Below are 84,513 nucleotides of genomic sequence, written 5' to 3'. Positions count from 1 at the left end.
AAATACATAGAGACATTCCCTGTACTATATGCTGTCTTATGTAAATTGTTTCAAAGATCACGTTCTGAAATCGCTAACGGTAACCCGAAAGCGGATGCAAAAGTACACACTTCTAAAATAAACACCAAATGTTTTCATGGAAAATTTCAATAATAAACTATCTTTTTCCTAAATCATTACAAATGAACAGGAAAATAAAGGACTATCACCTTATTATATTATATAGCCTTCCGATTTATCAGAAAACAAAAAAGCGACAAACAGAAAGATTCTATTTGTCGCTCTTATCAGTCGGGATGAGGCGACTCGAACGCCCGACCCCTACGTCCCGAACGTAGTGCGCTACCAACTGCGCTACATCCCGATTTGCGGGTGCAAAGTTAATATTTTTATTTGAAACACAAGCATTTTTAGCTGAAAAGTATATGGGAACTTACGCGAAATTTGTTAAAACAGATAAACGAAAACATACTAATCTGCAACAAATAAGAAGAAAAGAGAGATTATTTGGGGATATTTCCGAAAACGACTATTTTTGCAATCCTAAACCAAATAAGATCAAACAAACGTATGGAAGTACAAGAATTAGAAAGAATGATACGTGAGAAAGAGAGCGTTGTATCGTTGGCGTTCCCTTCACTGATGCGTAAAGTGTATGTGTGGATGAGTTTAGCGCTCGTCATTACAGGTGTTACAGCTTACGGCGTAGCCCATTCGCCAAGTCTGATGATGGCGATTTATTCCAGCAAAGCAATCGTTTGGGGACTCATCATCGCACAATTAGCGTTGGTATTCGGTGTAACGCGGGCTATCGACCGACTCTCTCTGACTTCGGCCACATTGCTCTTTACACTTTATTCGGTGCTCAATGGCGCAATGCTTTCAGCCATTTTCGCTGTCTACTCCACAACAATCATCACCCAAGTGTTCCTCATCACAGCGGGAACTTTCGCTGCTATGGCCGCCGTGGGATACTTCACCAAACGCGATTTGTCATCGATGGGCCGCATCCTATTTATGGCACTCATCGGACTCATCATCGCCACGCTGGTCAATCTGTTCCTGCACAGTTCGGGATTCGACATGATTCTCAGTTACGCTGGTGTAGCAATCTTCATCGGACTCACTGCTTGGGACTCGCAAAAGATCAAACTGATGTTGGCGCAATGCGACAATATAGATGAACAGGCACAGAAAATCGCACTCATGGGAGCACTTTCCCTCTATCTCGATTTCATCAATCTGTTTCTCTATCTGCTGCGAATCTTCGGAAGAGACAGATAACAATAGCATCAGATTTCGTCTTTGTTCCCTCCCGATTTAGGGAGGGAACAATTGTTTAGAGCATCATTTTACTCGCTTGGCAGGTATCAATCCCTCGCTCATGTGGCCATACAAGAAGAAAATACGATTCGCTTCCGAGACTTAAAAACAGGAAATCCAAGACGTCTTGCATCGTATTGATCAAGAATTTATCAGTACAAGACTGTAAGACTTGCTCCTAATCGCAACGACAGTCACATCCCCCTATTTATCAGCACACTGCAACCAGCGATGCAACTAACCATTCGTCACACGCCAACCAACAGTTAGTTGGCGTGCAATGAATCGTTAATTAGCGCGCAAGTAACGGTTAATCGCAACACGACTCTGCACCGTTGGACAAACAACGGAGCATAACACGAAATGCGAATTGCCGTCACGCAACCATCAATGATCAGTCATTCGTGCCAGAAAACGTGCCCGATCTACGATAAACCGAAGGTGAGTTCCCTCACCAATCACTACTGCTCCCTCGCGCGCAACAACAGAAAAATAAAGTTTCCGACCGTCGATCCGCGTCAGCGTAGCCGTGGCTTCCACCTCCGCACCTATCTTCGAGGGTTTCAAATGTGACGATTCGATGTGTCCCCCAACAGTGGTCTCTCCCTCGTCTAACGCACCAGCCACGGCCAGCATAGCTGCATTCTCCATCAAAGCCAGCATCGCCGGCGTAGCCAAAACGGGCATATCGCCTGATCCGAGAGCGATTGCACTGTTGTCATCACACACGGTCAATCGACTGGTGTGCATCAATCCTTCTTGTAACATCATGCAGCAAAGATACGCCTTTCCTATCAATTTATACGAAATTAAGACCACTCTTTACCCATAAATTCATAACTTTGCATTCGAAATCGTATAAAAATACAGAAATGGGAACGAGAAATCGCAGGATAGAAGCATTAAAAACGGCCATTGCTCAACAAGAATTGGGCAGTCAGGAAGAGATATTACAGGCGATTGCCAAGCGAGGATTCGTCGTGACACAAGCCTCGTTGAGTCGCGATTTACGACTGCTGAGAGCTGTCAAAGTGCTCGGCAAAAACGGAAGAAAAGTCTATGAACTTCCCGACGAATCGTCTTACAAACGCGTTTCACAGTCTCGCTCAACATTGGAAATGCCGCTCACGACGGGGTTTGAGTCCATCCACTTCTCCGGCAACATCGCTGTCATCCGCACAAAGCCCGGTTATGCCGCGTCGATTGCTCATCACATCGACAACAGCGGTGTGCCCGAAATCCTCGGAACAATCGCCGGTCACGACACGATTTTCGCCCTGCTCACAGCAGGTACGATGCCCGCAGAAGCATTTAAGGCGCTGACTCAAATCATCCCCGATCTCGAACAACAGTGAGCATCGGCACGCGTGCAACTTTCAAGACATCTTTTTCGTCTAACAAACAACCATTCAAAAAAGCAGAAATCATGGCAAGAGGAAAGACATTGTACCGTTCCAGAAACGGCATTATCGCAGGAGTCTGCGGCGGATTGGCCGACTATTTCGATTTCGATCCCACGCTATTCCGCATCATTTACACCATTCTCACAGTGTGCACAGCGTTCAGCGGCGTGATCATCTATCTGATTTGCTGGTTTATCATGCCCCGAGAAGACTAACGAGGAATCTCTATATGGAAGAATCAATACGACAAATAGGCGAACGCTTAAAGGGTCTTCGCGAGGTCTTTAACATTCCCGCAGAAGAAGTTGCAGAGCTTTGCGACATCTCTTTGGAACATTATTTGAAGATCGAAGCAGGCGAAGCAGACCCCTCTCTCTATCGACTCTCAAAGATAGCCAAGCGTTATGGCATCGGCATTGACGTGCTACTCTTCGGCGAAGAACCGCGAATGAGCACTTATTTCCTTACCCGTCGGCAACAGGGAATGAGTGTAGAGCGCACCAAAGGATACACGTATGAGAGTTTGGCAAGCGGCTTTCGCGGTCGGAAAGTCGATCCGTTTATGGTCACCATAGAGCCTTTGCCGGGCGAAAAGAGGCACAACAAAAACTCACATGCAGGTCAGGAATACGACTATGTGCTTGAAGGCGACTTGGAAATCACCATCGGCGAAAAGGTGATGACGCTCCATCCGGGCGACAGCATTTATTTCGATGCCGGCCACAAACATTGCATGCGCGCACTCGGTAACCACGCAGTGAAATTTCTTTGCGTGGTTATCTAACGAAGGAAAGCATCATGATAGAACGTTTTTTGAAACAAACCCACTTCTCTTCCGTCGAAGATTATCGACAGAATCTGCATTTCATCATCCCTGAAAACTTCAATTTCGCCTACGATGTGATGGATGTATGGGCTGCCGAAAAGCCCAACAAAACGGCGATGATATGGACTAATGACGAGGGACGAGAGATTGTTTTCACTTTTCAAGACTTCAAAACGCTGAGCGATCAGGCTGCAAGCTATTTCCAAACATTAGGTATCGGCCACGGGGATAAAGTGATGCTCATCCTCAAACGCCATTACGAATGGTGGGCTTCGATGCTGGCACTACACAAACTCGGCGCTGTCGCCATTCCCGCTACGCACATGTTGACCACCAACGACATTGTTTATCGCAACAATCGAGCCAGTGTCAAGGCCATCATTTGCGTGGGAGAAGAATATGTTTTGACACAAGTAAGCGAGGCGATGAGTGCCAGTCCCACAGTGAAAACACTCGTTTCGATCGGTCCGGAAGTGCCTCCCGGTTTCCACGATTGGCACAAAGAGATCGACAACGCACCCGCATTTGTCCGTCCAGCACACGTGAATGACAACGATGATATGCTCTTGATGTATTTCACAAGCGGCACAAGCGGCGAGCCGAAGATGGTTGCCCACGATCATTTATATGCGCTCGGGCATATCACCACGGGTGCTTTCTGGCACAATCTGCGTGAAGACAGCATTCATCTCACCGTTGCCGACACGGGTTGGGGTAAAGCAGTGTGGGGCAAACTATATGGACAATGGTTTGCAGGAGCCGTTGTTTTCGTGTTCGATCACGAAAAGTTCACAGCCGACAAACTGTTAAAGCAGATGGAGAAGTATCATATCACCGCTTTCTGTGCACCTCCGACGGTTTATCGTTTTATGATTCGCGAAGACTTTTCAAGATATGATCTCTCTTCGCTTCGCTATTGCTGCACGGCCGGCGAAGCGCTCAACCCCGCCGTTTTCGATAAGTTCAAACGTCTCACAGGCATCTCGTTGATGGAAGGTTTCGGCCAAACCGAAACCACGATGACCCTCGGCACGATGCCATGGGTTGCTCCGAAGCCGGGTTCGATGGGCTTGCCCAATCCGCAATACGACATCGACATCCTGCGTCCCGACGGTTCGTCATGCGAAGACGGAGAGAAAGGCGAGATCGTGATACGCATCGGTGACCGGAAGCCGATCGGTCTTTTCCAAGGCTATTATCGTGATGACGAACTGACAAAACAGGTTTGGCACGATGGTATTTACCACACCGGCGACATGGCTTGGCGCGACCAAGACGGTTATTATTGGTTTGAGGGCCGTATAGACGATGTGATCAAAAGCAGCGGTTACCGTATCGGGCCCTTCGAAGTGGAGTCAGCCCTGATGACACACCCTGCTGTTGTGGAGTGCGCCATTACCGGAGTGCCCGACGAAATACGCGGCATGGTGGTCAAAGCGACTGTGGTGCTCGGTGCGGAATGGAAAAATCGGGCCGGCGACGAACTCATCAAGGAGTTGCAGAACCACGTCAAACACCAGACGGCACCGTATAAATATCCCCGCATCATCGAGTTTGTCGACGAACTTCCGAAGACGATCAGCGGCAAGATTCGCCGTGTGGAGATTCGCGAAAGAGATCACAAGAGATGAGCCGTTGCCGATCACCAATTCTCAACTGGACATGAAAAGGAGTCTGATTAACCGTTAATCGCAATTTTTTGTTCATCCGACCCCTCGGAAAGTGAGAAATCGCAATTTTTTGTTCGTCCGACCCCTCGGAAAGCGAGAAATCGCAATTTTTTGTTCGTCCGACCCCTCGGAAAGTGAGAAATCACAATTTTTTGTTCGTCCGACCCCTCGGAAAGCGAGAAATCGCAATTTTTTGTTCGTCCAAGCGAACAGCAACAAAAAAACGAGGCCGTGACAGCGACCTCGTTGCTTGTTTCACAAGTTCTTTTATTTTAGCACTTTCACCACTTCGGGCATCATCAAATGCAATTCTTTCTCTTCGGCTGCGGTGTAAATATTGTCGTCGATGCAGTAAGGCGCATCGACATAAGTGGCATTCTTTACCATGTCTTTCACATAAGGATGACAGGTTACTTGCTTTCCGGCGGTCACACCAGCCAAATCAAACAACACGCCTGCACCGCAATGACCGATCAATAGTTTGCCGGCGCCGGCAAACTCCTTGATCACTTGGATCAGCATTTGATTGTAAGGCGCGTCTGCATGTTGTGCAAACACCGGCATGGCATCACCGCACGAGAAAACCATCGCATCATAATCGGCGGCATGACCGGCCAAATCTGCGACAAGAGCATCTGCTTTCAGCGCAACACCCGAGTTGGTTTTGATATCCGTCGAATCAGAAACAGCAAACACACGATATGCAATCTTGTTCTCGAAGAAGTTCTCCAAATACGTGAAAAGGCCCAAACCATTTACCGGATTGACAGCCAACACTGCTACTTTCTTACTCATAATCTTTGAATTTTATTGTAATCAAATCGACAACAAAGATAGTTCTTTTTCGCAAACGATGCAAAAATATATCGTCTATGGCTGTTTCCCGATATAAGCCAAGATACCGCCGTCGACGTAAAGAATGTGTCCGTTGACAAAGTCTGAGGCTTCGCTGGCCAGGAATACGGCAGGTCCCATCAGGTCTTCGGGCGTTCCCCAGCGCCCGGCAGGCGTTTTCGAGAGGATGAAACGATCAAAAGGATGCCGGCTTCCATCAGCTTGCAACTCACGCAACGGGGCTGTTTGCGGCGTGGCAATATAGCCAGGGCCGATTCCGTTGCACTGAATGTTGCAGCCGCCAAACTCGGAACAGATGTTGCGCGTGAGCATTTTGAGTCCTCCTTTGGCCGCAGCATAAGCCGAAACAGTCTCACGGCCCAGCTCACTCATCATCGAACAGATGTTGATAATCTTCCCGCGACCTTTCTTTTTCATGCCCGGGATGACGGCTTTAGACACAATAAACGGTGCATTTAAGTCTACATCCACGACTTTGCGGAAGTCTTCCACACTCATTTCTTCCATCGGGATGCGTTTGATTATACCCGCATTATTGACAAGAATGTCGATGGTGCCAAGCTCACGAGTGATTTGATCCACCAGATTTTTTACTTGCTCTTCGTCCGTAACATCTGCGATATAACCCTTAACGGCAATACCTTTGGCTGCATAATCGGCCAAAGCCTGATCCAAATGTTTCTGATCACGACAGTTGAAAGCAATTTTTGCTCCTGCCAAAGCAAAAGATTCTGCTATGGCGAAACCGATTCCGTAAGCCGCACCTGTGACTAATGCGACTTTACCTTCTAATGAAAAGTTTTTTGAAAAAATATCCATTGTTATTTATTTTATAGTTGTCGAATTGACGAGTAGACTTCATTTATCTCAGATCCGTTATCTTGACGACTTGCATATCACCATAATCCAGATTCTCACCGGCCATTCCCCAAATAAAGGTATAGTTGCTCGTGCCGGCTGCACAGTGGACAGACCATTGAGGAGCAATAACGGCTTGCTCGTTCTTCATCCAAATATGACGGGTCTCTTGGGGTTCTCCCATCAAATGACAGACCATCTGATCGCCGGGAACATTAAAGTAAAGGTAAGTCTCCATACGGCGAAGGTGCGTATGAGCAGGCATCGTATTCCAAACGGAACCTGTCTTGAGCTCTGTTATTCCCATCTGTAACTGACAGGTTTGAACGCCTGCAACGCCGTTGATAATCAATTGATGAATGACACGGTCATTACTTCCGGCAAGACTTCCAGCCTTGATATTCTTGGCATCTTTCAGTGTTACAAGTTTCGTCGGATAGCTTTTGTGGGCAACGGCACTATTCATATAGAATTTAGCCGGCCGCGAACTGTCTTTGCTCGAAAGTACAATGCGATTGGGATGTTCCGCTGTGGAGCGACCGATATAGATTCCTTCTTGGAATCCGAGGTTATAAACCTTTCCGTCTATTGTAACCGTTCCCTCGCCGCCGACATTGATAATGCCAAGCTCTCGGTTCTCTAATAGCGTCTTAGCTTTCAATGGTTCGATGGGATTCAGTTCTAACGGCATCCCAACAGGCTCTGCACCACCAATCAAGAAGCGGTCATACATCGTGTAAGTCCAATTGATTTCGTTAGGCGCAAACACCTTATCAATGAGAAACTCTTTGCGAAGGCGTTGCGTATCATAGTTTTTTACATCTGCGGGATGGTTCGCCCAACGGACATTATAATTTGTTGTCTGAGCAATGCTGCTTAAAACGAAAAGCAGGAGAGCAATAGAAGTCGTCAGTTTTTTCATTATCGTTTCTTGATTTATTAATTAAATGGATTTAAAGAGATTGACTTTCGTCTGCAATAATCTGTCTGCGATTATAAAGCATCATACCAAGTGTAAGAACCACAAGCACTGTCGGACCGACGTATTTCACGTAACATGTGAGTTTATATATCGTCCATCCGAAAAGCGAAGAGGCAAAATCCAGCGCTCCACCATCAAACCCTTCGGGTATTTTAGCCGCTGAATCGCCCGTAGCTTTATATACTTCATTGGCCGCCATTGTGAAATCGGGTGCCATATCCGTAACGAAATATAAGCCGATGACAATTGCAACAAGTCCTATCAGGTAGGTCTTGACAACATTTCCATTAGTAATCGGAAGCACCAAAGGGAAAAGATAGAACATTCCTGCCAATGAAGCCAAAGGCAAGAACTGGTTTCCGGGCAGGATAACAGCCACGACAAGAGCAGTCGGAATAAGTAAAAGAGACACTACCAACGTTGTAGGATGACCAATAACAAGGGCCGGACTCATTCCAATAAATATCTTACGTCCGTGAAAACGTTTGTCAATCAACTCCTTGGTTTTCTCTGAAATAGGCATCAATCCATCTATAAAGAGTTTCGTTATGCGCGGGATCAATTCCATTACAGCCCCCATCGTGATTCCCAAAAAGAGTATTCCTTTCAGATTTTGATGTGCAAAGACACCGATGAGAAGCCCCACTATAACGCCCAATACAAGTGGTTCGCCAAGCACTCCGAACTTTTTCTTTAAGCCTTCGGCATCTATATCCAACTTGTTGAAACCCGGAATAAGATTCAATACCTTGTCGATGACAATGGCAAAAGGAACAAAACTCAGACAGAAAGGTTGCGGAATAGAGATGGTATCTAAATTCTCATAATAGCGATGAAACTTTCCTGCAATCAGATCTGCACTGACTAACGTTATAATATAGCAGATGATGGCTGCAAAATATCCCCAAAAGAGACTTTCTCCCATCACAAAATAAGCTACAGCACCAATAAAAGCAAAGTGCCAGTAATTCCAAAGGTCAATGTTAACAGTGCGTGTTGTCTTGGTGAGTAACATCAAGAGATTGACACCTAAGCACACAGGAATGACAAGAGCACCGACAGCAGTGTTGTAAGCAACGGCTGCCGCAGCCGGCCATCCCATATCAAAGATATTGAGTTGCAGCTGATAAAGCTCGGAGATATTACTTAAAGGAGCATTAAAATTAGTCGTCAGCAAAGACGTCACGATGCCTAATCCAACGAAACCGACACCGACATACAGACCGGATTTTAGTGATTTACCGAACTTCATACCGATAATGAGACCGATTAAAGTAAAGAGAATCGGCATCATTACACTCGCTCCTAACTGAATTATATAACTGAATACATTCATAAAACTTACTTATCTTATGATTTCAAGCTACTAATAATGGTAAGACACGCCCTGCACAGTTCCGTGATATACGCCCAATCACCAGCAGCAATCCGCTCTTTGGGAAACAACTTAGACCCCATTCCCACACAAAAAACACCTGCCTTAAACCATTCTGCCAAGTTTTCGCGCGAAGGTTCGACGCCTCCCGTCGCCATAATCTTTGTCCACGGACACGGAGCCATAATATTTTTCACCATCTTCGGCGTCAAAACGTCACCGGGAAAGAGTTTCGTCAAGTCGGAACCCAACTCTTGTGCCTTACCAATCTCACTGACACTGCCGCATCCCGGACAATAAGGTATCAAACGTCTATTACAAATCGGGGCAATATCCGGATTAAAGAGCGGCCCCACAATGAAGTTGGCACCGAGCTGAATATATAATGCCGCCGTTGCAGGATCAACGATAGAGCCTACTCCAAGAGCCAATTCAGGACACTCATTATCAGCCCATTTCACCAAATTTCCAAATACTTCGTGGGCGAAATCGCCTCGATTCGTAAACTCAAAAGCACGTACGCCGCCGTCATAGCAAGCTTTCACCACCTGCTTTGCCAATTCAACGTCTTTGTGATAGAAGACAGGCACCATACCAGTTGCACCTATCTTCTGCAAGACTTCTATCTTATCAAACTTTGCCATTATATTTCCTATATTTCTCTTTATCGTTGTACTCGACCGTTTGCATTCCCTTTAACAAGCGACTCTACTTCATCTTCACTAACAAGATTAAAGTCTCCGCCGATCGTATGTTTCAAAGCTGAAGCCGCAACGGCAAACTCCAACGCCTCGCCTTGAGTCTTCTTAGTCAGCAAACCGTGAATAAGTCCGGCGGAAAAAGCGTCTCCTCCCCCTACTCTATCAATGATCGGATTAATCTCATAACGCTTACTCTCATAAAATTCTTTACCATTAAAGATAAGCGCTTTCCATCCATTACAGGTCGCAGAATAAGATTCGCGAAGCGTTGAAACAACATATTGAAACCCGAATTGCCGTATCATCTGTTCAAAAATACGATGATATCCATCGGCATCTGTCTTTCCTCCTTCTACATCGGCATCAGGACGGAATCCCAAACAGAGCTGAGCATCCTCTTCATTACCGATACATACATCCACGTATTGCATTAAAGGAGACATCACAGAGATTGCTTTCTCAGAAGTCCAAAGTTTTTTACGATAGTTCAAGTCACAACTTACAGTTACGTGATGATGATGGGCAGCCTCGCAAGCAAGCTTTGTCAACAGTGCAGCTTGATTGCTCAGTGCAGGCGTTATGCCACTCCAATGAAACCACTGAGTTCCATCCATTATTTCATCAAAGTCGAATTCCTGCGGATCACACTCTGCAATGGCCGCGTGAGCACGGTCATAAATCACCTTACTCGGCCGCATCGACGCGCCAGTCTCTGCATAATAAAGCCCGACACGTGCCCCGCCACGGACAATGTACTGTGTATCTACACCGTAACGACGCAGTGCATTCACGGCAATTTGCCCGATTTCGTGCTCGGGTAACTTGCTGACAAAACAACTCTGATGCCCATAATTGGCCAGACTGACAGCCACATTGGCTTCACCTCCTCCCGGAATGATACGAAAACAATCGGCTTGAACGAAGCGACCGTTACCTTCCGGAGAAAGCCGAAGCATAATTTCTCCTAATGTTACGATTTTCATTTATATGAGTTTATATTTTAAACAATGATCAACGAGCTGACAAACAAACAAGTTAATGTATTGATCAGGCTCCCTTTACAGCTATCGACACTTTCAGTGGAGCGACTAAATTCTGTCTGAACAGGTCGATTTTCTGTTGCCAAACATCTTGATTCTCGACACCACGACCCGTCCATCCTGCACCGAAATAATAAACGAAACGTTCATTCTCTCGCAAAATCTTCTCTCCGATAGCGTGCCCTGCGATATCGCCTTGCAATCGGGAGCACGGTACGAAACGCGTTTTCTCTATCCCATATGGGAAAACTGCCGCCACGTAAATCTGAAAACTATGCCGTTCAGGACTGTCCGTGGGATCCGCATATTGCACAAAATCCTTGCCCAAACGTATGCTTTTCGTATCGGCAGAATGAATGACGACACCTGCACACACCCTTATCGGACGGCGTAAATACTCGTACCAAACAGTAGTACGATTAAAATAGCTGCCCTTGTCAAGGCTGATGCGCCTGTGTTCTACAACATCTTTCTGCCCGTCGATTGTCGTTTTACCGTAGACAAACTCCACGGTGAAACGCAACGGACCGTTTTCCAACACCTTATAGCGCTGAAAACAATAGGGCATCACGATGCTATCGCCGATCAATACGCCAGGAGCACCACACCCCAAAGACGGACCCACGTTATAACAATCCAATCCATTGCCGTGATCCAAGTGCAATGAGTTTTCCCGTTTCACACTGTCGGCCTCCTCATTTCGCCCTTGTTTACGCCATTCTGCCCCTTGTCGGTTAGCAACGAACACGTTATGATAACGCTCTACCACCACCAAACGAGGTACCGATTTCAACCAAACATCTATGCCAAAAGCCTTTTCGCCCGTGCGTTGCAGTGCCGGACCATAAGCACGATACGCTCCCAGGTCGTTCTCCCACGTAAAATCGTCTACACGCCAAGCGTAAAGTCGCCCGTCAACAGCACTTTTCATCGGCATTGCTTGCCCCGGAACAACCGTGTAAGTCACTGTTCCCATCGGTCGCACCTTACTGTCGACAAGCAACAGACTGTCATGCGACAGTTGATAAGTCACTTGCTGCCGATACGCATTCCGCACAATGAGCGATGAGCCATAGCTAACTCTAAGCTGAGCATACACTTCTCGGGCATCGATTTGCACCACTTCGTGTCGTTGCCGAGCCGTTGGATTAATGATTTTCACGCTGACTTCCTGGGCATAAGATGCCGACGACAGCAACAAAGCGCATAACAAGTGTTGTATTTTCATTCTCATCAGAAATTTGATCAACCGCATGTTCAGTCGGTCGAAACATGTTACAAATGTAGCCATAAATGCAGAAAGCCATGTGTGCAAGACATACAAAAAAAGTTCACATATCGTACAAAATACCTCGTCAGACTCTCAATCTCCTAACTTCGAGGGCTAAAAGAATTCTCAATTTGGAATGAGCTATGAACTATCGAATCCGGAGAGGGATTTTCATGAACCGTTAGTTACATGACAACTAACGGTTCATCGCCGTGCAACTAATGGTTAGTTGCACGGCGATGAACCGTTAACTGAAAGCGGCCTGAGGTGTGGTCACATTTCTAAATACTTCTATAAAGTTCCAGATATTGCGCTGTGTAATTGGCGTAATTGAAACGTTGGGAGTAGCGATACATCTCTTCGTGACGACGTTGAAGCGTTTCTTGTGGAATGTCCAATGCTTTTTGCAGTACCGAAATCATATGTTCCGGCGTGAAATCAGCCAATAAGAGATGTAGTCTTGGGCTATTTCAGGAATGCTGGTGAGCTGACTGGCAACGATGTTACAACGAAAGCGCATTGCCTCTACGATGGGAAGACCGAACCCCTCGAGCTTGCTGGGAAAAAGAAAAGCGGCACAATGGCATAGAGCCAGTATTTTTCCGAGTGTTCGATTTGGCCTGTCAGAAACACTCTGTCAGCATATCGCGTCGCAATTTGCTCGCGAATATCGTCAGCATAAGGGCCTGGAGTTTCGCCGCAGATGTAGAGATGATGGTCGGGAAAAGCATCCATCAAAGGCAAAAGTGTCTTGAAATTTTTCTTGGGAATAACTTGTCCGATGGTGAAAAAGAACTTTGCAGATGGATCTTTGACAAAAGCGGGCTGTTCGCGGGGGGCTGATTCGATGTCGGGAACACCGTTGTAAACAATGGAAACGCCTTTATTCCCGAAGCCGATATGGGTAGAAATATCGTCTTTTACATATTGAGAAATAACCGAAATATAATCGCTTCGCATGATTTTTAGCTTCATTTTCAATATACGTTTCAACCGATGGATTCCCGTTTTCTCACCGATGAAGTTAATGTCGTGGATAGTCAGCAGTCGTTTTGCACCCGATTTGCGGGGCGAAAGATGCTGACGCTGATCGGTAGTATGCCACAAATCAGCGCTGAGACCGAGTCTTTGGAGGTCTTGCAGTTCGTTTCCGGTTGTGAGATAATCGATATTCTCACTTCTGACTCCCGTATAATCAGGCGGTACGATGGCGATGAAATGCAGGTCGGGAGCATCTACACAGCAGAGTTCGGCATAATATCTGCGGGCTACTTCACCGAATCCGGTATAGTCGTTGATACGTGAAAAGTCGATGACAACATTCTTTTTCATAACTCGATGGATTTGATTTGGAGAATGGAAAGATAATAATCGATGAACGCCCGGGCCGTTTTGTCCCAATTGAATCGGCCTGCATTGGCTCGGATTGCAGCCTCGCGGTCGGAGCGCTGACGGTCGAAATCGGCCAGGCCTGCCCTTACTGTTTGGGCCATTTGCGCCGGATGCAGTTCGTCGAAATAATAAGCGGCATCGCCACCAACTTCGGGCAGCGAGGTAAGTCGTGACAGAAAGGTGGGCTTTCCGAAGCACATCGCCTCGACAACAGGCAGCCCGAAGCCTTCGCTGAGCGATGGGAAGAGAAATGCTCGACAGTCTCTGAACAGTCGTGCTTTATCTTCTGTCGATACCGGACCAAGCATCGTGACGTTGCTCAGGCGGTGGCGCGCGATGAGATTGCGTAGCAGTTGGCCATAGTTTCCCTGTTCTTTGCCTGCTAAAAAGAGGTGATATTCGGGCAGTTGAGCCATCATTTCGACTAAAAGATGCACGTTTTTCTTGTCTTGTAGATGCGAGATGTGGAGCAGACTGTTAGCCGGAATGCTGATGGTTCCGCGTTCGGCGAGAGGCGAAAGATTGGTTACGCCGTTATGAATGACGCGAAACGGCACGTCGACAGCGAAATGTGAGCGCACATCTTGGCTTGTAAACTGCGAGATAAACGATAAATGGGTGGCTCGTTGCAGACTTTTCGCAATGCGTTTAGCTTTCTTTTGCTCGACCGAAGCCGGTAAATGATTATGAAAGAAATTGATATCGTGCACGGTGATGAGCGTCTGCGGTGAGAAAGTATGGTGCAGTTTGGGTAGCTGTTGGGTAAAATGTACGAGGTCGACACGAGGAAACAGCCATCGACGTAGGGCTTTCGCGGGTGCCCAATTGAGGAAAAACAGCCGCCAACGGTTCATTTTGATATACCGAACCGATGGTCCGTAATGGCCTGTCAAACGACTGGGCACAATAAAATAAAATACTACGTCACGCTCAGCCAGCAGCCTTTCAGCCACCGCCGCGATACGTTTGGCGAGGTTGTCTTCAAACTCTCCCAAGCCCACGAACATATTTCGCGTGTCGTATAAATAAACGGCTATGCGTTGGGTCATCGTCAGTGGCTTATGAATTTGAATATTCCCGATAAGGCGAATGCAGATCGAGGTAATGGAATCGATGCTGTCTGCGCTGCGCTTCGGGGGGTATTTGCATATAGTTTCCGTATTTCTGAGCCAAGTAACGATCAGCTTTGGCCACGCCGAATATCGTTTCTCCCTCAAAGGAATAGGGTAGAGGAGTACCTAAAACGTGTTTGGTCATTGCGCCGCGGGAACCGTCGTCGTAGTCGGCTACAAGTCGGCTGCGGTCGAAACTGTATGCCGTGAGCAGACGTCGAATTTTGCGTTGTACCTCGCCTAACGTGTAAATGCGGCGGCAAAGACGTGGAATCCAACTCGAAGCACCCGTTCCGCGCTTGTAAGGATCGCGCCAAAGCAGATATAAAACGCGCTTATAATACTCGTAAGCCGCGAAATGTAGGCGTCTGATCGGGGCCAAACGGGGAGTCCCGTCGATAGGAAACACGTCGATATAGATGCCTCCTAAGTAGGGTAGATGGCGTCGCTCGATGAGTGTTGTGGTGCTGTCTTGAATCTTGGCAAAGGGCAATGGATAAGCCGGATCATTCTCAGCACACACCATTTCGTATGGACTCGGGAGCCACTCACAGCAGTTGGCGATGAGTTTCTCGTAATCCGGCCGCGGCATTGCTATGTCTACGTCGTCGTCCCAGGGGATAAATCCGTGGTGGCGAACGGCTCCGAGCATCGTGCCGGCCCATATATAATAGGTCAACTGATGCTCGCGGCACGTGGCGTCGACGGCTCGCAGAATGGCAAGCGTGCGCCGGTGAAGTTCGGTTATATCATAGTTGGCCATCGTGTTGCGGGTTATTGGTCGGCCGTCAAACGGCCGGCGAGTTCGAAATCGGCTACGGTGTCCAACTCCATTGAGAAGTAATCGGTGGTATCAATGATATTGAATGTGTGTCCTTGGGCGATGAGTCGCTGGAAAGCTTGTTCGTAAAAGACGCCCGAAAGACCTTCGACGACGATCATTTTAGCTAATTCGCGGAAGAGCGCCGAGGTGTAATCGGCCGTCATTTTTTCTACACCCACTGACTCGCCAACCGCCTTTTGCGGGTCGCAAGTCTTGCTGATTTCGACCATCCGACCATCGGGAGCAGTCACGATTTTCATTTCTTCTTCACCCAATGTGTGCCGATTGAGGGCCAAAGCAGAGCCTTCGGCATTAAGAATGGCACGAATCAGCGAGGCGTCTAACAAGATATCGCTGTCTAAAAGCAATGTTTCGCGCCCGTCGATGAAAGGTTTTGCCAACCAAAGCGAATAGATATTGTTAGTGGTTCGATAGTCGGCGTTGTCTATATAGTGCACATTCAGCGCGGGATAAGCAGCCTCGACGGCCTGGCGAATCATCTCACCGCGATAGCCGGTAACGATGACTAACTCGCTGATAGCATTCTCCACGAGGGCGTCGATAGTACGGGCGAGTAAGGTCTTTGTGCCCACTTGCAGCAGGCATTTAGGCCGGTCGTCGGTCAAGGGGCGCAGACGCGTGGCCATTCCAGCGGCTAAAATCACGGCGATCATTGTGCGGCAATCCTCTTAATGGTGTCGCATACGATGCGGTTTTGCTCCCGGCGGCCGATCGTTATGCGCATATGTGTGTTGATATCAGGCTCGTTCATAAACTTCACTTTATAGTTTTGGTCGGCGAAAGCGGCCTGAAGCACTTCCTTCAAAGCCGTGGGATACTTAATGAGAATGAAGTTGGCAATAGAGCGATAGACTTTAAATCCGGACAGACTGCCGATTTCCGAGACGTACATTTGTCGTGCTTCGTCCATTACCCGAGCTATTTCGCGGTAGTGAACATCCGATTTCAGCGCAGCGATACCTATTTCTTCCGACAGTCGGTCGTAGCCTAAATACATATTGGCATACCTTAAAAAGCGGTCCATCTCATCGCCTTTGCCTACGAATCCATAGCCCAATCTAAGTCCGGGAAGCCCATAAAACTTAGACATTGTGCGACAAACGATGATGTTGTCGTGGTTTTCGATGAGTCCCTTGATATAATCTGCGCGGTTGGAAACAAACGAAGCGTAGGCCTCATCGACAACAACGATGGTCTCGCGAGGTACCATTTCCACTACACGTCGCAGCTCGTCGCCCGTCAGTCCGTTGCCCGTTGGATTATTGGGCGATGCTAACAACAGAATCTTCGGTTTCACTTCGGACACCATTTGTTGTAATCCATCGAGGTCATAGCGGAAAGTGTCGCCGTCTTCCACCATCGGATACTGGCGGGTTACACCTTCTACCTCGTCGGCTATCGACTGGTAATACCACCACGAGAACTTAGGAATAAGCAATGTCTTGTTTTCTCCGCGTGTGAGAAAATAATGAACGGTCTTTTTCAGCAGGTCTTCTGCACCGTAACCGATGATGATTTGGTGCTCGTCAATGTCATAAAGCTCAGAGAGAGACACCGAGAAGATGCTCTTTTTGCCCTGATCGTAGATGCGTGTATAGAAAGCCAGCTTCTTAATATCAAACTTTCGGATGGCTTCTTCGACCTCGGCCGAGGGCTCAAAGTTGAACTCATTGCGATCGAGATAATTTAAATCCTGCTCCATTGTGTCATTATTTGCTTGCAAAGTTAGTACAAGTTGCAGACATAGCCAAGGAAAACCGATTCTTATTTTAGTGAGCAAGTGCTGTTGATTTTGCTCTCGTCTCAATCCTATTTGTATTTCGTTGAGAATAAATTGAATACGTCACATCTTCCAACTAACCGTTAATCGGCGCTTGATCAACGCTTCATTGAGCGACAATCAACCGTTAATTGGCATGCGACTAACGGTCAATGAGAATGCGGGTGAATAATTTTGTCACTATCAAAGACAAAAACTTTGTCGAGTGCGAGAAATCATTTACTTTTGCAACAGAATGGTTTTGAATTATATTTGGATTGCTTTCTTCGTCATTGCCTTTGTTATCGGGCTGGCGAAACTCATCTTCGAAGGCGATGTGTCGGTATTTCCGGCGATGATGAACGCCACATTCGACATGTCGAAAACGGCTTTCGAGATCAGTCTCGGACTGACAGGCGTGCTCTCATTGTGGCTCGGCGTAATGAAGATTGGCGAACGTGGCGGACTCATCAACGCATTGGCGCGGGTGCTTTCGCCCGTTTTCAGCAAGTTGTTTCCCGACATTCCGAAAGGCGATCCGGCCACAGGCGCGATCTTTATGAATGTGGCTGCCAATATGTTGGGGCTCGACAACGCCGCGACTCCATTGGGATTGAAAGCGATGGAACAGTTGCAGGCATTGAATCCGAGAAAAGATACGGCCTCGAATCCGATGATTATGTTCCTCGTTTTGAACACATCGGGGCTGACATTGATACCTGTGAGCATTCTCGTCTATCGTTCACAGCTGGGCGCACAACAGCCCACAGATGTGTTTATACCCATTCTTCTGGCCACGTTTTTCTCCACTTTGGCCGGCATCATCATCACTTCCATTTACCAACACATCAACTTATTCAACCGCACAATGCTGCTCACACTCGGCGGAATGCTTGCCATCGTAGGCGGAATCATTTGGGGTTTCGGGCAGCTTGACAAAGAACAGATGAGCATTGTGAGTACGAGCGTAGCCAATATTGTGCTGATGACGATTATCGTTGCATTCATTTTGGCGGGCGTACGCAAGCGAATCAATGTGTATGATGCCTTTATCGAGGGTGCAAAAGAAGGTTTTCAGACAGCCGTTCGTATCATTCCTTACTTGGTGGCGATACTCGTTGCCATCGGTGTTTTCCGCGCTTCGGGTGCAATGGATATGTTGGTGGGCGGGATTAAAGGGTTAGTCGCAGCGTGTGGAGGCAATACAGGCTTTGTGGAAGCACTCCCCACAGCGCTGATGAAGCCCCTTTCAGGCAGCGGAGCACGCGGAATGATGGTCGATACGATGACCACTTACGGGGCCGATTCATTCGTTGGGCGATTGAGTTGCTTGTTTCAAGCTCGACAGATACCACGTTTTATATTCTCGCCGTTTATTTCGGGAGCATCAATATCAAGTATACCCGCCACGCAGTAACCTGCGGTTTGCTCGCCGATTTGTGTGGAGTAATAGCCGCAATAGCACTGGCGTATATGTTCTTTGGTTAAAGGCGAATCTATGGATGAATCTCAAAAGAAGATCGACAGCTGTAACTGCACCTGCACTATCAACCTCCCCACGACAAAACAACAATATGGACGGACTAAAATCATTAGCTAAAGACACTGCCATTTACGGTTTGAGCAGCATCATCGGGCGATTTATCAATTACCTGCTGGTGCCTATCCAGACAGCCAAATTCGCTGCTTCGGGCGGCGAATACGGCATTGTGACCAACATTTATGCCTATACTGCGCTGCTGCTTGTGCTGCTCACGTATGGTATGGAGACCACTTTCTTCCGCTATGTCAACAAAAGCGAGGAGAATCCTAACCGTGTTTATGCCACCACATTGATGACAGTGGGCTTCACATCGCTGCTGTTTATCATCGTCGTCTTGGCTTTTCTGAATCCCATCTCATCGCTGATGGGCTACGCAAACCATCGTTCTTACGTGGCGGTGATGTTCATTTGCGTGGCCTTAGATGCCTTCCAGTGCATCCCGTTTGCCTATCTTCGCTACAAGAAACGCCCCATTAAGTTTGCCGCATTGAAGTTGATCAACATCTCGATGAACATTCTCCTCAACATCCTCTACCTCATCGTGCTGCCTGCTTTGCGACTGAACCCTTTCGGCTTATACGACGATCACTTCACACTTGACGTAGGATATGTCTTCTATATCAACCTTTTCTGCACAGCCTTTGTGTTCGTTTTCTTAGCGAAAGAGCTGCAAGGCTTTCGCTATTCATTTGATAAGGCCCTGCTAAAACGTATGATTTCATATAGCTGGCCTATCTTGGTACTCGGCATTGCGGGCATACTCAACCAGACGGCAGATAAGATTCTCTTCCCGTATATCTATCGGGGAGCCGACGCACACACACAATTGGGCATCTACGGAGCGGCCAGCAAGGTGGCGATGATTATGGCAATGATTACTCAGGCATTTCGTTACGCCTATGAACCGTTTGTTTTCGGCAAGGCCAAAGACCGCGACAACCGTGCCACGTATGCCCAAGCAATGAAATATTTCATTATTTTCACGTTACTCGCTTTCCTCGTCGTGATCGGTTATTTAAATGTGTTGAGACACATCATAGGCCACGATTACTGGGCCGGACTGCGTGTAGTGCCCATCGTTATGGCTGCGGAGATTATGATGGGAATATACTTTAACCTCTCATTTTGGTATAAACTAATCGATAAAACCATCTGGGGCACTTACTTTTCGGGCATTGGCTGCGCCGTACTCATCGTGATCAACGTCGTGTTTGTGCCTCGTTTCGGTTACATTGCGTGTGCTTGGGCCGGCTTCATAGGCTATGCCACGGCGATGACATTGAGTTATGTCGTGGGCCAAAAGAAATATCCGATCGCCTATCCAATACGCGAGATCACTACTTATGTACTCCTCACGGCCGTCATTTTCTATGCAATGACGTGGACAAACAGCTTTTGCACCACTTCCATTGCCCTGCTTTTAAATACAATTCTCATTCTGCTCTTCCTCGCCTATATCGTCAAACGCGACTTCCCACTACACAAGTTTAGAGGTGGGAAGATGAGAAAGTGAGAAGAATGAAGCTGTTTTCTCTCTGCAAAAGACGGTTAGTTGCGCGCCAACTAACCATTAAATGGCGTGTCATTAACGCCTTTTCGCCGCACAACTAACCATCTTTTGCCAAGTACTCCACGCAAGACCGATCAACAAAGAACTTCCCGTCACTCAACATATCGCTGACAAGACCGATTGCAATGGCAACATTTTTAGAATTCGAAGCATTTGTTTTCAGGTCGATTTTCGTATCTTTGCCACGCAATGACAATACGAAACATTCTTCTTGTAGCATTTGGCGGCGCCCTGGGGTCAACCTTTCGATTCCTCGTTTCGAAGCTCTTGCAAGGCCGTGTCAATACGGATTTCCCCGTGGGAACCATGGCAGTGAACCTCATCGGATGCTTATTGATCGGACTGTTTTATGGTCTCAGCGAGCGCACAGGACTCATCAGCGCCGAATGGCGACTATTTCTGATCGTAGGAATTTGCGGCGGTTTCACCACGTTTTCCACTTTCATGAACGACAGTTTGCAGTTGCTGAGCGCCGACCGCATCCTTTTTGCCGCCTTATACACCGCCGGAAGCGTTTTCATCGGGCTCCTTTCCGTCTTTGTCGGCATGCAATTAACTCGCCTCTTGCCATAAGTAGAGTCACAAGGAACCGAAAAATTAGGGGCGATTATTTTGCAGTTAGGCGCAATTACGTTATTTTTGCACTTGAATCCGGTAAATGAATGAGAATGAAAAAGACTTTCACGCGCGTGTTTTCAATGGCTCTGTTCGTTGTGGCTATATTGAATTTCACCGCCTGCAACAAGCAAAAATTTAATGTAAATGGCACAATCAGCGAGGCTAAAGACTCGATATTGTACTTTGAAAATATGAGTCTCAATGGCCCGGAAGTGGTCGATTCGGTTCGGTTGAACGCCGACGGAGTCTTCCATTTCAGTGCAAATGCCACTGGATCACCCGAGTTTTACCGCCTGAGAATTGCCGGACAGATCATCAATGTGGCCGCAGATTCAACGGAAAACATTACCATTAAGGCCGCATTTCCTACGATGTCGGACGGTTATGAAGTGTCGGGCTCTGAGGAATGCAGCAAGATCAAGGAACTGGCTCTAATGCAGATGCGACTTCAAACGCAGATAGATGCCATTGCGAAGAGCCCCGATCTCGGCGTGGATGCTGTGGAAGACAGTGTCGCCAAGGTATTGGACGTGTATAAGAACAACGTCAAACTCAATTACATCTTCAAGCAACCGATGAAGGCTTACGCCTATTTTGCACTGTTTCAAACCGTTGTTTTAGGCGACGCCAACGTTTTGATATTCAATCCCCGCAGCTCTTCGGCCGACGTGAAAGTGTTTGCCGCCGTGGCCACCAGCTGGGACACGTATTATCCCCAGTCGTTACGCGGCGAGAATTTACATAACATTGCCATCGCCGGAATGAAGAATGTGCGTATCATTCACAATGAAGCCGCACAGTCGATCGATGCCGATAAAGTGGATGTCTCGGGCTTAATAGACATCGCTTTGCGCGACAATAAGGGACGTTTACGGCGTTTGAAGGAGTTGAAAGGCCGTGTCGTAATGCTCGATTTTCACCTGTTCGCCGGCGAAGGATCGCTGAAACGCATTATGATGTTGCGCGATCTGTACAACAAATACCACGCAATGGGCTTCGAAATATACCAAGTTTCAGTCGATCCCGACGAACATTTCTGGAAGCAACAGACTGCTGCACTACCCTGGATCAGCGTTCGCGACGAGGCAGGTGTACGTTCGTCTAATCTCGTGAGCTATAATGTGCAGAGTCTTCCGACTTTCTTTCTCATTGATCGTAACAATGTTTTACAGAAGCGCGACGCCCAAATCAAAGACCTGGATGCCACTCTTCGCGCTATGTTGAAGTAAAGAGCGAAGCGGGGAATACTATTACGATCAATGCCGATAACCGTTTTTCGCGGGCGAATAAGATTAAAAGTGATGAATGTTTTAGAGAGATTCAAGTATTGTCCGGCGTGCGGGAGCTCGCATTTTGAGACAAACAGTGAGAAAAGTAAGTTATGCCGGAGTTGCGGATTCGAGTATTTCGTCAATCCCAGTGCCGCTACGGCCGCGTTTATTATGAATGAGCGGGGCGAGCTTTTGGTTGAACGCCGCAAGCGAGAACCGGCTAAGGGGATGCTCGATTTGCCCGGAGGGTTCTGCGATGTGGATGAAAACATCGTGCAGGGACTGCGTCGTGAGGTGCGCGAAGAGACTGGGTTAAAGGTCGTCAGCGAGCGTTTCGTGATGAGTTGCCCTAACGTTTACCTTTATTCCGGTGTGGAAATCCCTACGATGGATTTGTTTTTCGAATGCGAAGTAACAGCCGGCGAGGAGCCTGTTGCTATGGACGACGCGGCCGAATGTATGTGGATTCCGTTGCGTGAGATTCGTATTGAGCAGTTCGGTCTGCGTTCCGTGCGCCAGGCTTTGTATGAGTTTATCGAACAGAAAAGAGTTTGATTCATTGAGAATTAACCCTTGAGAACTGAAACTCGAGCATTGATCGATCGATTGTTGGTTGTTAGCACTTTGCCCGAGCCACATATTTCCCTTTCCGAGTGAACCTGAGAGAGCCAAACGAAAGGATACAAATCATGTTGAATGATATGACAGTGGCGTTCCGACTAACGGTTACTTGCACGACAATTAACCATTAGTCAGCACGCCACTAACCGTTACTTGCAACGCGTTTAATGGTCAATTGAAAAGGAAATTGTATCGAGTTGAAATTCAACCTGATACAAATTTCGCATTCCCATCTACCCAATCGTCGATCCGTAACATTCGAGTTGCGATAAGACTGATGATTTCGAGAATTGTTAAAAGAGCAAAAACATGCGTTATATAATAAGGTATAAGTAAAAGTTTTACTTACTTTTGCACCCTATAAAAGTTATACACAACTATTATGCAAGAGAATTTAGTCATCGTAGAGAGCCCTGCCAAGGCTAAAACCATAGAGAAATTTCTCGGTAAAGACTATAAGGTGATGTCCAGTTATGGGCATATCCGCGACTTGAAAAAGAAAGAGTTGAGTATCGATGAGAATACTTTGGAGCCCACATACGAGATTCCCGACGAGAAGAAAAAGCTGGTGAGCGAACTCAAAAAGAATGCAAAGGCTGCGCGGAAAGTGTGGTTGGCATCCGATGAGGACCGTGAGGGAGAGGCCATCTCGTGGCATCTGTGTGAGGTGTTGGGCTTGGATGAGGAGAAGACAAGCCGTATTGTATTTCACGAAATCACGAAATCGGCCATCTTAGAAGCCATCGAAAAGCCTCGACATATCAATATGGATCTGGTCAATGCACAGCAAGCCAGACGCGTATTGGACCGTTTGGTGGGCTTCAAACTGTCTCCGGTGCTGTGGCGGAAGGTGAAACCCGCACTCTCGGCAGGCCGTGTTCAGAGTGTGGCTGTTCGTTTAATCGTGGAGCGCGAGCGTGAAATACAGGCTTTCAAGAGTGAGCCTTATTACCGAGTGAATGCTATTTTCTCTGTCATTCACGCCGACGGAAGCGCGTCGGAAGTAAAAGCTGAGCTTGAGAAACGTTTCAAGACCCATCAGAAAGCTGTCGACTTCTTGGAGAAATGTAAGGATTCGACCTTCAAAGTGGGCTCCATCACTAAGAAACCGTTGAAGCGTACGCCTGCGCCTCCATTCACAACGTCGACGCTTCAGCAAGAAGCAGCTCGTAAGTTGGGATTTACGGTGAGTCAGACGATGATGGTTGCACAGCGACTTTATGAAAACGGGCGCATTACTTATATGCGAACGGACAGCGTGAATTTGTCGAAACTCTGCATAGGAGCGGCCAAAGAAGAAGTTGTTAAGCTCTGGGGCGAAGCGTATAGCAAGCCGCGTAATTTCCAAACACATTCAAAAGGTGCGCAGGAAGCACACGAAGCGATTCGTCCGACGTATATGAGCGATTCGCAGATAGAAGGCACACAGCAGGAGAAACGCCTCTATGACCTTATCTGGAAACGCACAGCAGCCAGCCAGATGACCGATGCACAGATCGAGAAAACAACCGTAACGATCGATGTCAGCGGTGCAAACGAGAAGTTTGTAGCTACGGGTGAGATGATCGTTTTCGACGGATTCCTCAAAGTTTACCGTGAATCGACCGACGATGACGATGCTAACAATCAGGAAGACTCAACCCATTTGCTGCCTGTTTTGAAACGAGGCGATGAGTTGCAACGCAATGAAATCATCTCGACGGAGCGTTTCAGCCAAGGTCCTGCACGCTATACGGAGGCCAGTTTGGTGCATAAGTTAGAGGAGTTGGGTATCGGTCGTCCGTCTACTTACGCTCCGACGATCAGCACAATACAGCAACGCGAGTATGTACAAAAGGGTGATAAGAAGGGCGAAGAGCGCCAATACACCATCGATTCGCTGAAAGGCATCAAGATAACGACACGTAACAGGAAAGAGACCGCAGGCAACGAGAAAGGCAAATTGTTGCCAACGGATATTGGGATCGTAGTCAACGATTTTCTCATCAACAACTTTCCGGGTATTATGGACTATCATTTTACGGCCCGAGTAGAGCAGCAATTCGACCGTATTGCAGAAGGAAAGGAAGGCTGGAAGAAGATGATGAAAGCCTTCGACAAGGATTTTGAGCCGACGGTAGATAACGTAATCAAAACCCGTTCGGAGCATAAGGCCGGCGAACGAGAACTGGGAACGGATCCCGTTTCGGGCAAACCGGTATTCGTTAAGATAGGTCGCTTCGGCCCGGTTGTACAAATCGGTACGGCCGAAGATAAAGACAAGCCGCGCTTCTCGCAGTTGCCCGCAGACAAAAGTATGGAGACCATTACGCTTGATGAGGCTTTGGAGTTGTTTAAATTGCCCCGAACCATTGGCGAATTTGAGGGCAGCGCCGTGGTGATTGGTGCCGGACGATTCGGTCCTTACGTATTGCACAACAAGAAATATGTATCGCTTCCCAAGACAGAAGACCCGATGACGGTGGGTTTGGAGACTGCAATCGACTTGATAAATCAAAAGCGTGAGCAGGAGAAAAAGCGTCATATCAAAGCCTTTGAACAAGACCCGAAGTTGGAAGTGTTGAACGGTCGCTACGGGCCTTACATCGTTTACGACGGCAAAAATTATCGAATGCCGAAGAATCTCCACGACTCTGCGGCCGAACTCAGCTATGAACAGTGTATGGAAATCGTCAAATCCGCACCCGCAAAAGCTGTTGCCAAGAAGAAATAAAGGATGCAACGGATCATCATCATCGGCTATATGGGTTCGGGAAAGACCACAGTCGGCCGAGCGCTTGCACATAATTTGGGGCTTTCTTTCTATGATCTCGACTGGTATATAGAAAGCAGAATGCACAAGACAGTCAAGCAATTGTTTGATGAAAAGGGTGAAGCAGGCTTTCGTTTGATTGAACGTAATCTGCTGCACGAGCTTGCCGAGTTTGAGAATATCGTCATTAGCTGTGGTGGAGGGACGCCTTGCTTCTTCGATAATATGGCTTATCTCAATGCGCAAGGCGATACAGTGTACCTCAAAGCTACGCCGGACATATTGCATGGACACCTGAAAATGGGGAAGACTGTTCGTCCGTTATTGCTCGATAAGACCGAAAACGAAGTGCAAACTTTCATAAGTCGGCAACTTGCTGAGCGCGAAACTTACTATAACAAGGCCAAATACACATTGGATGTAAACCTTATGGACAATTACGAAAAGATTAAAATATCAGTGCAGAAACTGCGAGAACTACTTAAAATATAGACTTTTGAAATGAAGAAATGGACCATTGAAGACTCCAAAGAACTGTATAACATCAACGGTTGGGGAACTTCTTACTTCGGCATTAACGATAAGGGAGATGTCTATGTCACGCCTTGTAAGGATAATACAGAGATTGATCTGCGCGATGTTATGGATGAGTTGGCACTCAGAGATGTAACTCCGCCTGTGCTTCTGCGCTTTACCGACATTCTCGACAGCCGTATCGAGAAGACTGCAAGCTGCTTTCAGAAAGCCGCAAAGGAATACGATTACAAAGGCGAAAACTTCATTATCTATCCCATTAAGGTGAATCAGATGCAGCCGGTAGTGGAAGAAATCATCTCGCACGGCCGCAAATTCAATCTCGGTTTGGAAGCAGGCAGCAAGCCGGAGTTGCACGCTGTCATTGCGGTTCAGTGTCAAAGTGACTCTCTTATTGTGTGTAACGGCTACAAAGATCAATCTTATATCGAGTTGGCTTTGCTCGCTCAGAAGATGGGTAAGCGTATCTTCATTGTCGTCGAGAAGCTAAACGAACTCGAAATCATCGCTAAAATGGCCAAGAAACTTGATGTTAAGCCTAACTTAGGCATACGAATCAAGCTCGCTTCGAGCGGTTCCGGTAAGTGGGAAGAGAGCGGTGGCGATGCAAGTAAGTTCGGATTGACCAGCTCTGAACTGTTACAAGCCCTCGAATTATTGAACGAAAAGGGGCTGAATGACTGCTTACGACTCATCCACTTTCATATAGGCTCGCAGATAACGAAGATTCGTCGCATTCAGACTGCATTGAGAGAAGCGGCCCAATTCTATGTTCAACTGCACAAAATGGGCTATAATGTCGACTTCGTTGACTGTGGAGGAGGACTCGGAGTAGACTATGATGGCACACGTTCGTCGAATAGTGAGAGTTCTGTTAACTATTCGATACAAGAGTATGTCAATGATTGCATCTACACGTTTGTTGATGCCGCCGACAAGAATGACATCTCCCACCCCAACATTATTACTGAAAGTGGACGTTCGTTGGTGGCTCATCACAGCGTGTTAGTTATCGATGTGCTCGAGACGGCATCGCTTCCAGAGATGCCCGAAGAGTTCGAAGCCACGGCCGAAGACCACCAGTTGGTGCGTGATTTGTATGATATCTGGTGCAAACTCAACCCTCGTTCGATGATGGAAGACTGGCACGATGCCGAGCAAATACGTGAAGAGGCGCTCGATTTGTTCTCACATGGGATGGTAGATTTGAAGACCCGCGCCGAGATCGAGAGTATGTATTGGAGCATTTGTCGTGAAATCAACAGCCTGGCCAAGTCTTTGAAGCACGTACCCGATGAATTAAAGAGTATGGATAAGTTGTTAGCCGACAAGTACTTTTGCAATTTCTCGCTCTTCCAAAGCCTTCCCGACAGTTGGGCCATCGATCAGTTGTTTCCCATTATGCCCGTACAGCGCCTCGATGAGCGGCCTACTCGCAACGCAACACTGCAAGACATCACGTGTGACAGCGATGGAAAGATTGCCAATTTCGTTACCAATCGCCACATCGGTCACGTGCTCCCCGTGCATCACTTGCGCCGAAACGAGCCTTATTATTTAGGTGTTTTCTTGGTCGGAGCATATCAAGAGATTCTCGGCGATATGCATAATCTCTTCGGAGATACCAATGCTGTGCATGTATCCGTTAAAGACGGACATTATCATATCGACCAGATCTTCGATGGAGAAACTGTTGAAGAAGTGCTCGATTACGTGCAATACAACCCTAAAAAACTTGTTCGTCAACTCGAAATATGGGTGACCAAGAGTGTCAAACAGGGTAAAATATCGCTTGAAGAGGGCAAAGTATTCCTCTCGAATTATCGTTCCGGACTCTACGGATACACCTATTTGGAATAAGAAACGTTGTGATTGGGCCGCCGAAAACATTGAATGCGCCGGCCCAATCGCAGTGTTTCTTATTCTAAATATTTATTAAAACCCTTTCCGATCGTGTAACTTTCCTCCCCCGCATTCGTCATTTCAACAGAGAGAAGATGAAGACTATCAATTTCCGTAACGACATTCTGCCGTTGAAAAACCAGCTTTATCGGCTGGCACTGCGGATTACTCTCAATGCCGCAGAGGCCGAAGATGTCGTTCAGGACACGTTGATTAAAGTCTGGAATAGGCGAGACAGTTGGGAGACTATCGGTTCAATAGAGGCTTTCTGTCTGACAATCTGCCGCAATTTGTCGCTTGATCGGCTCCGCAAACAGGACAATCAAAATTACTCTTTGGATGCAGATGCTACGATACAACAGCCCGACGGTACGGCAAATCCTTATGAGACGACAAGCCAAAGAGACCGAGTCGAACTGATACGTCAACTCATCGATGCTCTCCCCGAGAAACAACGGAGTTGCATCCAGCTGCGAGACTTCGAGGGAAAAGCCTACAAGGAAATAGCCGAAGTGCTCGAAATAAGCGAAGAACAAGTGAAAGTCAACATCTTTCGAGCGCGTCAGGCCATCAAAACCAAGTTCAAACAATTAGACGATTATGGACTATAAATACATCAAACAACTGTTAGATCGCTACTGGAAGTGCGAGACCTCGCTTGCAGAAGAGGATATCCTGCGCACGTTTTTCAGTCAATCGACCGTTCCTTCGGAGCTTTTACGCTACCGAGAGTTGTTCACTTACGGGCAACTCAACAAAGAGACGGACGTTTTAAGCGACGACTTCGATGAGCGAGTACTGTCTGTGATCGACGAACCAGCACCGGTCAAGGCCCGTACTATCACGATGACGCACCGGCTCAAACCGTTTTTCAAGGCAGCGGCAGTGGTTGCAATCTTCCTCACGTTGGGCAATGCGGCCCAGGTTTCGTTCTCAGACGATGACAGTACACGTGTGAATACGCCTGCGGCATACGATAAAGTGCATCGGGGAACATCCGTTGCAATGGGCGATTCTGCCGTTATCGATACGCTGCATCAGCATCTCTCGCAACCTGTGACACAGCCGGCCGCCAATCTGTTAAAATGAAATTTCTATGCTTTCTCTATAAAATAAATGTTTAGTAAAACAAAGTTGAGGCTGTGAAGTCTCGTTTCTCTCAAATTTTTCATAACATACTAACGTAGTAAAGGGACCGCTATTCCATCGGGAATAATGCGGTCCCTTTTGCTGCTTTACCCTCGACACCGCTTCCACCAAGAGAGGAGAAACGACAAATTTAATGCGCAGCGCATCCCATCTGAATCACAATCGTTTCCATCTTTTCCGCTTAAGGACGAGCCATCCTCAACCGTCGTTCCTCAATTGAGAACAAGACCACTTTTAATTCACCATTAATTGCACGCCGAGTAACAGTTAGTTGCGTTGCGACGAAGCATTAATTGGCACGCAACTAACCGTGAATCATGGAGTGAGGAGTAAGAAACTGAGCTGGATCTAAATACTTTCATGCGAGGTGACAACGATCCAACTCAACATGGAAGTCTTAAAATCAAGGCGCTTCAACAGTCGGATATATTCGATTCCATGCAGCGCTATGCGGCCAGTAACATCGGTCAAAACGAAGGTAAACATCCATTTGTTGAGGCGAATACCATCAACAGGGACGTAAGGAAGTTTGAAAAAGATCTTGTTCCAACCCTCTTTGAGATGAATAATGACAGGTTTCCGACCCGCAAAGTTCTCGTCTTCGAGTGGCGTTTCATTATCGATGCGGACCCCGACATGCTTCCACACCGGCGGAATGATCTCTACATCATTGATCCATAAACGCGAACCTTTGCGATCCCAATGACCGGGCAGCGGACCACAATCCTGTTCCGACCGACTGTAATTCTGCAATTCGATGAGCGCCCCGGCCTTTTGCGTTCGCGGAGAATACACAAAAGTCCATGCATAAACCGTGTGATTGAGGTATCGGGCGGGATAAAACGCCGGTACGGTAGCGCCCCATGTGTGTCGCAAATAGATGCCGGCGCCCGTAGCGAGATGTGTCTTATAAACGCTGTCGGCGACAATATACATCGGTCTCGGCCCCAAGGTGTCGGGCGGAAGAATGCTGTCGCTTTGCCACCGTTAGGTATCGGATCCGTGATACGCCACCTGACATCGGTTTGTTTCACATAAGCGATAGGTTCATCGCACAACGAATGGGCTTTATGAAACAGGAAACGCCTCTCCCAATCACAGAAATCCCGCAGTTCATCTCTTTCATTCGGCAACGTAACACCACCCTCTTCGATATACTGTCGACCGCCGCCCATCCACGCACGAGTGGCAGAAGCAATAACGGCTGCATAAAAATTGTTTTGCAAAAGGATGTCACGCGCACCATGCAAACGGTGATCGTTCCACACAGCCGAGATCTCTCCGGCCAACTCCTGCGAGCCTTTCGGCCAACCATAAATATTGCTTCGATAGATACCAACGATGTCGGCAAATGTGTCGAAATGGTTGATATAGTTATAACGACAGTCGATATTGGGAACACCGGGCACCAGATGACCTGCCGAACTCCATAGTTGCACCATGTCAACACCAGTAAAATCACCCTGAGTGGGTACCCAAACAACAGCTCGCCGACCTAATTGGTGCACGTAATCAATCATTTCGCGCAAGAAGCCGCGCGGCATATCATCGGCCTCATCACCGCCTATATGTATATAAGGTGCATCAGGAAAGACGTCTGCCAACTCTTTGAGCACTTGTTTCAAACAGCCGATGCCTTGTTCGCTAAGCATTGGAAAGCCCATTGCACGCATGAAAGCAGCGCTGTGTCCGGGCATATCGATCTCGGGAATAATGCTGATGCCGTAACGATGAGCATACTGTGACAACTCGCGACACTCTTCTTGATTATAAAACAAGCCCTGATGGCGGGTCATCGAACGTGCAGAAGTGAGTTCAGGAAAGGCTTTCACTTCGAAACGCCACGCTTGATTGTCGGTGAGATGCCAATGAAACGTATTCACTTTAAAGCGCGAAAGCAGTCGGATCTGACGTTTCAATTCTTTCACTGGGATAAAAGACCGACCCGCATCATGCATGAATCCGCGCAGTTTAAACGCTGGCCAATCTCGAATCTCACCACATTCCACTGCCGTCGTAGCCACATATCCTTCGGCCAATTGCTGTAAAGTCTGTACGGCGCGGATCACTCCCGTAGCCGAAATGGCATGAATCCGAATCTCATTCGGTGTGACCGACAAGGCGTAAGACTCGTTTTCATAGCCGGCCAACGGTTCATCAAAAGCCTCGGGGATGGAATCGACAAGTTGGATAACGATTCGTTGTTTTGCTTTCCGCACTTGCACACATTTGTTTTCATTGAGAAAGTCCTGCAACAGCGCACAATTCGTTGGATCAACAACGCTCACCGACCGTCCCAAGACAAAATATTCTCCCGCTCCTTTCAGCTCTATCCGTTGTGGAATGGGCAACAGATGAATGCTCCGAGCATGTGTCGGCTCAACTAAACAGAGCATCATTGCCATGCAAATATAGATGAAGCGCTTTCGCAAATCATGCTGTTGGCAACATGAAAATATAAGAAAAGGTTTGCTTATGATCATTGGTTGTTATAGTTGACTGCAAAGATAGTAATTCCAATTGACATTTGGCTATTCATCAACTCTATTAACAGGTGATTTGGGTTTGCTTTTCACACGTCGGTTTTATCTACTTGCCCAACTCGTTCACTCGTTCGTTCGTCAACCGATCAACCTCTGCATGCTCATTCTGAAGCATGTCGAATTGTGGTTAATAAACATCAAATCAGAGATTGTTCACGTCGTAAATTCGTACATTTGCGTTGAAACAATCAATCAGGAAGCATCTATGAAGAAAATATCGGTTAAGCGAATGCTCCTCGTTTGCACGCTGTTGCTGACGTTGATGGCCGCTCGTGCACAATATGATTTTATCCGACCGGTGAAAGATTCTATCCCCGGCGGCTACAACTTTTGGGTTTATACGCCCCTGGATTATTATTACTCATTAGAGCGCACACCCGTAATTATCTTCCTGCACGGGCAAAGTCTTTGTGGGCGCGACCTCAATCGAGTGCGCCGTTACGGCCCTTTGGACGCCATCGTACGTGGTCGTGAGATCAAGGCTTTGGTCTTAGTGCCACAGAATCCGGGTGGAGCGTGGAACCCGAAGAAAATCAATGATGTGCTCGAATGGGCCAAACGCCACTACGCAATGGACTCAACACGGGTCTATGTCGTAGGGATGAGCCTCGGCGGTTACGGCACAATGGACTTCGCCGGGACCTATCCCGACAAGGTGGCGGCGGCTATGGCACTGTGCGGAGGATGCACATTGAAGAACAAAGAGGGATTGGGCCGACTACCTTTGTGGATTATTCACGGTACGGCAGACCGCGCCGTACCTATCCACCAATCGCAAACGGTGGTGGAGGAACTGCAACGCAAGCATTTAGACAGCCGCTTACGGTTCGACTGGTTGCCCCGAGCGTCACACGGCGCACTTGCTCGCATCCTTTATATGAAAAAGACTTACGATTGGCTTTTCACCCATTCGCTCCGCGATTGGAAACGACCTGTAAATCGAAAGACGGACATCGACCGGTCTGATCTTTCTTCTGCATACAATGATATGAATCCCAATGCGCCCGATCCGGAAGTCGTTTATGATCAGACGATCACAATCCAGTAAGAATTAAAGATCGCATTGATGCGTTGATGTGTTAACTCTTCAACGCATCAATGCATTGACTTGCTTTCTCATTAACGGTTAATGAGACAATGAAAAAGCGTTAATGAACTTGCGAAAGACACTCTTTGGCAAGCTCACTAACACTTGGTTGGAAACGGCTAAACGATCAACGGTCAATGATCAGCTATCAACTTCACAGGTTAACGCACCTGTTGATCGGCATGGATAAGTGCCAACAGATGTTCCACAGCATCCTTTTCGGGGATGTTATGTTCAACACACATCTGCCCACGATATAACGAAACCTTGCCGGGACCGGCTCCGACGTAACCATAATCGGCATCGGCCATCTCACCGGGACCGTTGACAATACAGCCCATAATGCCTATTTTAAGACCTTTCATACCCTCGGTGGCTTTCCTGATACGGGCTATTGTGGTACGCAAGTCATATAACGTACGGCCGCATCCAGGGCAACTGATATACTCGGTCTTGCTCGTTCGCAAGCGGGCAGCCTGTAAAATACCGAATGCCGTAGCGTCGATCTCGTGCCGAGGAATATCTCCGTCGTTCATCAGCCACACCCCGTCAGTGAGTCCGTCAATCATTAACGCCCCCATATCAGCGGCCGCTTCGAGTTGAAAATCGCCTTTCTCGGCCGTCGAATGGCGATACATCTGTGCAAAAACAACAGGATTGGTAATGCCGTTTTGCATCAATTCGTGTACCAAAGCACGCTGTTCGCCCAAGCGATTCTTATGGTTACTCATACAGATTACAACCACTTCGGGATGGTGCCGCAGGCAAGCCAGATACTCATCACTGGTTGCTCCGAACTGCAACACAAGAAATTTGAGAGGCGAATCGATCAGACTGATAAACGGAATGGCATTGTGCGGAAAGATGGGGAAGAGCCTTTCCCGCAACGGAAGAAGCTGCTCTCCCGCTCCCTCTACCGTAGGAAAGGGAGTGTTTTTTATCAACTGGGGATAGACATTGTAGTCAACGATATACCGTTGAGACGGATCAAGACGCCCGGAAAGCTCTTGACCGACGTAGATATAGTCGGGATTGAGTTCTTTTTTACCGCCGTTCACGATCAACTCGACCTCTCTTTCCCTCTCATTAGCGGTCTTCCCGCCTTTGGGAGAAGCGGAGCTCCCCCCTCGTTGCGTACTGATCACCACAGGAACATTCGTTCCACCGATTCCGTTTACAGGTTTCGTCTTCCGCCGTTGAGGCCTAAGATAATCGAAACTGTCGGCCTGTCGGCCCGGCACCAATAGATGATCAGACTTTTGTTTTATGATATACTCAGCCAGATGACGGGCTACGGGAATTTCGTCTTCGGGCTCTTCGCTGAGCGAAACGCGGATGGTATCGCCGATTCCATCGGCTAACAGTGCTCCGATTCCTACCGCACTCTTAATCCGTCCGTCCTCACCCTCACCGGCTTCAGTCACTCCCAAGTGAAGCGGATAGTGCATATCTTCGCGCTCCATTGCGTCGACGAGCAAGCGCATAGACCTGACCATCACCACGGTATTGGATGACTTGATGGAGATTACCACATCTTTGAAATGCTCGTTCTTGCAGATTCGCAGAAACTCTAAGCAACTTTCGACGATTCCTTCGGGCGTATCGCCGTAACGATTACGTATTCGATCCGAGAGCGAACCGTGATTCACGCCGATCCGAATGGCTGTATGCTGCTCCTTACAGATGTTGAGAAAAGGTATGAATCGGGCTTCAATCTTCTTCAACTCCTGTGCATACTCCTCATCGGTATAAGTCAATCGCTTGAAAGTACGGGCCGGATCTACGTAGTTTCCAGGATTAATGCGCACCTTTTCGGCGTAAAGCGCAGCCACATCAGCCACTTTCGGGTTGAAATGAACATCTGCAACGAGTGGCGTATCATAGCCATTGCCGCGCAATTTGGCGTTGATCGCGCGCAGATTCTCGGCTTCCCGCACGCCCTGTGTGGTCAGACGTATGAGTTCTCCACCTGCCTTAATGATTCGTTCGGCCTGTGCCACGCTGCCATCCGTATCATTCGTGTCGGTGGTTGTCATCGACTGCACTCGTATCGGATTGTCTCCGCCGATCCCCACAGCCCCCACTTGAGCCACAGATGACGTGCGACGACGGTAATTGAAAAGGTCAATCATATCTTGGTTTTATAAAAAATCATTCTTGAAATACTATTCTTACTTGATTCATTAATCAGTTATCGAAATATGACTCAAAATTGTTTGGGCCGGAATCTCCATCTTTGAAAAAGCGAATAATTTCTTACCTAAGTCTTTTAAAGATGCTCCTAAATGATAGACAACGTTATCAATGATGAGAAATCTATCATGAACTGTTTTGCATCGACATAGCTTCGTTGGGCCATATTGTGTCTGATAACGATTTAAATCCAAGTGAAATAAGGGAGAATTAGCTGCTGTAAAGAGTGTGATAGCTATATTTTCACGGCGTTTTGCTAAGATAGTTAGCACCGATTCATCTATATAGTTATCAATTAAAACAATGCTATGCTGGGCTGATCGGACAAGATTAGAAGCAAAAACATAGGCATCAAAGACTTGTCCATCATAAAACACGCCTTCAACTGGTGGTAAAGCGGTCCGCACAAAGAATGCAATTTGTTCTTCGTTGCGGTCCATTCGATTTTCTAATTGGCTTAGACGATGGTTGACAGAATAACCTTTGAGCAAATGGTCTTTCAATACTTGTGTCGCCCATTGTCTGAAATGAATACCTCGTTTAGTATTGACTCGATAACCAATTGAGATAATTGTATCTAAATTATAGTGCACAAGATCACGAGATATCTGCCGTTTACCCTCATAACGAACTGTTCGGAATTTCCGAACAGTTGCTGACGAATCTAACTCCTGCTGCTGATAGATACTCTTAATATGCTCACTGATATTAGCTTTACTGGATTGGAACAACTCGACAAGTTGTGCCTGAGTCAGCCAAACAGTATCATCCGCTATTCGTACATTAATCTTTACAGTATCTTCTGACTGATAAAGGATAATCTCATTGTTATCGTTTGTATATTCTTCCATATTTTTTGATGAGACTCCTCAATAATAATCTATTTAGATTTTTGATGAAAGCAGAAAGTTTTTGATCCTATCTACAAGAGAAAGTTGGGATAAAATATTTATTCAATTGGTCTTAAACTCATACTTGACTTCGGCCAATTCTCGGTTAGCTTTCTCTATTTTGGCTCCTAAACCGGTCTTATATGCTGTCATTTTCTGGGCAATCTGCGGATCGGTCAATGCCAACATCTCGGCTGCAAGGATAGCAGCGTTCATCGATCCGTTGACTCCCACAGTTGCAACGGGTATGCCCGGAGGCATCTGAATGATGCTGAGCATTGCGTCAAGACCATCAAGCATCCCTTTAATCGGTACGCCGATAACAGGCAAAGTGGTTGAAGCCGCGATGACACCAGGCAATGCTGCCGCCATACCTGCACCTGCAATGATCACCCGAATACCGCGATCGGCTGCCCCTTTAGCAAATGATTCCACCGCATCGGGCGTGCGATGAGCCGAGAGTGCATTGACTTCAAACGGAATTTGCATGTCGTTCAGAAACTGACAAGCCTTTTCCATCACGGGCAAATCGCTGGTACTGCCCATAATAATACTAACTAATGGTTTCATCTTCATATCTTATGGCTGGCTCACTCCGCCCCTCTCACTTGGAAGAAAATGGTCAGTGCGAGTCGTGTTTATATTTTTCTGATTTTCCAAACAATTCTTCTTACTCCCCAACCAACGGTCTTTTGGCTTGCCATTAACGGTAAATTGTGCTGCGATTAACGGCTTTTCGCACTGCGATTAACGCTTTTTCGTCGTCCCTTTTCACAGCAATGGCTTTCAAATCAATTTCTAATCGTCACCCGCTCACATGAGAAACGAGTGGGAATCAGAGTATAACCCAAAATCCAGTAACAACTCCCACGCCGAAGCCTGCACACACTTGGAGCAGCGAATGTTGGCGCAGAATGATGCGACTCGTGCCTAACAGTCCGGCAATGATAAACACAAGACTGAGCCACCACACAGGATTGAAATCGAAAATAAAGCAAATGCCATCAGCCTCCGGCTACTCCGCCGATCGCTGCGGTGTGAGTTGAGATCTTCCACCACACATTGATCAACGCGCAAATCACCTGAATGAGCAGTGCCGCCATCAAGATGCGCGACATAAAGTGCGGGAAATGCAACACGTTCATCAGATAATAGCAACTGAAATAACACAGAATAGAGAGAATATAAGGTACCATCGTCGCTCCTTGGCACCCAATTCGATGAGCGTCCAACCCTGATAGCGACGGTAAACGTGTATCAACACCGTGGGCAACAGTATCGTAAAGACATACACCAAAGCGAGAATCAGCAGTTTATAACGCCACGGCATCATCGCCATATAACTGAAAGTGAACAGCGCAATGAGTCCCACCAGCGGCAAATAAAACGGAGTGAAGACCATACTCATCACTCGCGCAGTCTGAATAATATCCTTTTCTTTCATCTTATTGCTTGCGTAAGCGGGCCACGGGGATGCCTAACTGCTCGCGATATTTAGCCACTGTGCGCCTGGCTATGGGATAACCCTGCTCGGCCAAAGCGTCTTTGATCAGGTCATCGCTCATCGGTCGTTGTTTATTTTCACGCTCGATGAGCATACGAAGAGCTATTTTGATCTTACGAGTCGACATTTCCTCGCCGTCATCGGTCGTATAACCGTCGCTGAAAAAGAATCGCAGCGGGAACGTTCCCCATTTAGTCTGTGCATACTTTACATTGCTTACGCGCGAGATTGTCGATATGTCGAGTCCCGTTTGGTCTGCAATATCTTTGAGAATCATCGGTTTCAGATCGGCTTCATCACCTTCTTGGAAGAATCGAAGCTGCCAATCGATGATGGCTTTCATCGTTACTTGCAACGTGCGACGTCGTTGTTTGATTGCTTCAATGAATCCTTGTGCGCGCTCCATTTTCTCTTTTGCATAGAGCCAAGCAGCTTTTTCCTCACGATTCAGATTCTCCTTGTTATTCTTATAGGCATCAACCATCTCGCTGAAAGCCGGTGAAACCTTCAAATCGGGTATCATTCCGCGATTGAGTGAGAATGAAACAGTGCCGTCATCATTCGTATCAACGATGAAATCGGGCGTTATTTGCTGGATGTTTCGCCCTTCGGTCTCGCCGAGTGAGGCTCCAGGCTTCGGATTCAAACGTCTGATCTCATTTTGAACAGCCGTCACCTGCGAGTCGGTGAGTCCCAATTGCGCCTGTATTTTATCCCAATGATTCTTAGTAAAGGCATCGAAACACTCTGCAATTACGCGTCGTGCCAAATCGCGGACAGTACTTGCCGGACGGCGATCGATCTGCAACAGCAAGCACTCTTGCAAATTCCGGGCGCCTATACCGGCAGGATCGAACGACTGCAAGATATGCAACACGTCTTCCACTTCACCTTGCGTGACATCCAAACTGTGATAAATGGCTAATTCATCACAGATCGAATCGAGATCTTTGCGCAGCAAACCATCGTTGTCGAGAGAACCAATGAGATATTCCATCACATCCCGTTGCCGGGCTGTTAGGTTCACTTCGCCCATCTGTTCTTTCAATTTGTCATAGAAAGAAGTGATGTCTCCGTAGACAATCTCTTCATAGTCGGCATTCGGATCATTGTAAGACGCCGACGATTGGGGCATTTCGTCGTCCCGACCGATACCTCCCAAAGCTTCGTCTAAGGCCGACTCGCGCTCTTCTCGCTCTGTTTTCTCGTCGAAACTCTCGTCTTCGCGCTCCTCATCTTGTTCTTCGCGGTTGTCATTCAGAGCATCGTCGGCATCGCCGTTTTCCATGGCCGGATTGTCGTCAAGCTCTGCATTGACACTCTCTTCCAGTTCGGTGAGCGGCATTTCGAGCAGTCTCACTTGCAGCATTTGCTGTTGTGAGAGTCGCTGTTGCTGTGCGAGCTTCTGCGTTTGCATCTGTACGAGTCTCTGCGCCATGATGATTGGTAACGTCGTTGTTTGTTGCTTGCAAAGTTAGTGCAAATCAAAGAGACTGCAAAACAAAAGATATGATTTTTCGATGGGATAAAACCCAGGTTGCAAAATGATGTTTTTCATCGTCCGACTAAGCGTTAATCGCGTGCCAACTAACCGTTAGTTGCACGCCAATCAGATGCTTTTCGCAACGTCGTAAAAAACCAAAGGTATGCCCGCCGACAAAGTGGTGCGAACATACCTTTATACTGCCAAATTATGACAGTATGCATCCTACATTGTGAATTAATCCTTTATATGATGCTGGTCTTCCTTGTAAACTCGATGATTTCGGGTATATAACCGAATGCTAAGCCTGTAACCGTGTCGGCACAACCATAATATACGGCCACGCGACCGGTCTCGGGGTCGTGTAATTCGGCGCAAGGGAAACAGACATTAGGCACATCTCCCATACATTCATACGGTTTTTGGGGACTTATTAAATAAGGTCCCGACCGGTAAATAGGCTTCCACGGCTGTTCCAAATCAAGCAAAGCCGATCCGAAACTGTATACATATCCGTTGCAAGAACGCAACACACCGTGATAGAACAGCAGCCAACCCTCGGACGTTTCGATAGGAATCGGCCCTGCACCAATCTTCATACACTGCCACGCACTTTGTTCAAAGGCAGCCGGGGACATCACGTGTCGATGGCGTCCCCAATACTCTAAGTCGGGCGATTGACTGTAAAAGATATCTCCGAAAGGCGTATGTCCGGTGTCGCTGGGGCGTGAAAGCATTGCAAAATGCCCATTAATCTTCCGCGGGAAGAGTACTCCATTGCGGTTGTAAGGCAAGAATGCGTTCTCAACTTGATAGAAAGTCTTGAAGTCGAACGTGTAAGCCACGCCTATGGTAGGGCCGAAATAACCATTACACCACGTTACATAGTAGCGATCTTCAATGAAACAGACCCGCGGATCATAGCCATAGACCCACTGACCGACTTCCGGATCATCGCATTCAAAGCGTAAAGGGGCTTCGTTGATGCGCCAATTCACACCGTCATCACTAAATCCTGCGTGCAGCACCATCCGTCGGTTGGTGTCGTCGCAACGGAAAACGCCGGCATAACCGGTACCGAACGGTACGACGGCACTGTTGAAAATACTGTTGGATGTAGGTAAAAGATCCCGTGGAATAATAGGATTGGCACTGCAACGCCACATCACCGCATTGCTGTCTGACGGCCGATCTTCCCACGGCATTTGCGGAAGCGGCTGACCTTGAATTGTTAGATGATTCATTATGAATGATTTATTGTTTGTTATTCTCGTCGTAAGTGAAAGGTACGAACCACGTGATGAGGAGGGCGGGAATGGTGCAGAAGAGCACGAATACAAAGAAATGGCGATAGCCCAAAGCGTCGCTCACCGCACCGCTGAGCATTCCCGGCAGCATAACTCCAAGGTTCATAATGCCCGAAGCAAATGCATAGTGAGACATCTGATGCTTTCCCGGCGCGATTTGCTGCATCATAAAGAGCGTCAAACCTACGAAACCGAATCCGTAACCGAAGTATTCGAGGACGATTCCGCTGCCTATCAGCCACAGACTTTGCGGCTGGTAAAAAGCCAGAAGGGTGTAAGCCACGAAAGGTAAGTTGAATACCAAGGCCAATGAAAACAGCGATTTGCGCAGTCCGCGATGTGCAATGTAATAGCCGGCAAGTATCGATCCGATGACAAAAGCAGCCGCTCCGAACGTTCCGTAACACAAACCTATCTCCCGTTCGCCCAAACCAAGCCCCTGATCTGCCCTCGGTGCTTTAAGAAATAGCGGCACAATCTTCATTACGAAGCCCTCGGCAAAGCGATAAAGAATGATGAAAAAGAGGTAATAGACAATGTGTTTCTTCTGGAAGAAATCCACAAACACGGTCCAAAGCTCATATAATGACTCTTTCAGCGACCTGTTTTCGGCCAGCTGTTTACCTCCGCCCGGCAGGATAAAGAAGTGATAACAGCCCAAAACGAGCATTATAATACCGATAATCAGCATTATGATCGTCCACGAATTAACCACGCCGAAGCGATCAATAAACACTCCGGCAAGATATACCAAGCCGCCCGTAGCTACGATCTTTGCGATATTATAAAAGGCGCCTTGCCATCCGATCCACTTCGATTGCTCATCAGTAGTGAGCGCAGACATATATGTTCCGTCGGCAGCAATGTCGTGTGTAGCCCCACTCAAAGCGATAACTGCAAGAATGCCGACCGTGATCGGGAAGAATGAAGCAAATGAAGAGAGAATGCCAACAATGCAAACATCACACCGGTGAGCATCTGTGTAAGGACGACAAAGAACTTTTTGGTACGGTACATTTCCAAAAACGGACTCCAAAGGGGCTTCAACGTCCACGGAAACATAATGAGTCCCGTCCAGAATGTTATCTCGGTGTCGGATACATTAAGGCCTTTGTACATCAGCGAGCACACCATATTAAGCACCACAAAGGGCATACCCATTGCAAAATAGAGCGTGGGCACCCACGCAATAGGGCTCACCCGACGGGTTGTTGAGAATTGTTTCATTTATCGATAGTTGTAATTTGTGAACGAATAAGGGACATCTCCTGCACCCGTTCCCCACGTTTTAACGGGCTGCGAACGCATATCGAAACTAATTATAGGGCCTTGCAACAGTTCGTCATGCGTGAAATAGGTCTTCGTATAGGACTTTCCGTCAATACTGATAGCCCCGATATAACGACAGGAGTCGCTGTTGGCAGGAGCCGAAAGGGTGACAGTCCGCCCGTCAGTGAGATGCAACAAGGCACGCCGAAACAGCGGAGCGCCGATCGCATATTGGTCAGTGGCGGGACAAACGGGATAGAATCCCAAGGCCGAAAACACGTACCAAGCCGATGTCTGACCGTTATCTTCGTCGCCGCAATAACCATCTGGCGCGGCCGAATACAGTCGGTTCATTACCTCGCGCACCCAAAACTGGGTCTTCCAGGCTGTCCCGACCAATCATATAGATAAATCTGATGCTGAATGGGCTGGTTGCCGTGGGCATAATTACCCATATTCATCACCTGCATCTCGCGTATTTCATGAATCACTTGACCGTAATAGCTGTCGTCAAAAACAGGTGGAAGGCGGAAAACGGAGTCCATCATCGCATTGAATCGGGCACGTCCACCCATCAAATCAATAAGACCTTGCGGGTCGTGAAACACCGACCACGTGTAATGCCAACTGTTACCCTCGGTGAAAGCGTCGCCCCATTTCAGTGGATTGAACGGTTGTTGAAAGCGTCCATTCTTGTTTTTCCCGCGCATCAGAGAGGTCTCTCGGTCAAATACTTTTCGATAATTAAGAGCCCGACGGCGGTAAACACCGATCTCACGAGCACTCTTTCCCAACGCTTTCCCTAACTGATAGATACACCAGTCATCGTAAGCGTATTCCAAAGTACGCGCTACGCTCTCATTGATTTTCACATCATAAGGCACGAATCCAAGTCGGTTGTAATACTGAAAGCCCTGCCGACCGGTGGAAGAAACCGTGGGATGTACCGCGTTAGCACCGTGAACAACGGCCTGCCACAATGTATCGATGTTGCCGATACGCACGCCTTTGAGGTAAGCATCGGCCACAACAGAGGCCGAATTGTTGCCAACCATACAGTCGCGATGCCCCGGACTGGCCCATTCGGGCAAGAAACCACTCTCTTGATAAGCGTTAACGAGTCCCTCTTGTACACGTTTGCTCACCTCGGGATACAGCAGATTAAGCAACGGAAAGAGGCTCCTGAACGTGTCCCAGAAGCCCGTATCGGTGTACATCAGGCCTGGAAGCACCTGCCCATTGTATGGACTGTAATGCCAAGGACGACCATCAGCATCGTATTCCGCCAACTGACGCGGGAATAAGAGCGACCGATAAAGGCACGAATAGAATGTACGCAGACGGTCAACATCGGTGTCTTGCACCTCGATGCGACTCAAAACGTCGTTCCACCGACGCTTCCCTTTCTCTTTGACCGTATCGAAATCGTCGCTGCCCAACTCTTCGAGATTGCGCAAAGCCTGCTCTTCACTGATGAAAGAAGAAGCCACCCGCAGAACCACGGGAGCCCCTTTGCAAGCCGAAAAACTTACAATGGCTCCAGAGTGATGGCTTTTCGCTGTGCGAAGATCCGTCAGTCGGCGGCCATTCAATACCAAATCACAATGCGAAAAGCCGCTAATGAATTCCACAACAAAATAGTTTCGGAAATTCTTAGGCACTCCGCCACTGTTTCGGGTGGTATAACCCACAATGCGATGAGCCTCAGGTTCTACCTTGACATACGACTCTTTATCAAACGCATCGATAACGACAAAAGCACTGTCGGTATCGGGATAAGTGATGCGAAACATCGCCGCGCGTTCCGTCGGAGCAATTTCCGTGGTCACATCATAGTCTGCCAAGTATACCTTATAATAATAAGGAGCCACCGTTTCGGCCTTATGCGAGAACCAGCTGGCCCGTTTATCCTCATCGAATACGGCTCTGCCGGTCATCGGCATCAATGAAAACTGTCCGTAATCATTAATCCACGGACTCGGCTGATGCGTCTGTTTAAATCCCCGAATCTTATGATCCGTATAGCGATATACCCATCCGTCGCCCATCTTTCCGGTCTGCGGTGTCCAGAAATTCATCCCCCACGGCATCGCAATAACGGGATAAGTGTTGCCCGCCGACAGTTCGTAAGAAGACGCCGTGCCCACAAGCGGACTCGCATAGTCTACGAAATCCGTTGCGCGTGTCGCTCCGACAAACAGCGACAAGGCGAGTAATAACAACCATTTCGAATGCGTTCTCATTTGTCGATTAAGTAATAATTACGGCAACAAAGATACTGAAAATATGCCGATTCGCCAAATGCTGTTTCAATTGACAGTTAATCGCACTGCAACTAACGGTTAGTTGCACACTGATTAACGGTTAGTTGGGCTGCGATTCACTGTTAGTTGAAACGTTGATCGTCGCTCATCACAATTTGATTGCTCATGATTTAATTATGCTTTTGTCATCTATTTTCATATCGCCAATCGCTGTTTCACAGATGAAATAAAGAGTAATTGGCGGTTCTTTATCGTTAAAAATTTAGAAAAAGAGCAGTGCAAAGTAACATTCTTGGTTTTACTGACGTATTATATAATAACAAATAAATCAAGCCTCAAACATAAATCGTATATGAAAAAAATGATGACGCTGGCAACATGCCTGCTCTTTGCACTGATTGCCAATGCACAAATGCTCAATCCGGTGAAGTTCTCCACGCAGCTGAAAACCAACAAGACGGCCGAAGCGAGATTGTTTTCAGTGGGAAAATCGATGCTGGGTGGCATGTGTATTCAACTAACTTGGGAAGTGACGGGCCCATTTCCGCCACGTTTAATGTGACGAAGCTCGATGGTGTTGAACTTGTCGGGAAGCTTACTCCGCGTGGGAAGGAGATCGCACAGTATGATAAGCTGTTTGAAATGAAACTCCGTTATTTCGAGGGTAGCGTGCAATTCGTGCAGAAAGTGAAATTCACGAAACCCAATTATACCATCGATGCTTATTTGGAATACGGTGCTTGCAATGATCAAAACTGTATGCCGCCGACGTCGGTCAGTATCAAACAGAGCGGGAAATCGCCTGCCGTGGCTGCCGATAACATAAAAAAAAACGAACCGCAAGGCGCTGACGAACAGATAGATCCGAGCACCTCTGCTGCGGTAAAAGCTGATTCGGCTGTGTCAATGACTGAGAATGCCGCCGGAGCTCGCGTCGATTCAGCTGCCAATGTACAGTTGTCGGCGGGAGAAGAACAGGCGCTTTGGAATCCCGTCGTTCAACAGTTACAGGCTTTCGGCGGTACAAATGATATTGCGAACCATTCATTACTCTACATCTTTTTAATGGGGTTGGTGGGCGGTTTGTTGGCTTTGGTAATGCCGTGTATATGGCCTATCATCCCGATGACAGTCAGTTTCTTCCTCAAACGGTCCAAAGACGACAAACGCAAAGGTGTCCGCGACGCCATTACTTACGGCATCTCGATTATCGTTATTTATTTAGGTTTAGGCTTAATTATCACTGCCCTCTTCGGTCCCAGCAAGCTTAATGAACTCTCTACGAATGCAGTCTTCAACATCTTTTTATTTGCATTGCTCGTTGCTTTTGCCTTTTCGTTTTTCGGTTGGTTTGAAATCAAGTTGCCGGACAGCTGGGCTAACTCCGTAGATTCTAAGGCTTCGCAGGCCACCGGTCTCATTTCGATATTCTTAATGGCGTTTACGCTGGTGCTGGTATCATTTTCTTGTACCGCACCCATCATCGGATTGCTGCTCGTTCAGACCGTAACGTCGGGCAATTGGGTAGGTCCGGCAGTCGGAATGTTCGGTTTTGCAGTGGCATTAGCGCTTCCTTTCACCCTGTTTGCATTGTTCCCGTCGCTCTTGAAACAAGCGCCGAAGTCCGGTTCGTGGATGAACACGGTGAAAGTCGTGCTCGGTTTTATAGAACTTGCATTCGCTTTGAAGTTCCTTTCAGTAGCCGATCTCGCCTATGGATGGCACATTCTCGACCGTGAAGTGTTCCTTTCACTGTGGATTGTGATATTCGGCGCACTGGGACTCTATCTTATCGGCTCGCTGAAGTTCCAAAGCGACACCATCGGCGGAGAGTTAAATAAGCCGATGCCAGTGGCTTGTATTATGCTCGGATTGTGTTCGTTGGCTTTCACGATTTATATGATTCCCGGGCTTTGGGGGGCTCCTTGCAAGGCTGTCAGCGCCTTTGCACCGCCTATCAACACGCAAGACTTCAATCTGAATACCAAGACAGTGGAAGCGAAATATACCAATTATGAGGAAGGAATGGCTGCAGCCAAAGCACAAGGAAAGCCGGTTCTGATCGACTTCACTGGTTTCGGCTGTGTGAATTGTCGTAAGATGGAGGCCGCCGTGTGGACAGACGCGCGCGTCTCGGATAAACTTACCAAGGATTATGTGCTCATCTCGTTGTTTGTCGACGATAAAACACCGCTCGCTCAACCGATGGAAATCGAACTGAACGGGCAGAAGCGTACACTAAGAACTATCGGAGACAAATGGAGTTATCTGCAAAGTAGCAAGTTCGGAGCCAACGCTCAGCCTTTCTATGTGGCTGTCGACAATCAAGGAAACCCACTAACAGGATCGTATTCTTATAAAGAAGACATTCCCGCTTACTTGGAATTCTTAGACAAAGGATTAGAAAACTATCGACGCTAAAATGCTGACCAAAGACACACGAGATAAGATTCTCACCTTAATTCATAAAGAGGTAGTCCCCGCCGTAGGTGTACGGAGCCTATGGCGGTGGCTCTCTGCACGGCTCGAGCGACTGAAACGCTTGGTCGGAAACCTGAAAAGATCACGGCACTGTTGAGTGCCAATATCCTGAAAAACGCAATGGGAGTAGGCATTCCAGGTACGGGAATGATCGGATTACCCATTGCTATCGCCCTCGGAGCTATCGTAGGAAAGTCTGAATATCAATTAGAGGTTATTAAAGATCTTACTCCCGAGACGCTCGAAGAAGGTAAAACGCTTACCAAAGAAAACCGAATCAGCATCCAACTGAAACAAAATATCACGGAGAAACTTTATATAGAGATCGTCTGTGAAGCTCAAAATCATAGTGCGACAGCTATTATTGCGGGCGGACATACGAATTTCGTGTACATAGAAAAAGATGGGAACGCCCTATTGGATAGCGTCATCAAGCCTCAACAGCAACCGAAGAGGGAGACATCCAACTCAATATGCGATTGGTTTACGACTTTGCCACAACTGCGCCGATTGATGAACTCCGTTTCATTTTGAAAACACGCGACTACAATATCAAAGCTGCTGAGGAGTCGCTCAAAGGCAATTACGGCCACTGTTTAGGAAAAACGATGAGCCGTCCACTAAGTCACGGCATCTTCGGCGACAGCATTTACTCGCACATTATATCGCGAACGGCCTCAGCCTGCGATGCTCGTATGGGTGGCGCAATGATTCCTGTGATGAGCAATTCGGGGTCAGGTAACCAAGGAATATGCGCTACCAACCCTGTCGTTGTTTATGCGCAAGAGAACAACAACACCGAAGAAGAACTTATTCGGGCATTGGTGTTAAGCCATCTCACAGCCATTTACATCAAGCAGAGCCTCGGTAAGCTTTCCGCTTTGTGCGGTTGTGTGGTGGCATCTACGGGTAGCAGCTGTGGCATTACGTATCTAATGGGTGGCAACTACGAGCAAATCTGCCATTCCATAAAGAATATGATCGCCAATTTAGCAGGTATGTTGTGCGACGGAGCCAAGCCAAGCTGTTCTCTGAAAGTTTCTTCCGGTGTGTCAACGGCCCTTCTTTCGGCCCTTCTTTCGATGGAAGGCAGGTGTGTAACGTCGGCCGAAGGTATCATCGATGACGATGTAGACCGTTCTATCCGGAATCTGACAAGTATCGGAGCAGATGCCATGTGCACCACCGACGAAATGGTTTTAGACATCATGACACACAAGGGCAATTGTTAGGACAGCTCCAACTGCTTTCCAATCAACTGTTAAACGCACTGTAACTAACCGTTAGTTGCAGTGCGTTTAAGCGTTAATCAGCGTGCGATTAACGGTGAGTTGTGCGATTTTTGATCATTCTCCGTTTTTTATATCATTATTTTTCATATCTTTACGACATATTCATCAAAGGAGAATCAGCATGAGAAACGTTCATAGAATCTTGACACTGGTGTGGCTGCTAATCGTTTGCGGCGGAGCAATGGCACAATTAGCAGACGAGCGGGCGGGTGCTGCGATGAATGCATCCGACTGGTTTCGTCTGCGGAAAATATATCAGACAGAGAGTCACTTGATGTCGCCTTTCCTTAGGGATATGGCCAAGGCCCTGCTCGACGACGCTTTCAACCGTTCCGAGGAGGCCGCTATCTCGATTCGAAAGCTGCTGAAGGAGCATCGGAGCAAGATGGGATTAGCCAACATCGAGTCGATGGTTTACCTGCTGGCAGCAAACGAGAGCAAGGCCGGTCATAACAAAAAGGCAGCCGACATACTACGCGATTTTCTGCAACAAGCGCAGAACAAGCTCGACAGTACGTATGCTCGGATGTTTGTTTCACACGAAAGGCAGTTCCGTGAGATGGCTAAATATGCTGTCAATAAGGTTGAGGGAGATCTCAAAGCGTGTGACATTCCTTTCCGTATCGACTCGATCGGACCTGAGAAAAAGCGTAGTATACAGATGACAATACCCGCAGAGGTGAACGGAATAGGGTGTGATATCAACTTCGATACAGGTGCCGGTGTCAACATTATATCGCCGGAGCTGGCTCGAAAGTGCGGTATGCGGATGATCGATGCGCGTTCGTGGGTGGCCGGTGTGAATATGGTGATGGGAGGAGTGGCCCTTGCCGATCGAGTGAAATTGGGTAACTTAGTGTTGCGCAATGTGCCGTTCAATGTCATTAAAATCACGTCCGGCAATGCCGTTGCCGACCAATATCTGCGTCATATGGACTGTGTAATGGGTATTCCGCTGATGCGTTTGCTGCGAAAGGTGCAAATCGATTTTGCGGGCAACCGTCTGCTTGTTTCCCGTGAAGTGCCCGCAAAGTCGGAACCGAATCTTTGTATGAACTCGTCTAACGGTTTGATGCAATTACAAATGGAGCACGACGGCGATACGCTGATTGTAAATCCCGATACAGGAGCAGGCCATTTGGCCACGCTCTATTATCGATATTTCAAACGCAATGCCGCCGTCATTACTTATAAAGGTGCCCGAACGGTGAACAGTTCGGCCGGAGTAGGGGGCATCTCGGTTACCAAAGGCTATCTACTGAAAGACTTTTCGCTCGGTATCGGAGGCATAAGCTACCTACTTCCCGACGTTTTTATCAGTATGGAAGCGGAATCCGACCGCAATATTCCGGCATCATTCGATGGCAATGTAGGTCTTGAATACTTCCAGAAGTTCAAGTTCGTGACATTCGATTTGGATCATATGGCAGTTTCGCTGACGCCCTATTAAAGAGTTACTTTTCCCAATTTCGCTCTTGGGGCGGCAATGATTTTACCACGATATCGCGATGTTTGGCGCCCGTGAGTACCTTGGTTGCCACGGCTTTGACATCGTTTGGTGTTAGGAGACCGAATGGATTGTCCTCTTTCTCATTGTCGGCTACGGGCGGCACATTGCCTTTCTCGGCATAAAGATTGAGTATTCCCATCCACAAAAGTGCTTCGGGGCGCTGTGCGTCGTCGTTATCCGCTGTGTTTTCGTCCATTGCCAATGGTACCAAAGCGTTCTTGAACTCATCTGTCGAGAAATTACCGCGGGCTATTTCTTCCAGCAATCGATAGGCCATCGACTTGGCTTCATCGGTTCGCGAACGCTCGGTGGTGAAATGAATGCCCAGTGTTTCGCTGACAGCAGGATGCTCCTGATAAGATGCGTTGACGGCAATGCTGTATGTAATATGTTCTTTTTCGCGCAACACGGTGAAGAAACGGTTTTCCAAAATACTGCGGAATACTTCCCAAGCAGCTTGTTCGCGTTCGGTAAGCGGTTTGTCGTTGCTGTACGATATTTCGATTTCGCCGATGTCGCCATCGATATCTGCTGTCAATTCTCGATTGATTTCACGGGCCGGGGAAGCGTAATCCATCGGTCGGATCTGTACTTTCGGCGTACCGGGAACACCTGGCAGCGAGGCGATATACCGCTCTATGAGTTGCCGGGCCTGCGTTTCGGGAATGCTGCCGACCAAACAGAACGTGAAGTTTGCAGCATTTCCGAAATGGCGTTTGAACTCAGCCGCTACATCATCGAGCTTCATCCGATCGTAAAATGCCGTGTTAGCCTTGGGATTTTCAGCACTTGGCGGGAACAGAATATCGTGAATAGAATCCTGAACGGCTGCCATTCCCGTGCGGTTTCGTGTCTCATAGATATACTTGCTGCGCTGAACGTACTTATCGAAAATGTGTTGACGGAATGTTTGATGCGCCAAAACTAAGTGGAGATAAGCAAAAAAGTCGCCGGCATCATTGATAGATGAGTTACCGCCGATGGCATCCGAATAATCTTCCAATGACAACGTGAGTTCAAAATCCTTGTTTTTCACCCATTGATAAAGATCGTTACGGTTATACTTATATACGCCGCTCTGCATTGCAAGAGCTCTCATTGCTGCGTAAGCAGGCAAATTTGCAGGCTGAACAACAGATTTTCCGCCTGTCGCAGACCCCGCAAAGTAAAGTCGTTGCTTAGCTTCGGGCAGATATTTATACAGCACCCGTGCGCCGTTGCTTAGTTTCCACTCCTTCGCTCCGAGTTGTTCGATAGTCTGCTGGGCCGTAATCTTACCGGGCTTGATGTCGAAATCTACGATGCGTTCTATCTGCTGTGGCACTTTCTCTATTGAAACGGGCTTCGCTTTCACGCTGTCTAACATCGCAATGAACTGCTCGAGTGAGACGTTCATTTCATCGGGTGTACGAGAATAGGTGATAAACGACAGATTGGTATCATCCATCCAAGAACGAATCCAGGTATTGAGATCGTCTGCTTCTAATTCTAACAAATGTTCCAACGACTCTCCGATGCGCTCCTTGAAAGGTGTGATCGGATCGCCGTAAAGGAAGTTTTGCTTGAACATATCCATTAGATTGTCAGGTGTTCCGAGTTCTTCTTTGCTCTCGACAACAGCTTTCATATCCTTATACATCGCTGCTTTGACCTCCTCGAACTCCTCTTTCGAGAAGCCGTTGCGGCGTATCGATTCACGCACTTCAAGCACCTGACGCAGTGCTTGGAGTGCATTGCCGCGATAAGGCACCACATCCCACGCATTCTGTACATAATTGCGCACAAGCGGACTGTAACTGACCGAAGCGGCAATAAAGTTCTCAGAGCCTTGGTTTCGCAGCATTGCGAAACGTCGGGGAGCCAATTTGTTGAACAGTTGTGTCAATAAATACGTGTCTGTTGCACCCTTTCGGGCAGTACTCTGAGATGCTTTCTTGCGCTGATACAAACCGAGTGAGGCCGAAACATTATCTTTATCGATAAACCGGAAATAAAGAGGTGCCGTGTTGTCGGGTATTATCCGTGCATCGCCGATTGTTGTGGGCTTGCCGGCAGATAACGAGCTGAATACCCGTTTCACCTCACTTTCGATCTTGGCAGGGTTTATGTCGCCGATAACGGCAATGCATTGCATCGACGGTCGATACCAAGTGTCATAGAATCGGCGTACGTCTGCTACTTTGAAAGACCGCAGAATCTCCTCTGTTCCGATAACGTTCCGAACGGCATATTTGGCTTTGTTGTAGATGGCCGGGGCAATGGCATCCGACAAACGATGATTGATATCGTTGCGTTGGCGCCATTCTTCGATGACGATTCCGCGCTCTTTATCCACGTCTTTGGGCAGAATCTTGATGCCGTGACACCAATCTCGGAGTAGTAACAGCATTTTCTCGTTGAGCTTTGGGTCGTTGACGGGTACATCGTGAACGGCATAACGTGTCTCATCCAAGCCTGTATGCGCTTCGAACGACTGCAAACCACTGCCTCGTAGGAATGTCATCACGCCGTCGGGGAAATGCTCTGTGGTGTTGAAAGCTAAATGTTCGAGCACGTGGGCAAGGCCTATCTGGCGCTCATCTTCTAAAATCGCTCCCACGTTTTGATACATATAATAGTGTACTTCACCCGGAGTGCCGGTGTTGCGGCAGATATAATAGGTGAGACCATTAGGCAGTTTGCCCTGCCGCAAACCGTCTGTTTGGGCGTAAACGCATAGTGTCGAAGCTGTGAAAAGCATCGCCACGGCTACGCGTTGCATACGTCTTGCAAGTCGATTGATGCCAAACATAATTGCGATTTTATTTTTCCAATAATTCCAAAGCAGAGAGTTTGCGCATCACAGCTACTTGAATCATCTGCTGAGCAGCTTCTTGTTTAGCCATTTGCAATGACTCTGCATAAGCCTGATTATAGTATTCGCGAGCCTTGGAGTAGTTTTTCAGCTCACGATAAGAGTCTCCGATCATCACAAGGAAGTTCACTCTGTCCATTACTGAGACCTCACTCTGCAAGGCTTTCTCGACCCATTGGATGGCCTGTCGGTGTTGATCGGCCGTCAACTTACTGCCGGCGGCATAGTAAAGATCCTGGGCTGCCTTGCCGAAATCAGTTGACGAAGCTTTGTCTCCTAATCGGTTGAACATCTCATTCATTGCTTTGATGTAGCTGCCGGCATCTTTGTGCTTATAAAGTTGATAGAGTGCGTCGCTGTAAAGCACTGTTTTATCATAGGGAGCAATGCCCGTTTGTGGAATCACGGCATACGCATCCTTATATTCTTTATTGATTTTGGCTACGCAATCTTTATATTTCAAGTCTCCGGCTTTGGCTAAGTCTTCTATCAAGGCATCGTTATGCTCAATGACGTAATAGGCTGCTGCATCGCCTACAACGGTTTTCCATTGGGGGAGATGGGCATTGATGAAGTCGGCCATAGCCGTCTTTTTGTCTTTATCTTCATTGCCGAGAGCCGATATAATGAGGTAATCCTGCTTATTGATAAGCGCCGGACCCTTTTTACTCTCAATATAATTGTTATACAATTTGCGGATACGTGTAATCCATTTCTCGGCTTCCATCCCTTCTTGTGCACCCAAGAAGTTGGGGGCTTTCAACAATAACTGTTGTTGAATGGCCAAATCTGTGGGCGACTTTTTATACTGTTCGTATAGTTGTTCAAAGCCGATGGCCTCGCCGACAGCCATCCGTGCCGCTTCAAGCAGGGCTCCGGCGTCCATCGCACCGACGTTGACGGAAATGGCTTTACCGTCGTTTCCGATGAAAGCTAATGTGGGATAAGCATCCACTTTGTATTGTTTGGCGATGTCGACATTCTCTTTTTTCTCTGCATCTAACTGCAAACAAACGAACTTTTCATTGAAGAATGCACCCACAGAGTCTTGTGTAAATACTTCGCGAGCCATCCTTTTGCACGGTCCGCACCACGTGGTGAAGAAGTCGACAAACACCGGTTTGTGTTGTTTTCGGGCTTCATCGAGTGCCTGACTGAATGTTCCGGTAAAGAATTTGATACCTTTCGCACTTCCCTGTGCATAGGAAGCAAGCGACATAAGCAGGCAGATCGATAATAGAAAATATTTGATTGGTTTCATCATTAATATGTTTTTTGTATTCGTTTTATGAGAGGTGAGACGGGCTCCTACCCTCTCCTCCTCTTTGTTTACATGTTAGGATCATCGTCACTCACAACAAAAGTGAAGATGTCTTTCAATAATGCAGAATGATCTTCGTTGTAAACGCGGATGGTAAGTGTATACTCGCCGTTGGGAATCTCTTTGACTCCGGCTTGGAAAAGTTGAATAATCCCGCCTTGAATCAATACGTTTCCTTTTTTCACTTGCTCGTTGAAGCGTTGTGCATCACCGCCTTTGGCGGTTTTTACACTCACATATTCGTAATTGATAGGCACCGTTCCGGCTACGCCTTGTATACGGACAGAAGTCCAAGGGGCATTATTCACGGCCCGTTCGCTTGTCGGATCAATATTGCGAAAAGCAAAAACGGTATCAGGATTGTATGACGCATTCGTCGTGTTGAGGTATCCCACCTTCATTCGATCACACGATGAAAGTGCAAAAAGCACACATAACAGTGCCAAAATGCCAATGCTGCCAATTCGTTTATTCTTCATTCTAAAAATCGTTAAGTGTAAAACTATAATCTAATGAATGTACAACGCCCGTGAGTGTCTGTATATTGGACGACGCCACACGTGTAGACTTCTGACTGTCGGGCGATACCAAGAAGATATTCAACGGTCCGGCTTCGGGCACTCCGTTGTAAGATGTGCGGAAAGAATAGATCCACAACTTCTTGCCCGACAACATTTCATAAGTCTTTCCACCCGTACCGATAACTCGATCGGGATTGCCCGAGGGGCGCCCCGGTGTAAACTCGTCAAGCATAATACGCTGATTGAGTACGCAATCGAGGATCATTCGCCGACAATCTTCTTTCGGAATGTCCGTCACACGGCTCAGATCATTCTGCAACAGATAACGACGGATGCTGTGATTGGTGATTCCGAAAAATGTGATTTGAGTACCATACTTACTCGTGCCGTCGAAAATCGTCTTCAGATCGGCATATTCTGCCATCACTCTGAGCGAATCCCAGTTATACGAATCGCCCTTAAAATACTCCCACATCGTGGTTTGATGATTGCCGTTTGCTTCACCGGTGTCCACCAAATTGTAGTCGGTGCAACCGATACTGGTCATCATGAGCAGCACTACACCTATTATATATATAGCCTTTTTCATATTCTTGTCTGTTTGATATTTTATGATTCAAATTCTGGTGACAACTTGTTTACATAAATGGCAACCAATAAGCCTTCTGCCGAATGACGGTATTGATCACCTTACCATCTTTATCTTTCATTGCGCTTTGCGGCACAGGGAGCACCAAGGCACCGTTGATGATATCCTGGCGAGTGAGCATTCGGAATTTGCCTTGCAGTTCGGTGTTCACGTAGTTGTTGCGGATGATATCGAAGTAACGTGTATCCGACTCTCCGATTAACTCTTTTTCGCGTTCCAAAAAGATCGCTTTTGCAAGCCCGTTAACATCTTCCGAGGCTCCGAATAACGGTGAGTTGGAACGCGCCCGAATCTTATTCAAATCCTCGATTGCCGGGGCCTGGTTGCCCAACTTCGCGTTACACTCGGCGCGAAGCAGGTAAATATCGGCCAAGCGCCAGTACACATAGTCGGCATTTAAACTGCGAAAACTCTTACCGCTGGGCGCATATTGGTCGGCATCATATACGCTTTTACGGAATTTATAGAGCAAAGCGTAATCGTTACCATCCACGACATGCAGGCTGTCTATCTTATAAAAGAAAGCTTGCAAACGTAAGTCGTCAGGCGAATACATCGCTTTCACAGTGCTCTTGTATATCCGAAGATCAGTTTCCGACACGATATCGCCGAGCAGAGAGGTTTCTTTCACTGGCCAGCTAACATATTGCGAGGCCGTGTGATTAGGCGTAACGGCATAAGTAGAACGGTTGATGTCATAGACGATTGTGAAGATTGCTTCGGGGTTTACACGTGAGGGATCGGACAAATATGTACACAACTCCTCGGGATTGGCGCACAACTGATAGGGTCCCACTTGCCCATTGATGAGCATCGAGGCATATTCCACCGACTTGCGATAGGCTTCTTGTGCATCACCTTTCAGTTTATAGAGGTCTATCACACTGCCTTTCCACGCATAAAGATGGGCCAACAGCGCAGCACAAGCGCCTTTCGAAGCATATTGCTTATTAACAACAACACTACCGTTGATATCTTTCAACTGACCGTAAATGGGCAGAATGTCAAACGCTTTCTGTGCATGCTCGATGGCTGTGTTGATGACTTGCATCTGGGGAGATGTTCCATAAACTGCGATTGTTTTTGAATCGATGGGGATAGGCACATCTCCGTAACGCTGAACAAGCACTAAATAAGCCAATCCAAGGCCGAATTCGGCTTGTCCTACGTGAAAGTTGCGACGCTCCTCAGTAAGTCCTGCCGTCCGATGGATATTATCAAGCAAGAGATTGCATTCAAATACCAAGTCATAAAGTCCTTTCCAGTCTTGTACATCGATGACAGACTTCGGATTCCATTGCCTTACTTGTTCGCCATCTTTAAGTTCATCTGCTTTTGCCCCGACAGTAATAAAGACTTGATTTTCAGGTACTGCTGAGTTGATAAAGAACTGAATGGACGACGTTGTGGCGTTCAGTTCTGTCTCGGTATTGAACGAATTGGTGTAAGTCAATCCGTTCTCGGGTTCTATATCGAGGTTGCACGATGTGCAAGCGATGCACAAGGCGCAGGCAATCAAATACTGTTTCATTTGTCTTAGAATTTAAAATTGACACCGAATGTTATCTTACGATTAAGCGGATACTGGTCGCCGAGGTCCTTTCCAGTATATGGATTGATGACCTCCGGGTCTACTCCGGAGTAGTTGGAGAGTAAGAACAGATTCTCACCGGACAAATATATGTTGATGTCTTTGATAAAGAAAGACTTCAGCCACTGCTTAGGCAAGGTGTATCCGACAGTCAACTGTTTGAGGCGTAAGAAGCTGATGGTCTCGATATTACTGTCGATATCGCCGTCAAACTGCCCGATATAACCTTGATCTGCAAATTCCAAAGAAGGATAGTCTGCCTTATCGCCCGGACGAGTCCAGAACTTTTTCTTTCGATAATCATTCATCATAACACCGAATTCCTTTGTAAACGAGAAGGCAGAGTTCTTTACCATATTCATTACTTTGCGTTTCAAGGTGAATCCGAAGAGTGCATCTACAGTGAAACCGTTCCATTGCAATGAGCTGAAAATACCTCCGTAAGCCATCGGAAGCGTGCTTCCCGCATAGTATCTGTCCTCAGAATCGATCTTTCCATCCATATTCTGGTCCTTGATTCGGCGCCCGCCCACGCGTAATGGATAGTTCTCCGAACCGAAATAAAGCGGTGTCCGCTTGCCCTGCATATTATAATAATAAGGTATCTCGGACTCATTCTGCACGATGCCTTCATCTTTATAGGTATAGATTCCGTATATCGAACGCCCTAAAACCTTATCTGGCAGATCTTCATTACCGTAAGATTTGCGGAACATATTGCGGTTGTGGGAGATATTGAAGCCCAACGTCCACCTCAGTTTGTCGTTACGAATGATGTCGCCCTGCACCTCTAACTCGATACCTTCGTTGGAAAGAGCCGACGAATTATTCCAAACCTTATCAGTAAGGAAGAAGTTTCCGGGCAGCGGGGTCTGCATCAGAAGCGCGTAAGAATATTTATAATAATAGTCAAGTTTTACTTTCAGCCGATAGTCTAATAGCTGAAGATCGAGTCCGATGTCGTATTGGTCACTCTTTTCCCACGTTAGTTTATTGTTCGCCATAAACGAAGGGATGAGTCCTAAACTGCCTAAGAAAGTGTTAGCTTCCGACATTACGCCTAAGGCTAAGTATGCTTCTTGAAACTTCTGACCTGATTTACCCCACGAAGCACGCAGCTTTCCAAAGCTCAACCACCATAGATTCTTCATAAACGGTTCCTCACTGAATGCCCAACCGAGACCTACCGAGGGAAAGGTCCCCCATCGAACGTCGCTTCCGAAGACAGAAGAACCGTCTGAACGAACAGAGAACTCGCCCAGATAACGCTTCTTATAATTATATGCCAAACGGCCTAAATAACTCATCATAGCTTGCTCTTCCTTATTGGTCAGCAGCGATTGTAAGGCTTCTATCGTACCCGACGGATTTTTCCAAAGCTGCGGCCATCCTTCGCCTGCATAGCGGATGCGATTTGTAGGGCCACCTTTTGCAGATCCGGACATTGTTTGAAGCAGGTCGTGATTATAGGTAATACCGGTCATTGCTTCAAAGTTGTGCTGTCCGTTGATGTCGAATTTGTATGTAAGAAGATTCTCGGCTTGCAGCATTGTCATAGCAACATTAGAGGCATTAATCTCCGAGAGCCGATTCTGTGTGAGATAATTGGGCGTGAAAGTGTATGAACGCGTGAAATAATGATCCAATGCAACCGTGGAGGAAAACTTCAAACCTTTCAGAATCTGATAGTTCAGTCCGAGATTGACACGTATGTTATAGTTAGAATTATCACGATGAACGTCGCGCAATCTGCGTAAAGCCTCTTGCTCGGCAATGGATCCTCGGCCCGGCAACAGCGTCGAAGTACTCTTCGGGTCGAATGTCAATCCTTGGATTTTACCTTGATCCGCCCCTGCATTTTTATTGGTATAGGCCATGTTCAAACGCACGAACATATCGAGCGAAGGCGAGAGTCGCACGTCAAGATTAGATAAAAGACTGAGCCGACGGAAGCTGGAGCTGATCATAATACCCTTTTCATCGTACACACCTGCATTGACCAGATAACGCACATTGTCGGTTCCGCCCGACAGTTGGGCATCTGCTTTCGTGATGCGTCCTACTCGGAAAGCATACTTCCACCAGTTAGTGCGATTGTTATAAAAGGTATTCAGGGAGTCCTGCACAACGCCGGGAAGACCCGAATTGTTATCAAGCACCTTACCGTTACGCCAAAAATAATCATAGGCTCCATCATAGTTAGAGTCCCATCCCCACGTATCATTGTGATTCCTGGGTATTACCAGTCGGTTAGTTGCCCAATCATAATGGCCTATTCGTTGGTGTTTAGCTAAGAGAGAAGCAAAGTCTCGCTCGCCCTTTCCTGATATTTGGAGAGGCGTAGCAGGCAACCACGACAGCGTTTGAGATACATCTATGCTTAACTTCGACTTACCATTGTGTCCCTTTTTGGTTGTAATCAGAATCACACCATTAGATGCCCGCGAGCCGTAAAGCGATGCCGAAGCGGCATCTTTAAGCACTTCCACCGACTCAATGGTCGACGGATCGAGACCTGCCAGCGTGTTGATACCGCCCGTTCGGGTAGAGGTGGTGGAGACGACAGGCACTCCGTCGACTACGAACAGCGGCGAACCGTCGTTTACTCCTTGCTGGTTGAGTGAGTTATAACCGCGAATGGTGATTTGCGAACCGCCTCCGCCCGGTGTTCCCGATAGGTTGGTAATCTCCACACCGGCCATTCGGCTTTGCAACAAAGTCTCGATGCTCGAGTTAGGCATCTTTTGCAGTTGGTCGGATTTTACCGAAGAGATAGCTCCGACAAGTTCTCTTGTATTACGTTTACCATAAGCAATCACTGAGACTTCACCCAAAGTATGGGCTGTTTCTGTCAAAACGATGTTCAAAGATTTATCCGCATTGAAAGCCACCGACTTCGTTGCGAAACCTATGCAAGATACCGTGAGCTCGCCGTTGCGTTTGTCCGTCTTCAGCGTAAATCGCCCTTCGGCATCCGTCGTGATACCCGTCTTAGTGCCTTTAATCTGAATTGTGGCAAAAGGAATCGTCGTTCCGTTGCGTTCTTTCACAACGCCGGTAACCTGATAGTTGCCCAACTGTCGGTTATCCAACTTGAAAACTTTGATTTCCTTACCGCTCACACTGTAAGTAAACGGCGTGTGCGAAAGCAACTGTTGGGTGGCTTGAAGCACTGTAACATTGTCAAACGAAACCGTGAGCGTCGTGGGATAAGTCTTCACTTCATCCGAATAGTTCACGGTGTACCCATCTTGGCGCGCAATAACATCCAAGATTTCGGTCACGGTTTTGTCTTTGAAAGAAAGCGATACGGTCTTGTTCGTCGTCTGTGCGCCTACATTCTGTTGGAAAGCGAAAGCCCAACAAAGGACAAGTCCCAAGAATTTGAATGGCAGTCGATGCCAGATCATGGTGTTACTCATGAAGTTTCTCATATTTGATACCATTAAGTTATTTTTCGTTTTCACGATGTTGGAATGAGGTTTCGATACATTTTCTCTTTGAATTTACCTCAAAACCTTTTAGAGATTTGTGATCGAAGTTAGTCGCAAATATACAAATAAAAATTAAGAACAATCTTCTCCTATCATTATTTTGTACATAAACTCCACATTTTTTATATTTTTAGATCATGCCAACCCTTAATTCACACGGTCATATTTTCCTCTCCTTTCTGCTCAATTTAATATAATGTGCCACACCATTTACCGTTAAACGCAACGCAAGTAACCGTTAATTTGCCTGCGATTAACGCTTGATGAGCGTGTGTTTCATGCTTAATCGCTATACCATAATTATATTAGATTCACCGAACGTATAGTAAATTGGAATCTGTCATTCTGTTGTAATCTTTTGCTCTGCATGAAATTTCTCATCCTCATTGGTGTTTTTTAACAAATAAAAAGTAGGGGGTGACTGATAAAAGACGTAACTTTGGTGCCAAATAAAGAGAGTAACCTCGCCTAAACCACTAACGTTATAAAGATACTATAAACCTAACATTATCTGTAAGTAATATTTGACAACCCTTAAATGCCGATTATGATTGCAAAAAAATGTGGCCTATTACTGGGCTTCTTGATGAGTGGTATTCTCACTGTCGAAGCTCAATCGAGAACAACATTAAGCGCCGAAGTGTACGGCTATCGCCGCGACATGGTGTATTTTGATTGCATACAGTCACCGTTCTTCAATGCTGAGTTTCATACTAACCCCGGCGACGAGCATCTGTATACATTCGAGTCGAAAGCGCCGGTGTGTATGCTTATCAACGGACAGGTAAACGTGCTGCTCGTGCCGGGCGATAGTGTGCATGCCGTAGTAAAGTATGACGAAAAGCGTTTATCGAGTGTTGTTTTTAGTGGTACAGCGAAAGCTGTGGCAGCCAATAGTTTGTTACGCAACATTGGTGAGTTGCGACAGCAGATGCGATATAAGAGTCAGTTGTTGGCTTGCGTGGTGGTAGATGTAAAGCCACAACAGCGCATCGCCGACTCACGCACGCTGCTGTCGAAAGTGCAGACTATGGTGGAAAAAGATCGCAAACAACTGTCGGCCGAAGCCGCCGATTACATCCTTGCAGCGACCGAAGCTGCGGCCTATACTTCGTATATGGAATATCCGCAGATGTACGCCGATACGCGTAAAACGCCCATTACTGAGCAAGGAATTGGTGACTATTGGCAACTGATGAACGGTGTAAAGTTACGCAAAGGCGTGGGAGCTTTGAGTTGCCCCGAGTATGTAAGCTTCTTAATGCGTTACTGTTTTTACGAAAATCAGAAAAAAGCTGTAGCCAAAGGTGAGAGCTATGCGATCCCGCAACAGTTGGAAGAGATGTATAAACAGCTGGCTGCTTATTACGACGGCACACTAAGAGACGCCACGCTCTACCAGTTGTTGGTAAACTTTATTCGCAATGGTAAAGAGACAGAACGTGCGCTACCGCTCTATGCCGAATATAAAGCTAAATACAATATCGACAAAACACGTATCGACATTCTCAACAAACTGTTGCAATAGAGCATCTGTGGGCGTATCCAGGGTGCGCCTTGCCCTATTCCTTTTTAAAACCTAAATTTATCAATTACATTTCGACAATCTATGAGAAAACAAACAAGTAACACAAAAGCCTTTCCTTATTGGCTTTGTGCGTTATGTCTCGCCCTATTATCCGGCGTAGGTGCACGAGCCCAAAACCAAGCTTCGATGATTGGAAAAATACGCCGATAACGTTGCACGTTAGTAACGAACAGCTTGGCGCAGTACTAGAAAAAGTGGTAAAACAAGCCCAGGCCACGATCGAACTTCAAGAAGTGACACTCGTAGGTATCAACCGCCCCACGACACTCAACGTAAAAAACATTGCGCTGGATAAAGTGTTGGGTCAGCTTATTGGTGACCAAAACGTGCGAATACGCTTCGAGGCGGGTAGACATGTAGTTATCTCACCTTATGAGAGAACGACCGAGGCTACCAAAGATATGTTGCGCATCGGCGGAGTGGTGGTAGATGCCAAAACGCGCGAAGTGCTGGTGGGCGCTACGGTGATGGTGACCGACGGTACAAAAACAGGTGGCATTCAGGGCAGTATCACCGATGTAAATGGCAAATTCTCACTGCAAGTTCCGCAGAAAGCATCGATTAAAGTGTCGTATATGGGTTACGAACCACAGTCGTTGCAAATTACGCGCAATAACCTGAACATGAAAATCGCTCTCAAAGAAGACGGACAGATGGTAGACGAGGTCGTGGTTACAGGTATCAGTAAGCGACGCAAATCGAGTTTTACTGGCAACTATGTATCAGTAAAAGGCGAAGAACTGCGTAAACTGAACCCAAACAACATTCTAAAAAGTTTGCAGTTTTACGATCCCAGTTTTAAAGTTCTAGAGAGCAATACACGCGGATCTGATCCCAATGCACAGCCCGAGTTTTTGATTCGTGGCGATCAGAATTTGGGATCTACGGCTTCGCTCAACAGTATGGACTTGCTGTTAGATAACGTGTCAAGCAGACCCAACACACCGCTATTTGTACTCGATGGCTTCATCGTGTCGATGAGTCGCATCCTACAACTTGATCCCGAACGCATCGAGAATGTAACCATTTTGAAGGATGCTGCTGCCACAGCCATCTATGGCTCGCGGGCGTCGAACGGTGTGGTGGTTATTGAAACAAAGGTGGCTCCCGATGGTGTCTTATCGGTTAATTACAACGGCGGGCTCACAATTCAAGCGCCCGATCTTACCGACTACAAACTAATGAATGCTAAAGAGAAATTGCAGATGGAGTGGGATGCAGGCGTATACGACCCCACCAATGCGAAAAGCATGAACCGCTACAATCAGTTGTTACGTAACGTGCTGGCTGGTGTAGATACCTATTGGCTTAGTAAGCCACTGCGTACGGCTGTCGCACATCGCCACTCACTGTCGGCAGCGGGCGGAACCGAGGCGTTCCGCTATAGTCTGGATCTTAATGCGGCATTTAATCCGGGTGTGATGAAAGGGTCGGAACAGAATACGAAGAGCCTGAACTTTAATATGACCTATCGTAAAGAATCTCTTACGATAGGAGCTAGCCTGAACCTTGCTGAAAGTGGTGGCCATAATTCACCCTATGGCTCATTTTCGGAGTATACGCGGGTTAATCCGTATTATCGCCCCACAAACGAGTATGGCGAATATCTCAGGCAACTCGACAATCACACAGGCTCAGGCAGTGTTCCCATTGCCAATCCTCTATATAATGCAAATGTGGGAATAAAGGATCTTACCAGCAACACCAATATTACGGCAAACCTTAACTTAGAGTATCGATTGTTGAAGAATTTACGCATCACGGAGAGTCTCTCTTATATGCGCGGAATGGCTCGGACAGAACATTTCTTGCCAGCTGATCATACGTCGTTCTTAACCGAACTGGATAAAACCTTGCGTGGTAGTTATACGAAAAATACTGGAGAGATGACGTCATGGTCGAGTAACCTAGGGGTGAACTGGAACATGGCGCAGAAGAAACATCTTTTTAGCGTGTTTGGCAATTGGACGCTGACTGAGGATAAGAGTAATTATGTTAATCTATCGGCTGTTGGTTATCCCGATCCGCATATGGACGACTTTATCTTTGGAAACAAGATGACGACCCATCCTAGCGGTTCTGAGTCGATTTCACGTTCGATGGGCATTATCACGCAATTGTCTTATAGCTACGATAACAAGTATTCGATAGATGCAAATATTAGCAGCGAGATTACCTCGCGCTATGCCGACCACAGCTTGACACCTTTCTGGAGCGTAGGTGCACGCTGGAATGCTTATCGTGAGAAATGGTTTGCCGGCCGTGTATCGAACCTTGTTTTCAGAGCTACCTATGGTGTTACGGGAGCACAAAACTCGAGTCCGGCTGATGCAATAGAGTATTATACTTTTAGTCAAACGATGCGCCCTTATGCTTCGTTCTCTACCTTGGGTGCAGTGTTGTCGCGGCTCAACAATCCTGATATCAAATGGACCAAGACCGATAACATGAGTTTTGGCGTTGATTTCGGAATATGGAAGAATCGCATTAATCTTTCGTTTAACTATTATAACAATATCAGTCGCCAGCTACTTACCAATTACGACTTAGCTCCCTCTACCGGTTTCGAGTCGCAATATATCAATGCCGGCGAGCTGCAGAACCGCGGTTTCGATGCAACTGTCAACGTGATAGCCTTGCAAAACATACGCAAACAGTTCTACTGGACAGTAGCCGTTGGTATGAACCATAACCGCAATAAGATTCGGAAGATTTCAGATTATCTACGTAAGATGAACGAAGAGCAACTTAAGTCGGCTTCGGCTCCATTGCCTGTTTATCAAGAGGGCAAATCTACCACGACTTATTATGCCGTGCGCTCGTTGGGTATAGATCCCATGACGGGTAAAGAGGTGTTCTTAACCAAAGATGGCCAGAAAACATTTGTTTGGAACTCGGCTGATAAAGTTCCTGTCGGCGACACTACACCGAAAATAAACGGAACAATAAGCACATCGATAAACTGGCGCGACTTCTCGTGTACGCTTGGTTTTATTTACAAATGGGGTGGCATTGTGTACAACCAAACCTTGGTGGACAAGATAGAAAACAGTAATATCGCCTACAACCTTGACCGCCGGGCTGCACAAGACCGCTGGCATAAGCCGGGCGATGTTGTGAAATATAAAAAGATTGATCTCAATGGCTCACAAACTCCGGCATCGGATCGATTTATTATGAAAGACAACGAACTTAGGTTGGCCAGCATCAATCTTGGTTATCGCTTCAAACAATCCGACTACAAGTTCTTAAGTCGGCTAAATATAGATGTGTTCTCACTCAACTTTACTACCAACGATCTTTTACGATTATCTACCGTGAAGATGGAACGCGGATTGGGCTACCCTTTTTCTCGTTCGTACACCCTTACATTCTCCCTTATCTTTAAGTAATTAGCATTATGAAACAATTCAGTTACTATACCTCTTTCTATCGCATCAGCCTTGTCGGTGTATATTTGTTTGCACTAATAGGACTAACGGCCTGCTCGGATTGGTTTGATACCAGTCCTAAAACCGACCTTACGGCCGAGAAATTGTTTTCTACCGAATCAGGATTCGAGAGTTCACTCGTGGGTATCTATCTTTTGATGACCAATCAGAGTGCGTATGGTGGAAATATGACCTTTGGCCTTCTCGACCAATTGGCTCAGGAGTACGATTATATTCCCGATGGAGCTAACGACAGGGCGGCCATCTATAATTATGAAACTACAACATCGGGTGGATTCCGTACAAAGCAACGTATTGCTCAGGCTTGGATCAAGCTGTATAATGTTATTGCTAATTGTAATAACCTACTGAAATGGTTAGACAAGAAAGGCGACGAAGTTATTCGCAATGCCAATATCCGCAACACATATCGTGCCGAGGCACTTGCCATACGCGCCTATTGCCACTTCGATTTACTTCGGGCTTGGGGGCCTTGGAAGTATGGCATAGATGCTACCGCTCCCAATACTTTGAGTTTGCCTTACAGAACGGTTGCAGATAAAGAAAAGCTCCCATTGCTGCCAGCAAAAGACATCATAATCCATATCTTAAACGATCTGAAGACAGCAAAAGAACTCCTTGCAACCGAAAAAGCATTGCGCTTAGAGGATAGTGATCGGCGTTACCGGTTTAACTACCATGCTGTAAATGCCATGATGGCTCGCGTGTATTGTTTCGCCAACGATGCACCAAACGCTATTGCTTGTGCAAAAGATGTAATTGCGCATTGCGGATTAGAACTAAGCTCAACCAATCTCGACGATCCAGCACTATTTGCTGAGAGCCTTTGTGCACTGAATATGTATCACATGTCCGATGCTTTGTCTGCTCATTGGGCCGACGGCGATAAGTATACCAGCCAATACTTTATTCGCTCGGAACGCTTCGACAGCTATTTCGAAGTCTCAGGCAGTAAACGAGAAGACATGCGTACAAAGAGTTCGGCTTTCTACGAGCACTCGGCTACCAAGATGGCGCTCTCGCGCAAGTATAATACCAATGCAAAAGAGGCCATACCTTTGATTCGCCTTCCGGAGATGTATTATATAATGTGCGAGATGTCGACCGACCTAACACAGGCAGCCAAATATCTCAACACTGTTCGTAACAAGAGAGGCTATTCGAAGTCGCTCAACGAGAAGTTCAGCACCGATGCCGACCGACTTACTGCATTAAGCAAAGAGTTTAGAAAAGAGTTCTACGCTGAAGGACAGTACTGGTTCTTCCTAAAACGCCATGGCATAACAACGCTTGCCTATGATTCGCAAATTACTCTATCCAAAGAGCGATTCGTATTCCCGTTACCCGATGCCGAGAAAGAATACGGATGGACTGCATCGCAAAACGCACAGAATGCATCGCAAACCAATCCCTAAAACCTCATGAAGATGAAGAACAAGTTTAACTATATCGCAATGGCTGCCTTAGGCTGCATGCTGTTTGTTTCTTGTAAAGAAGAAATCATAGAACTTTATGATACTGGTGGTGACGGTGTTTACTTTTCTTATAACAACAAGGAAGAGCTCAATGCCACAGTAAACTTTGCCGACTCGATTCTTACGCAACCCAAAGAGATTGCCGTTCAGTTGAAGCTGAAACTGATGGGTTATCCCTCTGATCATTCGCGAAAGGTTGTGCTCAAATCCAGGGCTCAATCGGGGGTGGCAGAAGCCAAGGTTGTTTTCCCCGAGATTGTGTTCGCACCGGGCGAAATTACAAAAAATGTGAGCGTTAAGGCGCAGCGCCCTACGCTTATAGACTCTACGTTTATTGCCCAAGTATATATCGATAACGAAGATCAACAGGCGCAGATCGGGGCAGGGATAAAAGATTTTCAAACCTTTACCATACATGTAAAAGAAACCTACACTAAGCCCAGTCAGTGGGATATGATGGGACTTTCATATCTCGGGCCATGGTCGGCCGAAAAGCAGATTCTGATGGTGAGGATTTCTGGGCGTAACGACTTTTACACATCGCCCGATTATTACCAGTTCGTACGTTGGAATCTGAAAGCCATTGATAGTTTACGGTGCCAACAAAAAGCTGCTCCACAAACCGCAATCACTATCGACATACCTTTCACCAATGACAATACCTATACCAAACCCTGGTATTGGACCACGTTACAAGACACCTACTTGGGCACGTATCAAAGTGGGGCTTTCGTTGGCCTGTGTAATAGTTTCGATATTACTACAGCTAATGAATACGCCCAGTTAGGCGGCGATGAAGCAACTATGAAAGCAATGAACCTGCGTGCTGTACATCAAATGATGTTGAAGTATAATACCTACTATCAAGATGGTTGGCGGCAAGGCGATTCGTACAAAGGCAACTTTTACATCCCCATGTTGTCCGACACCGATTACGAGTTGGTGAAGCCACAAGCATGGGCTGACGAGCAGGGTGGCCAGGCGCTTATAGAGAAATATTATGGCAACTATTCACCCGAGAAGTATCGCTTTATGATCAAGGTATGGATGGAACATAAAGGAGCCGACTTTGTGCTCAATCAGCTCTTCCCCGTGATGAATGAATGGGGCTATGTGCATTGGGACGACTCTCTTGGCGGCGAGGCTGCTATCAAGGCTGCCAACCAACTCTTCCGCGACAAAGCAGCTCTCGGTAGCTATTCATTTAGTTTCCCAGTAATACCCTGATTTTATGAACATTCAGTATTATCGAGGATTCTCACCGGAGATTGCCGAGGATCGATATTTAGAATCCAAGAGGACTGATACTTAAACTCCAAGAGGACTTATACTTAAAGTCCAAAAGGATTGATACTTAAAGCCCAAGAGGATTGATACTTAGAGTTTATCTCTGATATAAATTTCATCGAATAAAAACTCATTTCTATGAATACAAGAACAATATTTCTCATGGCAAGCATCGTTGTGCTTTCGTCCTGTTACGAGGATAAGGGCAACTACGATTATAGTTTCGATAGAATGAATTCCATCGATACACTTGTCTTCTCGCCCGCCGCTGTTGAAACTCTCAACGGACAAACGATCGAGTTTACACAACCGCTAACCGAGGCCGATACCCACAAGCGAATAGAAGTGAAGGTGGGGCAGTCGCTCCAGAAGAACACCGATCAACTCGACTTCAAGTGGATCAAAAGCTATATAAAGGATAAAAAACGGGTGAACGACACGCTCACCACCAAAGGCTATCTCGACGTAGATCTACCCGTGGGCAAAGCCACTAACTTTTCTATTCGCTTACAGGTCTACGACAAGACCACGGGTCTCGCACGTTACGAGAACTTTATCGTGGCTACGCGTCCCATCTTTAAAAATAGCCTCTTCTTCTTACACGGCAAGGCGGGCAGCGTTCGCCTCGGGAATATCGAAACCGTGGGGGCCACCACCAATGTGCGTAGCGATGCCTATAAATTGATCTATAAAGACGAGGCTAATCCATTTACGGATGCTTGCAAACTGATGTTTCAATACGGGTTAGTAGCAGTGGGGAGAGATTTCGTGCAGAACCATAACTTGATCGTATTTCTTAACAACGGTACCACCAAGACTTACAACCCATTTGGCATGGAATCGCGGCTTACGTCGTATAAAGACTTTATCATTCCATGGAGTGAGCAAGGCGCTTTTATTCCGGATAAATTCGGTATGGTAGGAGACCCCTCTAACCAGTCAGACTTCTATTTCATTACGGGCAAAGACGGACGTTTTATCACAGCCCGAGCCATTCCCTCTTTTAAGTTCCCTGCCACAGAGGGTTCGGTTGCCAGCTATAACATTACGGCTGCAACGATCACTTCGTCAGAGTTTCTGATGTGGGATGCGCGTAACAACCGATTCTTGCATGTTAACAAAGACGATGGTTATGGCATTTGGGCTGAGCGGCAAGCTTACGATGCACAACTCAACAATCCGGTACTTGATGCCCATGTGGACTTCTCGGGGCTGAAAAACGAGCTCTCGCCTGTGGGTAAAAAGGCTTTGTATGGATTTATTCAATATCGAGAAAATTACGAAAAGGCCGATCCGTATTTTATCTTCTACGATGCCACAAGCCAAAAGTATTACCTCTATCACCTTACCTCTACAGCTTCGGCCGACGATAAAGGCGATGGCGAAAGCAGTGATGCACCAGCCTATACCATTAAGGGCAAACTGCTGGAAGATTTCTCACCCTCGGTACAACCAACTATCATGTACAACACGTGGTTCAGCACGAATTATGTGTTTTATGCCGATGGGGCTGATGTGGTGAGATATAATATAAATAATGGTGACAAAACCGTGCTTTACACCGCCCCCAACGGCTACAATATCTCGTGCATGAAGTTTCGGTCGGCCGATACATTTCTTTATTCTGCCGATTTGGGGCGCTATCTCTCTATCGGAATGAACAAAGGCGATCAGGGTGCCGTTGCCGAAATCAAGCTCAACACAGCATCGGATATAGACGAAAGCTGGGCAGCAACGTTCTACGACACCGACTCGGATGGAGCCAAGCTGGGCAATATTCTCGATGTTCAGTTTGTGCGCGAATATTCTTACCAACTTCCAACAAATCATTAAATGAAAGCACTTTTCGTAGCAACATCGCTCTTGCTCGTTACCAATGTAGTGCAGGCTCAACAGAAAAGTCTCATCAAAGGACAGGTAGAGGGGCTTGCTTCAGGCAAGATCCATCTCATTGTTCGCAGCTCGGAAAGCCGATGGGACACGCTTCGCACCGTGGCGTTCACAAATAAAGGCTTTTCCATCCAGGAAATAGACGTGAGCGAACCACTCGCTGCTCGTCTGTCAATAGATGGTTATCAAGGAGGCTTCTCTTTCTTCTTAGAACCGGGAGGCAACTATCAGGCAACGTTGCGAGATGGCGAGCTCTACCCCATCACGGGAGGCGTATTGCAAAATCGGCAGATAGCATTCGAACAAGGTCAGCGCAAATTGATACTTGCCGTCGCTAACCTGCAACAGCGATGCGATAGTCTTCGCAAAGCGCTACGGTATGGCAGCGCAAGCAAACTAAACGACAGCATTAAAGTGCTGCAAAACGAACTCGAAACGCGTCGCACAACCTTTATGGCTGATAACGACAATATCCTTTCGGCCCATCTACAACTACAACAGATAGAGACTCAAGACTCTCCTTTAAATATATGCAGGCAATTGTATGCACAGCTCGGCGAGCGAGCAAAACAAAGTAGAAGTGGAGTCATCTTACAACAACGCATTGCCCGCCTCTCTAAGGTTAGTAAGGGAAGTCCGGCACCCGACTTTACACTCCCCACCCTCGAAGGGACATCGTTTACGCTTAGTAAGATGAAAGGGCGAGTAAAGATTGTCGATTTCTGGGCGTCATGGTGTGGCCCTTGCCGACTCAACAACCCCATATTAAAGCAGCTCTATGCCGAGTTCCACCGACGTGGACTGGAAATTGTCAACGTGTCGCTTGATGACAATCGCGAGCGTTGGGTGGCAGCTGTGCAAAAAGACGGGCTTAGTTGGACACAAACTTCGTCACTCAAAGCCTGGAACGATCCCGTTGCAAAACTCTACAACGTTACGGCCATTCCGGCCATTTTCGTACTCGATGCCGACAATAACATCATGGCCACGGGGCTGCATGGTGAAAGTTTAAAGGCTTTTGTGGCCGCATTGTTCGATAAAAACAACTAAGATGAGCGCTACTGCGCTTTTCAATCCAAAGAAAATAAACCAATCTTTTAAAATGAGACAAAAATTATTATCCGCATTACTATTTTTCGTGAGCAGTGCGATAGCACAGCAGGAAGGACAGTTTGTCATTACCGGAACCATGTGCATTGACTCCCTGCGCTATACCCCGCAAACCGTCAAGAAGATTTATCTCAGCCACGAAGTTAATGGGCAAGAACTTGTTGTCGATTCGGCCGTGGTCACCAACAAACAATTCACTCTGAAAGGAACAGCCCCCAAGCAGGTTACTCCCTATCGTATTTCGGGATTTGATAATGGAACCATCCAGCTATTTCTCGAGCCGGGAAACATTACAGTGTTACCTTTCGACGCCCGCTTTCCCGTTGGTGCAAGAGTAAAGGGCACGCCCGCAAACGAAGTTCTCTTTGCTTACCAAGCGCTCAATGAAGCCAATTCGCAAACGGCAAAAGAGCGAATGGATAAAACGCTGGCCGATCTACCTGACGAAGTGCGCAACAATGATAAAGCCTTTTATCCCTACCAACGCGCCACCTACTACGTAAACAGCCTTTCCTATCGAACGGCCGCTATGCGCTTCGTATGCCAACATCTCGACTCGCCGGTAGCACTTTACATCATCAAATACGATCTGTTTAGGTTTTTCACCCCCAAGGTTCTCGAAGAGCAATACCTCAATGCCGTGCCACCTACGTTGCGCCAGCATCCTATGTATTGGGAGCTTACCAACTTGTTGCGAGCAGCCAGTTTAGAGGTAGGCAAACCTGCGCCCGACATTGAGGGTGAAACTCCCAGCGGGAAAACCATTACTTTGGCCGACTTACGGGGCAAATACGTGTTGATAGATTTCTGGGCATCGTGGTGTGCCCCTTGCCGCCGCGAATTTCCCGTTATCAAGCAGGCGCTGCAAGAATTAGAAGGATCTGTTCCGTTCGCTGTCTTAAGCTATTCTATTGACAGCAAAAAGCAGGAATGGACCAACTGTATTGCGCGCAACAACCTTTCGCACGCTAACTGGCTGCACGCTTCTGTACTCAAAGGTTGGAGCTCGCCGGCTGCTAAACTCTACAATGTAGAGGCTGTTCCGCGTACGGTTCTCATCAGTCCCAAGGGCAACATTGTGGCCTTCGACTTGCGAGGCGAGCAGTTGCTCAACATGGTTAAAAAGATAAAGAATGGCGAACTGAAACCCGACGAATCGGCCTCAGCCACACAAAACACAATACCAATTTTGCCCGAGGAATTGACCGATATCCCCGATAAAGATCTTTATGCACAATACCAGGCATTGGCTCGGCAATGCGATCAGTCGGTTGCCGACTCACTTTCGGCTTTGCGCCGCAGCCGAGGCGAGCGCTTTCTGACCACGGAAGATGGGAAAGCAGCCGAGAAGCGTTTCCGTGCCCAAGCCAATATCGCACTGACAACCAATCGCCTGCAATTCCTGCTCGATCACAACACCTCACCCCTTATGCCACTACTCATGCAGCGCGATATGCTGCCACTCTTCAATAAAGAGTATGGTCGACAGCTTGTAGCCACAGTTGCGCCGCAGATACTGTCAAGCCCTTATACGCGAGCCCTCGACAACAGTGTTCGCTCACTCAATCTGATGCAAGGCAATGATGTTCCCGACATCACGCTCCCGTTGGCCGATGGAACAAAAAAACTGCTTAGCAACTACCAGGGCCAATATGTTCTACTTACCTTCTGGCTTCGTGGTGCCCTGATTGCCGCCGCGAGTTGCCCAAACTGAAACAGCTGTATACCGAGTCATGCCATGCCAAAACAAAGCTCACCTTGGTAAGCGTTTCGCTCGATAAAGATGAAGCTGCCTGGCGCAAGGCCCTCAAAACATTTGGCATCAACAGCCCCGACTGGATTCAAGCCCGCGACATCCAAGGCACATCTTCGCCATCGGCCAAGCTCTTTGGTGTGCGTGAGATTCCCATGAACGTATTGATCGACCCAGAGGGTAAGGCTATCTCGCTAACATTGCAAGGCGACGAACTACTCACCCGTGTACGGCAGATTCTTTCAGGCGACCTGTATTATCAGCAAGAAACGCCCAAGAAGTAATACTACATAGTTAAGCAGATTCCCATTCTGTGCACAATTATTTCGCCAGACATTTACAGCATACAGTAAATGCCTGGCGAAATCGTAAACAGCAAGTTCGCCCTTATTGTTCTCCGTAATCTTTCGTTCAAATAGATCCGTTTCGGGTTACCGCGCGTATTGATGTGATAAAATAATAAAGGCTCGTCCGCAGTAATGCGGACGAGCCATTGTAGATAATCCCAATATTACAAATGGGAATTAAAGTTGCGGACCGGCAGACACGAGTGCCTTGCCATCTGCATTTCCTTCGTATTTCTTGAAGTTCTTGATAAAGCGCTCTGCAAGATCCTTTGCTTTGGTTTCCCACTGCGAAGCATCTGCGTAAGTGTCGCGAGGATCAAGGATCTTCGGATCTACACCGTTGAGATTTGTGGGCACAACGAAGTTGAAGTAAGGGATAGTCTTCGTCGGAGCCTTATCGATCGAGTGATCGAGAATAGCATCGATGATACCGCGGGTGTCACGAATGGAAATACGCTTGCCCGTTCCGTTCCAACCGGTATTTACCAAGTAAGCCTTTGCGCCACTCTTCTCCATGTGACGAACAAGTTCGTGTGCATATTTCGTCGGGTGCAATTCAAGGAATGCCTGACCGAAACAAGCCGAGAAAGTAGGAGTCGGTTCGGTGATGCCACGCTCTGTTCCAGCCAACTTAGCAGTGAAACCAGAGAGGAAGTAATACTTCGTCTGTTCTGCGTTCAGAATAGAAACAGGAGGCAGTACGCCGAAAGCGTCGGCCGAAAGGAAGATCACCTGCTTAGCAGCGGGACCTTGTGACTCGGGGCGCTGTATGTTCTTAATGTGGTAAATGGGATAAGACACGCGAGTGTTCTCTGTTACGCTCTTGTCAGCAAAGTCGATCTTGCCGTCTTTGTCAACCGTCACGTTCTCCAAAAGAGCATCGCGCGTGATAGCACCATAGATATCCGGTTCTGCCTCTTTATCCAAGTTGATCACCTTTGCATAGCAACCACCCTCGAAGTTAAACACACCTTTGTCATCCCATCCGTGCTCGTCGTCACCGATCAAGAGACGTTTCGGTCGGTAGAAAGAGTCGTTTTACCTGTTCCCGATAATCCGAAGAAGATCGCTGTATTTTCTCCGTTCTTGTCGGTATTAGCAGAACAGTGCATGGCAGCAACGCCTTTGAGCGGTAAGAAGTAGTTCATCATCGAGAACATACCCTTTTTCATTTCACCGCCATACCATGTGTTGATGATCACTTGCTCTTTGCTCGTTACGTTGAAGACAACGGCAGTCTCAGAGTTCAGGCCCAATTCCTTATAGTTCTCCACCTTAGCTTTCGACGCGTTGTATACAACGAAGTCGGGCTCTTGATCAAAATCAGCCTCGCTCTTGGGACGGATAAACATGTTGGTCACGAAATGTGCCTGCCAAGCCACCTCCATAATGAAGCGGATCTTCATGCGCGTGTCTTTGTGCGTACCGCAGAAACCGTCTACAACAAACAACCGCTTGTTAGACAATTCTTTCTTAGCGATATCCTTCACGGCATTCCAAGTCTCTTTGCTTGCACGGTGATTGTCGTTCTTATATTCGTCGGATGTCCACCAAACAGTGTCGTGTGAGTTCTCATCATCAACGATAAACTTATCCTTAGGCGATCTTCCGGTGTAGATTCCGGTCTTAACATTGATCGCACCAAGCTCTGTCTCCTGACCAACTTCATAGCCTTCAAGCCGGCCTTGGTCTCTTCATTGAACAACACTTCATAAGAGGGGTTGTAAAGAACCTCTGTTGTTCCTGTGATTCCGTACTTTTCCAGTACTGACTTATCAAACTTTGCCATTTTGTAAATGTATTTAAGTGTGAATTATAACCTTTCCATCAGTTTTACCTGAATTGGCAGCAAAGGTAGCAAAATTGTGTTTTCTCGCCAAGCATCAGTTGACAAAAATACAACTCATCAAGCGTTTTTAGGTTAAAGAATTAAAAAAGCAAGAGACCTCGAATATATTTGCAATTTAGACTTTGCAAAGAAAAGAGATTTTTCCTACTTTTGCATTCAATTATCGGATAGCTCTCTCAAACTCACCGTCATAGAGAGTACAACAGAATCACATAAAACCGCACGACAAGACCATGCAAGTCATTAATTTCAGCGACACCAATTCCATTATTAATCAGTACTTGGCGGAGATGCGCGATGTCGATTATCAGAAAAACCGACTGCTTTTTCGCAACAATATCCAACGCATCGGCGAGATGGAAGCCTATGAGATATCCAAAACCCTGACTTATGAGGCCAAGGATATAGCCACTCCCCTGGGCATTTCCCGTGTGAATGTGCCCATAGACAAGATTGTGCTGGCAACAATATTCCGTGCCGGCCTGCCGTTCCACAACGGCTTCCTCAACATCTTCGACCATGCCGGCAATGCCTTTGTATCTGCTTATCGCGAATACACCGATGCCGAACATCACAACGTGGGCGTGCATGTGGAATACCTGGCAACACCGAGTATCGACGCCAAAACCCTCATCATAGCCGACCCCATGTTGGCAACGGGAGGTTCGATGGAACTGGGCTATAAAGCATTCCTCACCAAGGGAACTCCCCGACGCATCCATGTGGCCTGCGTGATAGCCAATCCCGAGGGAATAGACCACATCAAGCGCGTGTTCCCGGAAGATCAAACCACAATTTGGTGTGCAGCGATAGATCCCGGCATGAACGAACACAAATACATCGTTCCGGGCTTTGGTGACGCCGGCGACTTGTGCTACGGCGACAAGCTCTGACAAGAGATTGCCCGTCATGCCACTAAGGAAAAAGACAGAATTACAAACTTGATCATGTGAAAGGTTGCAGTAACGGTTTGGCCGCTGCAACCTTTCTTTATTGCTCCCTGTTGCTGGCTCATTCGCCGGCAACAAACTGGTGCCACCCGCCTGCCATGCCATCTCAATTCCCCTGCGATATAGCCTTTGCCCGTTTGCAATACAGCCTCTGTCCCTTTATCCTATAACCACCATTCGCTTCCTAACGCAGATACGATTCATTTGCTATATAGAAACTATTGAAGAGATCCCTATCTAATTGAATTATCATCGTGATGATAATTTCGTTTCATCGTGATGATATTTTAGTTTCATCGTGATGATACATATTTTTCATCATGATGATAATTTAATTAGATAGGGAGGAATGCAATCGCAGTTAGGGAGTAAATGGAGATGAGGTGGTGAGTAGATGGGAATTAGTCAGAGAGTAAATGGAGATGAAGTGGTGAGTAGATGGATGGACAAAGGTGAGTGAATGAGTGGATGGGGCAATGTGTGGACGAAGACTGCTTAATAAATGGGCGAGGTGGGAGCTTGGTGGATGGGGAGCTGGTTAATGCAGGGAGGAGGAAGTTTGAAGAGGTGTGGAGGGCGGTTTGCTGGGAGGAGCGGGCAAGGATTGCTTCAAAAATGGGGGAAACGATTAGGGTGCGGTTGTGCCGCTGGTGACGGCCCGACATTCGTAATAAATCGGTGTTTGCTTTGTTTTCTCTCCGATTTGCACTACTTTTGCAGTCGTTAAACAATTATAGACGGCAGACAAATGGACTGGTTGAGCAGCTTATTTACCGTGCATTCATCCACGCAGACCGTTGTGGTGATTTCGCTGATCTGCGCACTCGGACTTGCGTTGGGCAAACTGCGATTCTTCGGGATATCATTGGGTAGCGCCTTTGTGTTTTTTATCGGTATCGTCGCCGGGCATCTCGGATTGGGCGTCGATGCACAGACGCTTGATTATGTGGAGACGTTCGGACTTTCGCTTTTTGTTTATACGTTGGGACTTTCGGTGGGCCCCAACTTCTTCGGATCGCTTCGTCACGAGGGAATCGCACTGAATCTTTGGAGTTTGGCTGTTGTCGTGTTGGGCACTTTGACGGCTTTGATACTCTGTCAAGCGACGAGCATCCCGATGACCGACATGATCGGGCTGCTCTGCGGAGCCACAACTAACACGCCGGCATTAGGTGCTGCTCAGCAGGCTTTGCTGCAATCGGGTCTCCCCACGGGCGGAGCTGCGCTGGGATGTGCTGTGACCTATCCGCTCGGTGTGGTCGGTGTGATTTTCGCCATGGTGATTCTGCGCAAGTGGTTTGTGCGTCCCGATGATCTGAAAGTGCACTGCGAGGCCGAAGAAGATCACACCTATGTGGGCCAATTCGTGGTGATCAATCCGGCGCTCAACGGCAAAACCTTGGCTCAGGTGTCGGCAATGACCCATTTCAAGTTTATCATTTCGCGCATCTGGCGCGGCAAACAGGTGATTGTTCCACTGTCGACCACCCAACTACATACGGGCGATAACGTGATGATGGTGATCACAGACGACGAAGTAGAGGCCATAACGCTACTCTTCGGAAAGCAAGTTGAGAAAGACTGGAACGCCGAGAAAGTGGATTGGAATCGCATAGATAAAGCCGTGGAATCGAAAGTTATCGTGATCTCGCGCACCGAGCTGAATGGCAAACAACTCGGAAAGCTGCAACTGCGCAGCACTTACGGCGTGAATGTGAGCCGTGTGATGCGAGGCGACATCACATTACTGGCCACGAATGATTTGCGTTTGCAATACGGCGATCGCGTCACTGTGGTGGGCGAACACGATGATGTGGAGCACGCTGCGAAATTCCTTGGCAATGCCATTCAGCAACTCAACGAGCCTAATCTGGGTGCGATCTTCTTCGGCGTGTTGATCGGTCTCATTGTGGGAGCTATCCCGTTGAATATTCCCGGAATGTCGGCACCCGTGCGATTGGGCATTGCCGGCGGTCCGATCGTGGTCGGAATCTTGGTCGGATCACTTGGTCCGCGCACGCATTTCATTTCTTACACCACGCGTTCTGCATCGCTGATGCTGCGCAAGTTGGGGCTTTCGATTTATTTGGCGTGCCTGGGTTTGGATGCCGGTAGCCAATTCTTCGAAACCATTGTGCGCCCCGAAGGCTTGCTTTGGGTGGGTATCGGTTTTGTGATTACGTTTGTTCCCGTGATCCTCGTGGGCCTGATCGTTTTGCGGATGGGCCGACTCGACTTCGGATCTATCTGCGGAATCCTGTGCGGTTCGATGGCTAACCCGATGGCACTGACCTATGCCAACGACACGATCAAAGGCGAGACGCCCGCCGTGAGCTATGCTTCGGTCTATCCGTTGGGGATGTTTGTTCGCGTGATTATTGCCCAAATGCTTATCATGTTTTTTACTTAAAGACTGCTATGAAATATGTAAACGATACCGTTCGGCGGCGAGATCGACTGATGGATGAGACTCGTGCCCTCGAGCTTTTGCGTGATTCGGAATATGGCGTGCTGTCGATGATCGACGAAAATGGTATGCCTTACGGTATTCCCGTCAATCACGTGTGGGACGGCAAAGATTCTATCTACATTCATTGTGCCCCCGAAGGCTTTAAGCTTCGCGCTATTGCAAAGCACGCAGAGGTGTCGTTTGTCATCGTGGGTCGTGTTCATCTGCTGCCCAATAAGTTCACGACAGAATATGAGAGTGTGCTGTTCAGAGGTCGGGCATACGTCGGTCTGAGCGATGAAGAGAAGATGCGAGCTCTTCATTTGCTGATAGATAAGTTGTCGCCCGATGACAAAGAGCTTGGCGATAAGTATGCACACAAGTCCTTTCATCGTGTGGAGATTATCCGAGTAGACTTTACGGAGTTTTCGGGTAAGCGTAAATATGTGCCTGCGGCAGACTGAATCAGCTGGTCTTGCATGGTAATCGCATTGCAATTTACCTTTTTCAGAATTCCGGTTCACGCGTAAACGCCAGCCGTTTGCCCGTAACCGGATGCGTGAATGCAATTTCGGCGGCATGCAGATAGAGTCGGTCGGCCGACAAACCATACAGCGTGTCGCCCACAATCGGGGCATTCAGTCCGTCGATATGTGCGCAATGCACGCGCAACTGATGGGTACGCCCCGTGCGAGGCCATAGTGTCACGCGCGTGAATGCACCCGATTCGCCGTCGATCTGATAGTCGGTGACGGCCGTTTTGCCGTGTTCCCAATCTACGATTTGGCGCGGCCGGTCGAGCGGATCGGGGCGTATGGGCAGCGAAATCGTGCCTCGCGGAGCTGCATTCGGCCTTGAAACGAGCAGCGCCACATAGCGTTTGCTCACCTCGCGACGGGCAAACTGCGCCTGCAACAGCCGATAGACCGCAGTTGTTTTAGCCGCAACGAGCAGTCCGCTGGTAGCCATATCGAGCCGATGCACCATGATCGGTCCGTCGACTTCGGGCCAACGGGTGCGCAACACGCTGTCGACCGACTCGCGACAACTTTTTCCCGGCACGCTCAACATCCCCTCGGGCTTGTTCACGACGGCCAAAAACGCGTCTTCATAAACAATCTCCAATGTCTTTTTTTCAAGTGAATCCAATGGATTCTTGGCTACATCCATTCCTCGAAGCATAAACTCTAAGATGGGTTTACACTTGCCCCGACACGCCGGGTAATAGTGAAGATGCCGACGAAGCTCGGTCTTCGGCGATGCACCCCACCAAAATTCGGCCATCGCAAGAGGCCGAAGATCATGCAGAAAAGCATATTGCAACAGTTTCGGCGCACAACATTCGCCGGCTCCCGAGGGTGGAACACGCTGCGCCGTAGCAGCAAAGATGTGCAACAAATCGCGCTCTTCGCCCCGCGCATTACGCATACGAAACTGTCGGAAAAGCCAATGCTGCAAGGCATCTGAGCGCCGTTTACGCTCCGCCTTGCGCCGCTCGATCTCGTCGTCGAACGTCTGCACCGTTGCCGCCAATGCCGCAACGCGTGCCGCCAGACGCTTCTTCAACCGCCGCAGTTCGGCTTTCATAAACTGACTTTCGCGTATCCGAGCCTCCTCATCGGCATCCTCCACAGACTGTTCACGCCGTTCATCACGTTTGCGTTTAGCCTCTCTCATCTGCTGTCGATAGGCTTCTATTTCGCGTTCGGCCGCAGCTTTCATCAATGCCAAATGTTCCACAGCCTCGCGCCGTTGTTCAGACGACATCAGATCGGCAATCTCCCGATTGATGCGCGAGATCTTCTCTTCCTCGGTTTTGAAATAACCCGCAGGCTGCAAATAATCGAACACGGCCGGCACAAAGCCCTCCCAGTCGGCCCGTTCGCCGATTTGTCCCGAGTAAGCAGCAAGAAATCCGAGTTCGCCCGACGCTTTTTCGACCACCAACACGCCGAACATCTTGCCCCGCGCCACCTCTTCGCGCCACGCTGTCAAGGCCTCGATCTGCAACCGGAGTTGCTCGACGGCGAGGCGACAAAGCGGGTGCGGATCATAGAAAAAAGGATTGTTGAACTGCTGCGGACGCGGAAGCGCAGTATGTAAAGGATGAAACAACATAACATATTGATAATCAACACCATGCAACTAACGGTTAATTGGCGTGCGATGAACGCTTAGTTGGCGTGCGAAAAACTGTTAGTTGCACGATGATTAACGGCTTTTCGCATGCAACATCTGTTGGATATGCACCATCTTTTGCTGTCGGTCGAGGTTGAAAGTTTTATCATGTGTACTGAGATAGTCGAATAACCGGAAAGCTTTTTCGAGCAACATGTCGCGCAGCGGCGCCTGTTTGCCGGAGCCTTCGACATAATACAGTTCGGCCAACATCCCTAAACGCTCCGTTTGTTCGTCGTCTTTCCAGTGCTCGCCGGCATAGTGCAAGGCCTCGTCCACGGAAAGATTACGCAGCGTTTCATAGTCGCCCACATACTGTCTGTATAAATCGCGCAGGGCCAAATCTTGGTCTTCGCCCTCTGCCTTTTCCAAGAATTTCTGAATGGCAACCATGAATTCCTGGATGAGTCGCATGATATAATCGCGTTGAAGCATATCGTTTGTGAATTAATTATTCGTTCGAGCCTCTCCCACAACCCATTGGGGAGGCGGAGAAAGTGAGTTATGAATCTGTTATATGGAGTGGAATGAATGAGAGAGTGAGTGTATGAAAGAACTTGCTTAAGAATAATTGAGCAAGAGATCAGGAGTTGTAAACAAATCTCTCTACGACTGCTTGCTCTTCATATAAGCCGCCTCCATTTGCTGAGCCTGCCTTAAATTGCGCATCATTTGCTTGGCAGCTTCTTCTGAGGAGGTCGGAGATTTGTGCCATTCTTCCATCTCTTGAAACATCCTTTCGGTGCTTTCTTTGTGGAATTGATTGAGATATATCATTTGTCATCGCGTTAATGGTGCAAATGTATGCTTAAATATTGAAAGTGCCAAATATATTTCACTACCGTTGGGCTATGACTTTTACAATACAATAACAGGCCGTACCCGTTATAACGAGGTACGGCCTGACTATATTTAATAAATAAAGAGGCTACGAAATACGATTAAATCCGCTTATTCTTTCCTCTTTTTATAAAAGACTCGTAGCTGTAATACATTAATCATCAGTACGATCCACCAAAAGATAGATTGCTTGGAATAATCCATGGAATAACAAACAAAGATTCCGGCAATCGCTATCAATATATCATCCAAACAGTCGCGAGGAGTGCCCCAAACCATGTCTAAGAGGCAGCGACACCCTTTCCTGAATGCCATTATCAGGCCGATCACACACGTAAAGAAGATTGCTAAGATCAGAAATGTACATAGATAAAACAGCTGCTCATGTCTTTCTGTGGCAGGACTGATGGCGCCGAGCAAAAGCATAAGCTTGGCATATACGACGATAAGATTTTATCACGACTACTGGTATTCATCATTTGCTATTAGTTATTACGTTAGTCATGCAAATATATGACATTTTCCTGAAAGTGCCAAAAGATTTATCGTAATTTTGCACGTATGGAAACGATTAGGTTAAAGGATTTGACTGTGGGGTACCCCATGTGTGGCAAGCAAGCGAAAGCGGTGTTGACGGATGTCAATGCAACGGTCGAAAGCGGCCGACTCACGTGTATGCTCGGGGCAAACGGCGTGGGGAAGTCGACGCTTCTGCGCACATTGGCGGGATTCCAAACGGCTTTGTCGGGCGAGATTCGCATCGCCCGACAGCGGGAAGATGATCGTGAAGCAAGGGCTTTCGATGAGATCGGCAGACTGACCAAGAAAGAATTGGCACGGCGAATCAGTGTTGTGCTGACGGGAAAGCCTGATGTACAGAACATCACTGCGACCGAATTAGTGGGGCTGGGGCGCTCGCCTTATACGGGATTCTGGGGCAGTCTCAACGAGGCAGACCATCGGATCGTGGACGAAGCGCTGCAACTGGTGGGGATTCAGGCACTCGCCGGCAGGATGATCCAAACCCTCAGCGACGGCGAACGTCAGAAGGTGATGATCGCCAAGGCACTGGCTCAACAGACGCCGATCATCTTACTCGATGAGCCGACTGCCTTTCTCGATTTCCCAAGCAAGGTGGACGTTATGCAGTTGCTGCGTCGGTTGGCCCGAGAACAAGACAAGACTATTCTTCTTTCCACACACGACTTAGAGTTGGCCTTGCAACTCTCCGACGAACTTTGGATGCTCGATGCCGAGCGAGCTTATCCGTCGGCACGCCCCGCGCATTGGCTTCGCAGGGCGTCATCAACCGTTATATTGCGCGAACAGACATCGTGTTAGACAACACTCATCTCTCCCTGCACATCATTTGACAATTTTCTGAACCTCCTCGATCGTCCGATCAAAGGGGCCATTATGCTCGAGTTTAAGCGTACACATAGCGGCGGCAAACTTCCCGGCGGCTTCATAGCCCACGCCTTGTGACCGGCAATACAGATAACCCGCACTATATGTATCGCCGCAGCCCGTCGCATCGACTACGGCCGTGGGTTGATAGGCCGGAATCTCATAGAATCTGCCTTCGGCATAGATGAGCGAACCATAACTCCCCAACGTGATGACCACTTCGCGCACACCGCTGTCTGCCAACTGACGGGCCACCTCGTGCGGGTCGTCCGACTCCGAAACGATCATCATCTCATGCTCATTGAGTTTGAGAATGTCAGTCTGCGGAAGCACGTCTGCTTTCGTCCGCCACGCCGTGGGATACACCTCCCTATCGCGAACGCCACGCAGAAAGCCCTGCACATCGATCGAGATGCGGCTGCGCGATGCCAGATCGCTTACCAACTCGGGTGAGAAATCATCGTCGAGAAGCGAACCCAAGTGGAAGATCCGTGACTCGACGCCTTGCAATTCGTCGACCGTAAAAGGATCGGCCTTAGCCAACACGCGCTGACTGCGGTGGTTGGCATCGGCCCCATACGTATTCTCAAAATAGACGGTGTGCGCGCTGCCGTGACACATCACGTCCACTCCCGATGCGCGCAGGCGTTCCACCTCGGCCAACCCGTCGTGCCCCACCTTCGTGACCAGTCGGAACGACACCGCGGGCGGCAGTCTCCGAATAGCATGAGCAAAGTAAAATGCCGTGCCGCCAGCCATGTCCACCCGGTTCTGCGGCGTGATAATCGTGTCGTGTGTGATGTGTCCGATGCAGCAAATATCTGTCATTGATAGAGCGTTAATCCGTTTGCCAACTTCGGGCCCGCGTATTCCGATCGAGAGACACGACCGACAAACCAAGCAAACCACAAAACTGAATCAAACCTAAGAGTTTGCAAAGATACGCATTAAAACCCAATCCAACGTACCTGCATCCTCTTTTTGTTGCTCCATTATCGGGTCTTTTTATCCGCTTTTTCGCCATTTTCCACCGGCCTCTTCCCATCGGCGAAGCAACCGCAGCCCCCCACCTCACCAGCGCACACCCAAGCCAAGCATGAGATGATTGGGATGTTTAAAGTCGTGCAGACTGTAACCGATATTCGCAAACAGGTGCTTCGTTACGCCCACCTTCAATGCCAACATCTGATACCAACCCCTAAACCCGCCGCGCGCATTGAGCACATAATGCCCGTAGCCGAGATTGATCGTGAAAAAGGGCATCACAAACTCGGCGCGTCCCGACAACCCCAAAGCCATCTGCTTCGCAACCGAAGGCCGACGCACACGCGACCACTCATCATCCTCATCGCCCACCCCCACAATATAGTCGTCATCATAATAGAGATTGGCACTGCGGTCATACACGCCGTCGACCGACACACCCGCATTAAACCACGGATTGACATGGTAAAGCGGATTAAACGTAAACCCAAACACCCCATAACTGCCCGGCAGCGCCACCGGATTGCCGTCTAAATAAATGCCATGCTTGCGCCAAGCCCCATACAACACCAAATCATAACCGATCCGACGCCGAAACGGCGCAATCGACCGCACACGCCAAGCCCGATCCCGGCGCCGGTTGACATAGTAAGCCACGCTCACCCTACCGCCCAACACGTTCAACCCGGCATTAGGAATCGCCGTATTACCATTCGAAAAATGCACAATCGACACACCCGCATTCACATCCCAACAGTCACTCAATTGCCAACCCACATACAAGTCGGCATCGATATAAGCCGTCACCTTCGACCCAATCACCTTGTTCTCCGGATTGTCGTTCAAGTCAAACGGGTGCCACCCAAACGTCAACCCCAAGTTCCATTCATAGTTCAGCGACACCCGCGGCGCCATCCCCACGATGCGTGCACCCTGAAAGATAAACGCCGAAACAGGATTGCCCAACTGCCGGTTGAAGTCATGATACGCCACCCCGACACCCTGATACGCCCCCTTATACACCGCCGCCCGCACACTGCCCTGCGGCAACTGGAACGCATATTTCAGTCGCGCCGTAAACGCATGGTTCATCGTCCGCCCCTCGGCATTCTCCCCGCGCAGATACTGATTGGTATGCAAGATCTTCGAAGGCACCACATCTGCCTCGATGCGATAGATCAGCGGCGCCTCCTGTGCCAGCGAGTCCTCCCCCTGTGCTGCCGCAGTGCCCGTCGCCAGCATCCCCCAAACAACCATCAAAATATGTTTATTCATCTTTCATTCTCTTTCGAATGGCAAAGTTAACCAAATCCCCCCACCTCTGCAAGTCG

The 84,513-nt window shown here is 47.7% G+C and carries 62 protein-coding genes, 1 tRNA gene and 6 pseudogenes; 32 read left to right on the top strand and 37 right to left on the bottom strand.

Annotated features, from left to right (window positions below):
- Positions 1–291: 291 nt before the first annotated feature.
- Positions 292–364 (bottom strand) — tRNA-Pro (locus JCM12259_RS04810).
- Between the two features lie 206 nt (positions 365–570).
- Between JCM12259_RS04810 and JCM12259_RS04805 the strand changes: the two genes are divergently transcribed.
- Complete coding sequence (locus JCM12259_RS04805) at positions 571–1,284, top strand: Bax inhibitor-1/YccA family protein (protein WP_025065615.1); 714 nt, start codon at positions 571–573, stop codon at positions 1,282–1,284.
- A gap of 426 nt (positions 1,285–1,710) precedes the next feature.
- On the opposite strand, the gene JCM12259_RS04800 is transcribed toward JCM12259_RS04805, so the two are convergent.
- Positions 1,711–2,091, bottom strand: a complete 381-nt coding sequence (locus JCM12259_RS04800) for a thioesterase family protein (protein WP_025065614.1) — start codon at positions 2,089–2,091, stop codon at positions 1,711–1,713.
- 104 nt (positions 2,092–2,195) lie between these two features.
- Between JCM12259_RS04800 and JCM12259_RS04795 the strand changes: the two genes are divergently transcribed.
- The 4 genes from JCM12259_RS04795 (at position 2,196) to JCM12259_RS04780 (ending at position 5,183) form a co-directional block, all read left to right on the top strand.
- Positions 2,196–2,678, top strand: coding sequence for an arginine repressor (locus JCM12259_RS04795; protein ID WP_025065613.1), 483 nt, complete (start codon positions 2,196–2,198; stop codon positions 2,676–2,678).
- 71 nt (positions 2,679–2,749) lie between these two features.
- On the top strand, positions 2,750–2,941 hold the full coding sequence (locus tag JCM12259_RS04790; protein WP_025065612.1) for a PspC domain-containing protein: 192 nt from the start codon (positions 2,750–2,752) through the stop codon (positions 2,939–2,941).
- A gap of 14 nt (positions 2,942–2,955) precedes the next feature.
- The gene (locus tag JCM12259_RS04785; RefSeq protein ID WP_025065611.1) at positions 2,956–3,510 is read left to right on the top strand and encodes a helix-turn-helix domain-containing protein; all 555 of its coding nucleotides are present in this window, start codon (positions 2,956–2,958) and stop codon (positions 3,508–3,510) included.
- 14 nt (positions 3,511–3,524) lie between these two features.
- Positions 3,525–5,183 (top strand): AMP-binding protein, encoded by a 1,659-nt coding sequence (locus JCM12259_RS04780; RefSeq protein ID WP_025065610.1) that lies wholly within the window; start codon positions 3,525–3,527, stop codon positions 5,181–5,183.
- Between the two features lie 306 nt (positions 5,184–5,489).
- Here JCM12259_RS04780 and JCM12259_RS04775 read toward each other — a convergent pair whose 3' ends face one another.
- The 13 genes from JCM12259_RS04775 to JCM12259_RS04715 all read right to left on the bottom strand — a co-directional run bounded on the left by JCM12259_RS04775 (position 5,490) and on the right by JCM12259_RS04715 (position 17,353).
- A complete protein-coding gene (locus JCM12259_RS04775; protein WP_025065609.1) occupies positions 5,490–6,017 on the bottom strand; it encodes a DJ-1/PfpI family protein in 528 nt (175 codons plus the stop codon).
- 75 nt (positions 6,018–6,092) lie between these two features.
- Positions 6,093–6,896 (bottom strand): gluconate 5-dehydrogenase, encoded by an 804-nt coding sequence (locus tag JCM12259_RS04770; protein ID WP_025065608.1) that lies wholly within the window; start codon positions 6,894–6,896, stop codon positions 6,093–6,095.
- Between the two features lie 43 nt (positions 6,897–6,939).
- Positions 6,940–7,857, bottom strand: a complete 918-nt coding sequence (kduI, locus tag JCM12259_RS04765; RefSeq protein WP_021584101.1) for a 5-dehydro-4-deoxy-D-glucuronate isomerase — start codon at positions 7,855–7,857, stop codon at positions 6,940–6,942.
- Between the two features lie 31 nt (positions 7,858–7,888).
- Entirely contained in the window at positions 7,889–9,253 is a 1,365-nt protein-coding gene (locus JCM12259_RS04760; protein WP_021584213.1) for a PTS galactitol transporter subunit IIC, read from the bottom strand.
- Between the two features lie 14 nt (positions 9,254–9,267).
- On the bottom strand, positions 9,268–9,936 hold the full coding sequence (locus tag JCM12259_RS04755) for a bifunctional 4-hydroxy-2-oxoglutarate aldolase/2-dehydro-3-deoxy-phosphogluconate aldolase (protein ID WP_025065607.1): 669 nt from the start codon (positions 9,934–9,936) through the stop codon (positions 9,268–9,270).
- Positions 9,937–9,956: 20 nt separating this feature from the next.
- Entirely contained in the window at positions 9,957–10,976 is a 1,020-nt protein-coding gene (locus JCM12259_RS04750) for a sugar kinase (RefSeq protein ID WP_025065606.1), read from the bottom strand.
- A gap of 64 nt (positions 10,977–11,040) precedes the next feature.
- Entirely contained in the window at positions 11,041–12,261 is a 1,221-nt protein-coding gene (locus JCM12259_RS04745; RefSeq protein WP_025065605.1) for a BT3233 family polysaccharide utilization protein, read from the bottom strand.
- Positions 12,262–12,721: 460 nt separating this feature from the next.
- A complete protein-coding gene (locus JCM12259_RS17745) occupies positions 12,722–12,835 on the bottom strand; it encodes a hypothetical protein (protein ID WP_374188306.1) in 114 nt (37 codons plus the stop codon).
- Complete coding sequence (locus JCM12259_RS04735; protein ID WP_025065604.1) at positions 12,829–13,635, bottom strand: glycosyltransferase; 807 nt, start codon at positions 13,633–13,635, stop codon at positions 12,829–12,831. Before JCM12259_RS04735 ends, JCM12259_RS17745 begins: the two co-directional genes overlap by 7 nt.
- Positions 13,632–14,744 carry a glycosyltransferase family 4 protein gene (locus JCM12259_RS04730; RefSeq protein WP_051559160.1) on the bottom strand — a complete coding sequence of 371 codons (1,113 nt, stop codon included), beginning with the start codon at positions 14,742–14,744 and terminating at the stop codon, positions 13,632–13,634. The genes JCM12259_RS04735 and JCM12259_RS04730 overlap by 4 nt, the downstream gene beginning before the upstream one ends.
- Before the next feature lie 10 nt (positions 14,745–14,754).
- Positions 14,755–15,570 carry a LicD family protein gene (locus JCM12259_RS04725; RefSeq protein ID WP_025065602.1) on the bottom strand — a complete coding sequence of 272 codons (816 nt, stop codon included), beginning with the start codon at positions 15,568–15,570 and terminating at the stop codon, positions 14,755–14,757.
- Between the two features lie 11 nt (positions 15,571–15,581).
- A complete protein-coding gene (locus JCM12259_RS04720; RefSeq protein ID WP_025065601.1) occupies positions 15,582–16,304 on the bottom strand; it encodes a phosphocholine cytidylyltransferase family protein in 723 nt (240 codons plus the stop codon).
- Positions 16,301–17,353 (bottom strand): pyridoxal phosphate-dependent aminotransferase, encoded by a 1,053-nt coding sequence (locus JCM12259_RS04715; protein ID WP_025065600.1) that lies wholly within the window; start codon positions 17,351–17,353, stop codon positions 16,301–16,303. Before JCM12259_RS04715 ends, JCM12259_RS04720 begins: the two co-directional genes overlap by 4 nt.
- 313 nt (positions 17,354–17,666) lie before the next feature.
- Here JCM12259_RS04715 and JCM12259_RS13875 point away from each other — a divergent pair.
- From JCM12259_RS13875 to JCM12259_RS04660, 10 genes and pseudogenes are all read left to right on the top strand, one after another.
- Positions 17,667–18,898: pseudogene (locus JCM12259_RS13875) on the top strand (spore maturation protein).
- Between the two features lie 86 nt (positions 18,899–18,984).
- Complete coding sequence (locus JCM12259_RS04705; protein WP_025065599.1) at positions 18,985–20,466, top strand: lipopolysaccharide biosynthesis protein; 1,482 nt, start codon at positions 18,985–18,987, stop codon at positions 20,464–20,466.
- Positions 20,467–20,712: 246 nt separating this feature from the next.
- Positions 20,713–21,096: a fluoride efflux transporter CrcB gene (gene crcB, locus JCM12259_RS04695; protein WP_025065598.1), complete on the top strand. Its 384-nt coding sequence runs from the start codon at positions 20,713–20,715 to the stop codon at positions 21,094–21,096.
- An 89-nt stretch (positions 21,097–21,185) separates the two neighbouring features.
- Positions 21,186–22,370: a thioredoxin-like domain-containing protein gene (locus JCM12259_RS04690; protein ID WP_025065597.1), complete on the top strand. Its 1,185-nt coding sequence runs from the start codon at positions 21,186–21,188 to the stop codon at positions 22,368–22,370.
- A gap of 72 nt (positions 22,371–22,442) precedes the next feature.
- Positions 22,443–22,967 (top strand): NUDIX hydrolase, encoded by a 525-nt coding sequence (locus tag JCM12259_RS04685; RefSeq protein WP_025065596.1) that lies wholly within the window; start codon positions 22,443–22,445, stop codon positions 22,965–22,967.
- Between the two features lie 448 nt (positions 22,968–23,415).
- Entirely contained in the window at positions 23,416–25,746 is a 2,331-nt protein-coding gene (gene topA / locus JCM12259_RS04680) for a type I DNA topoisomerase (protein ID WP_025065595.1), read from the top strand.
- A gap of 3 nt (positions 25,747–25,749) precedes the next feature.
- A complete protein-coding gene (locus tag JCM12259_RS04675) occupies positions 25,750–26,277 on the top strand; it encodes a shikimate kinase (RefSeq protein ID WP_025065594.1) in 528 nt (175 codons plus the stop codon).
- Positions 26,278–26,286: 9 nt separating this feature from the next.
- Positions 26,287–28,179 (top strand): biosynthetic arginine decarboxylase, encoded by a 1,893-nt coding sequence (gene speA / locus JCM12259_RS04670; protein WP_021584222.1) that lies wholly within the window; start codon positions 26,287–26,289, stop codon positions 28,177–28,179.
- 137 nt (positions 28,180–28,316) lie between these two features.
- Complete coding sequence (locus JCM12259_RS04665; RefSeq protein WP_021584164.1) at positions 28,317–28,832, top strand: GFO_1088 family ECF-type sigma factor; 516 nt, start codon at positions 28,317–28,319, stop codon at positions 28,830–28,832.
- Entirely contained in the window at positions 28,822–29,310 is a 489-nt protein-coding gene (locus JCM12259_RS04660; protein ID WP_025065593.1) for a PG0215 family putative anti-sigma factor, read from the top strand. The genes JCM12259_RS04665 and JCM12259_RS04660 overlap by 11 nt, the downstream gene beginning before the upstream one ends.
- A gap of 408 nt (positions 29,311–29,718) precedes the next feature.
- Here the strand turns inward: JCM12259_RS04660 and JCM12259_RS16475 are convergent, their stop codons facing one another.
- Entirely contained in the window at positions 29,719–30,018 is a 300-nt protein-coding gene (locus JCM12259_RS16475; protein WP_051559157.1) for a hypothetical protein, read from the bottom strand.
- A gap of 14 nt (positions 30,019–30,032) precedes the next feature.
- Positions 30,033–31,769 carry a family 20 glycosylhydrolase gene (locus tag JCM12259_RS13870; protein ID WP_159105371.1) on the bottom strand — a complete coding sequence of 579 codons (1,737 nt, stop codon included), beginning with the start codon at positions 31,767–31,769 and terminating at the stop codon, positions 30,033–30,035.
- Positions 31,770–32,118: 349 nt separating this feature from the next.
- On the opposite strand from JCM12259_RS13870, the gene JCM12259_RS04650 reads away from it, so the two are divergent.
- A complete protein-coding gene (locus tag JCM12259_RS04650) occupies positions 32,119–32,961 on the top strand; it encodes a carboxylesterase family protein (protein WP_025065592.1) in 843 nt (280 codons plus the stop codon).
- A gap of 200 nt (positions 32,962–33,161) precedes the next feature.
- Here the strand turns inward: JCM12259_RS04650 and JCM12259_RS04645 are convergent, their stop codons facing one another.
- The 8 genes and pseudogenes from JCM12259_RS04645 to JCM12259_RS13855 form a co-directional block, all read right to left on the bottom strand.
- The gene (locus JCM12259_RS04645) at positions 33,162–35,132 is read right to left on the bottom strand and encodes a 4-hydroxy-3-methylbut-2-en-1-yl diphosphate synthase (RefSeq protein WP_025065591.1); all 1,971 of its coding nucleotides are present in this window, start codon (positions 35,130–35,132) and stop codon (positions 33,162–33,164) included.
- A gap of 51 nt (positions 35,133–35,183) precedes the next feature.
- Entirely contained in the window at positions 35,184–36,044 is an 861-nt protein-coding gene (locus JCM12259_RS04640; protein ID WP_025065590.1) for a virulence RhuM family protein, read from the bottom strand.
- Positions 36,045–36,146: 102 nt separating this feature from the next.
- Positions 36,147–36,653 (bottom strand): 5-(carboxyamino)imidazole ribonucleotide mutase, encoded by a 507-nt coding sequence (purE, locus tag JCM12259_RS04635; protein WP_025065589.1) that lies wholly within the window; start codon positions 36,651–36,653, stop codon positions 36,147–36,149.
- A 265-nt stretch (positions 36,654–36,918) separates the two neighbouring features.
- Positions 36,919–37,527: pseudogene (locus JCM12259_RS13865) on the bottom strand (hypothetical protein).
- Position 37,528: 1 nt separating this feature from the next.
- Positions 37,529–39,025: an RNA polymerase factor sigma-54 gene (gene rpoN / locus JCM12259_RS04625; protein ID WP_025065588.1), complete on the bottom strand. Its 1,497-nt coding sequence runs from the start codon at positions 39,023–39,025 to the stop codon at positions 37,529–37,531.
- A gap of 290 nt (positions 39,026–39,315) precedes the next feature.
- Positions 39,316–40,314: a glycoside hydrolase family 130 protein gene (locus JCM12259_RS04620; protein WP_025065587.1), complete on the bottom strand. Its 999-nt coding sequence runs from the start codon at positions 40,312–40,314 to the stop codon at positions 39,316–39,318.
- Positions 40,315–40,324: 10 nt separating this feature from the next.
- Positions 40,325–41,538 (bottom strand): annotated as a pseudogene (locus JCM12259_RS13860) (MFS transporter).
- A gap of 66 nt (positions 41,539–41,604) precedes the next feature.
- Positions 41,605–43,889 (bottom strand): annotated as a pseudogene (locus JCM12259_RS13855) (GH92 family glycosyl hydrolase).
- A 373-nt stretch (positions 43,890–44,262) separates the two neighbouring features.
- On the opposite strand from JCM12259_RS13855, the gene JCM12259_RS17740 reads away from it, so the two are divergent.
- The 4 genes and pseudogenes from JCM12259_RS17740 to JCM12259_RS04595 all read left to right on the top strand — a co-directional run bounded on the left by JCM12259_RS17740 (position 44,263) and on the right by JCM12259_RS04595 (position 49,133).
- Positions 44,263–44,472 carry a hypothetical protein gene (locus JCM12259_RS17740; RefSeq protein ID WP_374188305.1) on the top strand — a complete coding sequence of 70 codons (210 nt, stop codon included), beginning with the start codon at positions 44,263–44,265 and terminating at the stop codon, positions 44,470–44,472.
- Positions 44,418–46,331, top strand: coding sequence for a protein-disulfide reductase DsbD family protein (locus JCM12259_RS13850; RefSeq protein WP_374188304.1), 1,914 nt, complete (start codon positions 44,418–44,420; stop codon positions 46,329–46,331). Before JCM12259_RS17740 ends, JCM12259_RS13850 begins: the two co-directional genes overlap by 55 nt.
- Before the next feature lies 1 nt (position 46,332).
- A pseudogene (locus JCM12259_RS13845) lies at positions 46,333–47,623 on the top strand (L-cysteine desulfidase family protein).
- A gap of 181 nt (positions 47,624–47,804) precedes the next feature.
- Entirely contained in the window at positions 47,805–49,133 is a 1,329-nt protein-coding gene (locus JCM12259_RS04595; RefSeq protein ID WP_081784152.1) for a retropepsin-like aspartic protease, read from the top strand.
- Between the two features lie 4 nt (positions 49,134–49,137).
- Here JCM12259_RS04595 and JCM12259_RS04590 read toward each other — a convergent pair whose 3' ends face one another.
- From JCM12259_RS04590 to JCM12259_RS04565, 6 genes are all read right to left on the bottom strand, one after another.
- Complete coding sequence (locus JCM12259_RS04590; protein WP_025065585.1) at positions 49,138–51,984, bottom strand: M16 family metallopeptidase; 2,847 nt, start codon at positions 51,982–51,984, stop codon at positions 49,138–49,140.
- A 10-nt stretch (positions 51,985–51,994) separates the two neighbouring features.
- Positions 51,995–53,308, bottom strand: a complete 1,314-nt coding sequence (locus tag JCM12259_RS04585) for a thioredoxin family protein (RefSeq protein ID WP_025065584.1) — start codon at positions 53,306–53,308, stop codon at positions 51,995–51,997.
- A 68-nt stretch (positions 53,309–53,376) separates the two neighbouring features.
- Positions 53,377–53,847, bottom strand: coding sequence for a hypothetical protein (locus JCM12259_RS04580; protein ID WP_025065583.1), 471 nt, complete (start codon positions 53,845–53,847; stop codon positions 53,377–53,379).
- A 1-nt stretch (position 53,848) separates the two neighbouring features.
- The gene (locus JCM12259_RS04575; RefSeq protein ID WP_025065582.1) at positions 53,849–54,478 is read right to left on the bottom strand and encodes a hypothetical protein; all 630 of its coding nucleotides are present in this window, start codon (positions 54,476–54,478) and stop codon (positions 53,849–53,851) included.
- A gap of 49 nt (positions 54,479–54,527) precedes the next feature.
- Complete coding sequence (locus tag JCM12259_RS04570; protein WP_025065581.1) at positions 54,528–56,069, bottom strand: RagB/SusD family nutrient uptake outer membrane protein; 1,542 nt, start codon at positions 56,067–56,069, stop codon at positions 54,528–54,530.
- A gap of 5 nt (positions 56,070–56,074) precedes the next feature.
- Positions 56,075–59,563, bottom strand: coding sequence for a SusC/RagA family TonB-linked outer membrane protein (locus tag JCM12259_RS04565; protein ID WP_025065580.1), 3,489 nt, complete (start codon positions 59,561–59,563; stop codon positions 56,075–56,077).
- Between the two features lie 607 nt (positions 59,564–60,170).
- Between JCM12259_RS04565 and JCM12259_RS04560 the strand changes: the two genes are divergently transcribed.
- The 8 genes from JCM12259_RS04560 to JCM12259_RS17170 all read left to right on the top strand — a co-directional run bounded on the left by JCM12259_RS04560 (position 60,171) and on the right by JCM12259_RS17170 (position 72,462).
- The gene (locus JCM12259_RS04560; protein ID WP_025065579.1) at positions 60,171–61,151 is read left to right on the top strand and encodes a hypothetical protein; all 981 of its coding nucleotides are present in this window, start codon (positions 60,171–60,173) and stop codon (positions 61,149–61,151) included.
- Between the two features lie 254 nt (positions 61,152–61,405).
- Positions 61,406–64,603, top strand: coding sequence for a SusC/RagA family TonB-linked outer membrane protein (locus JCM12259_RS13840; RefSeq protein WP_234396548.1), 3,198 nt, complete (start codon positions 61,406–61,408; stop codon positions 64,601–64,603).
- 8 nt (positions 64,604–64,611) lie between these two features.
- On the top strand, positions 64,612–66,078 hold the full coding sequence (locus JCM12259_RS04550; RefSeq protein ID WP_025065578.1) for a RagB/SusD family nutrient uptake outer membrane protein: 1,467 nt from the start codon (positions 64,612–64,614) through the stop codon (positions 66,076–66,078).
- Between the two features lie 12 nt (positions 66,079–66,090).
- A complete protein-coding gene (locus tag JCM12259_RS04545) occupies positions 66,091–67,365 on the top strand; it encodes a DUF4843 domain-containing protein (protein ID WP_309546401.1) in 1,275 nt (424 codons plus the stop codon).
- A gap of 198 nt (positions 67,366–67,563) precedes the next feature.
- Entirely contained in the window at positions 67,564–69,258 is a 1,695-nt protein-coding gene (locus tag JCM12259_RS04540) for a PKD-like family lipoprotein (protein WP_025065576.1), read from the top strand.
- Entirely contained in the window at positions 69,259–70,365 is a 1,107-nt protein-coding gene (locus JCM12259_RS04535; RefSeq protein ID WP_025065575.1) for a TlpA disulfide reductase family protein, read from the top strand.
- Positions 70,366–70,417: 52 nt separating this feature from the next.
- On the top strand, positions 70,418–72,139 hold the full coding sequence (locus JCM12259_RS13835) for a redoxin domain-containing protein (protein ID WP_234396547.1): 1,722 nt from the start codon (positions 70,418–70,420) through the stop codon (positions 72,137–72,139).
- A complete protein-coding gene (locus tag JCM12259_RS17170; protein ID WP_234396546.1) occupies positions 72,127–72,462 on the top strand; it encodes a TlpA family protein disulfide reductase in 336 nt (111 codons plus the stop codon). The genes JCM12259_RS13835 and JCM12259_RS17170 overlap by 13 nt, the downstream gene beginning before the upstream one ends.
- A gap of 240 nt (positions 72,463–72,702) precedes the next feature.
- On the opposite strand, the pseudogene pckA reads toward JCM12259_RS17170, so the two are convergent.
- A pseudogene (pckA, locus tag JCM12259_RS13830) lies at positions 72,703–74,314 on the bottom strand (phosphoenolpyruvate carboxykinase (ATP)).
- A 293-nt stretch (positions 74,315–74,607) separates the two neighbouring features.
- Between pckA and upp the strand changes: the two are divergent.
- The 3 genes from upp (at position 74,608) to JCM12259_RS04510 (ending at position 78,237) form a co-directional block, all read left to right on the top strand.
- Entirely contained in the window at positions 74,608–75,267 is a 660-nt protein-coding gene (gene upp, locus JCM12259_RS04520) for a uracil phosphoribosyltransferase (protein WP_025065574.1), read from the top strand.
- An 805-nt stretch (positions 75,268–76,072) separates the two neighbouring features.
- Positions 76,073–77,734, top strand: coding sequence for a putative transporter (locus JCM12259_RS04515; RefSeq protein ID WP_025065573.1), 1,662 nt, complete (start codon positions 76,073–76,075; stop codon positions 77,732–77,734).
- Positions 77,735–77,742: 8 nt separating this feature from the next.
- On the top strand, positions 77,743–78,237 hold the full coding sequence (locus JCM12259_RS04510) for a pyridoxamine 5'-phosphate oxidase family protein (RefSeq protein WP_025065572.1): 495 nt from the start codon (positions 77,743–77,745) through the stop codon (positions 78,235–78,237).
- A 43-nt stretch (positions 78,238–78,280) separates the two neighbouring features.
- Here JCM12259_RS04510 and JCM12259_RS04505 read toward each other — a convergent pair whose 3' ends face one another.
- The 3 genes from JCM12259_RS04505 to JCM12259_RS16700 form a co-directional block, all read right to left on the bottom strand.
- On the bottom strand, positions 78,281–79,891 hold the full coding sequence (locus JCM12259_RS04505; protein ID WP_025065571.1) for a pseudouridine synthase: 1,611 nt from the start codon (positions 79,889–79,891) through the stop codon (positions 78,281–78,283).
- 93 nt (positions 79,892–79,984) lie between these two features.
- Entirely contained in the window at positions 79,985–80,386 is a 402-nt protein-coding gene (locus tag JCM12259_RS04500; RefSeq protein ID WP_025065570.1) for a hypothetical protein, read from the bottom strand.
- A gap of 171 nt (positions 80,387–80,557) precedes the next feature.
- Positions 80,558–80,728: a hypothetical protein gene (locus JCM12259_RS16700; protein WP_156409636.1), complete on the bottom strand. Its 171-nt coding sequence runs from the start codon at positions 80,726–80,728 to the stop codon at positions 80,558–80,560.
- 624 nt (positions 80,729–81,352) lie between these two features.
- Between JCM12259_RS16700 and JCM12259_RS13825 the strand changes: the two genes are divergently transcribed.
- Positions 81,353–82,132 (top strand): ABC transporter ATP-binding protein, encoded by a 780-nt coding sequence (locus JCM12259_RS13825; RefSeq protein WP_234396545.1) that lies wholly within the window; start codon positions 81,353–81,355, stop codon positions 82,130–82,132.
- A gap of 24 nt (positions 82,133–82,156) precedes the next feature.
- Here the strand turns inward: JCM12259_RS13825 and JCM12259_RS04480 are convergent, their stop codons facing one another.
- Both JCM12259_RS04480 and JCM12259_RS13820 read right to left on the bottom strand, forming a co-directional pair.
- Complete coding sequence (locus JCM12259_RS04480; RefSeq protein ID WP_025065568.1) at positions 82,157–83,026, bottom strand: PfkB family carbohydrate kinase; 870 nt, start codon at positions 83,024–83,026, stop codon at positions 82,157–82,159.
- A 243-nt stretch (positions 83,027–83,269) separates the two neighbouring features.
- Positions 83,270–84,457 (bottom strand): acyloxyacyl hydrolase, encoded by a 1,188-nt coding sequence (locus JCM12259_RS13820; protein ID WP_036888535.1) that lies wholly within the window; start codon positions 84,455–84,457, stop codon positions 83,270–83,272.
- Positions 84,458–84,513: the final 56 nt, after the last annotated feature.

The sequence above is a fragment of the Hoylesella enoeca JCM 12259 genome (assembly GCF_000613405.1).
GTDB classification, from domain to species: Bacteria; Bacteroidota; Bacteroidia; order Bacteroidales; family Bacteroidaceae; genus Prevotella; species Prevotella enoeca.
The sequence above is the reverse complement of the archived record's forward strand: the minus strand, read 5'-3'. Positions and strand labels throughout refer to the sequence as shown.

Coding starts and splice junctions, on each gene's coding strand:
- JCM12259_RS04805 (WP_025065615.1), top strand. CDS start 571: ATGGAAGTACAAGAATTAGAAAGAATGATACGTGAGAAAGAGAGCGTT.
- JCM12259_RS04800 (WP_025065614.1), bottom strand. CDS start 2,091: ATGTTACAAGAAGGATTGATGCACACCAGTCGATTGACCGTGTGTGAT.
- JCM12259_RS04795 (WP_025065613.1), top strand. CDS start 2,196: ATGGGAACGAGAAATCGCAGGATAGAAGCATTAAAAACGGCCATTGCT.
- JCM12259_RS04790 (WP_025065612.1), top strand. CDS start 2,750: ATGGCAAGAGGAAAGACATTGTACCGTTCCAGAAACGGCATTATCGCA.
- JCM12259_RS04785 (WP_025065611.1), top strand. CDS start 2,956: ATGGAAGAATCAATACGACAAATAGGCGAACGCTTAAAGGGTCTTCGC.
- JCM12259_RS04780 (WP_025065610.1), top strand. CDS start 3,525: ATGATAGAACGTTTTTTGAAACAAACCCACTTCTCTTCCGTCGAAGAT.
- JCM12259_RS04775 (WP_025065609.1), bottom strand. CDS start 6,017: ATGAGTAAGAAAGTAGCAGTGTTGGCTGTCAATCCGGTAAATGGTTTG.
- JCM12259_RS04770 (WP_025065608.1), bottom strand. CDS start 6,896: ATGGATATTTTTTCAAAAAACTTTTCATTAGAAGGTAAAGTCGCATTA.
- kduI (WP_021584101.1), bottom strand. CDS start 7,857: ATGAAAAAACTGACGACTTCTATTGCTCTCCTGCTTTTCGTTTTAAGC.
- JCM12259_RS04760 (WP_021584213.1), bottom strand. CDS start 9,253: ATGAATGTATTCAGTTATATAATTCAGTTAGGAGCGAGTGTAATGATG.
- JCM12259_RS04755 (WP_025065607.1), bottom strand. CDS start 9,936: ATGGCAAAGTTTGATAAGATAGAAGTCTTGCAGAAGATAGGTGCAACT.
- JCM12259_RS04750 (WP_025065606.1), bottom strand. CDS start 10,976: ATGAAAATCGTAACATTAGGAGAAATTATGCTTCGGCTTTCTCCGGAA.
- JCM12259_RS04745 (WP_025065605.1), bottom strand. CDS start 12,261: ATGAAAATACAACACTTGTTATGCGCTTTGTTGCTGTCGTCGGCATCT.
- JCM12259_RS04735 (WP_025065604.1), bottom strand. CDS start 13,635: ATGAAAAAGAATGTTGTCATCGACTTTTCACGTATCAACGACTATACC.
- JCM12259_RS04730 (WP_051559160.1), bottom strand. CDS start 14,744: ATGACCCAACGCATAGCCGTTTATTTATACGACACGCGAAATATGTTC.
- JCM12259_RS04725 (WP_025065602.1), bottom strand. CDS start 15,570: ATGGCCAACTATGATATAACCGAACTTCACCGGCGCACGCTTGCCATT.
- JCM12259_RS04720 (WP_025065601.1), bottom strand. CDS start 16,304: ATGATCGCCGTGATTTTAGCCGCTGGAATGGCCACGCGTCTGCGCCCC.
- JCM12259_RS04715 (WP_025065600.1), bottom strand. CDS start 17,353: ATGGAGCAGGATTTAAATTATCTCGATCGCAATGAGTTCAACTTTGAG.
- JCM12259_RS04705 (WP_025065599.1), top strand. CDS start 18,985: ATGGACGGACTAAAATCATTAGCTAAAGACACTGCCATTTACGGTTTG.
- crcB (WP_025065598.1), top strand. CDS start 20,713: ATGACAATACGAAACATTCTTCTTGTAGCATTTGGCGGCGCCCTGGGG.
- JCM12259_RS04690 (WP_025065597.1), top strand. CDS start 21,186: ATGAGAATGAAAAAGACTTTCACGCGCGTGTTTTCAATGGCTCTGTTC.
- JCM12259_RS04685 (WP_025065596.1), top strand. CDS start 22,443: ATGAATGTTTTAGAGAGATTCAAGTATTGTCCGGCGTGCGGGAGCTCG.
- topA (WP_025065595.1), top strand. CDS start 23,416: ATGCAAGAGAATTTAGTCATCGTAGAGAGCCCTGCCAAGGCTAAAACC.
- JCM12259_RS04675 (WP_025065594.1), top strand. CDS start 25,750: ATGCAACGGATCATCATCATCGGCTATATGGGTTCGGGAAAGACCACA.
- speA (WP_021584222.1), top strand. CDS start 26,287: ATGAAGAAATGGACCATTGAAGACTCCAAAGAACTGTATAACATCAAC.
- JCM12259_RS04665 (WP_021584164.1), top strand. CDS start 28,317: ATGAAGACTATCAATTTCCGTAACGACATTCTGCCGTTGAAAAACCAG.
- JCM12259_RS04660 (WP_025065593.1), top strand. CDS start 28,822: ATGGACTATAAATACATCAAACAACTGTTAGATCGCTACTGGAAGTGC.
- JCM12259_RS13870 (WP_159105371.1), bottom strand. CDS start 31,769: ATGATGCTCTGTTTAGTTGAGCCGACACATGCTCGGAGCATTCATCTG.
- JCM12259_RS04650 (WP_025065592.1), top strand. CDS start 32,119: ATGAAGAAAATATCGGTTAAGCGAATGCTCCTCGTTTGCACGCTGTTG.
- JCM12259_RS04645 (WP_025065591.1), bottom strand. CDS start 35,132: ATGATTGACCTTTTCAATTACCGTCGTCGCACGTCATCTGTGGCTCAA.
- JCM12259_RS04640 (WP_025065590.1), bottom strand. CDS start 36,044: ATGGAAGAATATACAAACGATAACAATGAGATTATCCTTTATCAGTCA.
- purE (WP_025065589.1), bottom strand. CDS start 36,653: ATGAAACCATTAGTTAGTATTATTATGGGCAGTACCAGCGATTTGCCC.
- rpoN (WP_025065588.1), bottom strand. CDS start 39,025: ATGGCGCAGAGACTCGTACAGATGCAAACGCAGAAGCTCGCACAGCAA.
- JCM12259_RS04620 (WP_025065587.1), bottom strand. CDS start 40,314: ATGAATCATCTAACAATTCAAGGTCAGCCGCTTCCGCAAATGCCGTGG.
- JCM12259_RS17740 (WP_374188305.1), top strand. CDS start 44,263: ATGAAAAAAATGATGACGCTGGCAACATGCCTGCTCTTTGCACTGATT.
- JCM12259_RS04595 (WP_081784152.1), top strand. CDS start 47,805: ATGAGAAACGTTCATAGAATCTTGACACTGGTGTGGCTGCTAATCGTT.
- JCM12259_RS04590 (WP_025065585.1), bottom strand. CDS start 51,984: ATGTTTGGCATCAATCGACTTGCAAGACGTATGCAACGCGTAGCCGTG.
- JCM12259_RS04585 (WP_025065584.1), bottom strand. CDS start 53,308: ATGAAACCAATCAAATATTTTCTATTATCGATCTGCCTGCTTATGTCG.
- JCM12259_RS04580 (WP_025065583.1), bottom strand. CDS start 53,847: ATGAAGAATAAACGAATTGGCAGCATTGGCATTTTGGCACTGTTATGT.
- JCM12259_RS04575 (WP_025065582.1), bottom strand. CDS start 54,478: ATGAAAAAGGCTATATATATAATAGGTGTAGTGCTGCTCATGATGACC.
- JCM12259_RS04570 (WP_025065581.1), bottom strand. CDS start 56,069: ATGAAACAGTATTTGATTGCCTGCGCCTTGTGCATCGCTTGCACATCG.
- JCM12259_RS04565 (WP_025065580.1), bottom strand. CDS start 59,563: ATGAGAAACTTCATGAGTAACACCATGATCTGGCATCGACTGCCATTC.
- JCM12259_RS04560 (WP_025065579.1), top strand. CDS start 60,171: ATGATTGCAAAAAAATGTGGCCTATTACTGGGCTTCTTGATGAGTGGT.
- JCM12259_RS04550 (WP_025065578.1), top strand. CDS start 64,612: ATGAAACAATTCAGTTACTATACCTCTTTCTATCGCATCAGCCTTGTC.
- JCM12259_RS04545 (WP_309546401.1), top strand. CDS start 66,091: ATGAAGAACAAGTTTAACTATATCGCAATGGCTGCCTTAGGCTGCATG.
- JCM12259_RS04540 (WP_025065576.1), top strand. CDS start 67,564: ATGAATACAAGAACAATATTTCTCATGGCAAGCATCGTTGTGCTTTCG.
- JCM12259_RS04535 (WP_025065575.1), top strand. CDS start 69,259: ATGAAAGCACTTTTCGTAGCAACATCGCTCTTGCTCGTTACCAATGTA.
- JCM12259_RS13835 (WP_234396547.1), top strand. CDS start 70,418: ATGAGACAAAAATTATTATCCGCATTACTATTTTTCGTGAGCAGTGCG.
- upp (WP_025065574.1), top strand. CDS start 74,608: ATGCAAGTCATTAATTTCAGCGACACCAATTCCATTATTAATCAGTAC.
- JCM12259_RS04515 (WP_025065573.1), top strand. CDS start 76,073: ATGGACTGGTTGAGCAGCTTATTTACCGTGCATTCATCCACGCAGACC.
- JCM12259_RS04510 (WP_025065572.1), top strand. CDS start 77,743: ATGAAATATGTAAACGATACCGTTCGGCGGCGAGATCGACTGATGGAT.
- JCM12259_RS04505 (WP_025065571.1), bottom strand. CDS start 79,891: ATGTTGTTTCATCCTTTACATACTGCGCTTCCGCGTCCGCAGCAGTTC.
- JCM12259_RS04500 (WP_025065570.1), bottom strand. CDS start 80,386: ATGCTTCAACGCGATTATATCATGCGACTCATCCAGGAATTCATGGTT.
- JCM12259_RS16700 (WP_156409636.1), bottom strand. CDS start 80,728: ATGATATATCTCAATCAATTCCACAAAGAAAGCACCGAAAGGATGTTT.
- JCM12259_RS13825 (WP_234396545.1), top strand. CDS start 81,353: ATGGAAACGATTAGGTTAAAGGATTTGACTGTGGGGTACCCCATGTGT.
- JCM12259_RS04480 (WP_025065568.1), bottom strand. CDS start 83,026: ATGACAGATATTTGCTGCATCGGACACATCACACACGACACGATTATC.
- JCM12259_RS13820 (WP_036888535.1), bottom strand. CDS start 84,457: ATGAATAAACATATTTTGATGGTTGTTTGGGGGATGCTGGCGACGGGC.